This window comes from Micromonospora sp. C28SCA-DRY-2 (assembly GCF_030519475.1).
Classification (GTDB): Bacteria; Actinomycetota; Actinomycetes; order Mycobacteriales; family Micromonosporaceae; genus Micromonospora.
The window spans coordinates 283,048-395,423 of the sequence record NZ_JAUMKD010000001.1; the positions used below are offsets into that span (position 1 = coordinate 283,048).

The following is a 112,376-nucleotide window of genomic DNA, read 5'->3' on the forward strand; positions in this document are numbered from 1 at the left end:
GCCCGTCGCCGCTACCGCTCGGTAACCTAACTCTCCCCCAGGTCCCGGACAACCCCCACCCGCCGCCGCGACCGCCTGCTTTCTCCGCAGGAGTGCCGTTCTGCGCGAACGGGCCCGTGGGGCGCTGTCCGCCGGGACGGGGTGTGTCGGGCACCCGACGGGCCGGGCCACGGCGAGGCTGTCGAGGTGCGCCGGCCGGCGCCGCGGGCTACCGTCGCAGGCGATGGTCTCTTCCGGTCAGCTCTCTCCGGCGTCGTACCCCACCGGTGCGCCCTGCCCCGCCGAGATCGACACCCTCACCCTGGGTGAGCTCGCTCCGGGCCCCGGCTGGCGCCGTCCGCTGCTGCTGGAGCGGGAACTGCTCGTGCTGACCACAGGCGGACACGGCACCGCCGAAGTGGACTTTCGCGCACTGCCCTGCCGGCCCGGCACGCTGCTGCGGGTGCGCGCCGGGCAGGTGCTGCGCTGCGCCGGGGCGCACCTCGACGCCACGGTGGTGCGCTGGCCGGCCGACGCGCTGCGCGGGCTGGACGTCGACCCGGACGCGGCGCCGACCTGGCTGCAACTGGCCGGCGAGGACGAGGACGCGGTGATCACCGAGGTCAGCCAACTCTCGGTGGACTGCCAGCGGCACCGCGGCACGCCGGCCGCCGGCGCCCTGCTCCGGCACCAACTCGCCGTGCTGCTGATCCGGCTGGCGCTGCTGCCGGCCGACCGGCCGGCGCCGCGCGCCGAGACCGCGACCTTCCACCGGCTCTGCCGGGAGATCGAGCGCGGCTACCAGCACACCCGCCGGGTCGAGGACTACGCCGACCGGCTGGGCTGCTCGGTCCGGACCCTCACCCGGGCCTGTCTCGCGGTCACCGGGCGCAGCGCCAAGCAGGTGGTCGACGAGCGGGTCGCCCTCCAGGCCTGCCGGCTGCTGGCGGCCACCGACGAGCCGATCGCCCGGATCGGTCGCCGCCTCGGCTTCTCCGAGCCGACCAACTTCGGCCGGTTCTTCACCCGCGAGGTCGGGGTGAGCCCGGGCGCGTTCCGGGCCGCCCGCGAGCAGCCCGTCGCGGGGCCGGTCGTCCGTCCCCGCCGGCCCGCCGACCCGCTCACCGGCGCCGGCCCGGCATGATGGCCCGGTGCAGATCTCGGCGCGCGGCGACTACGCGGTCCGGGCGGCGTTGAGCCTCGCCGCCGCGTACCCCCGGCTGCTCTCCACCCAGACCGTCGCCGCCGAGCAGGACATGCCGCGCAAGTTCCTCGAGGCGGTCCTGGCCGACCTGCGGCGGGCCGGGATCGTCCAGGCGCAGCGCGGTGCCGAGGGCGGCTACACCCTGGCCCGGCCGCCGCGCGAGGTGACGGTCGGCGCGGTGCTGCGCGCGGTGGACGGACCGCTGGCCGGGGTGCGCGGCGTACGACCGGAGCAGACCCGCTACGACGGCGCCGCCGAGCACCTGCCGGGGCTCTGGGTCGCGGTGCGCGCGGCGGTGCGCCGGGTGGTCGACGAGGTCAGCCTGGCCGAGATAATCAGTGGCCGGCTCCCCGCGCACGTGCGTAGGTTGACCGCCCTGCCCGACGCCTGGGAGCCGCGCTGATGCCCACCCCCACCCTGCACACCGACCGGCTGCTGCTGGAGCCCTACCGGCCGGGCGACGCCGAGGACTTCGTCACCCTCTTCACCGACCCGGAGGTCGGGCGGTTCATGGGCGACGGCCCGCTCACCGCCGAGGAGGCCGGCGCGCTCTTCGGCCGGGTCTTCACCAAGGTGTACGCGGCCGACCTGTTCGACGTCTGGGCGGTGCGCCGCGACGGCCGGTACGTCGGGCACGCCGAGATCAAGCGGACCGACCAGGTGGCCGGCCACGAGATCATCTACGCGCTGGCCAAGCCGGCGTGGGGCGGCGGCCTCGGCACCGAGCTGGCCCGGGCCCTGGTCCGGTACGGCTTCGACACCCTCGACCTGCCCCGGGTGTACGCGACGGTCGCCGACGCCAACCGCGCCTCCCTGGCGCTGCTGGGCAAGCTCGGCTTCGCCCACGAGCGGGACATCGTCGAGGACGACGGCAGCGTCACCCGGGTCCTCGCCGTCGACCGGGCCTGATCCCGCCGGCGCCCCGGACCGGCCCGGCCGGCGGGGCTCAGATCGTGCTGATCACCTCCCCGGCGTCGAGGCGGGGCAGCCGGTCGTGCCACGCGTCCGGCCCCGGGTGGCCGATGTTCATCAGCAACAGCACCTCGTGCCGGCCGTCCGGAAAGAACTCCCGCCGTACGCCGGCGGCGTCGAAGCCGGACATCGGACCGGCCGCCAGCCCCGCGGCCCGGACGCCGACCACCAGGTAGCCGATCTGGAGGGTGGCGTTGAACCGGGCCTGGGCGGCGCGCTCGACCCGGTCGCCGAGCCAGTCGCCGGCCCTCGGGCGGTGCGGGAACAGCTCGGGCAGCCGCTGGTGGAAGTCGACGTCGGCGGCGAGCACCGCGACCAGCGGTGCGGCTGCCGTCTTGGCCCGGTTGCCGCCGGACAGGTACGGCAGCAATCGGGCCCGGGCCGCCGGTGAGCGGAGCAGCAGAATCCGCAGCGGCTGGCCGTTGAGCGCGGTCGGGCCGTACCGCACCAGGTCGTGGATGGCGGCGACCTGCGCCTCGGTGACCGGCTCGGCGGTGAACGTGTTCGCCGTCCGGGCCGCCCGGAAGAGCAGGTCCTGGGCGGCCCGGTCCAGGGCGAGCAGGTCACCGGGCGGCGCCGACGCGAGGGTCACGCCGGCACCACCGACCCGGCGGTGGTGTAGCCGCCACGGTGGTAGACCAACGGTCCGCCGTCCTCCCCACCGTCCAGGGCGATCGGTTCGGCGATCACCACGGCGTGGTCGCCGGCGGGCACCCGCTCCACCACCTGGCAGAGCAGCCGGGCCAGCACCCCGTCCAGCAGCGGCACCCCGAACGGCCCGGCCGTCCACCGCGGGTACGCGGCGAACCGGTCGATCCCGCTGGTGGCGAAGACCCGGGCCGCCTCCCGCTGCCCGGCGCCGAGCAGGTGCACGGCGACGTGGTCGGCGCGCGCCAGCACCGGCCAGCTGGACGACGCCAGGCCCAGGCAGAACGAGACCAGCGGCGGGTCCAGCGACACCGAGGTGAACGAGGTCGCGGTGAACCCGGCGCGCAGCGGCGCCGCCAACCCGCCGAGGCACGCCGCCTCGGTCTGCCGGGCCACGGCGGTGACCACGGTGACCGTGGCGGCCTGCCGGCGCAGCAGGGCCCGGAACAGGTCCCGGTCCGCCGGCAGCAGCTCGGCGCCCGCCGCCCGGGGGCGCTGCTCCACGGTGGTCACGCCGGCACCAGGGCGGACGGGGCGTACGAGCTGGCCGGGCGGGGCAGCCCGTAGTGCTCGCGCAGCGTGCGTCCGGTGTACTCGTGGCGGAAGAGGCCGCGGGCGCGCAGCAGCGGCACCACCTGGTCGACGAAGTCGGTCAGGCCGCTGGGCAGCAGCGGCGGCATGACGTTGAAGCCGTCCGCGGCGCCCTGGGTGAACCACAGCTCGATCTGGTCGGCGATCTGCTCCGGGGTGCCGGCCACCACCCGGTGGCCCCGGCCCCCGCCGAGGCGGCCGATCAGCTGCCGCAGGGTGAGCCGTTCCCGCCGGGCCAGCTCGACGACGAGCTGGTAGCGGCTCTGGTGCGCCTGCACGGTGTGCGCCTCGGGCAGGTCGGGCAGCGGGCCGTCCAGCGGGTACCCGCTGAGGTCGATGCCGGTCATGCCGGACAGCTGGGCGAGGGCGTGCTCGGGGACGATCAGCGCCTCCAGTTCGGCGGCCAGGGCGTGCGCCTCGGCCTCCGTACCGCCGATCACCGGGGCGATGCCGGGCAGCACGGTGACCAGGTCGGGGTCGCGGCCGGCGGCGGCGGTGGCCCGCTTCAGCTCGGCGTAGAACGCCTGCCCGTCGGCGAGGGTCTGCTGGGCGGTGAAGACCGCCTCGGCGTACCGGGCGGCGAAGGCGATGCCGTCGGCGGAGGAGCCGGCCTGGACCAGCAGCGGCCGGCCCTGCGGCGGGCGGGGCGTGTTCAACGGCCCCCGGACCGTGAACGTCTCGCCGGCGTGGGCCACCTCGTGCACCCGGTCGGTGTCGGCGAAGATCCCGGCGGCGGGGTCCAGGACCAGGGCGTCGTCCTCCCAGCTGTCCCAGAGCTTGATCGCCACGTCGACGAACTCGGCGGCCCGCCGGTAGCGGTCGGCGTGGGCCGGGTGCTCGTCGAGGTTGAAGTTCCACGCCTCCCGGGGCTGGGCGGAGGTGACGATGTTCCAGCCGGCCCGCCCGCCGCTGAGGTGGTCCAGCGAGGCGAACTTGCGGGCCAGGTTGTACGGCTCGTTGTAGGTGGTGGAGGCGGTGGCGATCAGGCCGATGTGCTCGGTGGCGGTGGCCAGCGCGGCGAGCAGGGTGAGCGGTTCGAAGACGGCCTGGATGTTGTGCCGCACGGCGGGCCCGACGGCCAGCCCGTCGGCGAGGAAGACGGAGTCGAGGGTGCCGCGTTCGGCGATCCGGGCCAGTTCCTGGAAGTGCCGGACGTCGGCGATCCGTCGGGGGTCGGTGCGGGGATGGCGCCAGGCGGCCTCGTGGTGGCCGACGCCCATCAGGAACGCGTTCAGGTGCAGGGTGCGGGACATGGCGGTTCCTCTCAGGCGGTGACGTCGACGCGCCAGGTGGAGAAGCGGCGCTCGACGGCGACGAGGAGCTGGTTGACGACGAGACCGATGGCGGAGATGGTGATGATCCCGGCGTACATGTCGGGGATCGCGAAGTTGTACTGCGCGTAGTTGATGAGGTAGCCGAGCCCGGCCTTGGCGCCCACCATCTCGGCGGCGACCAGCACCAGGATCGAGTACGCCCCGGCCAGCCGGACGCCGGTGAAGATGGTCGGCACCGCGCCGGGCAGGATCACCTTCTGGAACAGCCGCAGGTGGTCCAGCCCCATCGAGCGGGCGGAGCGGACCAACAGGGGGTCGACCCCCTTCACGCCGGCGACGGTGTTCAGCAGGATCGGCCAGGAGCAGGCGTAGAGCACCAGGGCGATCTTCGACGTCTCGCCCAGGCCGAGGATCAGCACGAAGACCGGCAGCAGGGCCAGCGCGGCGGTGTTGCGGAACACCTCCAGCAGCGGGCTGAGCAGCTCCGCCAGTGGCCGGTACCAGCCGATCAGCAGCCCCAGCGGGATGGCGGTGAGCACCGCCAGGCCGAGCCCGGTCAGCGACCGGGTCAGGCTGGCCCCGACGTGGTCGGCGAGCTGGCCGCTGCGCAGCAGCTGCCCCCAGGCCCCGAGCACCTCCGACAGCGGCGGCAGGAAGACCCGGTCGACCAGGCCGGCGCGGGGCGCGGTCTCCCAGACGGCGGCCAGCGCGAGCAGCGCGGCGGTACGGTGCAGCGCGCGACCGCCGAGGCCGAGCAGCCGGCTGGCCGGTGCGGGCGCGTCGACCGGCGCCGGAGGTGCGGCGGCGGCCGCCAGTCGGGTGGGTCGTTCGGCGATGTCAACCAACGCGGGCCTCCTCGGCGCGGACCGGTGCGGACGTCCCGCGCCCGGCGGGGGCTTCCTCGGTACGGGTGGTCGACGGCCGTTCGGCCGCCTGGGCCGCGCGCACCTCGTCCCGCAGCAGGGACCAGATCTGGTGCCGGTGGTGCCGGAAGGCGTCGCTGGAGCGGACGTCCGCCACCGCTGACCGGTCGCCGAGGTCGATCTCGATGACCTGCTTGACCCGCCCCGGGCGGGAGGTCATCACCGCGACCCGCTGGCCGAGGTGGACGGCCTCGTCGATGCCGTGCGTGATGAAGACGATCGTCTTGCCGGTGCGTTCCCAGATGCGTACCAGCTCGTCCTGCAACGAGTCGCGGGTCTGCGCGTCGAGCGCGGCGAACGGCTCGTCCATGAGCAGGATGTCCGGGTCGTAGGCGAGGCTGCGGGCGATGGCCACCCGCTGCTTCATGCCGCCGGACAGCTCGTGCGGGTAGCGCTCGGCGAAGCCGCGCAACCCGACCAGGTCGAGGTGGCGCGCGACCAGTTCGGCCCGGTCGGCCCGGGGCACGCCCTTGGCCTCCAGCCCGAACGCGACGTTGCCGGCGGCGGTGCGCCACGGCAGCAGCGCGTACTGCTGGAAGACGATGCCGCGGTCCAGGCCCGGTCCGGTGACCGGGCGGCCGTCGACCAGGATCTGCCCGGCGGTCGGCTTCGACAGGCCGCCGAGCAGGTCGAGCAGGGTGGACTTGCCGCAGCCGCTGGGGCCCACGACGACCAGGAACTCACCGGCGCGTACGCCCAGGGTCAGCCGGTCCACGGCGGTGACCGCGCCGCCGGTGGCCCGGCGGGCGGCACCGGCCGGGAAGGTCTTCGTCACCCGGTCGAAGTAGATCTTGTCGGTGGTCACGCGCCACCCCCGTCGGCGAACGGGTTGTACCGGTTGGTGTAGACCTCGCCGGGCGCGGGTTTGTCGCCCTTGAGTTCGCCCTCGGCGGCCAGCCAGTCGATCCAGGTGGCGAACTCCTGGTCGGTGATCACGCCGCCCCGGCCGGCCACCCCGCTGCTCTTCCAGTACCGCACCAGCGAGGGGTCCTCGTTGCGGCCGCGCTTGGCGATGATCGCCTCGAACCGGGCCACCACCGTCTCCCGGGGCTGGGTGCGGGCCCACTCGATGGCCTTGCCGACGCCGGTGACGAAGGTCTTCACCGTCTCCGGGTTGCGCCTGATGAAGTCGTCGCGGAACACGTACGCGCCGGCGCTGAACGCGCCGAGCAGCTCGTAGTCGGTGAAGACGGTGCGGATGCCGCCGTTCGCGACGGCCTTGTCGCGGATCACCCCGCCGAGCACGGCGACGTCGATCTGCCGCTGGCGCAGCGACTGTTCGATGTTGACCGGCGGCAGCGCGACCAGTTCGACCTGCCGGATCTCGGCCGGGCTGAGCCCGCCGCCGGCCAGCCAGGTCTTGAGCACCGCCTCGGCGTGCGCGCCCAGGGTGTTCATCGCGACCTTGCGGCCGATCAGGTCGCGCGGGCCGCGGATCGGGCTGTCGTCGAGCACGTAGTAGCCCTGGAAGCTCTGCGCGTCGGAGCCGTAGTAGCTGACCACGGCGGTGATCGGCGCGCCGGCCGAGGCGAGCTTGACGATGGCGCCGTTGAACGCGCCGCCGAAGTCGCTCTGCCCGGTGGCGGTGGCCTGGACGTCCTGCGGGCCGCCGGTGACGTTGCCGATCCAGTCGAGTCGGACGTCGCCGAGGTAGCCGAGGTCCTCGGCGAGTTCGGGCAGGGTGACCTGCCCGACCGAACCCTGGTAGCGCAGTTCGGTCACCTGCTCGCCGCCGGCGGTGGCCCGCCCACCGCATCCGGTGGCGGCGAGGACGACCAGCGCGGCGGTGGCGGCGAGGGTACGGGTGCGGGCACGACGGGGTGGGGACATGAGGTCTCCTGATCTGTCCACAGTCGGTGGGAGGGGCCCGGAGGAGGGCGCGACGGCACACCGCTCGGCGATGAGCGGGGGTGCGGTGAGAGGGCGGCGAGGTGGACCGAGGCGAAGGCGCCGGTCAGCTCAACAGAGCGCGCTCGCGTGCCGGACCAGGTCGACGTGCACGCGAGCGGTGAGGAGAAGCTCGTCCCGCTGCGACATGACCACATGCTGCCGGCGCCCGGACGACCCGGTCAACGCCCTTCCGAAAGATGAGACTCGCGTCGCTGCCTTTGTTACAACCCGTCGCTACCAGCGTTTATCCATCCGCAACACCTATCTGGTGGATAGGAATTACTGGCCGCCACCGCCTCCGGCTGGATCGGGTTTCGCGAATCGCGCTCCCGGGCAATGTTCGGTTTGGACACGGCAGGGAATGGTGACGAAGGGAGCCCCGCGATGGGTCTGATGTTCCGCAAGCGCAAGAAGTACGGGCCGATCATCCTGAACTTCACCGAGAACGGTTTCTCGTCCTGGAGCATCAAGATCGGTCGCTGGTCCTGGAACTCCCGGGCTCGGGCGCACCGCGTCGACCTGCCCGGCCCGCTCTCGTGGAAGCAGGACAAGTCCCGGACCTGACGTCCCGGACGTCGCGCGGGGTGTCGGTGGCTCACCGGCACCCCGCTCGGTGTCCGGGCCCGTGACCGCTCGGACGACGGGCCGCGGCCGGGGCCGGCGCCCCTTCCGCGGCGTCCGGCCGGCGACTCGGGGGGTCAGGGCGCGGGGTGCACAGGCGTCAGGCCGGTGGCTCGACGGCGGTGACGACGACGTCGCCGCCGAGCCGGCCGTGTTCCGGGTCGCGGCGCACCGCCCCGGAGTGCAGCAGCCCGGTCAGCGCCCGGACGGCGTCGGCGGAGCGGTAGACGGTCGAGGTGAGCGCGTGCCGGCGCAGCTCGGTGACCGTACGCGGGCCGGCGCGGTGCAGTTCGGCCAGCAGTTCCCGGCGCAGCGGCCCGGGCTCGGGGTCCAGTGCGATGTCCAGCAGCCGCCCGGCCGGGTCCGCCGGGTCGCGGTAGCGGACCCCGGCGTACTCGTCGACCGCCCAGAGCGCCTCCTTGAACGCCTCCAGGCTCTTGTCCGACCCGGTGGCGAAGGCCAGCCGCCGCGCCGGTGAGCCGTCGGCGGGCACCAGGTCGACCTCGGTCACCAGCGGGAACCCGGCGACCCCCAGTTCGGCCCGGGTCGGCACGTCGACGGCGGTCAGCAGCAGCATCTCGGCCGGGCGGCCGGAGGCCGCGGCGGCGAGCACGGCGGGGTCCGGCGGAGCGGGGTCGTCCACGAACGACAGCGCGGGGGCGCCGGCCGCCCCGGCCGCCTTCAGCGCGACCGGCAGCCGGGCGGGTCGGCCGGGCACCACGTGCACGGCCACCTCGGCGGGCAGCTCCGCCTCGATGGGGCCGAGCCGGGCCGGCAGGTCCTCGCTCCCCTCGGCCAGCACCAGGACGGTCAGCCGGCGGCCGCGCAGCCGGTCGGCGTACTCGGCGACCACCCGCAGCGCGGCCTCGGCCCCGCCCGCGTCGCCCTCCGCGTACGCGCAGGCCACGGTGGCCCGGCGGGCACGGTGCAGCGCCCCCGGCAACCAGTGCTCCAGGTGTCGGACGAGCAGCTCGCGGAGCACGGCGTCGGTCGGCATGCTGCCGTTCTACCGCACCGGAGCGGCCGGCGGGCGGCCCGGCCCCGTCCGGGTGCCGGGCGGACACCCGCCGCGGGCCCGGGCGGGGGGCAGCCGTGACATCGCCGGCTCAGGCGGGGATGGAGATGCCCACCCCGCCGCGGGTCTGGCCGCCGTAGCGCCGCCGCTCGGCGTCCAGGTCGAGCCGGCCGATCCGCTTCCGCGCGGCCAGCGCGGCGTCGTCGAGCCGGTCGGCCGGTACCAGCCAGACGATCTCGAACTCCAGGCCGTCCGGGTCCTGGCCGTAGAGGCTCTTGGTGGTGCCGTGGTCGGAGGTGCCGACCAGGGCGCCGGCGGCGGCCAGCCGCTGGGCGGTGGCGGCCAGTTCGTCCAGCGTGTCCACCTCCCAGGCCAGGTGGTAGAGGCCGACGGTGCCCCGGCCGGCGGCGGAGCGGCCGGCGCCGGCGCCGATCTCGAACAGGCCGAGGTCGTGGTCGTTGGTGGAGTCGGGCGCCTGGAGGAAGGTGGCGCCCCGGAAGCCCTCCGGGGTCATCGCCACCGGGCGGAAGCCCAGCACGTCCCGGTAGAAGGCGACGCTGCGGGCGAGGTCACTGACGTAGAGGACGGCGTGGTTCAGGCGGTGGATTCCCATGCCCCCGACGCTAGCGCGATTTAGTTGAGCCTTCAACTAACTGGGCTATGATGGGCGCCATGACCCGCTGGCTGGACCCGGACGAGCAGCGCACCTGGCGGGCGTTCCTGACCGCCTCCCGGGCGCTGATGGAGACGCTCGACCGCGAGCTGCAACGCGACGCCGGGATGCCGCACGCGTACTACGAGATCCTGGTCCGGCTCTCCGAGGCGCCGGGGCGCCGGCTGCGGATGAGCGAGCTGGCCGAGGCGAGCGGCGCCTCGCGCAGCCGGCTCTCGCACGCGGTGTCCCGGATGGAGGCGGCCGGGTGGCTGCGCCGCGAGGAGTGCCCGACCGACCGGCGCGGGCAGATCGCGCTGCTCACCGAGGCGGGGTACGCCACCCTCGCCGCCGCCGCTCCCGGGCACGTCGAGGGGGTACGCCGGCACCTGTTCGACGCGCTGACCCCGGCCCAGGTCGACCAGCTGCGCCGGATCAGCGAGACGCTGGCCGACCACCTGACCGGTTCCTGACCGAACCGCTCCGGCGCGGGACTTGTACTTACCGTCGTCGGTTGAGCACGATGGGGCGTGCCCTCCGGCTTCGGTGAACTGACTGACCAGGCGCACCACCTGGTGTCCGCCGGCGACCTCGCCGGCGCCCAGCGGCTGCTCGCCGACGCGCTGACCGAGGCCGACCCGCGACCGGCCAACGCCACCCCCGAGCTGGCCGAGGCGGCCAGCCTCCAGGCCCGGGTGCTGGTCGCCCTCGGCGAACCGCACTCCGCCCGCGGCTGGGCCGCCTTCGCGTACGCGGCCACCACCCGGCTGCACGGCCGCTCCGACCAGCGCACGGTCGCCGCCGCGGCCACCCTGGCGGCGGTGCTGCACCGGGTCGGCAGCTGGTCCCGCGCCGCCCGGCTCTACCAGGAGGTCATCATCGAGCTGACCGCCCTGGACGGACCGGAGTCGCTGCGGGTGCTCGCCGCGCACGCCGACCTGGCCACCGTGGAGTACGCGCGCGGCCAGTGCCAGGTGGCCCGGGACCGGCTCCAGGACGCCTGGGAGCTGCACCGCGAGGTCTACGGCGACGGCCATCCCAGCGGCATCAAGATGCTCGCCCGGCTGGGCGCGATGCAGCGCGACTGCGGGCAGTTCGCCGAGGCGCACGACAACCTGGCGCTGGCCCGGGAGCTGTGCCGGCAGCACCTGCCCGCGGACGACCCGCTGGCCGCGCAGGTGGCCACGCTGGCCCGGGCCGCGGCGAACGCGGACCACGTCTGCGCCGAGACCGCCCCGGTGAGCCGGGACGGCCCGGTCGTGCCGGCGGCGCGCACCCCGCCCCCCGGCGACGGGCCGGCGCCGGAGGCCCGGCCCCGGTCCGCGGAGCACCCGCCGGAGGACTGGCACCGGTCGGAGGACTGGCACCCGTCCGGCTGGCCGGAGGGCGGGGAGACCGGGCCGGCCGACGCCGCCGATCCCCCGGTGCCGACGCCCCGGCAGCCGGTGGACGGCCCGACCACCGCGCCGGAGCAGGGCTGGTGGCCCCCGGAGCAGGGCCCGGACGACGGGCCGGGCAGCGCGGTACCCCCGTCGGTGGTCACCCTGGCCGACGGACCGGTCGACGAGGCGGACGGGGTGCGCCGGGTGCCCCGGCACGACGAACCGCCGTACCCGCCGTCGCCGCTGCTGCCCGTGCCGGTGGACCGGCCGCCGGGCCGGCCCACCACCCGGCTGCTGCTGCTCGTCGTGGCGGGCGTGGCCGTGGTGCTGCTCGGCACCGCGGCGGTCATCGCCGGGGTGTCCCGGATGGACGGCGACGCGGAACCGGCCGCCCCGGCCGCCAGCGGCGGGCCGGCCACCTCCGCCGCGCCGAGCACCGCCGCACCGGCCGCCCCCTCGCCGACCGGCGTCGCGGCCGCCCCACCCGGCACCCCGCCCGGCGCGGTGACCCTGCGGGACAACCGGGACAACGTGGCGCTGAGCTGGACCTACCCGGCCGGTGGCGAGGGGCCGGTGGTGATCTCCGGTGGCCGGGCGGGCCAGGCCCAGACCGCCTTCGCCGACCTGCCCGCCGGCACCAGCAGCTTCGTCGTCTACGGCCTGAACCGCAGCACCGACTACTGCTTCACGGTCGCCGTCGTCTGGTCCGCCGACACGGTCGCCCGCGCCGAGCAGGTCTGCACCCGCCGCCGCTGACACCCGGCGGGCGCGGCCGCGAGTCGGTGGCGGGCCGGGCCGATCCGGGCCGGCCCCGCCGTCGAAGCCTTCCGCCGCGCCCACCGGCCCCGGTTCGGCGTCGAGAGTTCGGCAGTGCCGGCGGACCGATCCGGGCCGGCTCAGGCCGGCTCGTCGGGAAGGGCCGGCAGCCGCAGCCGCACGCACAGCCCGGGACCGGGCTCGGCGTCGGCCAGCTCGACAGTGCCGCCCGCCCGGCGGACCAGTTCCCGGACGATGGCCAGCCCCAGCCCGGTGCCGCCGGCGTCCCGGGCCCGCGCGTCGTCGAGCCGGGTGAACCGGTCGAAGACCCGCGCCCGGTCCGCGACCGGGATGCCCGGCCCGTCGTCGGTCACCGTCACCAGGTGGTACCCGCCCGGCCCGGCACCGCGCGACGCCGGGGCGGCCGGGCCGGGCCGGTCGGCGCTCGGCGCCGGCACGGCGGTCAGCACCACCTCGCCGCGGGCGTGCCGGACCGCGTTGTCCACCAGGTTGGCCAGGATCCGGTGCAGTTCGTCGGCGTCGCCCACCGTCCAGGCCGGCGCGGCCGGCGCGAGCACCCGTACCGGCGGCGACGGGTACCGGGTGGCCACCGCGGCCAGCAGCCCGCCCAGCTCCACCGGGCCGGTGGCCCGGGTCGGCGGCGCCTCGTCCAGCCGGGCCAGCAGCAGCAGGTCGTCGACGAGCCGGCTGAGCCGCTCGGTGTCGGCGAGCAGGTTCGCCGACACCGCCGTCCAGTCGGTCCGCCCGGCCAGTCGCTGCGCCACCTCCAGCTCGGTGCGGATGTTGGTCAGCGGGCTGCGCAGCTCGTGCGCCGCGTCCGCGACGAAGGCCCGCTGCCGGTTCCGGGCCGACTCCAGCCGGCCGAGCATGCCGTTGAGGGTGACCGCCAGCCGGTGGATCTCGTCCCGGGACGCGGGCACCGGTAGCCGGCCGCCGCCGTCGCGTCCGGTGATCTCCTCGGCCCCGCGGCGCAGCTCCTCCACCGGCCGCAGCGTCGCCCCGACCACCCGCCAGGCCACCACCGCGAGCACGCCCACCAGCAGCGGGAAGGCGACCAGCAGGATGGTGCCCACCACGTGCGTGCTGTGCCGCACGTCGGCCATCGACCGGGCGACCAGCACGGTCCGCGGGTCCGCCCCGGTGCCGGCCGGCACGGCCACCACCCGGACCGGTCCGGGCAGCCCCACCCGCTCCCCCGACACCGTCACCCGCTGCCGGGCGTCCCGGTCGATCTGCTCCGGCCGCAGCATCGGCACCAGCCGGTCGGCGTCGATCGAGGCGGCCCGCACCCGCCCTTCGGCATCGACCACCTGCACCCTGGTCTGGCCCGCGGCCACCGGCAGCGGGTCGGGCAGCGCGTCCTCCGCGGCGAGCAGCGCGACCGCGTCGGCGGTGCGGAACGCCTCGGCGTCCACGCTGCGTTGCAGCACGAAGCGGAGCACCCCGAGCAGGACCAGCCCGCCGACCGCCAGCCCCACGGAGAGGCCGAGCACCCCGAGCACCATGAGCCGGCCGCGCAGCCCGAACGCGGCCCGCAGCCGCCCCCACCGTCCGCTCACGTCGCCAGCCGGTAACCCGCCCCGCGGACGGTCTCCAGCCGCTCCCGGCCGATCTTGCGCCGCAGGTAGCCGACGTAGACCTCGACCACGTTCGGCGCGGTGTCCATCCCGGCGTCCCAGACGTGGTCGAGCAGTTCGGTCTTGGAGACCACCTCGCCGGGGCGGCGCATCAGGTAGTCCAGCAGCGCGAACTCCCGGGCGGTCAGGTCCACCTCGGCGTCGGCCCGGGTCACCCGGCGCCGGGCCGGGTCGAGGGTGAGGTCGCCGACCGCGAGCACCGTCGGGCGTTCCGGCGCGCCCCGGCGCAGCAGCGCCCGCAGCCGGGCCAGCAGCACCACGTACGAGAAGGGCTTGGTGAGGTAGTCGTCGGCGCCGCAGTCCAGCCCGTCGGCCTGGTCGTACTCGCCGTCCTTGGCCGAGAGCATGAGCACCGGCAGCCAGTGCTCCTCGGCGCGCAGCCGGCGGACCACCTCGTAACCGGAGAGGCCGGGCAGCATGACGTCGAGGATCATGGCGTCGTAGCCGCCGTGCCGGGCCGCGTCCAGCCCGGCCGGGCCGGTCGCCGCCACGTCCACCGCGAAGCCCTCGGCCTGCAGGCCCCGTTGCAGGGCCGCCGCCAGCCGCGACTCGTCCTCCACCACCAGCAACCGCACGGGTCAAGGGTGCCACCCCCGGACGAGGGGCCGCGGCGGCGTCCTCAGCGCCCTCTCAGCCTCGATTGGGCAGGATGTGACCAGGAGGTGCCACACATGTCCGTCCTGAAGAGCCGTCCCGTCCTGCGCTGGCTGGTCCCGGTGACCGCCGCCGCCACCGTCATCGGCGGCGGTGCCGCGCTCGGCACGTTCGCCGCCCAGGCCGAGCCGAGCCTGCCGCCGCGCACCGCCGCCGAACTCCTGGTCGACCTGCAGACCTCGCGGCTGGAGGGGCTCTCCGGCACGGTCGTGCAGCGCGCCGACCTGGGCCTGCCGCCGCTCGCCGGGCTGGCCGGCGGTGAGCTGGGCAGCCTGCTGACCGGCACGCACACGCTGCGGGTCTGGCACTCCGGCCCGGACCGGCAGCGGATCGCGCTGCTGGACACCCTCGGCGAGAAGGACGTCATCCGCAACGGCCGGGACGTCTGGACCTGGGACAGCCGGACCAACACCGCCACCCACCGCACGCTGCCCACCGAGAGCGGCGAGCCGGCCGCGCCGGACCTGCCGGCGACCCCGCAGCAGGCGGCCGACCAGGCCCTCGCCGCGATCGACCCGAGCACCGAGGTGAGCGTCGGCCGCTCCGCCACGGTGGCCGGCCGGGACGCGTACGAGCTGGTGCTCGCGCCACGCGACGCCGCGTCGCTGGTGCACCAGGTGCGGATCGCCATCGACGCCGAGGAGCACGTGCCGCTGCGCTTCGAGGTCTTCGCCGACGGCAGCGACCAGCCGGCCTTCGAGATGGCCTTCACCCAGGTGGACTACGCCCGGCCCGCCGCCGACCAGTTCGCGTTCAACCCGCCGCCCGGCGTGACGATCACCGAGGAGTCGGTGGACCGGCCGGCGGGCGCGCACCGGGCCGAGCGGCCCGCGGGCGACCGGCCCCAGGTGCGTACGGTCGGCGAGGGCTGGACGACGGTGGTGGTCGCGCGGCTCGACGGCCCGGCCACCGGCGGCGCCGGTGAGCCGGCGCAGGCCCCGCCGGCCGAGGTCGCCGGCGTGCTGGACGCGCTGCCGAAGGTCAGCGGCGACTGGGGCAGCGGGCGGTTGCTGACCGGGAAGCTGTTCAGCGCGCTGCTCACCGACGACGGCCGGCTGCTCGCCGGCGCGGTCACCCCGGAGCGGCTCTACGAGGTGGCGAAGGGCTGACCTTCGGCGGCGGTCGGGGAGGTGTGCGCGCGCGCACCCTCCCGGCCGGCGCGTTTCGGGGGTGCGGGCCGGCGGGTGACGCCGGCCCGCGGCGCTTGGTCCGGCGGATCGGCGCGCGGTATCTTTCTCAGTTCAGGCAACAAAAAAGAACGGCCGAATAGCCGTTCCGGGAAAGATACTAACCAATTGGGAGACGGCTTGTCAAGGCACTCCGGCGATTCCGGTGAATTGCAGCCCGACGACGAGATCGGTCGCGAGCAGGAGTACGTCTCGATGCTCTACCGCCGGCTGGACGGGCTGCGTGAGCAGGCCTCCCGGCGGCTGGCCGAGGAACTGCGCAACACCGGCGGCACGTTGCAGGCCCGTTCCCAGCGCGACAGCGCGGTCGGGATGTACGCCGAACAGGTCGAGCAGTTCTCCGCGGTGGAGAGCGGCCTCTGCTTCGGCCGGCTGGACACCGACGACGGCGGCCGGCACTACATCGGCCGGATCGGCATCTTCGACACCAGCGGCGACTACGACCCGCTGCTGATCGACTGGCGGGCGCCGGCCGCCCGCGCCTTCTACCTCGCCACCGCCGCCAACCCGCAGGGCGTACGCCGGCGCCGGCACCTGCGCACCCGGGAGCGCAAGGTGACCGCGCTCAACGACGAGGTGCTCGACCTGGCCACCGCCTCCCCCACCGCGCACGAGGAGCTGACCGGGGAGGCGTCGCTGCTCGCCGCGCTGAACGCCGGGCGGACCGGGCGGATGCGCGACATCGTGGAGACCATCCAGGCCGAGCAGGACGCGGTCATCCGGGCCGACCTGCCGGGCGTGCTGGTGGTGCAGGGCGGGCCGGGCACCGGCAAGACGGCTGTCGCGCTGCACCGGGCCGCGTACCTGCTCTACACCCACCGCCGGGAACTCGCCACCCGCGGCGTGCTGCTGGTCGGCCCGAACGCGACCTTCCTGCGCTACATCTCCCAGGTACTGCCGGCGCTGGCCGAGACCGGTGTGCTGCTGCGCACCCAGGGCGACCTCTTTCCCGGGGTGAGCGCCCGGCGCACCGAGAGCCCCGAGGCGGCCGCGCTCAAGGGGCGGCTGGTGATGACCGAGGTGCTCGCCACCGCGGTGCGCGACCGGCAGTGGGTGCCCGCCGAGCCGCTGGAGGTCGAGCTGCCGCAGCGGGAGATCCTCCGGCTCGACCCGGCGACCGTCAGCGCCGCCCGGGACCGGGCCCGCCGCTCCGGCCGCCCGCACAACCTGGCCCGCGCGCTGTTCGACATCGAGATCGTGCACGCGCTCTCCGCGCAGGTCGCCGACCGGATCGGCGCCGACCCGCTGGGCGGGGAGAACCTGCTCGACGAGGCCGACATCGCGGAGATCCGCCGCGAGCTGCGCGAGGAGCCCGAGGTGCGGGCCGTGCTGGACGAGCTCTGGCCGGTGCTCACCCCGCAGCGCCTGCTCGCCGACCTGTACGCCTCGGCCGAGCGGATCGCCGCCGCCGCGCCGATGCTCACCGCCGCCGAGCGGGCCCTGCTGCACCGGGAGCCGGGCGGCTGGACGCCGGCTGACGTGCCGCTGCTGGACGAGGCGGCCGAGCTGCTCGGCGAGGACGAGCGGGCCGCGACGGCCCGCCGGGAGCGGATCCGGGCGCTGCAACGCGAGTACGCCGAGGGCGTCCTGGAGATCGCCCGGGGTTCCCGGTCGATCGACGTGGAGGACGAGGCCGAGGGCGGTGAGATCCTCGGCGTGACCGACCTGCTGGACGCCGACCGGCTGCTGGAGCGGCAGGAGGAGGTCGACCGGCTGACCACCGCCCAGCGGGCCGCGGCCGACCGGAACTGGGCGTTCGGCCACGTGATCGTGGACGAGGCGCAGGAGTTGTCACCGATGGCCTGGCGGCTGCTGATGCGCCGCTGTCCGAGCCGGTCGATGACGATCGTCGGGGACGTGGCGCAGACCGGCGCGTTGGCCGGCACGCCGTCCTGGGCCGACGCGCTGGAGCCGTACGTGGCGCAGCGCTGGCGGCTGGAGGAGCTGACGGTCAGCTACCGCACCCCGGCCGAGATCATGGCGGTCGCCGCCGAGGTGCTGGCCGGGATCGACCCGGCGCTGCGCCCACCCCGCTCGGTGCGCGAGAGCGGGTTCCCGCCCCGGGAGCGCTCGGTGCCGGCGGCGCGGCTGGCGGCCGAGCTGGTCGACGTGGTGACCGGGGAGGCGGCCGGGCTGGCCGACGGCCGGCTCGGCGTGATCGTGCCGGCCGGCCGGGTGGCCGAACTCGGGGCCGCGGTCACCGGCGCGCTGCCCGAGGCGGCCGTCGGCGAGCACCCGGAGCTGGAGAGCCGGGTCGTGGTGCTCACCGTCGCCCAGGCCAAGGGCCTGGAGTTCGACTCGGTCGTGGTGGTCGACCCCGACCGCATCGTGGCCGAGTCCCCCCGCGGCCGCAGCGACCTCTACGTCGCCCTCACCCGCGCCACCCAACGCCTAACCACCCTCCACCCCACCCCCTGACCCAGGGGGTGTCGAGGTCGATCATGAGGTTGGCGGCGATGTGGATCTCCTCCGCTGCCGCCAACCTCATGATCAACGGGGGTCACTACTCGGTGGTGGTGTTGCCGGGGCCGGTGGCGATGGTGGACTGGTCGCTGGTGGAGCCGCCGGTGGGGGTGCTCAGGCCGCCGGTGGTGGCGTCGCCGGTGGTGGTCGGGGCGACCTTGCCCGGGTGCCGCTCCGGCTGGCGGGCCAGCCGCCGCACGCTCGCCGGGCCGGCGGTGCCACCGGTCGTGGTGACCGCGCCCTGACCCCGGGTCGGGCCGCCGTCGCGCAGCACGGTGGGGTCGACCGACACGTGCGCCGGGTCGTCCGGGTCCTCCTCCTGGCGCACCCGCTCCACGTCCGTGCGGGGCACGGTCACCTCGTCCAGGGCACCCTCGCCGTACACACCGCCGGCGATCCGGTTCTCCGCCCGCCGGGCGGCGTCCTGTCGCATGTCGTCCTCACGCACGATCCATCACCTCGCAGAAAAGGGTCGGTCTCTGTGCGTGCCCGACGACTGGCCGGCCAAACCCGCACCGCCGGTTCACCGGGGTGTCGTTCGCCGCTCGCCTGCCGGCCGTCCGGGCTGCCCATGCTGACCCGCGGACCGGCGGGAGATCCCCGCCGGAGGGAGAGAGGACAGCGTGCGCGCAGTACGCCGTACCGCCGTCGCGGCCCTGGCGGCGGCGACCGTGACGACCGGTCTCGCGGTGCCCGCGGAGGCGAAACCGCTACCGGACCGGACATTGGACGTGCAGGCCCACCGCGGCGGCCTGGGGCTGCGGGTGGAGAACACCCTGGCCGCCTTCGGCAAGGCCCTCCAGCTCGGGGTGAGCACCCTGGAACTGGACGTGCAGATCACCGAGGACGGCCAGGCCGTGGTCACCCACGACCGCAGGGTCAGCGGCGCCAAGTGCGTGGACACCGCCCCGGTGACGCCGGGCGACCCGGAGTTCCCGTACGTCGGCAGGTACGTCAACACGCTCACCCTGGCCCAGGTGCGCACCCTGGACTGCGGGTCGCGGACGCTGGCCGACAAGCCCGGCCAGCTCGCCGTGCCGGGTGCCCGGATGCCGCTGCTGCGCGAGGTCTTCGCGCTGGTCAAGCGCTACCGGGCGGACGACGTGACGCTCAACGTGGAGACCAAGGTGGAGGCCGGCGCCCCGACCGAGACCGCCCCGCGGGAGCAGTTCGTGCAGGTCACCGCGGCCGAGATCCGGCGCGCCGGGCTGCTGCGGCAGGTGACCGTGCAGAGCTTCGACTGGGGCGCGCTGATGCGGATGCGCCAGGTCGAGCCCCGGCTGCCGCTGGTCGCGCTGACCAACTACGACTTCCTGCAGACCGGCCGGCCGGGCGCCTCGCCGTGGCTGGGTGGCCTGGACATCGACGACTTCGACGGCGACCCGGTCCGGGCCGTGCGCAGCTTCGGCGCCGACGCCTTCTCGCCGGTGCACGGCTTCCCGCAGAACGGAAAGGTCACCGACCCCGACTACCGGCCGTACGTCACCCGGGAGATGGTGGCGCGGGCGCACCGCCACGGACTCAAGGTCGTCCCGTGGACGGTGGACGACGTGCCGACGATGGCGAAGCTGATCGACGACGGCGTGGACGGCATCATCACCGACTACCCGGACCGGCTGCGCGGCCTGCTCGCGCAGCGCGGCCACCGGCCGCCGACGGCGTACGCCTCCCCGTTCGACGTGCAGGCGCACCGGGGCGGCCGGGCCACCCGCCCGGAGAACACCCTGCCCGCCTTCGCGCACGCGCTGGAGAACCCGGCGATCTCCACCCTGGAGCTGGACACCGGGGTGACCGAGGACGGCACGCTGGTGGTGCTGCACGACCGGACGATCAACGGCTCGCACTGCGTCGACACCGCCCCGGCCCGACCCGGTGACCCGGAGTTCCCGTACGTGGGCAAGCCGGTGCACGAGCTGACCCTGGCGCAGCTCAGGACGATCGACTGCGGCACCCGGACGCTGCCGGAGCTGCCCGCGCAGGTGCCCGCCCCGGGCGCCCGGATCCCGACCCTGGACGAGGTCTTCGCGCTGGTGCGGCGCAGCGCCCGGGCGGACGTCCGGCTGAACATCGAGACCAAGCTCAGCCCGTTGGCGGACGACACCGAGCCGTACCGGAGCTTCACCCGCAAGCTGGTCACCGCGATCGAGCGGGCCCGGTTCACCGACCGGGTGACCATCCAGTCGTTCGACTGGCGCACCATCCGCTACGCGAAGGAGCTGGACGAGCGGATCGGCACTGTCGCGCTGGTCTGGCAGTACGGCCCGGCCGAGTGTGCCAGCCTCGCCGACGAGTGCTCACTGCGGGCGGTGTACGGCGACCCGACCGTGCGCAGCCCGTGGACCGGCGGGCTGGACTGGTGGAAGCACCGGGACCTGGGCCGGCTGACCCGGGCCGCGGGCGCCGGGACGGTGTCGGCGAACTGGCAGGTGCACGACCCGGCGCAGGGCACCGTGCCGGACGCCGACTGGTACCTGCGGGAGGACCCGGCATACTTCCACGGACCGGACGTGCGCACCCTGCAGGCCCGGTACGGCCTGAAGGTGGTGCCGTACACCGTCAACGACGCCCGGGTGATGCAACGGGTGATCGACCTCGGCGTGGACGGCATCATCACCGACGACCCGGATCTGCTGGTCAGCGTGGCGATCCGCAACGGCCTGCGCTGACGTGCCCCGCCGGTGGCACCCGGTCCCGGTGCCACCGGCGGATCGGCGGATATTCGGCTGTGACCCGGTGTTACTGCCCTGGGGGGTCGGGTAGTCGGGGGGTGCCCCCGCCATGAACGCGAACCGTGCCGTGGCCGAAACGCGGTAGCGGGGCGAGGGAGTGCAGGGAACGACTCATCGCATCCGAGGAGGACAAGATGAGCACGCAGGCTGCATCCACCAGGCCGATCAACCGGCCCGCGCAGGACGCGCCCGACCGCACCATGCAGGACCGGGCCATCCGGGAGACGCCCACCCGTCCGATGCCGATGGTGAACGACGGGCGTCGTGAGGCCATGCAGGCGCCCGGCACGGAGACCAAGCCGTCGCTGCGTACCACCGAGTTCTGGGTCTACATCGCCGCCGTGATCGGCGTGCTGGCCGCCTCGCAGCTGGTCGGGCGGAACTCGACCGGGGTGGACATCTTCCGGGCCGACAACGCCTGGTTCATGGTCACGCTACTGACCATCGGATACCTCGGTAGCCGTGGTCTGGCCAAGGCCGGCAGCAACTGGCGCAGCGGTGAGGAGCGCAAGGCCCGGCACTGACCGCGTACCGCGCGCCGCAGCACGAATGGCCTCCGGGAGCAAGTCCCGGAGGCCATCGTCGTGTTGGTACTACTCCTCGAACCCGCCGAAGTCCTCGCCGAAGTCGCCCTCGAAGGCGTCCTCGATCATCTCGCCGGCGATCATGCCGCCGGCCACCCCGAGCGCGGCGCCGGCGACCATGCCGCCCATGCCGTGGCCCCGGCCGCGGGCGTGCGGCACGCCGAAGCCCTGGGCGCGCAGGCTGCCGTAGCGGGAGGTGGTCTCCCGCAGCCAGCCGTCGACCACCTGCGCCCAGTCGACCCGGTCGGCGTCGGTGTGCGGGACCCGGTAGCGGCCGAAGACGTCGTGCCCGGCGCTGAGGAAGCCGCCGCGCTTGTCGCACTCCAGGATCACGTCCACGCCGTCCCGGCTGGTGACGAAGGTCAGCTCCACCTCGGCGACGGTCTGCGCGTACTGCGGCGCGGCGAAGAACTCGATCTCCTGGTAGAAGGGGAGCGTCTGCTGCACCCCGTGGATCCGGCCGCGCTCCAGGTCGGCGTGCTTGAACCGGAAGCCGAGCCGCTGGAACGCCTCCAGGATCCGCTCGTGCACCGGCAGCGGGTGCACGTTGACCTGGTCCAGGTCGCTCTTGTCCACCGCCCGGGCCACCGCCAGCTCGGTGCGCAGCCCCATCGTCATGCCGCGCAGCCGCTGGCCGTAGACGTCGGTGATCGGGGTCTCCCACGGCACCGGCAGTTGGAACGGGATGGCGAGCTGCTGCTTCGGGGCCAGCTGGAGCGGCCCGCTGACCACCATCCGGTGGAACTCCATGATGCCGGCGTACTCGGTGTCGCCGCCCTCGATCTCGACCCGGGTGACCAGCCCGAGCACCACCTGCTCGATGTTGGCCGGCGCGTCCCCGCCGAGCAGGTTGACCTGGCCCTCGAGCGTCAGGCCCGGGCGGGTGTTCGGGTTCGTCAGGACGGTGTCCACGCTGGGACCGCCCACGCCGAGCGCGCTCAACATCTTCTTGAAGACCATGCGAACTCCCGTGCCGCCGGTCCCGCTCCACCCTGGAACGGGACGCTCACCCGGCACCCTAGCCGCCGCCGCTGTGAGGTGCCTGGGAGGCGCGACGGGTTCACTCCACCTCGACGACGATCAGCTCACCCACCTGTTCACCGATCGCGGCCCGGGCTTCCGCCGGCAGCCCGCCGTCGGTGATCAGCACGTCGGCGTCCTCCAGCGGGGCGATGGTGGCGATGCCGATGGTCTCCCACTTGGTGTGGTCGGCCAGCACCACCAGCCGGCGCGAGGCGTTGATCAGGCACCGGTTGACCCCCGCCTCCAGCAGGTTGGGAGTGGTGAAGCCGGTGCGCGGGCTCATCCCGTGCACGCCGAGGAAGAGCAGGTCGACGTTGAGCGCGCCGATCGCCGCCTCGGCCACCGGCCCGGTCAGCGCGTCGGACGGGGTGCGGATGCCGCCGGTGAGCACCACCGTCTGGTCGGCGCGGGGGTTCTGGTAGAGCGCGTCGGCGACCGGGATCGAGTTGGTCACCACGGTCAGCCCGCGTACGTCGGCGAGCAGGGTGGCCAGCGCGGCAGTGGTGGTGCCGGCGGAGAGCGCGATCGCCATGCCGGGCTCGACCAGCCGGGCGGCCCGCTCGGCGATGGCCCGCTTCTCGGCCTGCTGGCGGATCGACTTGGCGGCGAAGCCCGGCTCCTCGGCCGAACCGGGGCCGGCCAGCGTCGCCCCGCCGTGCACCTTGTCGACCAGACCCCGCTCGGCGAGCACCTCCAGGTCCCGCCGGATGGTCATGTCCGAGACGCCGAAGCGGCTCACCAGGTGACTGACCCGTACCCCGCCGCGCTGGCGGATCAGCTCGAGGATGGCGGTCTGCCGCTGCTGGGCCAGCATCTGGGTAACCTCCTTCGCGGCCGTCACTGTACGGGCCTCACGCCGGCCCGGCGGCCCGGTCCTCGCGGACCACCGCCACCTCTCCGGCGGGTACGACCAGCTCACCGGGGCACCGGCCGCCGGTCAACAGCTCGGTGCCGGTGGCCTCGATCCGGGCGGGCGCGTCGGCGTGGTTGACCACGAAGAGCCAGCTGCGCTCGCCGTCGCGGCGGCGCACCACCTCCACGCCGGGCGGGGCCGACGCCGCCGGGCGGACGCCGGACTCGGCCACCAGCCGGGCCACCAGCCGGTCGGTGGCCGGCTGGTCCAGCCGGGTGCCCAGGTACCAGGCGGCGCCGGCGCCGACCGGGTGCCGGGTCAGCGCCGGCACCCCCGGCAGCGGCCCGTCGGCGTACGCGGCGAGCACCCGCGCGCCCTCGGTGTGCAGCCACTCGGTCCACACGTCGGCGGTCGAGCCGTCGTCGAGGCGGACCCGCTCCCCCTGGCGCAGCGGGAAGAACTCCTCGGTGCGGACGCCGAGCAGGTCCCGGAACGCGCCGGGGTAGCCGCCGAGCCGGATGTGGTCGTGCTCGTCGACGATGCCGCTGAAGTAGGTGACCAGGGCGGTGCCGCCGGCTTCGACGAAGGCGCGCAGCGCCGCGGCGTGCGCGTCGCGGACCAGGTAGAGCGTGGGCGCCAGCACCAGCCGGTAGCCGGAGAGGTCGGCCGACGGGTGCACGATGTCGGCGGTGATCCCCTGCCGCCAGAGCGCGTCGTAGAGCGCCCGGAGCCGGTCGCCGTAGGTGACGTCGACGCTGGGGTGGGAGTCCAGCTCGGCACCCCACCACGCCTCGTAGTCGAACAGGATGGCCACCTGGGCGTCCACCCGGCTGCCGCGTGCCTCGGCCAGGTTGGCCAGGTCGGCGCCGAGCCGGCACACCTCGCGGAACACCTTGGTCTCCGGCCCGGCGTGCGGGACCAGCGCGGAGTGGAACTTCTCCGCGCCGGCCCGGGACGCCCGCCACTGGAAGAACAGCACGCCGTCGGCGCCGCGGGCGACGTGCGCCAGGCTGTTGCGGCGCAGCTGCCCGGGGGTCTTCGCCACGTTGCGCGGCTGCCAGTTGACAGCGCTGGTGGAGTGCTCCATGAGCAGCCACGGCGCGCCGCCGGCGACGCCGCGGGTGTGGTCGGCCGACAGCGCCAGCCCGATGTGCGCCTCCGGGTCGGCGGCGGTGAGGTAGTGGTCGTTGGCGACCAGGTCCACATCGGATGCCCAGGAGTGGTAGTCGAGGTACTTGATGCCGGTGCCGATCATGAAGTTGGTGGTGACCGGTTGCCGCACCAGCCGGCCCAGCACCTCGCGCTCGGCCCGCAACTGGGCGCGCTGCTCGTCGGAGGAGAAGCGCAGGAAGTCCAGCTGCTGGGTGGGGTTGGCGAAGGTGGGCGCGACGCGCGGCGGGTTCACCTCGGCCCAGTCGCCGTAGCGCTGGCTCCAGAAGGCGGTGCCCCAGGCGTCGTTGAGCCGGTCCAGGTCGCCGTAGCGTCCGCGCAGCCAGCGGCGGAACGCCTCGGCGCTGACGTCGCAGTAGCAGTGCACGTTGTGGCAGCCCAGCTCGTTGGAGACGTGCCACATCACCACCGCCGGGTGCTCGGCGTACCGGGTGGCGACCGCCTCGACCAGCGCGAGCGAGCGCTCGCGGAACACCGGCGAGCTGGGGCAGTACGCCTGCCGGCCGCCCGGCCAGAGCACCGCGCCGTCGGCCCGCCGCGGCAGTGTCTCCGGGTGCCGGTGGGCGAGCCACGGTGGCGGGCTCGCGGTGGCGGTGGCCAGGTCGACCTGGATGCCCCCGCCGTGCAGCACCTCCAGCGCCCGGTCCAGCCAGCCGAACTCGAAGCGGCCCGGCTCCGGTTCCAGCAGGGCCCAGGAGAAGATGCCGACCGAGACCAGGTTGACCCCGGCGCGGCGCATCAGCTCGACGTCCTCGGCCCAGGTCTGCTCGGGCCACTGCTCGGGGTTGTAGTCGGCGCCGAAGTAGATGTGGTCGCCCTGCCATCGCCGCATGGCAGCAGAGCGTGCCCCGACGGCGTCGGCAAGTCAACAGTTTCCAACATCGACAACATTTCCAACGTTTACCTCGTAACGGGCTTGTCACGACTGGGTTATCGGCCCCTCACCAACCCCTTGACAGCGCCGGAACGACGAGTAGCTTGAGGCGCCACTGGCAGTTCGTGTTCGCCAATGTGGATTCACGGTGGATCCGGATGTGGGATCACGACCGGCCGGCCCCGCCACCACTGACGGCCCTCGGGCGCAGTGCACCTTCTCATCCGCAGGAGGCACCATGTCCCGTCCCCGATCCCACGCCGAGTACCTGGCCCGTCTCGTACCGCCCTCCGTCGCCGGCCTGAACCGGCGGTCCCTGCTGGCCGGCACGGCCGGCGCCGGCGCGCTGCTCGGCACCGGCCTGCTCGCCGGCTGCGGTGGTTCCGACTCCGACGGGTCGGACGCCAAGACGGTCACCCTGGGCTCCAACCAGTCCGACCCCAAGCCCAAGGACGTCATCGCCAAGGTCATGGCGGGCTTCCAGACCTCGTCCGGCGTGCAGGTCTCGATCAACACGGTGGATCACAACACGTTCCAGGAGAACATCAACAACTACCTCCAGGGCAAGCCGGACGACGTGTTCACCTGGTTCGCCGGCTACCGGATGCGCTTCTTCGCCGCCCGTGGGCTGGCCGGCGACCTCAGCGACGTGTGGGGCAAACTCTCCGGCTACTCCGACGCGTTCAAGAAGGCGTCGACCGGTGACGACGGCAAGCAGTACTTCGTGCCGGCGTCGTACTACCCGTGGGCGATGTTCTACCGCAAGTCGGTCTGGCAGCAGTACGGCTACCAGGTGCCGAAGACGCTCGACGACCTGACCAACCTCGCCGGTCAGATGAAGAAGGACGGCCTGATCCCGATCGCCTTCGCCGACAAGGACGGCTGGCCGGCGATGGGCACCTTCGACATCCTCAACCTGCGGATCAACGGCTACCAGTTCCACGTGGACCTGATGGCCGGCAAGGAGGCGTGGACCTCCGACAAGGTGAAGAAGGTCTTCGACACCTGGGCGGGTCTGCTGCCGCTGCACCAGCCGGACAGCCTCGGGCGCACCTGGCAGGAGGCGGCCCAGTCGTTGCAGCAGAAGAAGTCCGGCATGTACCTGCTCGGGCTCTTCGTCGGCCAGCAGTTCAACAACGACGAGCAGGACGACCTGGACTTCTTCACCTTCCCGGAGATCGACCCGGCGATCGGGGCCAAGGCCCTGGACGCGCCGATCGACGGCTACATGCTGGCCCGCCGGCCGAAGGCGGAGGAGAACGCCAAGAAGCTGCTGGAGTACCTCGGCTCCAAGGCGGCCGCGGACATCACCGTGAAGAACGACCCGAGCACCCTGGTCGCCAACGGCCAGGCCGACACCAGCGGCTACACCGCGCTGCAGCGCAAGGCCGCGGAGCTGGTCGGCTCGGCCACCGAGATCGCCCAGTTCCTGGACCGGGACACCCGGCCGGACTTCGCCTCGACGGTGATCATCCCGGCCTTCCAGCAGTTCATCAAGGACCCGAAGGACATCAGCGGCCTGCTGACCAGCATCGAGAACCAGAAGAAGTCGATCTTCACCGACTGACGGCGAGAGGGGGAGGACCACCGTGTCCGACCTGCCCCTGATCCAAGCGGATCGCGCCGTGCCGTCGCCGGCCGCGGCCACCCCCACGGGTGGCCGTGGCCGCCGGCTACGGCTCCTGTCCCGCACCGACCGCGTGGTGATCGCGCTGATGGTGCTCGTACCGCTGCTGCTCGTCGTCGGCCTGGTCTGGCTGCCGGCGCTGGCCACGGTGGCGCTCTCCGGCACCGACTGGGACGGCATCGGCCCGTTGAGCGAGATCGAGTGGGTCGGCGGCCGCAACTACGCCGACGTCGTACAGATCTACCCGCCGTTCGTCCCGGCCGTGCAGAACAACCTGCTCTGGCTGGCCGCGCTGTTCGTGGTGGCCACCCCGCTGGGGATGTTCCTGGCCGTGCTGCTCGACAAGGAGCTGCGCGGCAGCCGGTTCTACCAGACCGCGCTCTACCTGCCGGTGGTGCTCTCGCTGGCGCTGATCGGCTTCGTCTGGCAGCTGCTCTACTCCCGCGACCAGGGCCTGATCAACGGGGTGTTCGGCACCGACGTCGACTGGTACGGCGACCCGGACGTCAACATCTGGGCCGTGCTGGTCGCCTCGGCCTGGCGGCACGTCGGCTACATCATGCTGCTGTACCTGGCCGGGCTGAAGGGCGTCGACCCGTCGCTGCGCGAGGCGGCGGCGGTGGACGGCGCCTCGGAGGTCAACACCTTCTTCCGGGTGGTGTTCCCGGTGCTCCGCCCGATCAACATCATCGTGCTGGTGGTGACGGTGATCGAGTCGCTGCGCGCGTTCGACCTGGTCTGGGTGGTCAACAAGGGCCGCAACGGGCTGGAGCTGCTCTCCGCGCTGGTCACCCAGAACGTGGTCGGCGAGGCCAGCCGGATCGGCTTCGGCTCGGCGCTGGCGACCATCATGCTCGTCGTCTCGCTGGTCTTCATCACCATCTACCTGGCCACCGTGATGCGGGAGGGGCGCCGATGAGCACCGCGACGACGACCCGCCCGACCGACCTGGCGGACGCCCCCCGCCGGCAGCGCCGCCCGCTGCGCCCGCAACGGGTGGTGCTGCACGTCTTCCTCACCGCGGTGGCGCTCGGCTGGCTCTTCCCGATCCTCTGGGCCGTGCTGACCTCGCTGCGCTCCTACGAGTACACCGCCGCCAACGGCTATGTCTCCTTCGGCGGCTGGACCCTGGACAACTACGTCACCGCCTGGCGCACCGCCGAGTTCGGCCAGCACTTCCTCAACTCCGTCTACATCACCGTGCCGGCGGTGCTGCTGACCCTCTTCCTCGCCTCCTGCGTGGCGTTCGTCATCGCCCGGTTCAGCTGGAAGGTCAACATCGTCCTGCTCGGCCTGTTCACCGCGGCGAACCTGCTGCCGCAGCAGGCCCTGCTGATCCCGCTGTTCCGGCTCTTCACCCAGGTGCCGCTGCCGGCGTTCCTGAGCGACTCGGAACTGCTCTACGACAGTTACTGGGGCCTGATCCTGGTCAACGTCGCCTTCCAGTGCGGCTTCTGCGTCTTCGTGCTGAGCAACTACATGAAGGCGCTGCCGCGCGACCTGTACGAGGCGGCGATGGTCGACGGGGCCAGCGTCTGGCGGCAGTACTGGCAGGTCACCATGCCGCTGTGCCGGCCCGCCCTGGCGGCGCTGGCCACCCTGGAGGTGACCTGGATCTACAACGAGTTCTTCTGGGCCACCGTGCTGATGCGCACCGGGGACAAGTTCCCGGTGACCAGCTCGCTGAACAACCTGCGCGGCGAGTTCTTCACCGACAACAACCTGGTCTCGGCCGGCTCCGTGCTGGTCGCGATCCCCACCCTGGTGATCTTCTTCCTGTTGCAGAAGCAGTTCGTCCGGGGGCTGACGCTGGGAGCTTCCAAGGGATGACGATCGTCCACCTGCGCCGCGGCGGGACCCACCTGGTGCTCGACGCGCGCGGCCCGGGCCTGCCCCGGGTCGTGCACTGGGGCGGCGACCTCGGCCCGCTCGACGCCGACGGCCTGCGGCAGCTCGCCGCGGCCAGCGTCGCGCCCGTGGTGCCGAGCGCCTTCGACGCGCCCACCGTGCTGTCCCTGCTGCCGGAGGCGAGCGCCGGCTGGAGCGGCCGCCCCGCCCTGGCCGGGCACCGGGAGCGCGCCGCCTGGTCGACCGCGTTCCGGCTCGACGCGGTCGAGGTCTCCGACGACGACCCGGCCTCCGCCGCGCGGGTCACCGTACGGGCGGTCGACGCCGGGGCCGGGCTGGCGCTGGCCGTCGAGCTGGAACTGGACCCCACCGGCCTGCTGCTGCTGCGCCACCGGCTGCGCAACACCGGCGCCACCGCCTACGAGCTGCGCGAGCTGACCCCGGTGCTGCCGGTGCCACCGGTCGCCACCGAACTGCTCGACCTGACCGGGCGGTGGTGCCGGGAACGCTCGCCGCAGCGGCACCCGTGGCCGATGGGCGCCTGGGTCCGGGAGGGGCGGCACGGGCGTACCGGGCACGACGCCACGCTGCTGCTGGTCGCCGGCACTGCCGGGTTCGGGTTCGGCCACGGCGAGGTGTGGGCGGTGCACACCGCGTGGAGCGGCGACCACGTCACCGTCGCCGAGCGCCGGCCGACCGGCGAGTCCACCCTCGGCGGCGGCGAACTGCTCGCCCCCGGCGAGGTGCTGCTCGCCCCCGGCGCGGAGTACGCCACTCCCCTGCTCTACGCTGCCTGGTCGGACGCCGGGCTGGACGGGCTGAGCGACGTGCTGCACCGCCACCTGCGGGCCCGGCCCCGGCACCCGCGCGGCCCCCGCCCGGTCACCCTGAACGTCTGGGAGGCGGTCTACTTCGACCACGACCTGGACCGGCTGCGGGCCCTCGCCGACCACGCCGCCGAGGTCGGCGTGGAACGGTTCGTGCTCGACGACGGCTGGTTCCGCGGCCGGCGCGACGACACCGCCGGGCTCGGCGACTGGTACGTCGACCACGACGTCTGGCCGGCCGGGCTGCACCCGCTGATCGAGCACGTCACCGCGCGCGGCCTGCAGTTCGGGCTCTGGGTCGAGCCGGAGATGGTCAACCCCGACTCCGACCTGTTCCGCGCCCACCCCGACTGGGTGCTCGCGGTGCCCGGCCGGCTGCCCCCGACGTGGCGCAACCAGCAGGTGCTCGACCTGGCCCACCCCGAGGCGTACGGCTACCTGCTCGACCGGCTGGACGCGCTGCTCACCGAGCATCCCGGGATCGGCTACCTCAAGTGGGACCACAACCGGGACCTCACCGACGCCGGCCACCACGGCCGGCCCGGGGTGCACGAGCAGACCCTCGCGGTCTACCGGCTCCTCGACGAGCTGCGCCGCCGCCACCCGGCGGTGGAGATCGAGAGCTGCGCCTCCGGCGGCGCCCGGGTCGACCTGGAGATCCTCGCCCGCACCGACCGGGTCTGGGCCAGCGACTGCAACGACGCCCTGGAGCGGCTGGCGATCCAGCGCTGGACCGGGCTGCTGCTCCCGCCCGAGCTGGTCGGCAGCCACATCGGGCCGGAGCGCTCGCACACCACCCACCGGGTGCACGACCTCAGCTTCCGCGCCACCACCGCGCTCTTCGGCCACTACGGCATCGAGTGGGACATCGGCTCGATCGACGCTGGCGAGCGGGCCGAACTGGCCGCCTGGGTGGCGCTGCACAAGCGGCTCCGCCCGCTGCTGCACGCCGGGCGGGTGGTCCGGGTGGACCACCCCGACCCGGCCGTCTGGGCGCACGGCGTGGTCGCGCACGACCGCTCGCAGGCGGTGTACGCGGTGGCCCGGCTGGCCACCTCGGTGGCCCAGGTGCCCGGCCCGGTCCGGCTGCCCGGCCTGGACCGGCGGCGGCGCTACACCGTCCGGCCGGCGCGCGGCGTACCCGGGCCGGCGACCCTGGACCGGGTGCCGCCGCCGTGGCTGGCCGCCGGCGCGACGCTGACCGGCGCGGCACTGGGCACGGCGGGGTTGCAACTGCCCGCGCTGCACCCGGAGCAGGCGCTGCTGCTGGAGGTCACCGCGCTGGACTGAGCCGCGTCGGGCCGGCCCGAGAATCCGCCGGAAATTTCCCCGACGCGGATGTCGAGAACGGGTGCGCCTGCTTCTACCTCAGGGTGAGAGCACCGATGATGGTGCGCAGACGTGAGGAGCGAGACGTGAAGTACATGTTGCTGATGCAGTTCAGCTCGGCGGGCACGGACTTCCCCTCGATCGAGACGTGGACGCCCGAGGAGATCCAGGCGCACATCGCCTTCATGGGGGACGTGAACGCGAAGCTGGTCGCCGACGGGGAGTGGGTCCAGGGCGAGGGGCTCGCCGGGCCGGCGCAGGCGAAGATCGTCCGGGCGGGCGCGGACGGGGCGCCGGTGGTCACCGAGGGCCCGTTCGCCGAGACCAAGGAGTTCCTCGCCGGCTGGTGGATCGTCGACACCGACAGCCCGGAGCGGGCCGTCGAGATCGCCGCGCACATCTCCACCGCGCCCGGCCCGGGTGGCCGGCCGCTGAACATGCCGATCGAGGTGCACCCGGTGATGTCCGCGCCACCGCAGGAGATGTGACGACTGTCCGCCCCTGACCGAGGTGTCGAGGACCTGCTGCGCGAGCTGGCGCCGCAGGTCCTCGGCGTGCTCGCGCGCCGGTTCGGTGACTTCGCCACCGCCGAGGACGCGGTGCAGGAGGCGCTGCTGGCGGCGGCCACCCAGTGGCCGGCCGGGGGTACGCCGGACAACCCGCGCGGCTGGCTCATCCAGGTCGCGTACCGCCGGATGGTCGAACTGGTCCGCGGCGAGGCGGCCCGGCGACGCCGGGAGGATCTCGTCGCCCGCCGCGAGCCGGACGACCGCCAGGTCGTGCCGGCGGTGGACGAGCAGCTGACCGCCGACCGCGACGACACGCTGGTGCTGCTCTTCCTCTGCTGCCACCCGGCGCTCTCGCCGGCCTCGCAGATCGCGCTGACCCTGCGCGCGGTGGGCGGGCTCAGCACCGCCGAGATCGCCCGCGCCTTCCTCGTGCCCGAGGCCACCATGGCGCAACGGATCAGCCGGGCCAAGCAGCGCATCCGCAGCTCCGGCCTGCCGTTCCGGATGCCCGACGAGCGGGACCGGGAGCGACGGCTGGCCGCGGTGCTGCACGTGCTCTACCTGATCTTCACCGAGGGGCACACCGCCAGCCTCGGCGCGGAACTGCGTCGGGTGGACCTGGCCGAGGAGGCCATCCGGCTGGCCCGGGCGATCCACCGGCTGCTGCCCGACGACAGCGAGGTCGCCGGGCTGCTGGCGCTGATGCTGCTCACCGACGCCCGCAGCGCGGCCCGGACCGGGCCGGCCGGCGAGCTGATCTCCCTGGCCGAGCAGGACCGGAGCCGCTGGGACGCGGCGCTGATCGCCGAGGGCGTCGCGCTGGTCACCCGGGCGCTGCCGCGCGGGCCCGTCGGGCCGTACCAGCTCCAGGCGGCCATCGCGGCGCTGCACGACGAGGCGCCCACCGCTGGGCAGACCGACTGGCCGCAGATCCTCGCCCTGTACCAGGTGCTGGAGCGGCACTCCGCCAGCCCGGTGGTGGCGCTGAACCGGGCGGTGGCCACCGCCATGGTGCACGGCCCGGCCGCCGGGCTGGACGCCCTCGCCGCCCTGGCCGACGATCCACGGCTGGCCGGGCACCACCGGCTGCACGCGGCCCGCGCCCACCTGTACGAGATGGCCGGTGACCGGGACCGCGCGGTGCACCACTACCGGGTGGCCGCCGGGCTCACCACCAGCCTGCCCGAGCAGCGTTACCTCACCATGCGCGCGGCCAGGATCGCCACGGCCGAGGGCGTCGCCCCGTCCTGACCGGCCCGGCGGCGACCGGTCGGCGGGGTGGCCGGGCCCGCGCGGACCCGGCCACCGGTGGTGCTCGCCGGTCAGCTGGCGGCGCAGCTCACCGCCGGCACCGCGTTGGCGCCGTTCCAGCTGGCGATGAAGCCGAAGCTGGTGCTCGCGCCGGCGCCGAGCCGGCCGTTCCAGTCGACGTTGCGCGCGGTGACCGCCGACCCGCTGCTGGTCAGCCGGGTGTTCCAGGACTGGTTGACCGCCTGGCCGTTGGCGAACGTCCAGGTCGTCGTCCAGCCGGTGATCGCGGCCGACCCGGCGGTCACCTTCACCTCGCCCTGGAAGCCGCCGGGCCACTGGTTGACCACCGTGTAGCTGGCCGTGCACCCGCCCGGCGGCGGGGTGGTCGGCGGCGGCGTGGTGGGCGGCGGCGTGGTCGGGGGCGGGGTGGTCGGCGGGGTGCCGAAGACGGTCGCCTCCCGGGCGGTCTGCCGGATGCCGTTGGCGCCGTTGAAGATCCGCTGCCCCCAGCTGGTCAGGCTGGCCGGGTTGAAGTTGGTGGCCATGTCGAGGTACTCGACCCCGCCGCCGTTGCCGCTCCACGACCAGCCGAGCCAGCCGATCCCGTTGGCCTGGGTGTAGGCGAAGATCGCCTCCTCGTTCGGGTCGCCGTCGGAGTGGTTGTGGCCGAACTCCCCGACCACGATGGGCAGTCCGGCGCTGCGGAACCGGCCGAGGTAGTCGCTGATCTCGGCGGCGGTGTCGAAGACGCCGTACATGTGGACGGAGAAGACGGTGTTGCGGTCCGGGTCGGCGGCGAACACCGACGCGGCGTTGTCGCGCATGGTGAACGCCCAGTCCTGACCCCAGTTCGGGGCGTCCACCATGATCGTGTGGTCGAAGCCGGCGGCACGCAGCCGTTTGATCGCGTTGCTGGTGTCGGTGGTCCAGGCCGCGTAGCCCTGGTTGCCGTACGGCTCGTTGCCGATGTTGACGATGACGTACTCCTCCTCGCCGGTGAGCACGTCGGCGAGGCTGATCCAGTAGTCGACGGCCTGGTCGAGGCTGGCCGCGCCGCTCTGCTCGCCGTAGCCGGTGGTGTCGTGCACCTCCAGCACGCAGATCAGCCGGTTGGCCTTGCACAGCGAGACGACGTTGGCGACGTCGGCGTCGGTGTTGCGAGTCCAGCGCTGGCCGCTGGCCAGCACCACCCGGACGGTGTTCGCGCCGAGCGCCTTGACGTTGGCGAACGAGCTGGTCTGCTGCGGGTACCAGGTGTGCGCGTGGTTGACGCCGCGCATGACGAACTCGGCGCCGTTGGCGTCGTAGAGCTTGCCGTTGGCGACGGTGAAGCCGGCCGCGGCCTGCGCCGGTGGCCCGAACGCCAGCACGGCGGCCAGGAGGGCGAGCAGGGCCGCGCCGGCGGCGGTGAGTCGTGTCTTCATGGCCTTCCTCAACGGGAGGACCCCCACTGCCCGGTGGGGAGGGAACTGACAGGGGAAGGCGGCCGCAGCCCGACGGCCGCCGCCCGGATCCCGGCGCAGGGATCAGCGTAGGCCGATGGGTTCGGGAACGCAATGAACCGGTTAAGGTCCGCCCGTCGGGGCGGCCCACGAACCGGACGGGAGGGTTGACCGACGGCCGCCGGGGTATCCGGGGATGTTCCGCCCGGGTCGGAAGGAGAGGCGTCATGGTCAGCGTGGGCTACACCCTGATGTGCGAGCAGGCCGGTCCCAAGCAACTGGTCGACCATGCGGTACGGGCCGAGGCGGCCGGCTTCGACCAGCTAGTCGTCTCCGACCACTACTACCCCTGGCTGGACTCCCAGGGGCACTCCCCGTACGCCTGGTCGGTGCTCGGCGCGGTCGCGCACGCCACCTGCCGGGCGGAGCTGATGTCCTTCGTCACCTGCCCGATCCGCCGCTACCACCCGGCCGTGGTGGCGCAGAAGGCGAGCACCGTCGGGGTGCTCTCGGACGGCCGGTTCACCCTCGGCCTGGGCGCCGGGGAGAACCTCAACGAGCACGTGGTGGGCGGCTGGCCGCACGTGCAGCAGCGGCACGAGATGTTCGAGGAGGCGCTGCAGATCATCCGGCCGCTGCTGAACGGCGAGACGCTGACCTTCTCCGGCAACCACTACGACGTGCCGGACGCCTACGTCTGGGACCGGCCGGACACCCCGGTGCCGATGGCGATCGCCGCCTCGGGCCGGCAGTCGGCCACCCTCGCCGCCGAGTACGGCAACGGCGTCATCGCCACCGAACCGGACCCGCACATCGTCGAGCTGTTCGAGGACGCCGGCGGCGCCGGCCAGCCCCGGTACGGGCAGGTGGCCATCTGCTACGGCCCGGACGAGGCCGAGTGCCGCAAGATCGTGCACGACCAGTTCCGCTGGTTCGGGCTGGGCTGGAAGGTCAACGCCGAGCTGCCCGGGCCGGAGGGGTTCGCCGCGGCCACCCAGTTCGTCCGCGAGGAGGACGTCGCCGCGGGCATCTCCTGCGGGCCGGACGTGGACCGGCACGTCGAGGCGTTCAAGAAGTTCGTCGACGCCGGCTTCACCCACGTGGCCATCGTGCAGGTGGGCGGCGACAGCCAGCCGATGTTCCTGGACTGGGCGCAGGAGCAGCTGCTCCCGCGGCTGCGCGACCTGTGAGGCCCGCCCGACGCCCGGCCGGGAGCGCGACCGGCTCACCCGGTGGTCACGAACCGCCCGGGCCGGCCCGACGCCCCGCCGGGAGCGCGACCGGCTCACCTGCCGGCGGCGAACCGTCCGGGCCGGCGACGCGGGCGGTCGACCCACCGCGGCGGCCCACCACGCCGGATCCGGTCACCGAGTTGCTCCGCCGGCCGGCGAGCATGCCGCCCGGGCGGTTCGGGCCGGCGGACCTCCGCCTGGCGTTCGCCGCGCCACGCCCGGCCGCCGGGCTGACCAGCGAGTGGCGGCTGGTCGCCGGGCTGCGGACGCACACCCGCCGGGGCGGCGACCCGGGCACCGGCGCACCGCCGGTGGTGCTGGTGCACGGGCTGGCCGTGTCGCACCGCTACCTCACCCCGCTGGCCCTGGCGCTGGCCGCCAGCCATCCGGTGTACGTGCCGGACCTGCCCGGCTTCGGGCTCTCCGCCCACCCCGACACCGCGTACGACGTGCCCGGGCACGCGGCGCACCTCGCCGCCTGGCTGGCCGCGTACCGGCTGCCGCCGGTCTGCCTGGTCGGGCACTCCTTCGGCGCGGAGGTCGCCGCGGCGGTCGCCGCCCGGCACCCCGACGCGGTCCGCGCGGTGGTGCTGGCCGGGCCGACCACCGATCCGACCTCGCGCTCCCGGCGTGCCCAGTTCGGACGGTGGCTGGTCGACACCCTCCGGGAGGCGCCGTTGCAGGCGCCGATCCTGCTGCGCGACGTCTGGGACGCCCGCCCCTGGCGGGTCTCCGCCACGCTGACCCACTCGGTGCGCAACGCGGTGGAGGCCGACCTGGTCCGGATAACCGCCCCGACCCTGGTGGTCACCGGCGCCCGGGACCCGGTGGTGCCACCGCCCTGGCGCAGCGAGCTGGCCCGGCTCGTCCCGGACGCCCGGGAGGTGGTGGTGCCCGGCGCCGCGCACAATGTCGCCACCACGGCCCCGGCGCAGGTCGCCGCCGCGATCCGCGCCTTCCTCGACCCCTCGACGACGGAGAGGTGACCCGATGCGCTTCGGAAACGTGGAGATCCGCCCGCTCGGCGGCGGCGTCGGCTGCCTGCTGATGATCCTCTTCTCGCTGGTCGCCTCGATCGTCCTGACCGTCGGGCTCAACCTCCTCTTCTGAGCCGCGCCCCGCGCCCACCGGGGCGCGGCCCACCGGGCGATCTTGGTAGAAAATGGCCCCTGTAGGGGCCGTTTCGTACCAAGATCCGATCCGCTCTGCGCGTGCGGCGGGATCGGGTTGACAGTGTGTGCGGGGGTCAGTGGCGGAGGCCGAGGGCGGTCAGCACCTCGCGGGTGGTGGCGCGGATCGGGTCCAGGACGGTGTGGCGGAGCCAGCGGGTGGCCGGGGTGACGGTGGCCCGCCAGGCGGCGGCGAACGCCCGGCCCACCGGCACCACGGCGTGCCGCCACAACCAGCCCGCCCCGCGCACGAACGGCCGCAGCGTTACGACGTACCCCCACCAGAGCAGCCGGCCGGCCGCCCACCAGGCCCAGCGGAGCGCGCCGAGCAGCACCCGGGCGACGGCCGCCGCGCCGCGCAGCAGCCACCGGCCGACGGCGGTCAGCCCGGCCAGCAGCCACCGGCCGAGCGGCGCGAGCCGGCGGGCCAGCCACGCCGCCGGCAGCCACACCAGGTGGTACCCCAACCAGGCCAGCGGCAGCCAGACCACCGTGCGCGCCAGCCAGGCGAGCCCGCGCCCCAACCAGACCAGCGGCACCCAGACCAGGATCCGGGCCAGCCAGGCCAGTCCCCGACCCAGCCAGACCAGCGGCAGCCAGATGAGGTTGCGGAACAGCCAGACCAGCGGCAGCCAGAGCGCGTGGTGCAGCAGCCACCGCAGCGGGCGCAGCAGCCACCGGTCGACGAAGCGGCCGACCGGGGCGAGCAGCCACCGGTGCAGCGCGGCCCCGACGGCGGCGACCAGTTCCCAGACCAGCCGGACCGGCAGCACCACGACCAGGGCGATCCCCCGGGCGACGGCGGCCACCAGCGGTGCGGGCGCGGCGGGCCGGATCGGCGGCCGGGGTGGTGCCGGGGTCCCGGACGGGACCGGCGACCGGGGCGGGACGGGGGCGTCGGACCGGACTGGCGACCGGGGCGGTGCGGGGTCGATCACCGGGTCACCGTAGCCAGCCGGGGCAACGGCCGCGGTCCCGGCTGGCGGGGCGATGGTCGGTCCGGGACGCGTCGACGCGGCCCGGACCGAGCACGGTGGTCACGGTTACAACGGCCGCCAGGCAGCCATGTCGTCCGGGGCGTCGACCAGCCGAACGGTCGCCGCGAGGGCGAGCGCCTTATCGCGTCCACCCAGGGCGTCGCGACCGGACACCGAATTCGAACTCACCTGGGCGACGCAGGTCGGGCAGGTACCCGGCACCTGGCCGACCCGGTACACCCCGGGCCCTCCGGTCGTGCCGTCCACCCAGGCCGGCCGCCCGGCGACAGTGGTTTCGCCTCGCTTCATCGACGTGGGCAGGTCTCGCGATACTCCGATGCTCAGGTCCTCGTGGGCCTGTGGTGAATCCGGCTGGAAGGGCGCCAGGTAGCCCAGGTTCGCCGCCTCCCACCGCCCGTCGTAAACCGTGACGACGGCGCGGTGGAGCCGGGCACCGGCCGGCGGGGCGACGTCGAGGAACGGCAGGGTGACCCGGTACGGCTGCCAGACCATGCTCGCGGCGAACCGGCGGGCCACCCCCTCCGTTCCCTCGTCGCCCCGCACGGTGACGACGGCCCAGGCGTCCGGGGCGTACTGCCAGGACAGGCGGGTCTCCCGTTCGTCGGGGCTGGTGTGCAGGTAGGCCGGTGCGCCCTGCACCGGGTCGACCGGATTCCCGGGCAGCGGTGCCGGGGTGGGGCGCCGGGGTTCGGCGCGGGCGTCGGACTCGCGCATCGCAGCGAAGACGTCGACTCCGCGGGCTGCGATCTTGACGGTGACGACGCGGTCCAGCCTGACGAGCCCCTTCGACGGATCCTCTCCTGGCAGCAGGCTGGCCGCCGTCACCCACTGGGTACGGTGGTCCGTCGAGTAGGTCCGCAGTGGCAGGTCGTCCGGTATCCCGTCGAGCCGGAAGAGCCACTGCCCCGGGTCGAAGCGCTCCGGCGCCTCGGCCGGCGGACGGGAAGCCGGTGGGGCCGGGGGTGGCGTCGGGCGGGCGGCGTCGAGCAGGGCCGTGGCGCCGAGCAGGGCGAGCACGGTGACCACGGCGGCGGCCCCCGCGACGAGGCGTCGCCGACGGACGGCCCGTCTCCCCTCGGCCAGCAGCGGCTCCGGCAGCACCGTCGCGGCCGGCAACTCGTCGGCAGCGCGGAGCAGCAGGTCGCGGACCTCGCGCTCGTCGTCCCAGCTCATCGGCGCACCTCCTTCGGATCCCCATCGGGCATCTGCCGGCGCAGCGCGGCCAGGCCGCGCGCCGTCTGACTCTTGACGTTGCCGGTCGAGCAGCCGAGCACCGCGGCGGTCTGTTCCACCGTCAGGTCGGCGTAGAACCGGAGCACCAGGACCACCCGCTGGCCGGGCGGGACCGCCGCCAGCGCGGCGCGTACCGCCATGCCGTCCGCGACCGTGTCCCCCTCGTCCGGCGGCCCGGTCCCCGCCGGTGGTTCCGGCGCGCGGTCGAACAGGTACACCCCGCGCCACCGGGACCGGCGCTCCTGCCGGAAGGCGTTCACCAGCATCCGGTGCACGTAGGCGCCCAGGTCGTCGGCGTCCCGCACCCGGTGCCACTTCACGTAGAGCTGGACGAGCGTCTGCTGCACCACGTCGTCGGCGCGGTCGCCGTCGCCGGTCAGCAGGTACGCGGTGCGCCGCAGCTTCGGGGTGGCCCCGGTGACGAACTCGACGTACTCCTGCCGCTGTGTCGCCTGCATCGGCCACTCCCCGCTCCGGTCCGCGCGACTTCACCCGTACCGATGAGCGCCGGAGCGGAAAGGGTTGCACGCCCGCGCGGTCGATTTCGCGGACCGGTCAGCCCGGGGTCAGGTCCACCTCGGCGACGAGCGGGTAGTGGTCGGAGGCGTACTCCGTCTCGCCGCCGCGGAGCACCCGGCAGTCCCGCACCCGGGCGGCCAGCGCCGGCGTGCCGAGCAGGTAGTCCAGCCGCATCCCGGAGAACTCGCCGCCGCCGTGCCGGGTGGGCACGGTCAGCCCCTCGTCCGGCGTCCCGGCCGGGTACAGGTCGACCAGGCCCGCTTCCAGCAGCCGGGCCACCGCCCGGCTGTCCACGGTCCGCCCGTCCCGGCGCAGGTGCCGGCGGCGGTACGGCGGGGCGAGCCGGGCGATCCGGTCGGTGTGGTCGGTGACCGGGTCGAGGGTGTTCAGGTCGCCGGCCAGCAGTGCCAGCTCGCCCGGCGCCCGGCGCAGCGCGGTCGCCGCCCAGCCCGCCTCGACCAGCCGCCGGGTGCCCGAGTACGGATGCAGGTGGGTGCTCAGCACGGTGAGCGGGCCGGCTCCGGTGGCCAGCACCACCCGCTGGGCGGCGTGGTGGAACGGCCGGCGCAGCGGACCGGCGCCCACCACCCGCCACGGCGGGCGGACCAGCACCGCGACCGGCTGCCCGAAGCAGGAGCGGGCCAGGTGGCCGCGCATCCCGAGCCGGGCGGCGAACCCGGCCAGCGCCCCGCCGTCGAAACCGCGCAGCTCCTGCACCGCGAGGACGTCCGGCCGCTGCCCGGCGACCACCCGCGACACCTGGTCCCGCCGGTCGGGGCCGCCCCGGTCCCGGCCGCCGGTGCGGATGTTCCAGGTCATCACCCGCAGCACGGGCCGCTCACTCCACCCGGGCGGCCTTGGCCAGCTCGTCGTCGAGGGTGCGCACGTCCTCGGACTCGATGCTCGGCCGGTTGCCCTCGCGCAGGTCCTCGTTCGGCCGGACGACCCAGTACAGCAGCCCGATCCAGAGTGTGGTGAGCATGATCGCGCCCATGAAGTCGGTCGGGTGGTGCATGCCCCGGTACATCCGGGAGACCGCCACCCCGACCGGCATGACCACCGCCAGCGCCACGAAGATCCACCGCCACCAGCGGTCAGTACGCGGGAAGACGATCAGCGTGATCGCGATCCAGACGCAGAGCGTGGCCGCGATGTGCCCGGACGGGAAGGACGAGGTGGGCATCGGCCCGTCCAGGTTCCCCACCGGCGGGCGCGGCCGGTCCACCGCGGCGGCCGCGGCGAGGAAGAGGCTCAGCTCGCCGAACATGGTCAGCGCCACGAACAGCACCGGTCGCCAGCGCCGCCACACGGCCAGCACCAGCGGGCAGAAGACCAGCGAGATGAGCAGGATGGCGTGGGTGTCGCCGGCCTTGCTCCACCACCAGCTGACGTCGTCCCGGCCCGGCGTGCGGTGCTCGGCGAACCACCGCGGCACGTCGGTGTCCAGGGTGGCGAAGAAGGTCCCGCCGGCGTGGTAGCTGACGAACATGCCGAAGCCGTAGAGGGCGCCGAGCACCAGCACCCAGCCGACGATCAGCTCGAACACGGCGGCCCGGGGGTGCGGCAGCAGGTGCGCCTCGTCCGGGGCGGGGGCCACGTCGTGCGCGGCCTCCGGCTCCAGCCCCTCGGTGATCGGCGGCACCGGCCGGCCGCGCTCCAGCCGCCACAACCGGAAGGCGTACGCGGTGACGCCGAGCCAGGCGGCGCCGAGCAGCCAGGCGCCCAGCACGTCGGAGACGAAGTGCACGCCGAGCGCGATCCGGGTCAGGCCGATCAGGGTCACCACGGCGGCGACCAGGGCGATCGCCGGCTTGCGCCAGCGGCGCGACATGGCGGGCAGGAAGACCAGCAGCAGCGCCCCGTAGGCGACCATCGAGCCGAGCGCGTGCCCGCTGGGGAAGCTGTCCCCGGCGTAGCTGCCGATCGGCACCTCCACCTCGGGGCGCAGCCGGTCGACCAGCGTCTTCAGCGCCGGGTCGAGGATCAGCGCGCCGAGGCCGGTGACGATCAGGAAGACCGCGAGCCGGCCCTGCCGGCGGATCAGCAGGCCGATCACGGCGACCGACACCAGCCAGATGATGACCGCCCGGCCACCGAGGTCGGTGAGCGCGTTGAGCACGGTGACCAGCGGCCCGTGCGGGGCGACCAGGTCGTTGAGCCAGGCGGCCACGCCGTGGTCGACGTCGTAGAGCGGCGTCCACCGCACCCGGACCAGGACCAGCAGGATCCCGAAGCCGACCCCGGCCCCGAGCACCAGCGCCAGGCCGGCGAGGGTGCGTTCGGTGAAATGACCCAGGGGTCGTCGCAACGCCTCTCGGACCGTGGTCACGGCAGCCTCCCTTTCGCCTTCGGCGTGCCGCTTGTACCCGATCGGCGATTCCCGTACACCGGGCCGGGCCGGGGCCCGCTAGAGCGAGGTCATCTCGCCGGTGTCGAAGACCTCGTCCCGCTCGGACTCGGGCTCCCACAGGTCGGGCTGGGCCGGCTCCTGCACCCCGATCCGCACCGCCTCGAGCTGGGCGGCGAAGGCCAGCCCGCCGAAGAGCGCCATCCCGGTGAGGTTGGCCCAGAGCAGCAGGGCCATCATCCCGGTCAGCGCTCCGTACGTCTGGCCGAACCCGTCGCTGTACGCCACGTAGGCGGCGAGCAGCAGGCTGGCCAGCCACCACAGCGCGGTGGCGATGGCGGCGCCGAAGATCAGCCAGGACAGTCCCGGCTGCTTGCGCCGGGGCGCGTGCCGGAACAGCACGGCGACGGCCAGCACGGTCAGGCCGAGGCTCAGCGGCCAGCGGATCACGTCCCAGAAGCCGTGGACGAACTCGCCCCACTCGTAGTGCCGCTGCACGGAGTCGCCCATCGGACCGCCGCCGACCAGGATCAGGAAGCCGGTGAGCGCCGGCACGCCGGCGGTCAGCGCGAGGACGGCGGCGCGCACGTACTTCCACAGCGCCGGGCGGTCCCGCTCCACGCCGTAGATCCGGTTGGCGCCCCGCTCGATCTGGGCCATGGTGCTGGTCAGCGCCACCAGGCCGGTCAGCAGACCGAGGCTGAGCGCCAGCTCACCGGCGCGTTCGGTGCTCTCCCGCTCACCCAGCAGTTCGGCCACCATCGGCTCGCTGGCGCCCGGGGTGAGCGCCAGGACGGTGTCCGCGACGACCTGCCCGCCCTCCTCCACGCCGAGTTCGCTGATCAGGCCGGTCAAAGCAATCATGAACGGCACCACGGCGAGGCAGAGTTGCAGCGCGAAGGCGCGCGAGTGGCTGAACCCGTCGCCGTAGCGGAACCGGATGAAGGCGTCCCGCAGCAGGTGCCAGCCACCCTCCCGGCGCAGGGTGTGCCAGGCGTCGTCGGCGGAGAGCTCCTCGTCGGCCATCAGCCGGGTCTCCGGCACCATCCGGGTGCTACTCACGGCGGGCCTCCTCGATGAGCTGCTCGCCCCGCTCGGCCGCGGCGTCGACGTCCACCGTCAGGTCGCGTGCCCGCTCCGGCTGCGGTACGCACAGCCAGAGCGCCCGGCGGCGGATCTCCGCCTTCAGCGTGCGGCCGGGGGCGATCAGGTCGCCGTCGAGTTCCCGGGGCTGGGCCCGGTTGCTGGTGATCTCCACCCGCCGGCAGCGGAAGACCTCCATCCGGGGTACCCGGTCCTGCCGGCGCAGCACGGCCCAGCCGAGCGCGAGCCAGTGCCGCAGGGTACGCGGGGTGAGCACGGCGACGTCGAGGTAGCCGTCGTCCGGCTCGGCCTCGGTCAGCAGGGTCAGCCCGCCCTGGAGCCGGCCGACGTTGGCGACCAGCACCGACCGGGCCCGCCGGCGCAGCGGCGGCTGGTCGTCGAGGCTGATCGAGACCCGCATCGGCCGGTCCCGCAGGTGCCGGGCGGCCCCCACCACGTACGCCGGCCAGCCGATCCGCGCCTTGGTGGTCTCGCTGGTCGCGGCGAGCATCTGGGCGTCGAAGCCCATCCCCGCCATCACGGTGAAGTAGTGGTCCTCGACCGCGCCGACGTCGAGCAGCCGCCGGCCGCGCTCGACGGCCACCTCGATGCCGGCGGCCAGGTCGGTGGAGAGGCCGAGGTTGGCGGCGAGCAGGTTGCCGGTGCCCTGGGGCAGCACCGCCAGCGCCACGTCGGTGCCGACCAGCCCGCGGACGCAGGACATCACGGTGCCGTCGCCGCCGCAGGCGAAGACCACCTCGACACCGGCCTTGACCGCCTGCTCGGTCTGGCCCCGGCCCGGGTCCTCGACGGTGGTCTCGTACCACAGCGGCTCCGGCCAGCCGGCCGCGGCGAGCGCGTCGTTGACGGTGCTCCGCAGCTCGTCGAGGTCGGCCACCTTGACCGGGTTGACCACCACGGCGGAGCGCGGCCCGCCGGCGCCCGCCGGTCGGCTCTCCTGTCCAGCATCCACGGCGTCAGTGTGCAGCACCGGGGGGCGTTCAGCGAGCCCACGGCGACCGCCCGTTGGCAGTGCCACAGACAGGTTTGCCGGCGCGGCCCGCCGACCGGCGGGCCGCGGCTCGGCCGAGCGGCGGGTCAGGCCGCGGTACGGAGCGCGACCTCCACCCGGCGGCGCAGGTCGGCGAGGTCGAGCCCGGCCTCGGTGAGCACCAGCGCGGCCAGCCCGTGCCCCTCGCGCAGCAGCCCGAGCAGGATGTGCTCGGTGCCGATGTGGTTGTGCCGCAGCCGGATCGCCTCGCGCAGGGACAGCTCCAGCACCTTCTTGGCGCGGGGCGAGAACGGGCCGCCCGCGTACCGCCGGCGCCACCAGCGGCGCGGGGCCGGCGCCGCCTCGCGGAGCGCGTCCGGGCCGAACGACTCCTCGATCCGGGCCACGATGGCGGCCAGGTCGATGCCGATCTCCCGCAGCGCCGCGGCGTCGGCGTCGGCGAGGCCGGTGGCCCCGTGCGCGGTGTGCCGGTGGATCCGCTCCCGCAGGTCGTCGCCGCGGACGCCGGCCTCGGCGAGCACCCGCGCGGCGAGGCTGTCGCCGTCGGCGAGCAGTGCGAGGAGCAGGTGCTCGGTGCCGACCGGCCGCTGGCCCTCGCTGCGGGCCTCCTCGCGGGCCTGCCGCACCACGGTGCGGGCGCGGTCGGTGAACCGCTCGAACATCACGCCTCCCAGGATTGTCCGACCGCCGGTCGACCGGCGTGCTTCTTGTGGACCGCCTGCCGGCTGACCTCGAGCGCGTCGGCGATCTCCTGCCAGGACCAGCCCTGTCGACGGGCGTTGTCCACCTGGACCACCTCAAGCCGCTCGAGCAGCCGGCGCAGCGCGCGGACGGCGCGCAGGCCGACCCGGGGGTCGGTGCTGCCCGCGGCCGCCGCGAGTTCCGTCGCCTGACTCATGCCGTCAACTTACGTTGACACAGGAGGAGTTGTCAACCCTTGTTGACACGCGAGCCGCCCTCGGCCGGTGCTACGGTCCGCGCGTGTCCGCCGCAGCCCTTCCCGTCCGCCCGTGAGCACCGTGGTCGGCGACCCTCCTCCCACCGGGACGCACCGCTGGTCGGCCGGTGGGTTCACGCTGGAACTCACCGGCGGCAGCGTCGTCGGCAACCGCTACCGGGCGAACTACGACGTGTTGCACGTCGACCCGGCGTTGCCGTTCGCGGCGGTGGCCGACGGGATGGGCGACGGCGAGGGCAGCCGGCGGGCCGGCGCCGCGGCGATGGGCACGCTGGTCGAGCAGGTCCGGGCCGGGTGGCCGGCGACCGGCCCCGGCCCGTTGCGCGCCGCGGCGGCCGGGGCGCAGGCAGCCGTACGCGCCGCCGGCGCGGGCCGTCCCGAGCTGACCGGCTGTACACTCACCGCCCTGCTCGTGGAGCCGGACGGCGGCCAGGGCTGGCTGGCCCAACTGGGCGACTCGCGCGCCTACCGACTCCGCGGCGGCCTGCTGGAACTGCTCACCGTGGACCACACGGTGGCCTGGCTCGGCGTCGTGCACGGCTGGTACCCGGCCGACTCCCCCGCCGCCGCCCGGGCCCGCTACCAGCTCACCCGGTACGCCGGCCACCCGGACGGACCCGAGGCGGACCTGCTCGCCGTCACGCTGCGCCCCGGCGACACCCTGCTGCTCTGCACCGACGGGGTCAGCGACCAGGTCGACTACCACCGGCTGCGGGACCTTCTGTCGACCCGCCAACCGGCCGACGCCGTCCGCGCGCTGCTGGACGCCACGCTGGCCGCCGGCGGCGACGACAACGCCACCGCCGCCGTCCTCCGCGTCCACGCCCCGACGCGCTGACGGCACCGACCCGATCGACATGTCTGCCCACCCCTGCCAGGCGGGTGTAGCGGCGCCCTCACCCCCACCGGCGTGTGCCGGGCAAGGGCTACCGCGCCCGGAACCGGACGCGGAAACGCCGCTGGCCGGCACCCGTTCCGGTGCCGGCCAGCGGTCGGTCCTTCATGTTCGGTTGTCAGTTGTTCCAGTGCTCGGTGACGAGGTCGGCGGCCTGCTGTTCCCACTGGGCGTAGTGGTCGGGGTAGGCCGACACCTGCACCGTCTGCGCGGCGACGGTCAGGGGCATGTCCTGCCAGCCGTCGACCTGCTTGAGGCCCTTGAGGAACGCCATGGTGGAGTACTCGGGGTCGGTGATCTGCTCGACCGTGCCCCAACCCGAGCTCGGGCGCTGCTGGAACAGGCCCTGCGAGTCGTGGTCGTTGCGCTCACCCAGGTGGCCCAGGTTCTCCAGCTTCGACTCCTGCAGCGCGGTGGCGATGGCCACCACGGCGGCCCGCTCGTCCATGCCGGACTTCTTCGTCGCCGCGATGATCGCCTTCACATTCGCGGTCTGCTCATCGTTCAGCTCGATGCGCGACTGCTCGCCCTGCACACCATGCGGGATCAGCTTGCCCATGTCCGGCTTGTCGGCCTGCACGGTCACGGCGACCGGCTTGACCGCCTCAACCGGAGCAGCGTCGGCGGTGGCGGGGCCGGCGACGACGCCACCGGCGAACGCCAGACCAGCAATACCCAGAACGCTCTTACGCATGATCGTGTTCATCACAAAAGCTCCTTCGGGGGTCAACGCCACCAGCCCAAAAGGGGGAACGGGCACAGGGGCGCAAGCACCACCAGGGCGCTCAAAAGACTTCGGAGGATCCGGCACACGCGGGGCGGGGGATGCCCTGGTACCGGGATGCCCGGCCAGAGCCGCGAGACGTGTCCTTCGCGGTGCCGGACTGTGTGTAACGACCGCCAGGCCACCATCATTCCGGGGCCCTCAACCCTCACCGGCGTGCGCCGGTGGGGACCGGTGCGGCGATCGTTCGGGGGGATGCAACGACCACCGGGCCGCCGTCATTCCGGGGCCACGATCCTCAACCGGCGGGTGCCGGCGGGACCGGTCCTGCGATCGTTCGTCAGGGGGATGTAACGACCGGCCGCCCGCCATCATTCCGCCAGGCCCGTCTCGCCGGCCATGCCAGCGGCGAGCCCTTGCTCGATCGTTCGCGAGATATAACGCCCCCCGACCCGGGCCCGATTCCACCACCCGGATGCCGCCGGTCACACCCACGAACCCGACAAACCCCCCAGGCGGCACGGCGGCTCATACGGCCGGCCCTCAATCGCCGGGAAGATCGACTCCATGTCGCCGATATGGGGCCATCCCGACCCAGTTGACACCGCCACATCGGCGAAACGGCGCAGGCCGCCCGGGTCGATACCGCCACATCGGCGAAACAGCGCCAACCCCGCGGCACACCCGACAAGCCCCGTGCGCGGAATATCCCCGACACGGGGCGACCCCGACCACGAACCGGGACCGAGCGACCAGAACAGGCCCGCCGCGCCGACACGGGCGGCCTGGACCACGACGGGGGTGTGGCCCGCCGTGACCGGCGCAGGGATCAAGCCTGACCGCCCGGAGCCGGTCACGGCGGGCCACACCCCAACCGCAACCACCCACCCACCGCAAGACGAACCCCGGCCAGGAACCAAGCCTGACCGCCCGAAGCCGGTCCCGGCCGGCCACACCCCCAACCGCAACCATCCACGCACCCCAAGCCGACCCCGGCGCAGGGATCAAGCCTGACCGCCCGGAGCCGGTCACGGCGGGCCACACCCCAACCGCAACCACCCACCCACCGCAAGACGAACCCCCACCAGCAACCAAGCCTGACCGCCCGAAGCCAGTCACGGCCGGCCACACCGCAACGTCCACGCACCCCAAGCCGACCGCGGCCCAGGGAGCAAGCCAGACCGCCGGTCACGGCGCCCACACCCGCAACCGCAACATCCACGCACCCCAAGCCGACCCCGGCCCAGGGATCAAGCCGGTCGCTGGAAGCAGCCCGAGGAGACCGGGCAGCCCGGAACGCCCCCGCCGGAGCCGGACCCGGAGCCGGCGATACCGCCCCGAGCCCGTACGGTCGGGACTAACCTCGGGTGGGAGCCAGTCGTGCCGGGCGCGACGCCTGCGGAGGTGATGCCGGATGGCCGCAGCCGCCGACGCAGCGGTGCTGGTCGGTGTCGGCTCGGAGCGCAACTACCCCGCGGTCCGGCTGGCCGCGCAGGAGGCCGCCGCGCACGAGCGGCAACTGCACCTGCTGCACGCGTTCAACTGGACCGCCGCCTTCGAGGCGCCGACGATCGCCCAGCCCCGCGTCCACGCCGAGGAACTGCTCACCGAGGCACACCGGATCGCCGCCGAGGTCGCGCCGGACCTGCCGGTGCACGAGGAGATCGTGGAGGGGCCGGCGGTGGCCGTGCTGGTCCGCCGGTCGGACGCGGCGTTCCTGGCCGTGGTGGGCGACGGCGGCATGGCGGCCTGCGCGGACTGCGTACCGGCCGAAGCGCCGGCCGTGCAGTTGGCCGCGCGGGCCGGCTGCCCCGTGCTGGTGGCCCGCCGGGAGCCGCCGCCACAGGGCCCGGTGCTGGTCGGCGTGGACGGCACCGCCAGCTCCGAGGCCGCGCTGGAGTGGGCGGTCGACTGCGCCGCCCGGCGGGAGGCGCGCCTGCTGGCGGTACGGGTGGTCGAGCCGGACGAGACCATCGAGGACGCCACCGGCCAGCTCGAAGCGGTGGTGGCCCGGTACGCGGGCCGCCGCCCGGACCTGCCCACCGAGTGCCACGCGATCCGTGGCGACCCGGGCAACGTCCTGGTCGACCAGTCGCGCTCGGCCCAGCTGGCCGTGGTCGCGGCCCGGGGCGACGAGCCGGCGCGGGGCATGCTCGGCGCGGTGAGCCAGTCGTTGCTCTACCACTCACCGGCGCCGGTGATCGTGATCCGGGGGTTGACCGGGATCCCGACGGGTGGGGCCTAGCGCCCGGCCGGCGCGGGACCAACGGCCCTGAGCCGTACCGGCACGGTCGGCGAAGCTGGGATCGGCCCGGATGGATCCGCGCTGTGAAGATGCAGGATTCCCCTACCCGCGAGAGGCTCAGGCAGTATGGACACCGCTCTCGACCTGCACGGCCCCCTGACCGAAGACGAGCTGCGCCGGCTGGACGCCTACTGGCGGGCGGCGAACTACCTCACCGTCGGGCAGATCTACCTGCTGGACAATCCGCTGCTGCGCGAACCGCTGACGCCGGAGCACGTCAAGCCGCGGCTGCTGGGCCACTGGGGCACGTCGCCGGGGTTGAACCTGCTCTACGCCCACCTGAACCGGGTGATCGTCAACCGTGACCTGTCGGCCATGTTCATCACCGGGCCCGGCCACGGCGGGCCGGCGATCGTGGCGAACACCTGGCTGGAGGGCACCTGGAGCGAGAAGTACCACGGCACCGGCCGCGACGAGGCCGGCATGGCGCGGCTGTTCCGCCAGTTCTCCTTCCCCGGCGGCATCCCCAGCCACGTGGCGGCGGAGGTGCCGGGTTCGATCCACGAGGGCGGCGAGCTGGGGTACGCGCTGAGCCACGCCTACGGCGCCGCGTTCGACCATCCGGACCTGCTGGTGGCCTGCGTGATCGGTGACGGCGAGGCGGAGACCGGCCCGCTGGCCGGCAGTTGGCTCTCCAACGTCTTCCTCAACCCGGCCCGCGACGGTGCGGTGCTGCCGATCCTGCACCTGAACGGCTACAAGATCGCCAACCCGACGGTGCTGGACCGGATCCCGGCCGACGACCTGCTGGAGATGATGCGCGGCTTCGGCTACCAGCCGTACGTGGTGGCCGGCGACGAGCCGGCGCAGGTGCACCAGGCGCTCGCCGCGACCCTGGACCGGGCGCTGGACGAGATCGCCGCGATCCAGCGGGCGGCCCGCTCCGGTGGCGCCGTCGAGCGTCCGCGCTGGCCGATGATCATCCTGCGGACGCCGAAGGGCTGGACCGGGCCGCGCGACGTGGACGGCAAGCAGGTCGAGGGCACCTACCGTTCGCACCAGGTGCCGCTGTCCGAGGTACGCAAGAACCCGGACCACCTGGCCGAGCTGGAGCGCTGGCTACGCAGCTACCGGCCGGAGGAGCTCTTCGACGCCACCGGTGCCCCGGTCGCCGAGCTGCTCGACCTGCCGCCCGGGGGCGACCGGCGGATGAGCGCCAACCCGGTCACCAACGGCGGGGTGGTGCTGCGCGAGCTGAACCTGCCGGACTTCCGCGACTACGCGGTGGACGTACCCCGGCCGGGTGCGACGGTCGCCGGGGCCACCGGCGCGCTGGGGCCCTGGATCCGGGACGTGATCGCGGCCAACCCGGAGACGTTCCGGCTCTTCGCCCCGGACGAGGTCGCCTCGAACCGGCTCGGTGCCGCGTTCGAGGTCACCGACCGGGTCTGGCTGGCCGGCACGGTGCCGGGCGACGACCACCTCTCCCCCGACGGCCGGGTGATGGAGGTGCTCTCCGAGCACCTGTGCCAGGGCTGGCTGGAGGGCTACCTGCTGACCGGCCGGCACGGCCTCTTCACCAGTTACGAGGCGTTCATCCACATCGTCGACTCGATGGTCAACCAGCACGCCAAGTGGTTGAAGGTGACCCGCGGCATCCCCTGGCGGCAGCCGGTGGCCTCGCTGAACTACCTGCTCTCCAGTCACGTGTGGCGGCAGGACCACAACGGCTTCTCGCACCAGGACCCGGGCTTCATCGACCACGTGATGAACAAGAAGGCCGAGGTGGTGCGGGTCTACCTGCCGCCGGACGGGAACACGCTGCTCTCGACCATGGACCACTGCCTGCGCAGCCGGCACTACATCAACGTGGTGGTCGCCGGCAAGCAGCCCGCCCCGAACTGGCTGTCGATGGACGAGGCGATCCAGCACGCCCGGCGGGGCATCGGCATCTGGGACTGGGCCAGCACCGACCAGGGCAGCGAACCGGACGTGGTGCTCGCCTGCGCCGGGGACGTACCGACGCTGGAGACCCTGGCCGCCGCGGACCTGCTGCACCGGCACCTGCCCGAGCTGAAGGTGCGGGTGGTCAACGTGGTGGACCTGATGCGGCTCCAGCCGGCCTCGGAGCACCCGCACGGCCTGTCCGACAAGGAGTTCGACACGATCTTCACGCAGAACCGGCCGGTCATCTTCGCCTACCACGGCTACCCGTGGCTGATCCACCGGCTCACCTACCGGCGCACCAACCACGACAACCTGCACGTGCGCGGCTACAAGGAGGAGGGCACCACCACCACGCCGTTCGACATGGTGATGCTCAACGACCTCGACCGGTTCCACCTGGTCATCGACGTGATCGACCGGGTGCCGGGGCTGGCCGCCCGGGCCGCGCACCTGCGCCAGGAGATGGTCGACGCCCGCCAGTCCTGCCGGGACTACACCCGCCGCTACGGCGAGGACGACCCGCGGGTGGCGGAGTGGCGCTGGATCCGCGAGACCGATCCGGGCCTGCGGGGCGGGCAGTGAGCGCGCCGGGCGCGGCGGTGGCCACGGGCAGCGGCCGGGCCGGCGGGACGGAGGTGCGGACCCGGTGAGCGGTACGGAGATCCTGGTCGGCTACGACGGTTCCACCGAGGCCGCCAGGGCGCTGGAGTGGGCGCTGGACGAGGCCGGCCGCAGCGGCCACCCGGTCCGGCTGGCGTACGTCTACGAGTGGCTCACCGTGGCCGGCTGGCTCGGCCCCGGCGTGGCCCCCGGCGTCTGGCCGGACGAGACGGCCCGGCGGCAGGTCGAGGACCTGGTGCGCAGGGCGACGGCGGACGCCGCCACGACGAGCCCCGGGGTGACCGTGCACGGCGAGGTGTTCGACGGGCCACCCGCGCTGGTGCTGGAGGAACGGTCGGCGCGGGCCGGCCTGCTGGTGCTCGGCAGCCGCGGGCACGGCGGCTTCACCGGGCTGCTCGCCGGGTCGACGGCGGTGGCCGTCGCCGGCCACGCGCACTGCCCGGTGGTGGTGGTCCGCGGCGAACCGGGCCGGCGCGGCGGGCACATCGCGGTCGGCGTGGACGGCTCGGAGTTCTCGCTGGTGGCGCTCGGCTTCGCGGTCGAGCAGGCGGCGGCCCGGCGGGTGCCCCTGCACGTGCTGCGGGCCGCGCACCCGCCCGCCGGCCAGCGGTCGCCGTCCGGCCCGGAGGAACGGGAGGCGGCGGCGACCGACCGGGCCGAGCTGGAGGAGGCGCTGGCCCGCTGGCGGCCGGCCTTCCCCGACGTCCAGGTGACCGTCGAGGTGGCGGCCGCCGCGCCGGCCGCCCTGCTGGTCGAGGCCAGCCGCAACGCGCAGCTGGTGGTGGTCGGCAGCCGTGGCCGCGGCGGGCTGCGCGGGATGCTGCTCGGCTCGGTCAGCCAGCAGTTGATCCAGCACGCCCACTGCCCGGTCGCGGTGGTCCGCGAACGCTGACCGCAGTGTCCGGGTGCACCCCCACCCCCGCCGGGCGAGCAGCACGCGGGCCGAACGACCCGGTGACGGCGGGACCTGGGTACCGTGCGGTGGCCTGGCGGATGTCGCAGGATGGAGCGGCAACCCACCCCCGACGCCACCCGGGTGCGGCACGATGGGCAGAGACGAAAGGGTCGTGACGATGAGCCAGGAGACGCCGGCGAGCGACCGGCCGCTGACCACCGCGCTCGCGGAGGCGGCCGCCATGGCCGGTCACGCCCCGTCGGTGCACAACACCCAGCCGTGGCGGTGGCGGGTGCTGCCCGACGCGCTGGAGCTGTACGCCGTCCCCGACCGCCGGCTCACCGCGACCGACCCGGAGGGGCGGCTGCTGGCGATCAGCTGCGGCACGGCGCTGCACCACGCGCGGCTGGCGCTGGCCGCCGAGGGCTGGACGGCGATGGTGGAGCGGCTGCCCGACCCGGACGAGGTGGACCTGCTGGCCCGGCTGACCGGGTTCTCCCAGAGCGGGGCCGACCCGGACGCGATGCACATGGTCCAGTGCATGCAGGTGCGGCACACCGACCGGCGGCCGGTCAGCGACGAGCCGGTGTCCACCGCCGCGCTGGGGCAGATCACCTCGGCGGTCGCCGCCGAGGGGTGCCGCTTGCAGATCCTCGACCGGGACCAGGTGATGGAGTTGGCCGCGGCGGCCGGGCACGCCGCCACCGTCGAGGCGGAGGACCCGCTGCTGCGCGAGGAACTGGAGTACTGGACCAGCCGGGCCGGCACCGGCACCGGGCTGCCCCCGGAGGTGCTGCCCGAGCAGGCGCCGCAGACCACTGTGCCCGGTCGCGACTTCGGCCGCGCCGGCAGCCTGCCGATCGGGCCGGGCCACGACCGGGCGGCGGTGTACGCGCTGCTCTACGGCGACGAGGACGAGCGGGACAGCTGGCTGCGCGCCGGCGAGGCGCTCTCCGCGGGGTGGCTGACCGCCACCCGGCAGGGCGTGTCGGTGACCCCGCTGAGCGGGGTGGTGGAGGTGGAGCGCACCCGGCAGGCGCTGCGCGGACTGCTGGCCGGGCTCGGCCACCCGTACATCGTGCTGCGCCTGGGGATCGCCGACCCGGCGCACGCCGGGCCGCCGCACACCCCGCGGCTCCCGGTGGAGCAGGTGGTGGACACCTCGGCGGTACGCGGCCAGCGCTGACGCCCTCGGGCCGGCGGCCGGCCGGCCGATAGGATCGGCCGATGGCCGCCAACGCACCGAACCCTCGACCGGAGCCCCCGGCGACCCCGTCGCTCGGCCTGAGCCCGCTGTCCCGGGTTCGCCTGGACGAGCTGTTGCAGGAGATGCTCGACCGGGTCGGCGAGGTGGTCACCAGCCGCGAGCGGCTGCGGGCGCTGCTGGACGCGGTGGTCGGCATCGGCACCGACCTGGATCTGCGCAGCACCCTGCAACGGATCGTCGCGGCGGCGTGCGAGCTGGCCGGCGCCCGCTACGGCGCGCTGGGGGTGATCGGCGCCGATCGGATGCTGCACGACTTCGTCACCTACGGCATCGACCCCGAGCTGCACGCCAAGATCGGTGACCTGCCGCACGGGCGGGGCGTGCTCGGCCTGCTCATCGACGACCCTCGCCCGGTGCGGATGCCCGACATCACCCGGCACCCCAAGTCGTACGGCTTCCCGCCGCACCACCCGCCGATGCACAGCTTCCTCGGCGTGCCGGTGCGCATCCGCGACCAGGTCTTCGGCAACCTCTACCTGGCCGAGAAGCAGGGCGCCGCCGAGTTCACCGAGGACGACGAGGAGATCGTGGTCGCGCTGGCCGCCGCGGCCGGCGTGGCGATCGAGAACGCCCGCCTGTACGCCCTGGCCCACCAGCGGGAACGCTGGCTCGCCGCGACCGCCGAGATCACCTCGGTGCTCCTCGGCGAGGTGCGCCGCACCGACGCGCTGGCGCTGGTGGCCCGCCGGGCCCGCGAGGTGGCCGAGGCCGAGCTGGCGCTGGTGCTGCTCTACGACCCCGAGGCCGGCCGGTTCACCGTCGAGGTCGTGGACGGGGCCGGCGACCAGGCCGCGGCGCTGGTCGGGACGGCCTTGCCGGCCGCCGAGACCAGCTTCGCCGCCGCCGTCGCCGAGGGCCGGCACGACGTGGTCGACGACCTGGCGCACGCCGCGCCCTGGCCGGCCCTGCTGCACACCGGGCCGGCGGTGGTCTCCCCGCTGGCCACCGCGGACACCCTGCACGGGGTGCTGGTGATCGCGCACCGGCCCGACCACGTGCCGCCGGGCACCGAGGACCAGATGCTGGCCCAGCTCGGCAGCTTCGCCGGGCAGGCGGCGCTGGCCATGGAACGGGCCCGGGGGCAGGAGGAGCGGGAGCTGCTGGTCGTCCTGGAGGACCGCGAGCGGATCGCCCGGGACCTGCACGACGTGGTCATCCAGCGGCTCTTCGCCACCGGCCTGCAACTGCAGAGCGCCGCCCCGATGGCGGCGAAGCCGGAGCTCGCCAAGCGGATCAACGCGGCGGTCGACGACCTGGACGCCACCATCAAGGACATCCGGCGCACCATCTTCGAGCTGCGCACACCGATGAGCGCGGCGTTGCGCACCGAGATCCGGGAGGCGGTGGAGGTGGCCGCCGAGTCGCTCGGCTACCGGCCCAGCCTGGAGCTGGCCGGCCCGATCGACAGCGCCGTGCCGGACGCGGTCCGCCCGGACCTCACCGCCGTGCTCCGCGAGGCGCTGTCCAACGCGGTACGCCACGCCCGGGCCGACCGGGTGGCGGTCGCGGTCCGGGTCGACGCCGGGCAGGTGTCGGTCACCGTCACCGACGACGGGGTGGGCTGCGACCCGGCCGCCGCCCGGGGCGGACTGGTCAACCTGCGCGAACGCGCCGAACGGCACGGCGGCGTCTTCGAGGTGCGCCCCGTCACCCCCCACGGCACCGAACTCCACTGGTCAGTCCCCCTCCGCGACTGACCCTCCCCGCCCTTACCCCGGCCCCGACCTCATCGGGCGCTCCTACAGAGAACGAGTGGCCTCCGGGCGCGACGAGGCCACTCGTTCTCCGGAAGTGCGCGCCGGGGTCGGCGGGCGGGTAAGGGGTGGGTCAGGAGGTTTTGCCGAGGAGGCGGGTGGCCAGGACGGCGGCCTGGGTGCGGCGTTCCAGGCCCAGCTTGGCCAGCACGCTGGAGACGTAGTTCTTGACAGTCTTCTCGGCCAGGAACATCTTGCCGGCGATCTCCCGGTTGGTGAGCCCTTCGGCCACGTACTCCAGGATCCGCCGCTCCTGGTCGGTGAGGTCCTTCAGCTCCCGGGGCTGCTCGACGCCGCTGCGGATCCGCTCCAGCACCCGGGTGGTGATCGCCGGGTCGAGCAGCGACTGCCCGGCCGCGACCCGGCGCACCGCGTCGACCAGGTCGGTGCCGCGGATCTGCTTGAGCACGTAGCCGGCCGCGCCGGCCATGATCGCGGCGAACAGCGCCTCGTCGTCCTCGTACGAGGTGAGGATCAGACCCTTGATCGAGGAGTCCACGGCCCGCACGTCCCGGCACACGTCGATGCCGTTGCCGTCGGGCAGCCGGGCGTCGAGGATGGCCACGTCCGGCCGCAGCGCCGGGATCCGCCGGGCCGCCTCCTGGGCGGAGCCGGACTCGCCGACCACTTCGATGTCACCGCTGCTGGTCAGCAGGTCGGCAAGGCCACGACGGACGACCTCGTGGTCGTCGAGGAGGAACACCCGGATCATTCCTCGTTTCTACCCGGTGCGGGGCGGATCGGCACGGGCCGAAGGTCCCGAACCGTCATGACCTGCGGCCGAACGGTCAGCCGACGGGCGACCGCCCGGACGGAACCGGCGTGGTCGCACCGGGGCCGGGCCGGCCGAGGGGTTGGCCGCGCCGGGCCGGCCGAGGGGTTGGCCGCGCCGGGCCGGCCCGCACCCGGGGGCGGTGGTCACAAGCCCGTTGACCTGCGGCGGAGGGCGCTCGGGCCCGGACGGACGGGACGTCCGGCCCTGTCCGGCCGGTGGCCGGCCGGGGCACGGTGGGAAGGAACCCGGCGCGGGCTGAAGGAGCCGAAGATGGACACCGCCTACACCGTCGAGCAGCTGCGCAACGCCGTGACCGACGCGGTACGCGCGCCGTCGCTGCACAACACCCAACCGTGGCGGTTCCGCCTGCGCGACGGCGGCATCGAGGTGCTCGTCGACGCGTCCCGGCGGCTGCCGGCCACCGACCCGAGCGGCTGGGGCGTCCGGATCGCCTGCGGGGCGGCCCTGTTCAACCTGCGGCTCGCGCTGGCCGTGGCGGGCACCCCGGCGCGGGTGCGGCTGCGCCCCTACCCGGCCGAGCCGGACGTGGTGGCCCGGCTGGTGCCCGACGTGCCCCGCCGGGCCACCCCGGCCGAGCAGAGCCTGTACGCGGCCATCCCCCGCCGGTTCAGCAACCGGGCGCCGTTCTGGCCGGACCCGGTGCCGGCCGACGCCCGGTGGCGGCTGGCCGAGGCGGCCCGGGCCGAGCAGTGCTGGCTGGAGCTGCTGATCGGGGTCAGCGCGGTGAACGCCTTCGCCGAGATCGCCCGCAGCGCCCACCGGGTGCTCGAACGGGACCCCGCCTACCGGGCCGAACGCGCCGACTGGGTGCGTACCGATGCGGCCCCGGACGGGGTGCCCGCGGCCGCCGGTGGGCCGCGCGGCGAGCCGCAGGACCTGCTGCCGTCCCGCGGCTTCGGCGGGCTGGACCGGGCCCCGGGCCGCGACTTCGAGCCGGAGCCGCTGGTGGCCGTGCTGGGCTCCGCCGGCAACACGGCGGTCGACCAGGTGGTCGCCGGGCAGGCGCTGCAACGGGTGCTGCTCACCGCCACCGACTCCGGGCTGTCGGCGTCGATGCTGTCGCAGCCGATCGAGGTGGCCGGGGCCCGGGAGCAGCTACGGCTCTCGCTGGGCCGGTTCGGCACCCCGCAGATGGTGCTGCGGATCGGCTACGGCCAGCCGGGGTCACCGACGCCCCGCCGCCACGTCGACGAGGTGCTGGACCTGCCGGTCCGCCCGTGACCCGACGGGCCGGCCCCGGCCCCGGCCCCGGCGTCGGAGGGCTGACCCGGCCCCCGGAGGCTGCCCCGACCCGGCGGGGCGGCGGGGGCGGCCGACGGTCAGGCCGGGGCCGGGCCGGCCAGCAGCGCCGCCTCCCGGGCCGGGTCGAGCCCCACGTTCGCCCGCCGCGGCCGCCCCGCCCGCGGCGGCACCGTGCCGACCTGGCCCAACCAGCGCCAGGTGTCGGCGACCGTCTCGGTCACCGGACGGCAGGTCAGCCCCGCCGCGTACGCCCGGCTGACGTCGCGCTCCTGCAACCAGCGGTACTCGTGCCCGGGCGGGAGCCAGATCGGCAGGTCGTTCCAGGGCACCACGCCCGCGGCCAGGATCGGTTCCGGGTCGACCCAGCGCAGCCGGGCATCCGCCCCGGTGGCCGCCCCGCAGGCGTCGAGCAGCTCGCCCATGGTGGCGTGGCCGGTGCGGCTGACCACGTTGAACGTCCCGCCGAACCGGTCGGCACCCCGGTCGAGCAGCCAGCCGGCCAGGTCCCGCGCGTCGACGTACTGCAGGGGCAGGTCGGCCGGGCCGGGCGCGAGCACCTCCCCGCCCCGGGCGATCCGTGTCAGCCACCAGGGCAGCCGGCCGATGTCCTCGCCCGGCCCGAGGATCAGCCCGGCCCGGGCGATCAGCGCGGTCTCGCCGTACACCTGCCGAACGGCCCGCTCGGCACCCGCCTTGAGCTGCGGGTAGTCGCCGTCGGTGGCGTCCGGGTCGGCGGCCACCACCGGCGCGTCCTCGGCGGAGCCGGGTTGCACCGGGTCGGCGTAGACCGAGCCGCTGGAGACGTAGACGTAGTGCCCGACCCGGCCGTGCAGCGCCCGCGCCGCCTCCCCCACCGCCCGCGGCGCGCCGTCCCAGGTGTCCACCACCACGTCCCATTCGCCGTCGGCCAGCGCGGCCAGCCCGCCGGGCGTGGTCCGGTCACCCCGCAGCCGGCGTACGCCCTCCGGCGTGCTCCCGGAGACGCCCCGGTTGAACACCGTCACCGACCAGCCCCGGCGGACCCCCTCGGCCACGGTCGCCCCGCCCACGAATCCAGTACCACCCAGCACCAGCAGTCTCATGGGCTCCACTGTGCCGCCTCGCGGGGGCGCCCCGGCCCGCGGTTCACGGTGAGCGGATCTGCCGAGGGCAGAACGGGCCCGGCCTCCTGCCACCGGCCTCCTGCCGTCGGAGGAGGCGCGGCCGGTGGCAGGAGCCCGATCCGGCCGTGCGGCAGGAGGTGCCAGCCACCCGCCGCGACGATCGTCGGGGCATGACCACCTCACTGCGCACCGCCTGGCGGGGCAGCCCCGCCCTCACCCTCCTCGCCGCCCTGATGGGCGGCCTGCTGCTGGTCAGCGCCGTCGGCCTGGTCGTCGACGACCGTACGCTCGGCGGGCAGCCGATCTGGTTGAAGCCCGCGAAGTTCGCCGCCTCCTTCGTGCTCTACGGGCTGACCCTGGCCTGGCTGATGGCGCACCTGCGGCGCGGCCGGCGGATCGCCCGCTGGACCTCGTACGCCGTCGTGGTCACCGCCATCCTCGAGGTCGGCATCATCGTCGCCCAGGCCGCCCGTGGCCGGGCCAGCCACTTCAACGAGGCCACCCCGCTCGACCAGGCGTTGTGGCAGGCCATGGGCGGCCTGATCAGCGTGCTCTGGCTGGGCACCGCGGTGCTGACCGTCCTGCTCTGGCGCGACGGCATGCCGGACCGGGCCGGCACCTGGGCGGTCCGGCTCGGCATGGTGGTGCTGCTGGTCGGCCTGTTGCAGGGGCTCACCATGGTGGTGCCGACCGACGCCCAACTGGCCCTCGACGAACAGGGGCTGGGCACCGCCATGGGCGCGCACGCGGTCGGGGTGCCCGACGGCGGGCCGGGCATGCCGCTGACCGGCTGGAGCACCACCGGCGGCGACCTGCGGATCGGCCACTTCGTCGGCATCCACGGCCTGCAGGCGGTGCTGCTCTTCGCGATGCTGCTGTCCGGGCTGGTCCGCGACGCCGCCCGGCGGACCCGCCTGGTCGTCGTCTTCGCCGGCGCCTGGACCGGGCTACTGGTGCTGGTGACCTGGCAGGCGCTGCGCGGCCAGCCGCTCACCGCGCCGGACGCCGCCACCCTCGCCGCGTTCGCCGCCCTGGTGCTGGCCACGGTCGTGGCCGCGGCGGCGTCCTGGCTGGTGCCCGTCCGTTCCGCGGCGCTACTGCCCGCCCGCACCGCCGCATAGGATGCCGGCATGCTCTGGGTGGAGCGGCTGTTCGAGGAGCGGTACACCGCGATCCGGCTCACCCTGGTGAGCCTGACCGGGGTCGGCTACCTCGTCCTGACCCCGGACGGCAGCACCCTGAGCCCGCTCGACCGGGGGCTCGCGGTCGGCGTCCTGCTCTTCGGCTTCGTCGGGATCTGGTCCCCGTTCACCGTCGTCTGTGGAGTGTCCACGGCGTTCGCGGTCGGCTACCTGTTCGGCGCGGACAACGACGCCGTCCCCTCGGTCGCGCTGGCCTGGGCGATGTTCGAGCTGGGCGCCCGCCGCTCCGGCTGGCAGGTGTGGACCGGCCTGGTGGTCGGCGTCACCGGCAGCATGCTCTCCGACTACGACGAGCTGATCGACGTGGCGCTCACCGTCCTCTACGCCGCGGCCGCCGCGGTGGTGGCGCCGTTGCTGCTCGGCCTGCACGTCCGGGCCCTCGGCGAGCTGAACCGGCAGGCCGCCGACCGCGCCCGGCAGGAGGTGGCCCGGGTACGCGCCGAGGAACGCACCGCCATCGCCCGGGAACTGCACGACCTGGTGGCCCACCACGTGGCCTCGATCGTGCTCCGGGTCGCGGTGGCCCGCAACGTGCTGCCGCTGGACGACCCGCGGGTCCGGCAGGTCCTCGACGACGTGCACGCCACCGGCTCCGGGGCGCTGACCGACCTGCGCCGGCTGGTGGCCGTGCTGCGCGATCCCGGCTCGGCCCGGGAGGTCACCTTCGTCGACCCGGAGGGCCTGCCGGTGGCCCTGCGTACCGCGGTGGACCGCAGCCACCGGATCGGCCTGGAGGTGCAGGCGGACATCGACCCGGACGTGGTCCGGCTGGATTCCCGCACCGCGCTGGCCGTGCTGCGGCTGACCCAGGAAGGACTGGCCAACGTGGCCAAGCACGCCGGCCCGGCGGCCCGGGCCCGACTGTCGATCCAGGTCGACGACGACCGGGTGGAGTTCGAGCTGCGCGACTGCGGCGGCCCGGCCGGGTCGGCCCCCGGCGGGCCGGCCGGGCACGGGCTGGTCGGCCTGCGGGAGCGGGTCGAGGTCCTCGGCGGCCGGCTCGACGCCGGCCCGGCGGGCACCGGCTGGCGGCTGGCCGCGCGGGTGCCCACGGGGGTCGCCGCGTGATCCGGGTGCTGCTCGTCGACGACCAGCAACTGGTCCGCGCCGGCCTGCGGATGCTGTGCGGCTCGGTGCCGGACATGGAGGTGGTGGGCGAGGCGGCCGACGGGGCCGCCGCCGTCCGGCTCGCCGAGCAGCTCCGCCCGGACGTGGTGCTGATGGACCTGCGGATGCCCGGCGTCGACGGCACCACGGCCACCGCCCGGATCCTGGCCCATCGGCCGGCCACCCGGGTGGTGGTGCTGACCACCTTCGACGACGACGACCACCTCTACCCGGCGTTGGCCGCGGGCGCCTGCGGTTTCCTGGTCAAGGACACCAGCCCGGCCGAGCTGCTGGACGGGGTGCGGCGGGCGGCCGCCGGCGACAACCCGTTCAGCCAGCCGGTGCTGCGCCGCCTGGTGGAGCAGGCGGTGCACACCCAGGCGAACCGGGCCCCGGTCGCGGCGCCGGCGGGCGTCACCGATCGCGAGCGCGACGTGCTCGCCCTGGTCGGGCAGGGGTTGTCCAACCCCGAGATCGCCGCCCGGCTGCACCTCGGCGTCACCACCGTGAAGACCCACGTGGCGAACCTGATGACCAAGACCGGCAGCGCCAACCGGGTGCAGCTCGCCGTCTACGCCGCGACCGGCGCGGACCGCCGGTGAGCCGGCCGCGACCGGCGGCCTGATGGTGGGCGATACTGGGTTTGAACCAGTGACCTCTTCCGTGTCAAGGAAGCGCGCTCCCACTGCGCCAATCGCCCCTGGTGACCACCCGGCACAGCCGCGGGGTGGCTCGCGAGCGGACGACGGGATTCGAACCCGCGACCCTCACCTTGGCAAGGTGATGCGCTACCAGCTGCGCTACGTCCGCGTGCCGCCGGCGTTCCCCGGCGACGGGCCAACTCTACCCGATGACAAGATCCCCCGGTCGGTCGCCCCACCCGCCCCCGCCGCCCGGCCCGGGACGGGCATGGTTGCGCTGGTCAGCCGCGGGGTACTGAAGACCTTCGACAGCACACCACATCCCCTGACAAGGAGGCTGTCGTGGGTATCGGCACCAGCATCTTCCTGATCGCGGTCGGCGCGATCCTCACCTTCGCGCTGGACGCGAGCGTCGGCGGCATCAACCTCGACGTGGTCGGCTGGATCCTGATGGCGGCCGGCGTGCTCGGGCTCATCATGACCACCCTCATCTGGGGCCGGCGCCGCCAGGTGGTCAGCACCACCGAGCCCGTCGAGCCCGTGGAGTACCGCCGGGTCGAGGAGCGCCGGGACATCGCCCCGCCGCTCTGACCGGCCCGCGCGGCCGATGGAGCTGGACGGTCGCGGCGGCGACGTGCCGACCACCCCCCACACCGGGTGGCCGGCACGTCGTCGTGTGCCGGGTCAGCGCATCAGGGTGTTCAGCGCACCGTAGTGGAACCCGCCGGCGAGCGCCTGGTACGTCCCCGTGCCGAACGCCTCCTCGGCGGCCCGCCGGGCCACCGCGTACGCCGCCTCGGCCACCGCCGAGCCCAGGCTGACCCGGGCGACCCCCAGCCGGGCCAGCTCGGGCACCGCCGGGCCACCCGGCCCGGCCAGCACGTTGACCGGTGCGGGCAGCGCGGTGACCAGGGCCCGGACGGTGTCCGGATCGACCACGCCCGGCACGAACACCCCGTCCGCGCCGGCGGCCAGGTACGCCCGGGCCCGCGCCACGGTCCCCGTCACCCCGTCCACGCCCCGCAGGAAGGTGTCCGTCCGGGCGTTGACGAAGATCGGCACGCCGGCGGCGTCGGCGGCCGCCCGCACCGCGGCGATCCGGGCGCACTGGTCGGCCACGTCGCGCAGCGCCGACCCGCCGTCGTACCGGCCGTCCTCGATGTTCACCCCGACCGCGCCGGCGGCGATCACCGCCCGCGCGGTCTCGCCGACCTCCGCCGGATTCGCCCCGTAACCGGACTCGATGTCCGCGGAGACCGGCACCGGCACCGCGGCGGCGATCCGGCGCACCAGGTCGACGGCCGCCTCGCGGCCGAGGGCGTCGCCGTCCGGAGCGCCGAGGCTCCAGGCCACACCGGCGCTGGTGGTGGCCACCGCGCGGGCGCCGGCGGCCGCCACGATCCGGGCGCTGGCCACGTCCCAGGCGTTGACCAGGACCAGCGGCGACGCGGCGGTGTGCAGGGAACGGAAGAGCTCTGCTCGACTGTGTTGATCACTCACCCGGTCAGTCTGGGCCGGTCCGGCCGCCGGCAGTATCGTTTCAGTCCCAGCTGAATCCACCGGGGGTGCCGTGGTCTCGATCGGGCTGTCGGCGGCCGGCGTCGCCCGGATCCGCTTCGCCGTCTCCTGCCTCTGGGAGGTGGCCGCCGGCGTGCGGGTGCTCCGCGAGCCCGGCCGCCACGCCGTCCACCTGCCCTGGGTGCGCCGGGTCCGGCCGAGCCTGGCGGAGGCCGGGCTGCTCGGCCCGGACGGGTTGCTCTGGCAGCTGATCCCGGCCGCGCCCGGCTACTTCCCCGACTTCCTCACCCCGCCCCCGGCCGGGCTCAACCCCGACCTGGCGGCCGAGCTGGCGGTGCTGCGGGCCACCCCCGCCGCGACCGTACGCGCGCAGCTCGACCTCGCCCCCGGCGACCGGCCGCCCGCGGTGGCCGCCCTGCACGCCGACCCGGAGGCGGGCCTGCGCCGGCTGGCCGGGGAGATCGAGACGTACTGGCGGATCGCGGTGGCCGCCGACTGGCCGCGGATCCGGGTGCTGCTCGACGCCGAGGTGTTCGCCCGGGCCCGCCGGCTGGCCGAGGACGGCGTCGCCGCACTCCTGAACGACCTGCACGACTGGGTCCGCTGGGAGGACGGCACGCTGCGCATCGCCCAGCGACACTGCGCCGCCCCCGACGTGCCCGCCGGTGGCGCCCTGGTGCTGGTCCCCTCGGTCTTCGTGTGGCCGTCGGTGCTCAGCGTCGCCGCCGGGGACGCCCCGCAGCTCAGCTACCCGGCCCGCGGGGTCGGCACGCTCTGGGAGAGCCCGGCGGGCACCCCCGGGGCGCTGGCCGCGGTGCTCGGGCCGGGGCGGGCCCGGCTGCTGACCGAGCTGGCCGCGCCGACCGCCGGCACCGAACTGGCCCGGCGGACCGGGATGTCCCCGGCCGGGGTGTCCCAGCACCTCACCGCGCTGCGCGCGGCCGGGCTGGTGACCACCCACCGGCAGGGCCGGACCCTGCTCAGCGTCCGTACCGAGGTCGCCGAGGCGCTGCTCGCCGCCGCCGGCTGACCCGACCGGCGGGGAGGGTCGGCGCCGCCCACCGCTCCGGGTGCCGGGCGCAGCGGCCCGGAAGGCCCCGGACCGGCCGCGGCAGGCTCAGGGACGCGACACCTCCCCCGGGGTCGGGAACACCGCGCGCGGCTCGCCGCCCGACCACCACAGCCCGATCGCCAGCGCCGCGGTCGCCTCGAGGTACGCCGCCCGCGCCAGCCCGCCACACGGCGCCGGCGTGCAGCCGATCGAGCTGATCAGGGTCTCCGTCGCCGCGGCCGCCGCCGGGTGGTCGGCGCAGTAGGGCACGGCCAGCGGTACGTCCTCGAAGGTCGGCGGGCGCAGTGACCAGATGCTCACATGGCAGAGGTTGAACGCCTTGACCACCCGCGCGTCGGGCGCGGCGGCCGCCAGTTGCCGCGCCACGGACGTGGCGCCGCCGGTATCGAGCATGAGCCCGTCGCCGGTCGGTACGAGGGCGTTGGTGCAGTCGATCACCGTCCGTCCGGCGAGGCCGTTGGCGAGGCGGCCCACCAGTGGCGGCGCCGCTGCCGCCGGGACCGCCACGAGGACGGCGTCGCCGTGCGCCGCGGCGTCCGCCAGGCTGCCGTGCCCGGCGGCACCGATCTCCCGGGCGGTCCGCTCCGCACGCTCTGGACTCCGGCCGCCGATCACCACCTCGTGCCCGGTCGCCGTCCACGCGCCGCCGAGCGCCGCCGCCATACCGCCCGTCCCGAGAATGCCGATCTTCACGTGTCGTACTCCGTTCCCTGCTCCGCGGTGCCTCGGTGTTGACCGCCGGGCAGGACGATAGGCAGGCCGATGCACACCGAACGGTGTGCGACAGAGCGGGCAGGATGGACGCATGGGTGGTGCCGCTGAGCAGCTCGACGACTACACCTCCGACTGCCGCGCCCGGGTGGCGTTCGAGGTGCTCGCCAACCGCTGGGACAGCGTCGTGGTCTTCACGATCGCCGCGTACGGTCCGATGCGCCCGGCTGTGCTGCGCACCCGCATCGGCGGGATCAGTCAGAAGGTCCTCAACGACGCGCTGCGCCGGCTGGAGTACAACGGCCTGGTGGAACGCCGGCCGTACCGGGAAGCGCCACCCCGGGTGGACTACGCGCTGACCGAGGCGGGCGCCGCCCTGCTGGAGCCGATGCGGGTGATGGGCGCCTGGGCCGTCCGGCACGCCGATGCGATCCTCGACGCCCAGGAACGGTTCGAGGCACGCCGACGTCCACCCGGGCCCGATCCGCTCGCGCGCGCGACGTGACGCCTCAGGGCGCGCGCCGCTCGACCCGGTTCCACCCGATCCAGCCCCGCTCGGCGATCAGCTCCCGCAGCCGCCCGACGGCGGGGTGGACACCGTCGACGAACGAGTCCAGCAGGCGAACGAACGCCGCGTCGGGCATGGCCTCGTCCTGCCAGTCCAGCTCTCCACGGGCCGCCGCCTGCTCGAACAGGTCGATCATCGCGTCCGCCGTCTCGCGCAGCAGTGCGTCGTCCGCGCTGTTCTCGGCGAGCCGGCTGACGAGCCGATAGAGCCGGACGACCTTCGGGTCGGCCAGCTGGGCCACCTTGTCGGCCATGAACGCCGGGATCGCTTCCGGCCAGCGCGCCGCCACCAGGATCCACGCGTCGCGCTCCGCCTCGATGACGGCTTCCGGCGCTCCGATGGCCCGCAGGCGGTCCAGGTAGTCGACCACCTCCGCCGGCACCGCCAGGGAATCGCCGCAGCCCAGCAGCGCGATCCGCCGCCGATGCTCCCGCAGCGTGCGGATCCGCGTCCGCAGCTGCCGGTCGATCTCGCTGATCGCGGCGGCGAACGCCGCCGGGTCGGCGTCGAGCAACTCGCGGACCCAGGCCAGCGGGACGCCGGCCTCGGCCAGGGTCCGGATCCGGACGAGTCGCACGACCGCGTCCGCGTCGTACGTCCGGTAGCCGGAGGCGTCGCGCTCCGGCTCCGGGAGCAGTCCGATCTGGTGGTAGTGCCGCACCGCCCGGATGGTCACCCCGGCGTAGGACGCCAGCCGTCCGATCGTCAGCATGGCCTCAGCCTGCCCCAAGGAGACCCGTCGTCAACCGGTCCGGCGGTGGTAGACGGCCATGGCGGCGCCGTAGGCGACGACGAGGAGGCCGACACACCAGGCGAGCGCGATCCAGATGTCGCCACCGACCTGCTGCTGCGCGAACAGGTCGCGGATCGTGTTGGCGATGGACGTCACCGGCTGGTTCTCGGCGAAGGCCCGCACCGGGCCGGGCATGCTCTCCGTGGGTACGAAGGCCGAGCTGACGAACGGAAGGAAGATGAGCGGGTAGGAGAACGCGCTCGCGCCGTCCACCGACTTCGCGGTCAGGCCCGGGATGACGGCCAACCACGTCAGGGCCAGCGTGAACAGCATCATGATGCCGGCGACCGCCAACCATTGCGCGACGCCGGCGCCCGAGCGGAAGCCCATGCCGAGGGCGACCAGCACCACCAGCACGAGCGAGATCAGGTTGGCGACCAGCGAGGTCAGCACGTGCGCCCACAGCACGGACGAGCGTGCGACCGGCATGGACTGGAACCGCTCGAAGATGCCGCCCTTCATGTCCAGGAAGAGGCGGAACGCGGTGTAGGAGATGCCCGAGGCGACAGTGATGAGCAGGATGCCGGGCAGCAGGTAGTTCACGTACCGGTCCGAGCCGGTCCGGATCGCGCCGCCGAACACGTAGACGAACAGCAGCATGAAGGCGATCGGCATGATCGCGGTCGTGATGATGGTGTCCGGGCTGCGGCTGATGTGGCGCAGGGACCGCCCCAGCAGCACCAACGTGTCGCTGACGAAGTGCTTGGTCATCGAGTGCCTCGGTTCTTCGTGCCGGCGGGGCTGGCGGCGCCCGCCGTGCTGTCGGTGCCGTCGTCACCGACGATGGCGAGGAAGACGTCCTCGAGCGTGGGCTGCTTCTCGACGTACTCGACCTTGGCGGGTGGGAGCAGCCGCTTGAGCTCGGGGAGGGTGCCGTTGGCGATGATCCGCCCCTGGTGCAGGATCGCTATCCGGTCGGCGAGCTGTTCGGCCTCGTCGAGGTACTGGGTGGTGAGCAGCACCGTGGTGCCCTGCCGGGCCAGTTCCCGGACGGCCTGCCACACCTCCAGGCGCGCCTGTGGATCGAGCCCCGTCGTCGGCTCGTCGAGGAAGATCACCGGTGGGTCTCCGATGAGGCTCATCGCGATGTCGAGGCGGCGGCGCATGCCGCCCGAGTAGGTCGACACCCTCCGGGTGCCCGCGTCGGTCAGTGCGAAGCGGGCCAGCAGCTCGTCCGCGATCCCACCCGGATCCCGCAGATGCCGCAACCGGGCGACCAGCACCAGGTTCTCCCGGCCGCTGAGGATCTCGTCGACGGCGGCGAACTGCCCGGTCAGGCTGATCGACTCCCGCACCCTCGCCGCCTGCGTGGCGACGTCGAAGCCGTTGACCGTGGCCGTTCCCGCGTCCGGCTTGAGCAGCGTGGACAGGATCCGCACGACAGTGGTCTTGCCCGCCCCGTTGGAGCCGAGCAGGGCGAAGATGCTGCCCCGCGCCACCTCGACGTCCACGCCACGCAGCACGTGCAGCTCTTTGTACGCCTTCGCCAAGCCGCGCACCTGGATCACCGGACCCCGGACCCGCTCGGCTGTCATCTGGGGATCTGTGGACATGGCGCCAGCATGCGGGGTTGACGCTGCGTCAAGGTCAAGCCCGGTTGCGAGGCAGCCCGTCCGGTCCGCTTGCGTCGGCCGGTTGCGGACCAGCGGGTCCCGCACGGGGAGTTGCAGATCAGGTCGCGGGGCTGTCCCGGATCGCGAGGGCGGCCTGGCCGAGCGCGGCGTGGGTCAGCGTCTGCGGATAGTTGCCGAGACCGGCGGCGAGCGGCCCGATGCCGCCGCCCATCGGGTCGAGACCCCCGCGCCGCGCGCAGGCCCGGAGGTGGCCTGGACAGAGGAAAGCGGCCGGCCTCAGCCCGCTGACGCCCACGCCGGCGGCAATCCGTCAGCGCTGTCCGACGCGGTCCGACAACCCATCAAACGTATTTGATGTAAAGTCGGTCCATGGCGCCATCGAGCCCCGACGCCCCGGCGTTCCTGTATCTGGCCGCCCATCCCCTGCGCTGGCGGCTGTTGACCGCGCTCGCGGCGGGCGACCACCGCGTCCGGGAGCTCGTGAGCCTGGTGGACGAGCCACAGAATCTGGTTTCCTACCACCTTCGACTGCTGCGTGACAGCGGGCTGGTCACCGCCTCGCGCAGCAGCTTCGACGGCCGTGACAGCTACTACCACCTCGACCTGGACCGGTGCGCGCGGGCACTGGCCGACATCGGAGCGGCCCTGCACCCCGCACTGCACCGGGAAACAGCGCCCCCTCCCGTGGACCCGCGGCGCTCACCGCGTCTCGACGTGCTGTTCGTGTGCACCGGCAACAGCGCGCGGTCGCCCATCGCCGAGGCCCTGCTGGGCCATCGCGCCGGCCGCCAGGTCAGGGTGCTCAGTGCCGGCACCCGGCCCAAGCCACGTCTTCACCCCTACGCCGTACGGGCGTTGCGCGACAGCTTCGGCATCGACGTCACCGGACAGCAGCCCCGCCACCTCGACACGGTGACCGGCCGCCGGTATGACTACGTGATCACCTTGTGCGACAGGGCCCGCGAGGTCTGCCCCGACTTCGCGGGCGAGCCTCGGCGGATGCACTGGAGCCTCGCTGATCCCACCACCACCGGCGACACCGGCGAACCCGACTACTCCGCCTTCCAGCGCGCCGCGACGGACATCGACACCCGCATCAGCCACCTGTTGCCCCTGCTCGCCGCCACCCGACCCGCGAAGGAGACCGCGCCATGACGGCACCCAGCCAGTACGCGAGCGTGCGTTACCTCGTCGACGACGTCCAGGCCGCCGTCGACTTCTACACGACCCATCTCGGGTTCACCGTCCACACCAGTGCCGCCCCCGCGTTCGCCGACGTGGTGCGCGGCCCGCTACGGCTGCTGCTGTCCGGACCGACCAGTTCCGGCGCCCGCGCCACCCCCGCCGACGCCGCCACCGCCGGGCGCAACCGTGTCCACCTCGTCGTCGACGACCTGGATGCCGAGGTCGACCGCCTGCGCGGCGGCGGACTGACCTTCCGCAGCGAGGTGGTCACCGGCCCGGGCGGACGCCAGATCCTGCTCGCCGACCCCGCCGGCAATCTCATCGAACTGTTCCAGCCCGCCGACAGCACGCCCACCGCACCAGTCACGCCCTGACCAGCAGCCGGCCGGCGACTCCTCACCGATGTCCGACGCCGCTGGTACGTTCGCCCGCGCTGACCGGTTGCTGGACCAGCCTAGGGGGCACTTGTGGTTGACGTGGCGTTGCGGCCGATCGACGACTCCGATCTCGACGCGTTGTTCGAACAGATGCGGGATCCCGAGTCGGTCCGGATGGCCGCCTTCACCGCCGAGGATCCCGACGACCGCACCGCGTTCGACGCCCACATGGCGAAGGTCAGGGCGTCATCCACGGCCGTCAATCGCGCCGTCACCGCCGATGGACGGCTGGTCGGCAGCATCGCCGCCTTCGTCATCGACGGAGTCACCGAGGTCACCTACTGGATCGACCGGGCCTACTGGGGGCAGGGCATCGCCAGCCGAGCGCTCGCCCTGCTGATCGAGTCGGTTCCCGTCCGGCCCCTGTTCGCCCGCGCCGCCAGTGACAACGCGGGATCACTGAAGGTGCTGCGGAAAGCAGGCTTCGCCATCACCGGCACGGAGACCTCGTACGCCAACGCGCGGAAGACGGAAATCGAAGAAACGATCCTGCGCCTCGACGAGCCCGCGCAGACCGCGCCATCCGACCCGGATCCGGATGGACCGTGACGAGCTGTCACCCGACGAGCCGGCGGCACGGCCCGGCCCCGTCCGTGGGCTACCGATCGACCTGAGGGCTGTCGCGGATGGCGAGGGCGGCCTGGACGAGCGCGGCGTGGGTCAGCGTCTGCGGATAGTTGCCGAGGTGGGCTCCGGTCGCGGGATCCATCTCCTCGGCGTACAGGCCGAGCGGGCTGGCGTGGTCGAGCAACGCCTGGAACAGCTCGATCGCCTCGACGCGTCGTCCGGTGCTGGCGAGGGCCTGGACGAGCCAGAACGAGCAGGGCAGGAACGCCCCTTCGGTGCCGGGCAGGCCGTCGCGCCCGGGCGGGTATCGGTAGAGCAGCGGGCCGCCGGCGGACAGCCGCTCGCGGATGGCGTCGATGGTGCCCTGCACCCGGGCGGACTCGGTACTGTCCATGCCCAGCAGGGGCAGGACGAGCAGGGCGGCGTCCAGGTCGGTGGAGCCGTAGCTGCGGACGTAGCTGGCCTGCGCCGGGTCGAAGCCGCGGGCGCGGACCTCGGCGGCGATGGCATCTCGGGCGCTCTGCCAGCGCCGGCGTTGCCGCGCGGACAGCCGGTGCGTGTCGGCGATGCGCAGCGCCCGGTCGAGGGCGAGCCAGCCCATGAGCTTGGAATGCACGTGCTGGCCGGGCTCGCGGACCTCCCAGACGCCGGCGTCGGGCTCCCGCCAGCGGCGGGCGACAACGTCGGCGAAGCCGCGCACCGCCCGCCACGTCTCGGAGTAGAGGCGGTGGCCGGCCTGGACGAACACCCAGGCGGCGTCGACCACCCAGCCGTAGCCGTCGAGCTGGTGCTGGTCGGCGGCGCCGTTGCCGACCCGTACCGGCACGCTGTCGTGGTAGCCGGGCCATCCCGGCAGCTCCCGTTCCGGTGGCACGTGGCGGCCGTTCAGGGTGAACAGCGCCGGCAGCCGTGGCCGTTCCAGCCGGCTGGCGTGCAGCAGCCACGCCAGGAAACCCTGGGCCTGGTCGAGTTTGCCGACGCCGAGGAACGCGTTGACGCCGATACTGGCGTCCCTGGGCCAGACATAACGGTAGTCCCAGTTCCGCGCCCCGCCGGGATCCTCGGGCAAGGATGTCGTCGGTGCGGCCACCGGGGCCTGCGAGGGGGAATAGGTCAACAAGCGCAGGGTCAGCAGACTGCGGACGACGTGCTCCCGGAATGGGAGCGACTCCTGGATACCGGCCGTCCAGGCTCGCCAGCGGGCCTCGTCCTCGCCGACGAGGTCCCACGCCGCCGCCGGCTCGACGTGGATCAGCGGTTCGCGGTAGGCCACGGCGAGGACCAGGGTGAGCGGGCGGCCCGGGAGGACCGTGACCGGGGTGGGCCGGCCCGGTTCGACCGCCAGCTCGGGTGTGCCGGTCAGGGACACGGCCAGCGCGCCCCACTCGCACACCAGGATTCCGCCGCGATGGCGGGCTCGGGGCCGGCGGTGCGGCGCGCCGAGGCGGGGGTCGAACTCGACGGCGGCGTCGACCGCTCCCCCCTCGGCCGACAGGCGCCGCACCAGCAGGGTCGTCGGCAGCAGACGTCCGGACACCTCGGCCACCATGGCCTCGGTGAGGGTGAGCCGACAGCCGTCCACCGCCCAGGTGGTCTCCAGCGTGGCGGTGTGCCGCCGGTACCGCCGCCCGACGACCGTGGCGGCCGCGGCCGGGCCGACCCGGAACGTTCCCGCCGGCGGGCCACCGACGAGTCGGCCGAAGAGGGGTTCTCCGTCGAAGCGGGGTACGCAGAGCCAGTCGATGGCGCCGTCACTGGCGACGAGGGCGGCGGTGCGGGTGTCGCCCAGCAGCCCGTAGTCGCTGATCGGGGCCGGCGGCCGGGGTGCGGTCACGGTCGGCTCACCGGCCGCTCGGGTCCCCCACCGGTGGCGCGCACGGGCCGCCGACGATCACCGCCGCGGGTACCGACCCGCGGGCCGACGCGGATCAGTGGGCCCGCAGGAGCAGCCCGAGGACGACCCCGTAGATGACGTGGACGACGACCGCCACCGCGGGAGTCTGGACGCCGTAGTTGAGGGCGAACAGGCCGGGCGGCTCCAGCACGGCCGTGCTGGAGGGTCCGGCCCGCAGCGAGGCCATCCGCGGATGGGCGCCCGGGAGCAGCGGCAGGAGCACGGTCAGCGCGATCGCGACATGCAGCCCACCGAACAGCGCACCGATCCACCAGGTGGCGCTGTGCAGCACGGCGAACGCGGCCGCGTACCCGAGGGCGAAGCCCTGACCGGCGACGAGGTGGATGAAGAAGCCGACCACCCGGGCCCGGTCGGGATCCCCGGTGACCAGGGTTCCGAGCACCAGAGGAAGGTCGAGGCGAGTGAGCCCGGCCAGTTGCGCCGCGATCATCGTCGCGGTGAGTGCGGCCGTCGCGACCAACCCGAACACTGCCCATCCGGCCCAGTCCATCTCAGCGGGGGCCGGCGAGGTGTGCCCGGGCGGTCGGCGCGGAGCGCACTTTCCGCGGGGAACCGCGGAAGCCGACAACGCCCGTCCCGCCGAGCAGTGGCCGCCCGGCGTCCCGTACGCGGCCCCGCGCACCTGTCTCGGACATCGTCGCCTTCCGGCTGGACACACGAGGTCGTGTACGGCCCTGGACCGGGGCGCGCCTCGCGACAGTGTCGCGGGCGGTCGCCCGGGCCTCCACCCTAGGCCCACAAGACCTCGCACAGCGTCGGTTTGCCGAACAAACCAGCGCAATCCAGCCGAACGGTGCGGGCGGGACGGCGCCGTCGAAGCGGGCCGACCGCTCGGGCCGACGAGGGGTCACGCGATGTCACCGGGGCCGCGAAAGCAGCGGGCCCGCCACCTGTCGGTGACGGGCCCGCTGCGTACTTCTGGTGGGCGATACTGGGTTTGAACCAGTGACCTCTTCCGTGTCAAGGAAGCGCGCTCCCACTGCGCCAATCGCCCGCGTCTGTGTCGAGGTGGGGACGGGATTTGAACCCGCGTACACGGCTTTGCAGGCCGTTGCCTCGCCTCTCGGCCACCCCACCGAGGTTGCCCCCGTCATGCGTGGCGGCAGCTCCGAGCGGACGACGGGATTCGAACCCGCGACCCTCACCTTGGCAAGGTGATGCGCTACCAGCTGCGCTACGTCCGCGTGCCCCCGGCATTCCCCGGTGACGGATGAGAACTTTAGCCGAGCCGACGAAGGGTTGCCAACTCGGGGGGAAACTCGGCGCGTCCGGGTCGGGGCGCACGCCCCGCAGAGCTTCCTAGGAGGATGCCCAACCTACGACTGGCCGATTGGCGTAGATCATGGCAGATAAAGACCGACAACGATTCGTGATTCACGTTTTCCCAGGTCAGAAACTGTCTGACTTTTGACTTTCGACGCAGGGCAGGCCGTTTCGGTAACGGGCCGTGTTCGGGCGAATGGGTTACGGTAACGGCGTGACGAGACGTGCGGCCGAGATCCGCCTGGATGCCCTGCTGCGCACCGCCTGTGACGTGATCGCGGAACGCGGTCTGGCCAACACCCGGACGGCCGACGTGGCACAGGCCGCCGGGGTGAGCCAGGCACTGGTCTTCTACCACTTCGCCACCAAGGACCGGCTGCTCGCCCAGGCGTTCGCGTACGCCGCCGAGCAGGATCTGGCCCGGCTCGACGCGGTGGTCCGGTCCACCGCCCCACCCCTGACCAAGCTCCGCCGGATCCTGAAGATCTACACCCCGGCCGGGCGGACCATCTCCTGGGCCATGTGGATCGACGGCTGGGCCGAGTCGCTGCGTACCCCCGAGCTGGAGAAGGTCTCCCGCCGGCTCGACCTGCGCTGGCGGGAGGACCTCGCCACGGTGATCGCCGACGGGGTCCGCGACGGCACCTTCGAGTGCGCCGACCCGGCCGGCGCGGCCTGGCGGATCAGCGCGGTGATGGACGGCCTGGCGGTGCAGCTGGCGGTGCACGACCGGGTGATCTCCCGCCGGCAGTTCACCGAGTGGGTGCGCCTGGTCACCGCCCGGGAGCTCGGCCTCGACCCCGCCGAGCTGGACTAGCACGGCGCCGAGCCCCGCCGGGCCGGACGGTTCACGGCGCCTCGACCGGCCGGTGGGCCTGGCGGTCGGCCAGGGTGGCGGCGCGCCGGCGGTGCCGCTCGCGCAGCCGGGGCAGGGCCGGCGGGTGGACGTTGGCCCGCTCGATGTCGCCGGCGTAGTGGTCGATCACCCGGTGGTCCATCACCCGCCGCCACAGCGGCGGGACCAGCGCGGCGACCACCATTGTCGCGTAGCCGGCGGGCAGCTGCGGCGAGCTGTCGAAGCTGCGCAGCGTCTGGTAGCGGCGCAGCGGGTTGGCGTGGTGGTCGCTGTGCCGCTGGAGCTGGAAGAGGAAGACGTTGGTGACCACCCGGTCGCTGTTCCAGCTGTGCCGCGGGTCGACCTTCTCGTACCGGCCGGCCGCGGTCCGCCACCGGGCCAGCCCGTAGTGCTCCAGGTAGTTGACCACCTCCAGCAGGGAGAACCCGAGCACCGCCTGGAGCAGCAGGAACGGCAGCACACCGGGGCCGAACCCGAGGACCAGCGCCCCGAACAGCGCCACCGTCATCGCCCAGGCGTTGAGCACCTCGTTGCGCCAGGTCCACCGGGACCGGCCGCGGAGCCGGAACCGGCCGGTCTCCAGCCGCCAGGCCGAACGCAGACTGCCGAGGACGGTACGCGGCCAGAACCGCCAGAAGCTCTCCCCCAGCCGGGCGCTGGCCGGATCCTCCGGGGTGGCCACCCGCACGTGGTGGCCCCGGTTGTGCTCGACGTGGAAGTGCCCGTACCCGGTCGGCGCGAGGGCCACCTTGGACAGCCAGCGCTCCAGCCGCTCCCGCTTGTGGCCCAGCTCGTGGGCGGTGTTGATGGCGATGCCGTTGACCACCCCCGCGGTGAGCGCCAGACCGGCCGCGCCGAACGGGGAGAGCCCGCCACGCACCCAGACCGCGCAGCAGAGCACCAGCGCGGCGTACTGCGCGGGCAGGTAGAGGTAGGTCAGCCAGCGGTAGTAGCCGTCGGCCGCCAGGGCGGGCACGGCCGCCTCCGGCGGGTTGCCCCGGTCGTCGCCGATCAGCAGGTCGACGACCGGGATCAGGCCGAAGACGATCACCGGGGTGAGCCACCAGGCCCAGCCGGCGTCGGTGCCCCGCCAGGTCGCGTAGCCGAGGAAGGGCAGCGCCGGGACGAGCAGCGCCAGGGGCCAGAACGGCCGGCGCGGATCGCGCCAGCGGTCGGCGGGGACGGTCGCGGGGGCACCGGTCGCCATCGTCAACCTCCGATCCGGGGGACTGTCTTCGACCCTGACACCCGGGCCGCGGCTTTACAAGAGCAGCGCTTTTGTCAAGAACCTGGCCGCGAAAACGGACAGTCGCCGACCTTGTCCCCACCGCGACCGGCTGGTATCCACAGATGCGCATGCGTCACCACGCGGCACCGGCCGGCGGAGGGCCGGCCATCCCGCTCCCACGAGGAGGACCCGTGGCACAACCGGAGTGGACACCCTGGATGAGCCGGCGCCGACGCCGGCTCGTCCCCGTTCTTGCGGCGACCGCGGTGGTCACCGCCCTGCTTCCCGCCGGCCCCGGCGCCGCCGCGCCGGCCGGCGGCGCCACCGAGGAACGGCGCTCCGGCCCGTTCGCCGAGGGCCACCAGCACGCCGACGTGGACAACCGCGCCGGCACCGCCGCCCCGGACGCCAACCAGCGCGGGCTGGCCCGCAAGGCCGACCCGGACGTGCGGTGGAACCGGCTGGGCACCCCGCACGCGCTCGGCCCCGGCCGCGCCCCGCTCGCCACCGGCCTGCCGGCCGACCCGGAGGCGGCCGCCCGCGCCTACCTGACCGGCAACCAGGACCTCTTCGGCCTCGACGCGGCCGAGGTGGCGGCGATGGACCGGCTGCTGGTCCGCCCGATCGGCACCGGCGCGGTGGTCACCCTGCGGCAGCGCTTCGGTGACCTGCCGGCCGGGCACGACGGCCTGGTCACCCTCGCGGTCGCCGACGGCACGGTGCTGTCGGTGAGCTCCTCGCTGGCCCGCGACGCGGCGGCGCCGGCACCGGCCACCCTCACCGAGGAGCAGGCGTACGCGGTCGCGCTGGCCGACGCCGGCCTGGAACCGGCCGGGGTGCGCAGCCACACCGTGCACCGGGTCGCCGTACCCACCCCGCTGGACGGGGCCCGGGACGCGTACGAGGTGACCCTGATCGGCGCCGACGCCGACCACCCGACCGCCTACACCACCTACGTCGACGGCATCACCGGTCAGGTGCTGGTCCGCGAGGACCTGGTCGACTACGACTCGGACAACCCGAGCTGGGCGGTCTTCCCGGCCACCCCGCCCCGCGACCTCGGCCCCGGCGTGGACCCGCGGGTGCGCTGGTGCGGCGACCCGGCGCCGGACTGCCAGGCGGCGTTCCGCGACCCGGCCACCGGCCAGCCGTGGGACGTCGACGCGGCCACCGGCACGCCGACCCTCACCTCGCGGGGCAACTCGGCCAACACGGTGCGCTCCTGGGGCGCCGGAACCCCGGTGGTGCCGGCCACGGAGAGCCCGGAACGCCGCTACGAGTACCCGTTCACCGACCAGTGGCACCAGGCCCGGTGCAACCCCGAGGTGTTCACCTCGGCGCAGCGCAACGACGACGACGCGGCCATCGCCAACCTCTTCGCCATGCACAACCGGATGCACGACTGGGCCTGGCACCTCGGCTTCACCGAGGCGACCTGGAACCTCCAGGCGGTCAACCTGACCCCGGACGGCCTCGGTGGGGACGCCGAGCAGGGCCGCGCCCAGCAGGGCGCGCTGAGCGGCAACCGGAACAACGCCAACCAGGGCACGCCGCGCGACGGCCTGCCGCCGACCACCAACATGTACCTGTGGCAGCCGCAGGCCGGCGGGCCGTACCCGCCGTGCGTGGACGGCGACTACGACATGACGGTGATCGGGCACGAGTACACCCACGCCATCACCAACCGCATGATCGCCGGCCCGAACAGCGGGATCGGCGGGCACCAGGGCGGTTCGATGGGTGAGTCGTGGAGCGACCTGCTCGCCGCCGAGTACCTGTTCCAGCACGGGCTGCGCGCCCCCGGCGAGACGCCCTACATCACCGGCGGGTACGTCACCGGCAACCTGGTCAGCGGCATCCGCAACCACGACTTCAGCCGCAGCCCGCTGAACTACTCCGACGTCGGCTACAACACCGGCGGCCCGGCCGTGCACGCGGACGGTGAGATCTGGAGCGCCACCAACTTCCGGGTCCGGGCCGCGCTGATGAAGCGGTACGGCGTCGGCACCCCGCAGCGGCAGCTCGACTGCGCGCGCGGCAAGGTGCCGGTCGAGCAGTGCCCGGGCAACCGGCGCTGGTCGCAGCTGGTCTTCGACTCGTTCCTGCTCCAGGCCGCCAGCCAGGTGAGCATGCTCGACATGCGGGACAACATGCTCACCGCCGACCTGCTCCGCTTCGGCGGCGCCAACCAGGACCTGATCTGGGCCGAGTTCGCCCGCTCCGGGATGGGCCGGGACGCCGCCACCAACGGCGCCTCCGACACCGACCCGACGCCGAGCTTCGCCGCCCCGAACGCCGACAACGCGCTGCTCACCCTCCGGCCGAAGGGCGACAGCGCCGACGCGCCGATCCGGGTGTACGTCGGGGCGTACGAGGCGCGGGCGGTGCCGGTGGCCGACACCGACCCGGCCACCGCGCTGCCGGACACCGTCGAGCTGGTGCCCGGCACGTACCAGTTGCTGGCCGTCGCGCCCGGCTTCGGGCACCAGCGGCTGACAGTGGTCGCCAAGGCCGGCAAGGAGGGCTACGTCGACCTGCGGATGAGCCGCAACCTGGCGTCCACCGCGTCCGGCGCGACCGTCACCGGGGACGGGGTCAACCTGGACCGGATCGCCGACGACACCGAGGCCACCAACTGGGCCTCACTCGACGGCGTGGCCGGCCGGCAGGTCACCGTGGCGCTGCCCGGCGACGCGCCGCAGGTGGTGAAGCGGGTGAACGTCAGCGCCATGCTGCGCCCGGCGATCGCCGGCGACGCCGATCCGGGCAGCCAGAACGCGCTCAGCGCGCTGCGGTCGTTCGCGGTGTCGGCGTGCAACGCGAAGATCACCGACTGCGCCGATCCGGCGAACTGGCAGCGGATCCACACCAGCGCGGCGGACGCGTTCCCGGGTGGGGCGTACCGGGCCTACGTGCGGGACATCAACCTGCGCGAGTTCCGGGTGCCGACCACGCTCGCCACCCACCTGCGGCTGGAGGTGCTGGCCAGCCAGTGCACCGGCGGCCCGGCGTACGCCGGTGAGCAGGACGACGACCCGGCCACGACGACCGACTGCGCGACCGCCAGCCCGGCGCGCGACCAGGTACGGATCGCCGAGTTCCAGGCGTTCTCGAAGTGACGCCTCCCGGGGCCGGCCGGCGCGCGCCGGCCGGCCCCGGGCACCGGCCGCCCGTTCCCGGCGGGCCGGTCACCACCGTCGTGGCCCGGCGGGCCGCTCCCACCGGTCCGCGGGTTCCGGGTCGCCGTCCCCGCCGGCGGTCCGGGTCAGGTGGCGCAGCCGCAGCAGCAACCCGACGCCGAGGAAGAGCAGCAGCCCGCCGAGCAGGAACGCGGCGTGCACCGCACCGAAGCCGCCGGACCGCGCGACCGGGCGGCCCGCGGCCGGGGGCACCTCGGCCACCGGCTCCTCGGTCGGCTCGACCTCCGCGGTCTCCTCGGCCGGCTCGATGGGCTGCGCGGGTGGGGTGCTCTCCGGTGCCGGCTCGGTCGGGGTGGCCGGGGCGGCCGGCCCCACCACCGACCGGGTCGCCGTCTGCCGGGCCAGCAGGCGCAGGTTCGCGTCGTACGCCTCGGCCGCCAGCGTGACCCGGCCCCGCGTGACGTCCTCGGCGAAGGCCAGCCGGTAGCGGGCGGTGACGGTCCGGTCCGGGCAGAGCGTGCCCGGGTCCAGCTGCCGGTCGGTCAGCCGGGCCACGTCCCCCTCGGTCCGGATCTCCAGCGGGAACGAACCGGTCTCCTCGACCCGGTCCACCTTCACCTGGTCCAGCCGGATCCCGCGCACGGTGAGCACCATCGACCAGCGCACCTTGACGCACCGCCCGGGGTCGGTGCGGGAGACCACCGCCGAGACGGTCGCCACCCGGTCCCCGGCGGTGAACTCGTCGGGCAGGCCACTCAGCTCGGTGGCGAAGGCCGCCCGCGCGGGCGCGGCCGGGCCGAGCGCCATCCCGCTCAGGCAGGCCAGCACCACCCCGGCCCGCAGCGCGTACCGCCGCATCGTCACCGTTCCGCCCTCCCCGGTCGCCTCCTGTCCGGCAACGCTAGGAGCACGCGGGCCGGCCGGCCAGACGGGTGTGTTCGCACCGATCGGCAAGTGCGGGGGTGGATGTCACCGAGGGTGGTGAACCGGTCACCCCTCCCCCGCGACACGCCGGGTCGGCGGGCCACGCGAGAATCACCCGGTGTCCGAGCTCTCCGCCGCCTTCGTCCGGCTGCACGCCCGCCTCGCGCCGGTCGCCTTCGTCCCCGAGGTGCGGCTGCACCAGGCGGACGAGCCGATCGGGCTCTGGGAGCTGACCGAGGGCGAGTTCCGCAGCGCCCAGCCGCCGCCGTTCTGGGCCTTCGCCTGGGCCGGCGGGCAGGGGCTGGCCCGGTACGTCACCGACCACCCCGAGCTGGTCGCCGGCCGCCGGGTGCTCGACCTGGCCGCCGGCTCCGGACTGGTGGCCATCGCCGCGGCCCGGGTCGGCGCCGCCGCGGTCCGCGCCGTGGAGGTCGACGAGCTGGCCGTCGCGGCGGTCGCGCTCAACGCCGAGGCCAACGGGGTACGCGTCCACGCCGAACTGGGCGACGTCCTCGACGGCGACGCCGGGGACGCCGAGGTGGTGCTCGCCGGGGACGTCTTCTACAGCGAGGCGATGGCCAACCGGATGCTGCGCTTCCTGCTGCGGGCCGCCCGCTCGGGGGCGCGGGTGCTGGTCGGCGACCCGGGCCGGGCGTTCCTGCCCCGGGACCGCTTCGACGAGCTGGCCGGCTACGACGTCCCGGTGCCGGAGGCCCTGGAGAGCGTCCGGGTGAAGCGCACCACGGTGTGGCAGTTGCGTCCCGGCCGGCCGGGGGCCGCCGACTAGCGTGTCGGCGTGCTGTTCCGCAGCTGGGCGCAGGCCGCCGACGCCGCCTGGCCCGACGTGGCCCGGGTCGCCGACCACACCGGCGTCGAGCACCTGGTGGTCACCCGGCACGCGCTGGTCCGCGAGGTGCTCACCGACCCGGTGACCTACCGGCCGGACAACGCCCTGGACGCGGTGACACCGATGCCGGTGGCCGCGCTGCGGGTGCTCGCCGGACACCGGTTCCGGCTGCCGCCGACACTGGCCAACAACTCCGGCGCCAGCCACCCGGCGATCCGGGCGATCGTCGCCGACGCGCTGCACCCGACCCGGGTGGCCGCCCAGCGGCCCTGGCTGACCGACCTGGTCCGCGGCCGGGTCGCGGCGCTCGCCGCCGAGCTGGACGCCGGGGCGCCGGTGGACCTCTACGCCCGGCTCGCCGCCGACCTGCCGCTGCTGGTGCTGGCCCGGCTGGTGGACCTGCCGGACGCGCCGGTCGGCGCGGTGAAGGCGTTCGCCCGGGCCGCGCTGGAGCTGTTCTGGGCGCCGCTGGACGCCGAGCGGCAGCTCACCCTCGCCGCCGAGGTGGGCCGGTTCCACCGGGTGCTGCGCGAGTTCGCGGCCGCCGGCGGTGGGCTGGCGGCCGACCTGCGGGCCGCCGGCCACCCGCCCGACACGGTGGTCGGTGCGCTGTTCTTCCTGCTGGTCGCCGGCCAGGAGACCACCTCGCAGTTCCTCACCCTGCTGCTGCACCGGCTGGCCGGCGAGCCGGAGGTGCTGGCCGGCCTGCGCGCCGGCAGTGTGCGGGTCGCCGACGTGGTCGAGGAGGGACTGCGGCTGGAGCCGCCGATCGTCACCTGGCGGCGGGTGGCCGCCACCGACACCACGCTGGGCGGGACGGCGGTGCCGGCGGGCACCAGCATGGTGCTCTGGCTGGCCCGGGCCGGCCGGGACCCCGCCACCGTGGACGCCCCCGAAGAGTTCCGCCCCGGCCAGCGCGGGTCGCGCCGGCACCTGGCCTTCGGGGCGGGCGCGCACCGCTGCGTCGGCGACCAGCTGGCCCGGATGGAGGCGGCGGTGGTGGTCGCCGAGGCGGCCCCGCTGCTGGCCGGGGCGACGGTGGTCCGCGCGCCCTGGTGCCCGGACAACCTCACCTTCCGGATGCCGGACGCCTTCGTCATCCGCCGGCGCTAGGCCGCCCGCGAGGGCTCCCCCCGTGGTGCGTACCTGACGAAAGTGGGGTGCGGGTGGTGCCGTTCGGGCGCGGCGGCGGCGCCGGCCGGCCACCTAGCGTCGAGGCATGATCACATTACGTGGGTTGACCAAGCGGTTCGGGCGGACGACGGCCGTCGACGACCTGACCGTCGACATCGCACCCGGCCGGGTCACCGGGTTCCTCGGCCCCAACGGCGCGGGCAAGTCCACCACCATGCGCATGGTCCTCGGCCTGGACCGGCCCACCGCCGGGCGGGCGTTGATCGACGGCCGGGCCTACCGGGAGCTGCGGCGACCGCTGCGCGAGGTCGGCGCGCTGCTGGACGCCCGGGCCATCCACCCGGCCCGGTCCGGCCGGGCCCACCTGCTGGCGATGGCGCGCAGCAACGGCCTGCCCACCCACCGGGTGGACGAGGTGCTCGGCACCGTCGGGCTGGACGCCCGCGCCGCCGCCAAGCCCGGCCGGACCCTCTCGCTCGGCATGGCGCAGCGGCTCGGCATCGCCGGCGCCCTGCTCGGCGACCCGCCGGTGCTGATGTTCGACGAGCCGGTCAACGGCCTCGACCCGGACGGGGTGCGCTGGGTCCGGCAGCTGATGCGGTCGCTGGCCGACGAGGGCCGGACGGTCTTCGTCTCCAGCCACCTGATGAGCGAGATGCAACTGACCGCCGACCGGCTGGTGGTGATCGGCCGGGGGCGGCTGCTCGCCGACGCGCCGATCGGCGAGGTGATCGCGGGCAGCGCGGTGGCGGTACGGGTGCGCAGCCCGCACCCGGCCGGTCTGGCCGCGCTCGCCGAGCGGCTCACCGCGACCGGGGCCACCGTCACCCCGGCCGGCCCGGACGAGCTGACCGTCACCGGCGCCACCGTGGACCGCATCGGTGACCTGGCGTACGAGCTGGGGGTCCGGCTGCACGAGCTGAGCCCGCACGGGGCCTCGCTGGAGCAGGCCTTCATGGAGCTGACCGCCGGCAGCGTCGAGTACGCCGGCACCCCGACCGGAGGGACCGACCGATGAACACGATCGCCGCCGAATGGACCAAGCTGTGGTCGGTGCGCTCCACCTGGTGGACCATGCTGGCCGGGCTGCTGGTCACCGCCGCGACCGCCGGCCAGCTCGCCATCTACGCCGCCAACGCGAACACCAACGACGACCCGGCCGACGACGCCGGCGTCGTCACCGTCGGCAGCATCGTGATCGGCTCGGTCGAGCTGACCCAGTACGCCGTGCTCGCGCTCGGCCTGCTCCTGATCACCAGCGAGTTCACCAGCGGCACCATCCGGACCACCCTGCAGTGCACCCCGTCGCGCGGGCGCGTACTGCTGGCGAAGGCCGCGGTGACCGGGGCGGTGACCTTCGCGCTCGGCCTGCTGCTCGGCGCGGTCGGCGCGGCGGTGGCCCGGCCGGTGCTGGGCCGCTGGGGCACCGCGCCGGCCGCGGAGACGCTCTCCGACGTCGCGGCCGTGGCGGTCTACCTGGCGCTGGTCGGCGTGCTCGCGCTCGGCCTGGCCGCGGCGCTGCGCAGCGCGGTGCTCACGCTGACCGTGCTGGTCGCCACCCTGATGATCGTGCCGCTGTCGTTGCAGGAGCCAGACATCGCGGTGCTGAACCGGATCGCCGACGCCTTCCCCGGGGTGGCCGGGGCGCACTTCCTGGCCGGCGACTCCGACCCCTACCCGGCGGCCGTCGGGTTGCTGCTGCTCGCCGGGTGGGCCGCCGCCGCGCTGGCCCTGGGCCGGGTCGCGCTGCGCCGCCGGGACGCCTGACGTGCGCGGGCGGGGCGGGTCAGCCGGCCGGCTCGACCAGCCCCGCCTCGTACGCGAGGATCGCCGCCTGCACCCGGTTGCGCACCTCCAGCCGGGTGAAGATGCTGGTCAGGTAGCTCTTCACGGTGCCCTCCACCAGGTGCAGCCGGCGGGCGATCTCGGCGTTGGACAACCCCGCCCCGACCAGCGCCAGCACCTCCCGCTCCCGGTCGGTGAGCCCGGCCAGCCGGTCCCGGGCGACCGGACGCCGGGCCAGCCGCCCGCCGCCCAGCTCGATCACCCGGCGGGCCACCCGCGGCGACAGGTACGCCCCGCCGTCGGCCACCGCCCGCACCCCGGCGATCAGCTCGCGCGGGTCGCCCGCCTTGAGCAGGAAGCCGCTCGCCCCGTGGCCGAGCGCCCGGGCCACGTGGTCGTCCTCGCCGAAGGTGGTCAGCATGACCGTGGCGGTCTGCGGGACCAGCCGGCGGATCTCCGCGGCGGCGCTGAGCCCGTCCAGCTTCGGCATCCGGATGTCCAGCAGCGCCACGCTCGGCCGGTGCGCCCGGACCAGTTCCACCGCCGCCCGACCGTCACCGGCCTCGGCGACCACCTCGATCTCCGGGTCCGCGGCGAGGATGGCCCGCACGCCGGCCCGGATCATCGCCTCGTCGTCGGCGAGGACGACCCGGACCGGGCCGGTCGGGATGCTGTCGGTGCTCACTGGTCGATCCGCTCCTTGCTGACCAGCCGGCCGTCGGCGAAGCAGAGTCGCCAGGTCGGCTGGGCCAATGGGAAGTTCCCGTCGGTGTAGTACTCGCAGCCGGCCCGGTCGGCCCAGGGATCGGGTCGGTCGAGCTGCCGGCGGGGCAGCCCGGTCAGCTCCGCGCGGACCGTGCCGACCCGCATCGCCTCGAAGGTGGCCTCATCCAGCACCGTCCCGGCGGTCGCCACCGGGTAGTAGACGAGGGAGAGCACCAGGGCGAGGCCGGCCGGCGCGCCGAGCGCGGCGAGCAGGCTGCGCCGGACCCGCCGGCGGGCGTCGCGCAGCCGCCGCTCCGCCTCGGCCGGCCACTGTGCCGGGCCGCTCCGGTCGCCGCCGGGCGACGCCGCGGCCGGCGACCCGTGCGCCGGGATCACCCGTGCCGGTTCGTCCGCCGGGCCGGTCACGTCGCTCCCGACGGGACCGGTGACCGGCAGCCCGGCGCGCACGGCGAAGCCGCCGTCGGGCCGCGGGCCGGCGGCGAGGGATCCGCCGGCGAGGCGTACCCGCTCGGCGAGCGCGAGCAGCCCGCTGCCGTGCGAGGGCGGGCCCGGCAGCGGGCCGGCCGGCGGCGGCGCGTTGACCACGGCCACCTCGATCCGGCCGCCGGTTCGGGTGAGGCGCACGTCGACAGCGGCGCCGGGGGCGTACCGGGCGGCGTTGGTCAGCGCCTCGCGCACCACCCGGTGCGCGGCGTGCCGGACCCGCGCCGGCAACTCCGCCGTGTCGGGGGTCGCCGCCAGCCGTACCGCCATGCCCGCCTCCCGGGCGCCGTCGACCAGTTCCGCCACGCTCTCCTCGGCCGGCCGGGTGGAGCTGGCGCCGCCCTCCTCGCGGAGCAGCCCGATGATCTCGTGCAGCCGCTCGGTCGCGGTGGCGACGCTGGCCCGCAACTCCCCGGCGGCGGCCCGGTGCCGCGGCTCGAGATCGGCGGCGACCTCCAGGGCGGCGGCGCGCAACGCGATCAGGCTGAGGTCGTGACCGAGCGAGTCGTGCATCTCCTGGGCGATCCGGGCCCGCTCCCGCAGCCGGATCCGCTCCGCGGCACCGCGCTCCTCCCGCACCAACGCCTCGGCGTGCCAGCGGCCCGCCTCGACCAGCTCGTGCTGCTGGCGCCGGTACCGGCCGACCAGCCACGGGAACACGCCGGCGAAGAGCAGCACCGAGGCGAGCAGGAACCAGGTGGCCGCGCCGGTGCCGAGCAACCCCAGGTTGAGCACGGTGCCGCCGGCCGCGAGCCCGGCGAAGGCGACCGCGGCGGGCACGGCGGTGCCGCTGCGCCGCCCGGCCAGGTAGCTGAACACCGGGATCGCGAAGAGGAAGTTGCCGTTCAGCAGCGACCCGAGCACCGCCATGACCAGGGCGGCCACCGGCCAGCGCCGGCTGACCCCGACCGCGGCGGTGAGCACGAGCAGCGCGCAGACCGTCAGCACGGTGGCCCGCCCGGAGTGCGGCGGGGTCACCCCGGCGTACCCGATCGGAGCGGCGGTCACCAGCCACAGGGCGGCGTCACCGGCCCACCGTCGCCGGTCGGCCCCGGACCACCGGCCGCCTGCCACCCGGGCCACCCGGGACGCCCACCAGCTCTCCACGGCGGCCAGGCTACCCACGTCCGACCTGGGCGGGCACCGACGAAAGTCAGGTGTTCAGCTGATCTCCTCGGCCCAGGCCCGCCAGTCGTCGAGCACCCCGTAGAGCGCCGGGGTGAGCCAGCCCGGCGCGGACCGGCGGAACACCCCCGGGTCCATCGCGCCGGCACCGGCGGGCACCGCGCCGAGCAGGTTCGGCACCAGGTCGGTCAGGTTGGACCAGTGCACCAGCTCCGGCTCGGCCGGCCAGGCGCCGATGACCACGCCCGCCGGCACCGCCCGCCGGTCCAGCGCCTCCAGGGTGAGCGCCGTGTGGTTGAGCGTGCCCAGCCCGGCCCGGGCCACCACCACCGCCGGCGCGCCCAGCGAGACGGCCAGGTCGGCCACCGTCCACGGCTCGCCCGACGGGCGCAGCCCTATCGGCACCAGCAGCCCGCCCGCGCCCTCGACCAGCACCAGGTCGTGCTTGTCGGCCTCCTCGCGGACCGCGTCGACGGCGGTGTAAAGCTCCAGCGGCTCCAGCTCGGCCACCCGGGCCGCGGCCAGCGGGGCCAGCGGGTCGGGGAAGCTGGCCAGGGTGCGGCCGGTCAACGGGGCCGCCAGCCGGGTCACGTGGTCCACGTCGCCGGGCTCGCCGGTGGCCGTACCGGTCTGGCCGGGTTTGACCACCGCGACCCGCAGGCCGGCCGCCTGGGCGGCGGCCGCGATCGCCGCGGTCACCACCGTCTTACCGACCTCGGTGTCGGTGCCGGTCACCAGCACCGGCCCCCGCCACGGCTCGGTCATGTGCCCACCTCGGTTCGCGACCGCGGGGCTCGCAAACCCGGCTCACTCCTCGCGCTCACGGGAGCCACCTCGGTTCGCGACTGCGGGGCTCGCAAACCCGGCTCACTCCTCGCGCTCACGGCGCACACTCCACGATGACCTCCAGGGCCCGCTCGAAGTCCGCCCGGGGCACCCCGGCGCCGATGGTGAGCCGCAGCCGGGAGCGGCTGTCCGGGGTCGACGGCGGGCGGAAGCAGCCGACCGCGACGCCGCGGTCGCGGCAGTCCGCCGCCCAGGCCGTCGCGGCCTCCGGGCCGGGCGCGGTCACCGAGACCACCGCCGCGTCGGGCTCGGAGACGTGCAGTCCGGCGGCGCGCAGCCGGCGCACCGCGAGCGCGGCCCGCTCGGCGATCTCGGCGCGCGGCCCGTCGCCGGCCCGGGCCCGCGCGACGGCGGCGTGCACCCCGGCGGCGACCGCCGGGGGCAGCGCGGTGTCGAAGATGAAGGTGCGCCCGGTCTCCACCAGGTGCCGGACGAACTCGGCCGGTCCGGCGACCACCCCGCCGGCGCCGCCGAGCGCCTTGGACAGGGTGGCGGTGACCACCACGTCCGGCGCGCCGGAGAGCCCGGCGGCGGCCACCCCGCCGGCCCCGGCCGGGCCGATGACGCCGAGCGCGTGCGCGTCGTCGACCAGCAGCAGCGCGCCGTGCCGGCGGGCGACCGCGTGCAGCTCGGCCAGCGGGGCGAGGTCGCCGTCGACGGAGAAGACCGACTCGGTGACCACCACCGCCGGCCGGCCGGGCGCGGCGGCCAGCGCGGCGGCCACCGCGGCCACGTCGTTGTGCGGGGTCACCATGGTCTCCGCGCCCGAGATCCGGCAGCCGTCGATCAGCGAGGCGTGGTTGTGCGCGTCGGAGACGAGCAGCGTACGGGGCTGCACGAGCGCCCGGACCGCGCCGAGGTTGGCCAGGTAGCCGGAGGAGAAGACCAGTGCCCGGTCGGTGCCGAGCCAGTCGGCCAGGTCGTCCTCCAGCGCGTGGTGGGCGTCGGTGGAGCCGCGCACCAGCCGCGACCCGGTGGCCCCCAGCCCGTACGCCGCCAGTGCCCGGCCGGCCGCGGCGGTGACCTCGGGGTCGGTCGCCAGGCCGAGGTAGTCGTTGCCGGCCAGGTCGACCACGGCGTCGCCGGCCGCGCGCGGTCGCAGCCGGCGGGTCAACCCCGCCTTCGCCCGCAGCTCGGCGCGGCGGTGCAGCGCCGCCAGCCAGTCCGCCACCGTCACCCCCACACCGCCGTCGCGGCCGCCGTCGCCGAGCGCGGCCGCCGGGCGAAATTACCATCCGTGACCCGCGGCCCGGCGCTTCCACCCCGGTCGGCGGCGCCCGGTCACCGCGGGCCGCGCGGCCGTTCCTGTCGATCGGGCGGGCTTGTAGGGTACGAGCCATGCCAGAGATCCTCGACCAGGCCCGTACCCAGGTGCTGGAGAACGGCGTCGGTCTCGACGAGGCCGGCGTCCTCGCCGTGCTGAACCTGCCCGACGAGCACCTGCCCGCCGCCCTCCAGCTCGCCCACGAGGTGCGGATGCGCTGGTGCGGCCCGGAGGTGGAGGTCGAGGGGATCGTCTCGCTGAAGACCGGCGGCTGCCCCGAGGACTGCCACTTCTGCTCCCAGTCCGGCCTGTTCACCTCGCCGGTGCGCTCGGTCTGGCTGGACATCCCGTCCCTGGTCGAGGCGGCGAAGCAGACCGCCGCGACCGGGGCGACGGAGTTCTGCATCGTGGCCGCCGTCCGCGGCCCGGACGCCCGGCTGATGAAGCAGATGCGCGAGGGCGTCGCCGCCATCAAGGCGGAGGTCGACATCCAGGTGGCCGCCTCGCTGGGCATGCTCACTCAGGAGCAGGTCGACGAGCTGGTCGACATGGGCGTGCACCGCTACAACCACAACCTGGAGACCTGCCGCTCCTACTTCCCGAACGTGGTCACCACCCACTCCTGGGAGGAGCGCTGGGAGACGCTGCGGATGGTCCGCGAGTCGGGCATGGAGGTCTGCTGCGGCGGCATCCTCGGCCTCGGCGAGACGGTGGAGCAGCGGGCCGAGTTCGCCGCGCAGCTCGCCGAGCTGGACCCGCACGAGGTGCCGCTGAACTTCCTCAACCCGCGTCCGGGCACCCCGCTCGGCGACCGGCCGGTGGTGGAGGGCAAGGACGCGCTGCGGGCCATCGCCGCGTTCCGGCTGGCCATGCCGCGCACCATCCTGCGGTACGCGGGCGGCCGGGAGATCACCCTGGGCGACCTGGGCACCCGCGACGGCCTGCTCGGCGGCATCAACGCGGTGATCGTCGGCAACTACCTGACCACCCTGGGCCGGCCGGCCACCGAGGACCTGGCCCTGCTGGACGACCTGAAGATGCCGGTCAAGGCGCTTTCCGCGACGCTGTGAGGGGTTGACGGTGACGGACGCTGCTCCGCTGGCGGCGCCGAACACAACGGCGCCGCTCTGGTGCGACCGCTGCGGCGAAGCCGCGGCGGTCGGGTCGCACGAGGCGTGCGTGGCGGCGCGCGCCCTGGAGCCGCCCCGGTTCTGCGCGCGCTGCCGGCGCCGGATGAAGGTGCAGGTGCTGCCGGTGGGCTGGGCGGCGGTCTGCGTCGAGCACGGCGAGATCCGCGGCTGAGGCCCCCGTGACGCCCGGTTCCCTCGTCGCCCGCGGGCCGCTCGCGCCGCCCCGGTCCCGGTGGCGCCGGTGACCGGGGAACTGCGCGGGCGGGCGGTGACGCTGCGGCCGGCCGGCGCGGCCGACGTGCCGGCGCTCGCCGCGATCCGGGCCGATCCGCAGGTGCGCCACTGGTGGCGGGGCGGTGACGACCTCAGCGCCGCCGTCGCGGCCGACCTGGCCGACCCCGACCTGACGGTGTACGCGGTGCTGCACGACGGCCGGGTGGTCGGCGCGATCCAGTGGTACGCCGAGGACGACCCCGACTACCGGCACGCCAGCCTGGACATCTTCCTCGACCCGTCGGTGCACGGTCGGGGCCTCGGCCCGGACGCCATCCGCACCCTGGTCCGGCACCTGGTCGAGGCGCACGGGCACCACCGGTTCACCATCGACCCGGCGGCGGCGAACACCCCGGCGATCCGCAGCTACGCCAAGGTCGGCTTCCGGCCGGTCGGCGTGCTGCGCCGCTACGAGCGCGGCGAGGACGGGCGCTGGCACGACGGGTTGCTGATGGACCTGCTCGCCGACGAACTGGTCGACTGACGGGAGCGGATTGTCCCGACACCCGCGCGGAGGGCGGCGGTCAGCCGTCCCAGACGAGATCGCGGTCGCCGTCGCGGCGGGCGCCGGCGGCCGGCCGGTGCGGGGCGAGCCGGCCGTCCGGCATCAGGTGGCGCACCGGCACGTCGTGGCCGAGCACCGCGACGTCGGCGATCAGCCGCCGGTGGCAGCGCCACCAGACGCTCTCGCTGCACATCACCGCCGTGGTCCGGGCCGCCGCCTCGGCGAGCACCGCCTCCAGCGCCGCCCGGAAGTCGGCGGTACGGGTGTACGCCGCGTACGCCCGGAACGCCGCCACCGTCCACCAGGTGTCCGGCTCCGGCGTGCCGGCCGGGGTGTGCCGCCGACCGCCCAGCCGCGGCTCCCAGCGGTAGCCGATCCCGGCCCGCGGCAGCCAGCGTTCCAGCTCCTCCCGGCGGACGTCGGGATTGGTGCGGCTGGCCGGGAACCGCCGCACGTCCACGACCAGCTCGATCCCCGCCCCGGCCAGCAGCTCTCCGAGCCGGGCCCGGTCGGCCGGCCCGTGCCCGACGGTCACCAGCGCCCGCTGCACCACCCCATCCTGCCCCGGATCCCGGACATTCACCGTGCCCGGCGGCTGACGCCTCCCCTGGCCGCGGGGCGTCGGGCGGTTCGCCTCCGCCACCCGGTGGCCGGAGCGCGGGTGGCGATATCCATCGCGCCGGGACCCGTACCGCCGGCCAGCCAGCGGGCCGTGCTGCGGCTACGGCCGCCGACAGATGGGCGGTGGCCTGGCCGGTGCCGCCGGCGGCACCGGTGACGAGGACGACCGTGCCGGTGAGCTGACGATCCATGGTCTTTCCTTCCGGGTGGTGGAGGATCCGAGGGACGGACGCGGCGGGCGTCGTCCGCCCCTCGGATGCCGGGCCAACCGGCACCGCCCGTACCGGACGAGCTGCTGGCAGCGGTGGCGGGATCTCGACCGGGGTCGCGCCGTGGACGTCGGCGCTCCGCACCGGGTGTGCCCGCGGCGGTTGGTTGCGTCAGGCGGGTTTGGCCCGCAGGAAGACGGCGGCGATCAGGACACCGAGCACCACCAGGGCGGCGTTGACGGCGATCGCGATGGTGACGCCGTCCAGGATCGCCGTGGCCGTGGCGGCGCCCGCGGCGGCAGCGGTCACGATCGCGGACATGATCGGGGTGCCCATGGTGATGCCGACCTGCTGGGACATGGTGGCCAGGCCGGTGGCCAGGCCCTGTTCCCGGTCGGGCAGTCCGTTGGTGGCGGTGACCATGAAACCGACGATGACCAGCATGTTCCCGGCGCCACCGAGGAAGGTGGCGGGCAGCAGCAGCGCCATCGAGGAGGCGGTGCCCGTGCCCAGGAAGAACAGGGCGGCGGTGAAGACGGCCTGGATCAGACCGCCGGCGACCAGCGCGGTCAGCGTGGAGGTCCGGGCGATCACCTTCGGGGCCAGCAGGCCGCCGACCACCGTGCCGAGGCCCAGGACGCCGAACGAGATCCCGGCGACCAGGGCGGAGAAGCCGAGGGTCTTCTGCATGTAGAGGGTGAGCAGGTACACCAGCGAGGTCTCCGTGACGAAGGCGAGCAGGCCCAGCGCGTTGCCCCAGGCCACGTTCCGGCGACGCAGCACCCCCAGCGGGACCAGCGGCTGGGCCACCTTCCGCTCGACGAGGTAGAACACCACCAGCAACAGGGCACCGGCGGTCAGCCCGGTCACGGCGTGCGGGCTGGTCCAGCCGTGCTCGCCGGCCTGGGTCAGGCCGTAGACGAGCCCCAGCAGGCCGAAGGTCACGGACAGGGCGCCGGGCAGATCCAGGTGGGGACGGCCGGCAGGCCTCGACTCCTGGATGACCGAGGGAGCGATCAGCAGGACGGCGGCGGCGACGGGCACGTTGATGAAGAAGGCCCAGCGCCAGGACAGCAGATCCGTGAGGACGCCCCCGAGGATGGCGCCGGTGGTGAATCCGGCGGACATCAACGCGCCGCTGAGGCCCAGGGCCCGCTGCCGCAGCGGCCCTTGGGGGAAGGAGGTGGTCAGCAGGGAGAGCCCGGCGGGAGTGGCGGCCGCGGTGGCCAGACCCTGGGCGACCCGGGCCAGGATCAGGATCTCGGGGCTGGTGGTGAGACCGCCCACGAGGGAGGCCACCCCGAGCAGGCCCAGACTGCCGAGGAAGATCCTCTTACGGCCGACCAGGTCACCGATGCGGCCGAAGAGGAGGGTGAACCCGGCCGCGCTCAGCGCGAACGAGGTGGCGATCCACTGGAGGTTGGACAGGGAGAAGCCGAGACCCTCGCCGATCGCCGGCAGCGCGACGTTGAGGATCGAGAAGTCGACGGCCAGCATGAACTGGGTGACCAGCAGGACGGCGAGGACCAGCCGGAGTCGGCCGGTCAGCCGATGCGGGTGCGGGGCGGTGGCGGCGAGCGGAGCGGTGGGCTGCGGCGCGGCAGTGGTTGTGGACATGACCTTCGTTTCGTTCGAGTCCACCCGGAACGAGCGGGGGGACGAGGTGGCAGGACCCGGACACACCAGGAATCGTTAACGGGATCGCAGTACCGTTACGCGGCAGACGCTACCACCCGGAACGCCGTAATGGAACTGTCGTCCCGATAACATGTCCTGTGGCATCGTGAAGCTCCGTACGAAGGAGATCCATTCGTGGCTGACACCCCTGTTCCCGGCACCGTCCGGCCTGGTGGCCGCACCGCTCGCGTCCGCGAGACCGTCCTCCGGACGGCTGCCGACGTCCTGGCCGAGGCGGGCTTCGAGGCCCTGGACCTGGCCGAGGTCGCCCGTCGAGCCGGGGTGGGCAGGACCACCGTCTATCGCCGCTGGGGGACCCCGAGCGCGCTCGCCGCCGACCTGCTCGACGACATGGCGGCCCAGTCCCTGCGTCGCGCCGACACCGGATCCATCGAGGACGACCTGCGCGCCAACGCCCGCCTGGTGGTCGAGACGCTCACCGACCCGCGGCAGGGACGGCTGTTCAAGGCCCTGATCGCCGCGTCACTCTGCAACGAGCAGGCGGCCGAGGCACTCCACCGCTTCTACCTCACGCGCATCGAGGAGTGGGCGGGCTGTGTCACCGACGCCATCGATCGCGGCGAACTCCCTGTCGGCACCGATGCCCATCGCGTCATCGGCGCCGTCTCCGCCCCCCTGTACTACGCACTCCTCAACACGGGTGCCCCGCTCACGGAGGCCGACGCCCGCGGCGCCGCCGAAGCCGCACTCGCCGCGGCACGCGCCGGAGTCTGGGTCACGACCGCCGGCCAGACAGCGGGCCCACGCCACTCGCACTAGAGACAGTAGATCTTGGACAGTTACCGTTCGCGGGGAACGGTAACTGTCCAAGATCTCGACGGAGCGATGGTCAGGCCAGGGTGCAGGGGGCGCCGTTGAGGGTGAAGGCGGTGGGTTTCGGGTTGCCGCCGGTGTGGGTGCCGTTGAAGCCGAAGCTGGTGGACGCCCCCGGCGCCAGCACGCCGTTGTAGGAGACGTTCGTCGCGGTCACCGCCGTCCCGGTCTGGCTGTACGTCGCCGACCAGCCCTGCCCGACCCGCTGCCCGGTGCTCGGGAAGGTGAAGGCGAGGCTCCACCCGTTCAGGGCGGTGGTGCCGGTGTTCGTGATGCTGATGTTGGCGGTGAACCCGGTGCTCCAGTCGCTCGTGACGTACCCGACCCGGCAGCCGGCGGTCGGCGTCGGGGTGACCGGCGTGGTCACCTCCAGCACCGGGGAGGCGGCGGAGCGGTTGCCGGCGCCGTCGCGGGCCCGCACCGAGAACCGGTACGTCCGCTCCGGCGTCAGGCCGGTCACCGCGAGGGAGTTGGTGGTGGCGTTCAGCAGGACCAGCGCGTCGCTGCCGACCTGCTCCTGGGTGACCTCGTAGCCGGCCAGCCCGCTGCCGCCGGCGTCGGTGGCGGCGGGCCAGGTCAGGGTGAGGCCGGTCGGCGTCACCGCCGAGGCGACCGGGGTGCCGGGCACGGTCGGCGCGGTGGTGTCCGGCGTGGCGGGGCCGGGCTCCTCACCCCAGACCCGGGCGCTGCCGGAGTAGAGCGGCACCTTCCGGTTCGGGCCGGCGGCGGCCTGGTACGACGGGTCGTTGCTCGGGTCCCAGGTGCCGCCCTCCGGCACGCCGACCTTGAACTGCACCTCCATCCGGTGCTGCGACTGGCCGGCCGGCGCGATGGTGTGCCCGGTGCAGTCCACCTCGACGTACCAGATGTCGCCGGAGTGCTGCCGGGCGGTGGTCGGCGCCGGGCAGCCCTGGGTGTAGCCGGGGGTGACCTGCACCGGGCCGGGGCCGTCCGGGCGGAAGTAGTACCGGAACCGGCCGTCGGTGAGCGCCCGGGCCGGGAAGCCGGACCGGTTGTAGACGATCGCCTTCAGCCCGGTGGCCCGCGGCTCGGCCTGCATCACCGTGGTCTCCACGGTGAGTTCGTCCAGGTCCGGCGTCTCCGGGGTGGGGAAGTTCGCCAGCGGGGTGCCGCCGTACTCCTGGGCGAGCCGGGCCAGCGCCGAGGTGAAGCCGGCGTTGTAGTCGGTGGCCACCTCGTTCATCACGTAGTCGGAGCGGTTGTCGGTGTAGGCGTCGTTGGCCGCGGAGGGGCCGCCGACCAGCGCGCCGTAGAGGGTGTGCCGGGTCTCGGTGGGCACTGTCTGGCTGTCCCACCAGGAGCCGTGCGCGGTGCGGTGGTGCGGGTTGCGCGGCGGGTTGGCCCCGAAGCCGATCACGTAGCTGGAGTTGCGCGGGTTGTCGCCGAGCGCGTAGTTGATCTGCCGGACGGCGAAGTCCTTGTAGCGGGCCTTGCGGGTGGCGTCGGTGGTCTTGTCGCTGTAGACGAGGGCGGCGAAGGAGGTGTTCGCGGCGTAGCGCAGCGCGCCCCAGGAGTCGAGCACCGCCATCCCGCCGGGCGAGTACGGCACCCGCTGCCCGTTGACGCCCACGGTCCAGTAGTCCAGCCACCGGTTGGCGTCGTCGACGTACTTCTGCTTCCCGGTCAGGTTGGCCAGCAGCACGTACGCGCCGAACTGCTTGTTGTCCCAGGCGATGGTCCACTTGTAGGACCGGGTGGTGGTCTGGTTCTCGGTGCCGAGCCGGTCGTACTCGCTCTCCGCCTTGGCCAGGTAGGCGGCCTCGCCGGTGGCCCGGTGCAGCCAGATCGCGGCCCAGACCAGCTCGTCCTGCCAGCCGCTCCAGGAGCGGTAGAAGTTCGTCGCGTCGGTGATGCACTCGTGGTAGCTCTTCCGCACCGTGTCGGCGAAGGTGTAGAGCTGCCGGGCGTGGCCGAGCAGCGTGTCGGCGTAGGCGGGGTCGGTGGGGCGGAACACCATCGAGGAGGCGGCCATCGCGGCGGCCGTCTCGCCGGCCAGGTCCGCGCCGCCACAGCTGGCATCGATCTTGTACGCGGGTCGCGCCATCGGCAGCACCTCGGCCGGTCCCCACCACTTGTGGTCGTCGTCGCCCTTGCCGACCTGTCCGTAGAGGACGTTCGGCGCCGGGTGCGCCCTGACGAAGTAGTCGTTGACGAAGCGCAGGTTGTTGAGCAGGTGCGGCAGTTGACCGGTGGCGGCGTAGCCGGCCCGGTACTCCACCGCGCCCCAGGCGAGCATGGTGGCGCTGAACGCCATCGGGAAGCCGAACTTCACGTGGTCGCCGGCGTCGTACCAGCCGCCGGTGAGGTCGAGGCCCGCGTCGGCGCCGTCGGTCAGCGCCGAGTCGCCGCGCCAGGAGACCCGGTTCCAGTCCGGCAGCCGACCGGACTGCTGCGCCTCGTAGAAGAGGAGCGACTTCTGCAACGCCTCCGCGTAGTTGAAAGCGGGCGCGGCGGAGGCGGGCGCGGCCGGTACGCCGACCGCGAGGGCGAGCCCGGTGGCGAGGGCGGCGCAGGCGGCCAGCAGGCGGCGCGGCCAGGGTTGGTCGGCCGGTCCGGGCCGTCTCGGGTGGGACATGGCGTGCTCCTGTCGGTGGCGCCGCCGGGCGGGACGTCGTCGGGTCCGACGTGGGCTGCGGGCGGCGGTGGTGGGGGGTGGGCCACGGGTCCGGGAGCGCTCCCATGGACAATCAGCAATGTAATCTCGCCCGTGCCGGTTTGGGAAGACCGGCCCGCACCGACGCGCGCCCGCACCGGCCGGAGCGGGCCGCAGCGTCACATCGCGCTTTTCCGTTACAGCGACACGCCTGCGGAGAGTAGCGGATTTGCCCGAACGGGTCGCTTCCGTCGGCACGTCCGCGCAGGTCAGACCGATCACCTGATGTCGACGGCCGTCACCGTCCGTGCGATCATGTGCTGTCCCCTCGATCCACTCCGGAGGAATCCTCATGCCACAGCGTCGGCGCGTGGCGCGCGCGGCCGTCTCCACGGCCGCCGCCACGGCCCTTCTCGCCATCGCTACCCCCGCCTGGGCGTCCAGCACCACCATCCCGCTGCACGAGCCGCACAAGGGCTCGACGGCGGCGAAGTTCCAGCAGGAGTGCGGAGACGAGAAGTTCGACAACCTGCCGGACGGCTACGACGGCTGGCACTTCGTGCTGCCCACCGGGGGCGCCGACTTCGAGAGCCTCACGCTGACCTTCTCGAACGGCACCGGCACGGTGACGGTGAAGGTGCCCGACCCCACGGACCCCTACACCGACTTCCTCGACTCGACCGGCGGCAAGAACCCGCAGGTCAAGCACGCCTACGTCTTCACCCCGGCCGGGTGGACGCTGGTCGACGGCAGCGCCACGGTCGACGGCGACGCCGACCGGTTCAACCTGAGCCACACCTGCGCCGGCACCCCGGTCACGCCGACCCCGTCGACGCCGACCACCCCGACGACCCCGACGACCCCGGCCACGCCGACCACGCCCGCGACGCCCACCACGCCGGCCTCGCCGTCCGGGTCGGTCACGCCGTCCACGTCGGTCACCCCGTCGGACTCGGCCACGCCGTCGACCTCGGTCACGCCGTCGGAGAGCACCGGCGCCGGGGGCGGCGGCGGCGACAACGGCGGCGGCCTGCCGCTGACCGGTGTCGCGACCACCAGCATCGCGCTGGGCGGCCTGGCCCTGATCGGCGCCGGCACCCTGCTGGTGCTGCGCCGCCGCCGGGACAACGTCACCTTCACCAGCTGATCTGACGCAGCACACCGAACGGCCGCCGGACACCCGTCCGGCGGCCGTTCGCATGTCCGCCTCGCACCGCCGGCCGCGGCGCACTCGGCGGCGCGGCCGTCGCCGTCGCCCGGCCGATCCGGCCGCCGTCCATCCGGTCCGGAATTGATCCGCCTCGGGCCGAGATCCGTACCGACGGGTAACCCGGTCGACGGCGCCCGGAGATAGCTCACATTATCGATAAGTCTGGATGCGCTGACCGCGTACGCCCAGGTCAGGCCAATCGGGACCGGCCGCGACCTGCGGTCGGGGCCGGCGCGGCGCGGGCGTCGCGTTCCGGCATACGAACGTACTGTTGCCCGGCCGCCGCGCGGCGCGCGACAGTACGCGACACCAAGCGGTGCCATCGACGCCGCCGCTCTCCGGACGACCCTGAGGAGATCGCGATGGCTCTACGACTCGCCGACGGCACCGCCTGGTCGGACACCCTGGCCCGCGCGGTGGCCGCCGCCCCGGAGGCGTTCGGCGCGCCGGCCGACGGCGTCATCACCCTGCACAACCTCGTGGAGGGCGACTGGCGCGCGGTCGGGGCGCCCACCCCGGTCCGCACCCCGGTGGACAACACCGTCCTGGTCAACCTGCCCCGGTTGGACGCGGAGACCGCCCGGGCCGCCGTGGCGCACGCCGCCGCCGCGCACCGCGGCTGGGCCGCGACCCCGCTGGCCGACCGGAAGGCCCGGGTCACCGACGCGCTCGACGCGCTCACCGCGCACCGCGACCTGCTCGCCCTGCTGCTGGTCTGGGAGATCGGCAAGCCGTGGCGGTTGGCCTGCGCCGACGTGGACCGCGCGCTGGACGGCGTGCGCTGGTACGTCGACGAGATCGACCGGATGCTCGCCGACGGCCGGGAGCCGCTGCCCGGCCCGGTCAGCAACATCGCGTCCTGGAACTACCCGATGAGCGTGCTGGTGCACGCGGAGCTGGTGCAGCTGCTGGCCGGCAACGCGGTCATCGCCAAGACGCCGTCGCAGGGCGGCGCGGTCTGCCTCACCGTGGCGCACGCGCTGATGCGCCGGGCCGGGCTGCCCGCCACGCTCGTCTCCGGCAGCGGCGAGGAGCTCTCCGAGGTGCTGGTCCGGGCGCCGGAGATCGGCGCGGTGGCGTTCGTCGGCGGCCGGTCCAACGGCGGCAAGGTGGCCGCCGCGCTGCTCGACTCCGACAAGCGGCACTTCATCGAGCAGGAGGGGCTCAACGCCTGGGGCGTCTGGAACTTCTCCCAGTGGGACCTGCTCGCCGGGCACCTGAAGAAGGGCTTCGAGTACGGCAAGCAGCGCTGCACCGCGTACCCCCGGTTCGTGGTCCAGCGGGACCTGGTCGACGAGTTCCTCGACATGTACCTGCCGGTGGTGCGCTCGGTCCGGTTCGGGCATCCACTCGCGGTGGACGAGACCTGGCGGGCCGGCGACCCGCTGCCGGAGCTGGACTTCGGCCCGCTGATCAGCGCCGCCAAGGCCGACGAGCTGCGCCGCAAGGTCGACGAGGCGGTACGCGGCGGCGCGGTGCCGCTGCACCGGGGCAAGCTGGACGGCGCGCCGTTCCTGGACGGGCAGGACACCTCCGCGTACGTGGCGCCGGCGGTGCTGCTCGCCCCGCCCGGCCGGTCCCGGCTGATGCACGCCGAGCCGTTCGGGCCGGTCGACACCATCGTCGTGGTGGACACCACCGACGAGCTGCTGGCCCAGATGAACGCCTCCAACGGCGCGCTGGTCGCCTCGCTCGCCTGCGACGACGAGGAGTTGGCCGGCAAGCTCGCGGTGGACCTCCAGGCGTTCAAGGTGGGCATCAACAAGCCCCGCTCCCGGGGCGACCGGGACGAGCCGTTCGGCGGCCGGGGCGCCTCCTGGAAGGGCGCCTTCGTCGGCGGCGACCTCCTGGTCCAGGCCGTCACCCAGGGCGGCGACACCCGCCTCTACGGCAACTTCCCCGACTACAGCAGCTACCCGCCACCTGACCCCACCCCCCCCCGCCCCCCTCCCCACCCCCTCCCATCCCGCGATCTTGCACTTTCCCGGCCCGTGAAACGCGGCATGTGCCCGGTTCGCCGGGGCCGAAGTGCAAGATCGCGCGGGGCGGTCAGCGGGGGCCCAGGCGGGGGTGGGGTGGGGGTGGGGGTGGGGGTGGGGGGTGGTGAGAGGACGGTGAGGGTGAGGCAGAGCGCCGTCGCGGTCGGTGCCAAGTCCGGGCGGTGCAGGCGGCGGAGGGTGCGCAGCATCGGGGCGTTCTCCGCCTGCACGTGCAGCACCAGCGCCGCGTAGCCGGCCCGCTCGGCGTGCCCGACCAGCCGCCGCAGCAGCGCCGAGCCGAGCCCGCGACGCTGCCAGTCGTCGCGCACCAGCAAGGCCACCTCGGCCTCGTCGCCCTCGGCGAGCAGGTTCGCCATCGCCACCACCGGCTCCCCCGCGCCGGGGCGGGCGGGCGCGGTGGCGAGCAGGGTCAGCCCGCGCGCCGGTTCCAGCAGCCGGCGCAGCCGGGCCGGCGACGGGGCCGCCGCCCCACCCAGGTAGCGCCGGTACCGGCTGCGCGCCGAGCACGCCTCGTGCAACTCGACCACGCCGGCCAGGTCGTCCGCGCCGGCCGGGCGTACGCCCACCTCGGCGCCGTCCGGCAGCACCAGGGTGACCTGCTCGGCGGCCCGGCGCGCGACGGTCGCGGCCAGCTCGAGCAGGGCCTGCGCCCGGGCGTACTCGGCCGGGGTGAAGTCCGGGGCGGCCCGGCGCAGCTCGAACGACCCGCCGCCCGAGTCGGCCAGCAGCATGGTGCGTGCGGTGATGCCGCTGCGGACGCCGGCCGGCGCCGGCCGCCAGCTGACCGTGTCCGCGCCGAGCAGCGAGCGCAGCGCCTCGCCGGTGGCGTCCGGGTCGCGCACCAGGCGGTTGGCCAGCCCGAGCACCCGGGTCGGCTGGTCGGCCAGGCCACGCGCCTCGCTGCGGGCGACCCAGCAGTCCCGGCCCCGTCCCCGCTCGACGGCGGCCACGAGGTCGGCCTCGCCGAGTGAGTCCGGCGCGTCGACCAGGAAGTCGTCGACCGCGCCCCGCTCGGTGGTGTGCACCTGCACGGTGAGGATGTTGACCCCGCGCAACGCGAGGCTGGCCGTGAGCACCGACAGGTAGCCCGGCCGGTCGTCCACGGTGGCTCGGATCCGCCACAACGTCATGGGTGCCTCCCTTCCCCGGGTACGACCCTCGCGGGTGGCTGTTGCCGGCCGGTTGCCCCGGGGTGACGGCCGCGGAACCGGGTACGCGACCTGCGCCACACCCGGCCCCGGCGGCCCGGGTCAGGGGCCGGCGACCACCGGCGGCACGCCGACCAGGTCCAGCCGGTCGCCGAGGATCACCGCGGCGGCCCGGACCAGCTGCGCCAACCGGTCCACCTCGGTGCCGTGGAACGCCGGCGCGGCCAGCGGGTCGGTGCGTTCCCGGGCCACCACCAGCACCAGCCCGGCCCGGCCGAACGGGGCGACCGCGAAGTGACCGCCGTCGGGTGCGCTGACCGCCCGGGCGCGCAGCGGGGTCACCTCGGGCAGCCGCGGCGGGACCGGCGCCCGCCAACTGGCGTGCCCGACGGTCGGCTCCCCGCCGCCGGCGCGGGTGGCCCAGTCCAGCGGCACCACCGCGGCGACCGCCCAGTCGGCGGCGAGCAGCCCGGGCACCGCGTCGACCAGGGTGGCCACCCCGTCGGCCGGGTTCGCCGCCACCTGGGCCAGCAGCTCGGCGTCCTGGCCGGTGGTGGTGGGCGCGCCGATCGCCCGCCACACGCCGTCCACCCGTACCCCGGGGATCGCGGCCAGGCCGGCCAGCAGCCGCTCCACCCGGGCCGCCCCCGGCCAGACCACCGTGAAGTCGTCCACCGCCCGCCCGCCGAGCCGTTCCAGCACCACCACCTGGACGATGTCCGCGCCGGAGACGCCCATGGTGCGGGCCACCTGGCCGAGCGTGCCCGGACGGTCCGGCAGCGTGACCCGAACTCGCAGCAACATCTGGGTACCCCTCCGCTCGCGGGGCCGGCGGCGCGGCCGGCAGGCTGGGCACCAGCCTGGCCGGTGCCCATTTCGTCCCTGTTGCCGCGGCATGTCCCGGGGGCAAAATCCCACCTTGACAACCCGGTCGGGCTGCCATCAACTAGTCGGATGACCGATCCGGCCGTCGACGCGCTCCGGCCGGGGACCGCCCCGGCCACCCCGCCGGAGCGGGGTTCCACCCCCACCTCGTCCCCCGCCGGCCTGGACCTCGACCGGCTCGCCGGCTACCTCGCCGAGCACCGGCCGGAGCTGGCCACCGGCCCGCTGCGGGCCCGGCTGATCGCCGGCGGCAAGTCCAACCTGACCTACCTGCTGCGCGCCGGGGAGCGCGAGGTCGTGCTGCGCCGCCCGCCGCTCGGGCACGTGCTGGCCACCGCGCACGACATGGGCCGCGAGTTCCGGGTGATCTCCGCGCTCGCCCCCACCGACGTGCCGGTGCCCGCGGCCCTGCTGCACTGCCCGGATCCGGACGTCATCGGCGCGCCGTTCTACCTGATGGAACGGGTGCCCGGCGAGGTGTTCCGCACCCGCGCCCAGACCGACCCGCTCACCTCCGACCAGCGGCGGGAGCTGGCGATGGCGATGATGGACACCCTCGCCGCGCTGCACGCCGTCGAGCCCGCCTCGGTCGGGCTGGCCGACTTCGGCCGGCCGGACGGCTACCTCGCCCGGCAGGTGCGCCGCTGGGCCGGGCAGCTGGAACGCTCCCGCAGCCGGCCGTTGCCGGGCATCGAGGAGCTGCGCGACCTGCTCGCCGCCACCGCTCCCGAGGGCGCCAACGCGGGCCGGATCGTGCACGGCGACTACCGGCTGGACAACCTCCTCGCCACCGTCGACCCGGTGGCCGTCCGGGCGGTGCTGGACTGGGAGATGGCCACCCTCGGCGACCCGCTGGCCGACCTCGGGCTGCTGCTGACCTACTGGGACGTGCTCGGCGGCAGCGAGACGGCGGCCGGCAACCCGGTTGCCGACGGGCTCGGCCCGCGCGCCGGCTTCCCCACCGGCGACGAGCTGATCGAGCGCTACGCCGGCCGCGGCGACGTCGACGTCGGCCCGCTGCACTGGCACGTCGCGCTCGGTTGCTTCAAGCTCGCGGTGATCTGCGAGGGCATCCACTACCGGCACACGCTGGGGCAGACCCTCGGCGAGGGCTTCGACCGGATCGGCGAGATGGTGGCACCGCTGGTCGCGCACGGGCTGACCGCCGCCAGGGAGCGCTGATGGACTTCGCGTACGACGCCCGCACCGAACAGCTGCGCGGCGAGCTGACCGCGTTCCTGACCGAGCACGTCTACCCGGCCGAGCCGGTGCACGCCGAGCAGGTGGCCGCCGCCGGCGACCCGTGGGCCCGGCCACCGGTGATGGCCGAGCTGAAGGCCGAGGCGCGCAAGCGCGGCCTGTGGAACCTCTTCCTGCCCGACCCGCGCTACGGCGCCGGGCTGACCAACCTCCAGTACGCCCCGCTCGCCGAGCTGACCGGGCGCAGCCCGCACCTGGCGCCGGAGGCGGTCAACTGCGCCGCGCCGGACACCGGCAACATGGAGCTGCTCGCCGAGTTCGGCTCGGAGGCGCAGCGCAAGCGCTGGCTGGAGCCGCTGCTCGAGGGCGAGATCCGGTCGGCGTTCTGCATGACCGAGCCGGAGGTGGCCTCCTCCGACGCCACCAACATCGCCACCCGGATCACCCGCGACGGCGACCACTACGTGATCAACGGTCGCAAGTGGTGGTCGTCCGGGGCGATGGACCCGCGCTGCGAGGTCTTCATCGTGATGGGCAAGACCGACCCGGGCGCGGACCGCCACCGGCAGCAGAGCATGGTGCTGGTCCCCCGGGACACCCCGGGGGTCACGGTCCGCCGGGGCATGACCGTCTTCGGCTACAGCGACGCCCCGCACGGCGGGCACGCCGAGATCGACTTCGTCGACGTACGGGTGCCGGCGGAGAACCTGATCGGGGCGGAGGGGGCCGGGTTCGCCATCGCCCAGGCCCGGCTCGGCCCCGGCCGCATCCACCACTGCATGCGGCTGGTCGGGATGGCCGAACGGGCCCTGGAACTGCTCTGCCGGCGGGCCGGCGAGCGGGTCGCGTTCGGCCGGCCGCTGGCCGAGCAGGGCGTGGTGCGGGAGTGGATCGCCGAGTCCCGGGTGCGCATCGAGCAGGCCCGGCTGCTGGTGCTCAAGACCGCCTGGCTGATGGACACGGTCGGCAACAAGGGCGCGCACACCGAGATCCAGGCCATCAAGATCGCCACGCCGGCGATGGCCGAGTGGGTGATCGACAAGGCGATCCAGGCGCACGGCGGCGCCGGCGTCAGCCAGGACACCCCGCTGGCCGCGCTCTGGGCCCAGGCCCGCACGCTGCGCCTCGCCGACGGCCCCGACGAGGTCCACCGCGCCTCCCTGGCCCGCCGCGAACTCCGCCGCCACACCCCACCCCCCGCCTAACCCCCTCCCCGGCCCTCAAGCCGGTGATCATGAAGGTGTTGCGCCCGACACCGGCGTGTCACGCCAACAACTTCATGGTCACCGGGGAGCAGGGTGGAGGGTCAGGCGGAGGCGCGTTCGACGAGTTGGGTGTCGAGGAGGATGTGGGGGGCGGGGATCTCGTCGCCGCGGATCCGGGCGACCAGCAGCTGGGCCATCTGCCGGCCCATCTCCTCCACCGGCTGGAAGACCGTGGTCAGCGGCGGGTCGGCCTGCCGGGCCACCGGCGCGTCGTCGAAGCCCACCACCGCCACGTCCTCGGGCACCCGCCGGCCCGCCTCGCGCAGCGTCCGCAGCGCGCCGAACGCCATCAGGTCGGAGGCGACGAAGACCGCGTCCAGCTCGGGGCAGACCTCCAGCAGCCGCCGCATGCCGGCCGCCCCGCTCTCCTCGCTGAAGTCCCCGTACGCCACCAGGTCCGGGTTGACCCCGCCCCCGGCGGCCCGGACCGCCTCCGTGTAGCCGGTCAACCGGGCCAGGCCGGCGCCCATGTCCTGTGGGCCGGCGATGGTGGCGATCCGCCGCCGCCCCCGGCCGGCGAGGTACTCCACGGCCCGGCGGGCGCCGCCGACGTTGTCCACGTCGACGTACCAGGCGGGCTGGGCGCCCGGTTGCAGCATCCGGGCCGGGCGGCCGCCCAGCACGGTGGGCAGGTCGCGCTCCTCCAGCAGGGTGGGCAACGGGTCGGCGTCGTGCAGCGACAGCAGCAGCACCCCGTCGACGTGCTGGTTGGTCAGGTGGTGCTCGACCCGCTCCCGCTCCACCGGGGACTGCGCCATGGCCAGCCAGAGCTGCATCGGCGTCTCCAGCAGCGCGGAGCTGATGCCACGGACGATGCCGGCGAAGAACGGCTCGGTGAAGACCCGGTCACCGGATTCGGAGACCACCAGCGCGACCGAGTCGGTGCGCTGGGTGACCAGGGCGCGGGCGGCCCGGTTCGGCACGTACCCCAGCTCGGCGATGGCCTGCTGCACCGCGGCCCGGGCCTCCGGGCTGACCTGGGGCGAGCCGTTGACCACGCGGGACACCGTCCCGCGGCCGACGCCGGCGCGGGCGGCGACGGCGTCGAGGGTCGGGCGGCCGAGCGACCGGGTGCGCTGCGTTGTCATGGTCTGCTCCTCCGACGTCGGGCGGACCCGGCGCACCTCGCGGGAGGTGGCGCCGGGACCGCCCGGTGCTGGCTGGTCCTCGCTATTGTGCGGCCAGACCGTTGCGTCGGATCACCTCGGCGTACCACCTGGCGCTGGACTTGGGGATGCGGGCCTGGCTGTCGTAGTCGACGTAGATCATGCCGAACCGCTTGGTGTAGCCCCAGGCCCACTCGAAATTATCCATCAGCGACCAGGCGAAGTAGCCGCGCAGGGGCACCCCGGCGCTGATCGCCTCGTGCGCGGCGCGCAGGTGGGCGTCGAAGTAGGCGAGCCGCTCGGTGTCGTCGACCCGCCCGTCGACCACCGCGTCGACGAACGCCGAGCCGTTCTCGGTGACGTAGAGCGGCAGGTCGGTGTACTCCTCGTGCACCCGGCGCAGCGTCTCCACCAGGCCTGGCGCGTCGATCTCCCAGTCCATGTCGGTCACCGGCACACCCCGGGTGACGAACCGGACGTCCTCGCTCCCCGGCCAGCAGGACGGCGACCGCCAGTACTTCTCCGGCGCCACCCCGTCGACCGGCGCGGCCACCACGTGCCGGCTGTAGTAGTTGACCCCGACCAGGTCGAGCGGGCTGGAGATCACCGCCAGGTCGCCGTCGCGCAGGTGCCCGAAGTCGGTGACCGTGGACAGGTCGGCGAGGAGGTCGGCCGGGTACGACCCGCGCAGCAGCGGGTCCAGGAAGAACCGGTTGGCCAACCCGTCGATCCGCCGCGCGGCGTCGGCGTCGGCGGGCGAGTCGCTGGCCGGGGTGACCGGGTAGAGGTTGACGGTCACCCCCACCTCGGCCGACGGCCGGGCCGCGCGCAGCGCCTGCACGGCGAGGCCGTGGCCGAGCATCAGGTGGTGCCCGGCCCGGACCGCGTCCGCCCCGTTGGAGCGGCCCGGGGCGTGCACGCCGGAGCCGTAGCCGAGGAACGCCGAGCACCACGGCTCGTTCAGCGTGGTCCAGTAGCGCACCCGGTCGCCGAGGGCGTCGGCGACCAGCCGGGTGTAGTCGGCGAACCGGCCCGCGGTGTCCCGGGCCGGCCAGCCGCCGGCGTCCTCCAGCGGCTGCGGCAGGTCCCAGTGGTAGAGGGTGAGCCACGGCTCGATGCCGTGCGCCAGCAGCCGGTCGACCAGCCGCTGGTAGAAGTCCAGCCCCTCGGCGTTGGCCGGGCCGGACCCGCCGGGCTGCACCCGCGACCAGGAGACCGAGAACCGGTACGACTTCAGCCCCAGCTCGGCCATCAGCGCGATGTCGGCGTCGAGCCGATGGTAGTGGTCGCAGGCCACGTCACCGGTGTGCCCGGCGACCACCCGCCCCGGCGTGTGGCTGAAGGTGTCCCAAATCGACGGGGTCCGGCCGCCCTCGGCCGCCGCGCCCTCGATCTGGTACGCCGCGGTGGCGGCGCCCCAGAGGAAGCCGGGCGGGAAGGTCAGCGGCGGGCGCTCGTCGAGCACGCCGAGGGCGGGTGGGGTGGCGGGGTTGCTCACGACTTGACGGCGCCTTCCATGATGCCGCCGATGATCTGGCGGCCGAAGATGATGAACACGATCAGCAGCGGCAGGGTAGCCAGCGCGGTGCCGGCGAACAGGGCCACGTAGTCCGTCTGGTACGGCCCGGACGAGAGGATCTTCAGGGAGTACTGCACCGTCGGGGTGTCCGGGGTGAGCACGATGAACGGCCAGAGGAACTCGTTCCAGGTCTGCATGAAGGTCAGCAGTCCGAGCACCGCCGCCGCCGGCCGCAGCCCGGGCAGCACCACGTTCCAGTAGATCCGCCAGGTGGAACAGCCGTCGAGCCGGGCCGCCTCGATCAACTCGTCGCTGATCGCGGACATCGCGTACTGGCGCATCATGAACACCCCGAAGCCCTGCACCAGGAACGGCACGATGACCGCCTGCAGGGTGCCGGTCCACTCCAGCTCGACCATCATCATGTAGAGCGGGATGACGCCGAGCTGGGTCGGCACCATCATGGTCAGGATGATGACCAGCAGCAGCGCGTTGCTGCCCCGGAACTTGAGCTTGGCGAAGGCGAAGCCCGCCAGGCTGGAGAAGAAGATCACCGAGATGGTGACCACGCTCGACACCACCGCCGAGTTGACCAGACCGTAGACGAACGCGGCGTCCTCGTTGGCCAGCATCCGGTCGATGTTGGTGAACAGCTGGTCACCCGGGACCGGCGGCATCTCGTAGACCGCGCTGTTGTCCCGCGAGGCGATGATGAACGACCAGATGATCGGGAAGACCGAGAGCACCGAGCCCATGATCAGCGCGAGGTAGGTCAGCGGGCTGGCCTGCCAGAGCTGAGCGCCGGGCACCCGGCCGCGCCGGCGGCGCGGCGGGGCCGGTGTGGGCGGGGCCACCGACCGGGGAAGGGTCTGCGCGGTGGTCACTTCTTCTCCCCCTTCACCGAACGGCGTACCAGCGCGAAGTTGATCAGCGCGAAGATGATGATCATCATGAAGAGCAGCCAGGACATCGCCGAGCCGTACCCGTACTCGGCGTTGCCGGTGAAGGTCTGCTCGTAGATGTACATGGCCAGGGTCTGGAACTGGTGGTCGGCGCCACCGCGGACCAGACCGAACCCGTACATCAGGGGCTCGGTGAAGATCTGGAAGCCACCGATGGTGGAGATGACGACCGTGAAGAGGATCGTCGGCCGGATCAGCGGCACGGTGATCGTCCAGAACTGCCGCCAGGCCGAGGCGCCGTCCAGCGCGGCCGACTCGTACAGGTCCTTCGGGATGGCCTGCATGGCGCCGAGGTAGATCAGCGCGTTGTAGCCGGTCCACCGCCAGTCGACCATGAACGAGATCGCGAACCAGGAGGCGTAGCGGTTGTCCCGCCAGGCGATCGGGTCGAAGCCCACGGTGCCGAGCAGCCAGTTGATCAGGCCGTACCGGTCGGCGAAGATCAGCGCGAAGATGATCCCGACCGCCGCCACCGAGGTGATGTTGGGGATGAGGATGCCCATCCGCAGCACGGTGCGGGCCCGCATCTGCCGGTTCAGCAGGTTGGCGAGGAGCAACGCCACGACGAGCTGCGGCACGGTGCTGAGGACGAAGATGCCGACGGTGTTGTAGGCCGCGTTCCAGAACTGGGCGTCCGCCATCAGGACGCGGTAGTTCTCCAGTCCCGCGAACTCCTTGGTGCCGCTGAGCAGCTCGTAGTCGAAGAGCGAGACGTAGACGGTGTAGAGGACCGGGAAGAGGCCGAAGACCCCGAAGAGGACGAAGAACGGAGCGATGTAGAGGTACGGGGAGTACTTGATGTCCCACCGGCCGAATCGGTACGACGGGCGCCGGTGTTGCGGGACGGACGAGGGCGGGGAGGCGGCAGCCGATGGCGGCACCGCGCCGACGGTGGAACTCATTGCGGGGTCCTTCCGGAAGATGGGCTTGGTGACCTCGGCGCAGGTCGCCGTTCGGCGTCCAGGGTCGGCGCCCACACCCGGGCTGCGTGGAAAGCGCCGCCGGTCCGCGGGCTCCTGAGGCCCGCGGACCGGGCAGGTCACCGGCGACTCAGCTGGCCGCCTTCTTGGCCTCGTCCATCGCCTTCTTCCAGGCGGCGTCCGAACTGAGCCGGCCGCGCTCGGCCGCCTGCATCTGCGGCTCGACGATGGTCTCCCAGATCTGCTGGTGCTTGGCGCCGAGGAAGACCGGCTTCATGTTCTTGACGCTCTCCCCGAAGATCTTGCCGGTGGGCGCGCCGCTGAAGTACTCGCTGGTCTTGTCCTTGAACGCCGGGTCCTCGAGGCCGGCGATGTCCGACGGCATGGCGCCCGCCTCCTTGAACGCGGCCAGGTGCCCCTCCTTGCTGGTCAGGTACTTGGCCAGCAGGTACGCCTCCTTCGGGTGCTTGGTCTGGGCCGGAACGGCCAGGTACGAGCCGCCCCAGTTGCCACCCCCGCCGGGGATCCGGGCGATGTCCCACTTGCCGGCGTTCGCCGGGCCGGAGCGCTGGGCGATGACGCCCTCGGTCATCCAGGCCGGGCAGGGCAGGGTGGCGAAGGCCGAGTTCTTGAAGGCGGCGTCCCAGTCGGCGCTCCACCGCTGTGCCTTGGCGGTGAGGCCGTCGGCGGCCATCTGCAGACCCATGTCCCAGGTCTGCTTGACCACCGGGTTGGTGTCACCGATGAACTTGTTGTCCTTGTCGAAGAAGAACGTCTCGGAGTTCTGCATGACGTGCGGCTGCATCAGGCTGGTGGCGCTGTCCAGCCAGGCCGCCTTGACCTTGCCGCTGGCCTTGAACTCCTTGCCCAGCGCGATGTAGTCCTGCCAGGTGCTCATCCGCTGGGAGACCTCTTCGCGGTCGGTGGGCAGGCCCGCCTGCTGGAAGAGGTCCTTGCGGTAGCACATGGCCAGACCGCCGACGTCGGTGCCGAGCCCGATCAGCTTCTTGCCGTCCGGCGTCAGGGCGTTGTTCCACTTCCACTCCGGGAAGTTGGCCTTCAGCTCACCGGCGCCCAGGTCGAGCAGGTTGGTGAACTTGTCGTGGTTCTGGACGTACCCGAGCAGGACGCCCTCCTCCAGACCGACCACGTCGCCGGCCCCGCTGCCCGCGGCGAGCCACTGCACCAGCTTCGGCTGGAAGTCGCGCAGCTCGCCCATCTTCTGGTGCTCGACCTTGATGTTCGGGTTGGCCGCCTCGAAGTCCTTGATGGCCTGGTCGTAGCCGAAGTTCTGGAAGGTCTGCAGGACCAGCTTGACCTGCCCGCCCTCGCCGCTTGCCTCGTCGTCGTTCTTCTTGCTGCACGCCGTGCCGCCAAGGGCCACGCCCACGGCGAGCGCGGCGACCGCGACAGTGCGGAACCGGCGCCCGATGACGCTCATCCCTGACCCCTCTCAGGTGGTGCTTCGTGTGGTGGTTGCGGATGCCTGACGCTGCTTCGTCGGTGGTGGCTTCCGGAGGTGTTCCAGGCTCGTGTGAGGTCCGCCCGCCGCCGAGCCGGGCGACGAGCGGGTACGCCCCGTCGGGAGCGCTCCCATGAGATTGCTGGGGTGTGTCGAGGGTGTCAATAGGTCGATGGGAGCGTTCCCAGATCGTTACCGCGTCGGATGCCGCGGGCCCGACCGGCGGGAGAGCAGGAGGGGCCGCGGCTCAGCGGAAGCGGGGCGGCAGGTGGCCGGCGTCAGCAGAAGCGGCGCAGCAGGGTGTCGGCCCGACCCGGGTCGAAGGCGGCCGGGTCGAAGCGCTCGCCCACCCACTCCCGCATCGACCGGTGCTCGGGGTGGCGCGGGTCGGCCAGCGCGGCCAGCAGGGCGTGGTAGCCGACCGGGCCGCCGATGTCCTCCGGCGGGCAGGCCCGCGCGCCGTCCAGGCAGGACGGATAGCGCAGCTCCGGGTCGGCGGTCACCGCGTCCTCCACCACCAGGTCGTGTTCCCACCAGTCACCGAAGTCGTAGGTGTAGTGGAACCGGCTGCCCTTGCCCACCACCGCGTCGAGGCGGACGTCCAGCTCGTCGGTGAGGGCCAGCTCGCCGTCCGGGTCGGGCTCACCGTACTGGCGGCCGTCGATCTCGAAGGAGTGCAGGTGGCAGTCGCGCCAACCCATCCCGTGCTGCACCACCCGGTGCAACCGGTCGAGGGTGTAACCACCGGGGACCAGCACCCGGCGCCAGACCGTCGGCCGGACCCCGGCCAGGGAAATCTTCAGCTGGAAGATCTGACGCGGCATGCTGTTCCATCCTCCCTCGGCTTAGGCTTGCCAGCATGATCTGCCGAGCGTGCCGGGCGAGGCGGCACGACGACTGTCCGGGCCGGAACTGGTGCGACTGCCAGCACCGTACCCCCCGGCCGACCCCTCCGGTCACCGGTCCGGCCAGCGAATGAGCGTCGGAATCCCGATTTCCCGGCTCTGGCCCGCACCGCATCCGCAGCCCCTCGACGACGACGCGCTGATCGCGCTCTACGCCCGGAGCGACCGCCCCCGCCTGCGGGTGAACTTCGTGACCAGCGTCGACGGCGCGGTCAGCGTGGACGGCTACTCCGCCGGGCTCTCCGGCGAGCCGGACAAGCGGGTCTTCGGGCTGCTGCGGATGCTCTGCGACGCGCTCGTGGTGGCCGCCGGCACGCTGCGCCACGAGGGCTACCGGGCGGTCCGGCTCAGTCCGCGGCGGCGGGCCTGGCGGCGCGCGCACGGGCTGGCCGAGTACCCGACGCTGGTGGTGGTCTCCGGCGCGCTCGACCTCGACCCGGCGCAGGCCGCGTTCGCCGACGCCCCGGTCCGCCCGGTGGTGCTCACCCACGCCGGGGCCACCGCGCCGCCCGGGCTGACCGAGGTCGCCGACGTGGTGCGCTGCGGCACGGACAGCCTCGACCTCGCCGCCGGGCTGGCCGAGCTGCGCCGCCGCGGCCACGGCCAGCTGCTCTGCGAGGGCGGGCCGAAGCTGTTCGGGGCGCTCACCGCGGCCGGCCTGGTGGACGAGGTCTGCCTCACGGTCGCCCCGCTGCTCGCCGGGCCCGGCCCCGGCCGGATCACCGCCGGCGACCCGAGCCCGGTGCGGCAGCTGCCGCTGCGGCACGTGCTCGCCGCCGAGGACGGGGTGCTGCTGCTGCGCTACGCCCGGGACTGACGCCGTCGGGCCCGTCACGTCACGGCCCACGGGATCACCCAGGGCACCCGCCCGCTCCCGCTCGGTGAGCGCCGCTCGTTCTCCCGGTGGCGTCCGCCGCGTCGCGTGGCGACCTGTCGTACTCCTCGGGCAGGATGCAGGGCGTGCGTCCCCACCCCGATGACCAGCCGACCGGAGTTGCGATGACCGACGACGACGTCGACGGCCCCGGCGAGGGGGTCGGGCGGGTGCTGGGCACGGCCGACGCCACCCCGCTGCAGTTCTGGACGGCGGTCTCCCCCGGCAGCTACCTGCAGCTCGACGACGTGGTGGTGACCCGGCGCGAGCTGCCCGACCGGGAGCCGGTGACCATCGCCGGGGTGGTCACCCAGGTGCGGGCCCGGCACGAGGGCGCCCAGTTCGACTCCGACGTCTTCGCCATCGCCGACGGCACCCTCCCGGCACAGGTGCAGGAGGCGGCCGAGATCACCACCACCCGGGTCGACCCCGAGCTCTACGTGCCGCCGTCGCCGGGCGCGGTCGTCCACCGCGCCGAGGGCGACGCGCGGGCCCGCGCGCTGCACTTCGACCGGATGGAGCGGCGGATCCCGATGGGCATGGGCCGCGACGGGGTACCGGTCTACCTCAACGCCGACTTCCTCGACGGCAGCCGGGGCGCGCACGTCTCCATCTCCGGCATCTCCGGCGTCGCCACCAAGACCAGCTTCGCCACCTTCCTGCTCTACTCGGTGTTCCGCTCCGGCGTGCTGGGCGGCGACGCGGTCAACGCCAAGGCGCTCATCTTCAACGTCAAGGGCGAGGACCTGCTCTTCCTCGACCACCCCAACACCCGCCTCGACGACGGCACCCGGGCCGGCTACGCCCGGCTCGGGCTCACCGCCGGCGCCTTCCCCGACGTCCGGGTCTACGCCCCGCCGCGGGTCGGCGACTCCTCCGGCACCCCCGACGTGAGCAGCCGGCTCACCGGGGTCGACAGCTTCTACTGGACGCTGAGCGAGTTCTGCGCCGACCGGCTGCTGCCGTACGTCTTCGCCGACGCCGACGACGAACGCCAGCAGTACACGATGGTGGTGCACTCGGTCGCCGCCCACCTGGCCCGGCACGCCCAGCCGGCCGACGGCGGGGTGAGCCTCGACGGGGTGCGCCTCGGCTCCTACGCCGACCTGGTCGACCACGTCGTCGAGCAGCTCAACGACGACGAGACCCGCTCGGAGTGGGCCGGCAGCGCGGTCGGGCTCGGCACTGTCAACGCGTTCGCCCGGCGGCTGATCGGCAGCAAGAAGGACCTCTCCCGGCTGATCCGGGGCGACCTGGCCACCCGCCGACCGCACTCGATCAACACCGCCGAGAGCGCCCAGGTCACCGTGGTCGACCTGCACAACCTGCCGGACCGCGCGCAGCGGTTCGTGGTCGGCGTGACGCTCAAGAGCGAGTTCGAGCGCAAGGAGAAGGCCGGCACCGCCAAGCCGCTGCTCTTCGTGGTGCTCGACGAGCTGAACAAGTACGCCCCACGCGAGGGCTCCTCCCCGATCAAGGAGGTGCTGCTCGACATCGCCGAGCGGGGCCGGTCGCTCGGGGTGATCCTGATCGGCGCCCAGCAGACGGCGAGCGAGGTCGAGCGGCGGATCGTCACCAACTCGGCGATCCGGGTGGTCGGCCGGCTCGACCCGGCCGAGGCGTCCCGCCCCGAGTACGGCTTCCTGCCGCCCGCCCAGCGGCAACGCGCGCTGCTGGCCAAGCCGGGCACGATGTTCGTCAACCAGCCCGACATCCCGGTGCCGCTCTGCCTGGAGTTCCCCTTCCCCGCCTGGGCTACCCGGGTCTCCGAGGCCGGCCGGGCCCCGTCCGAGACGTTGCGCTCGATCACCCAGTCCGCCGACCCGTTCGCGGTGGTCGGCTCGGGCGGCGGCGCCGACGACGACATCCCGTTCTAGGGGGCGAAGAGCCGTGAAGATCCTGCACACCTCGGACTGGCACGTCGGCAAGGTCCTCAAGGGGCAGTCGCGGGCCGAGGAGCACAAGCAGGTGCTGGCCGGGGTGATCGACATCGCCCGGGCCGAGCGGCCCGACCTGGTCATCGTCGCCGGTGACCTCTACGACACCGCCGCGCCGACGCCGGAGGCCACCCGGCTGGTCACCCGGGCGTTGACCGCGCTGCGGCGTACCGGCGCGGACGTGGTGGCCATCGGCGGCAACCACGACAACGGGCAGGCCCTGGACGCGCTGCG

The 112,376-nt window shown here is 74.1% G+C and carries 102 protein-coding genes, 5 tRNA genes and 1 pseudogene (1 of these 108 running past the window's edge); 51 read left to right on the forward strand and 57 right to left on the reverse strand.

Annotated elements, in window-relative coordinates; genetic code table 11:
* The first annotated feature begins 223 nt into the window (after positions 1–223).
* From Q3W71_RS01260 to Q3W71_RS01270, 3 genes are read left to right on the forward strand one after another with little or no spacing between them, the layout of a single operon-like run.
* A complete protein-coding gene (locus Q3W71_RS01260) occupies positions 224–1,123 on the forward strand; it encodes an AraC family transcriptional regulator (RefSeq protein WP_302917421.1) in 900 nt (299 codons plus the stop codon).
* A 7-nt stretch (positions 1,124–1,130) separates the two neighbouring features.
* Positions 1,131–1,586: an Rrf2 family transcriptional regulator gene (locus tag Q3W71_RS01265; protein ID WP_302917422.1), complete on the forward strand. Its 456-nt coding sequence runs from the start codon at positions 1,131–1,133 to the stop codon at positions 1,584–1,586.
* On the forward strand, positions 1,586–2,092 hold the full coding sequence (locus tag Q3W71_RS01270; protein ID WP_302917423.1) for a GNAT family N-acetyltransferase: 507 nt from the start codon (positions 1,586–1,588) through the stop codon (positions 2,090–2,092). Before Q3W71_RS01265 ends, Q3W71_RS01270 begins: the two co-directional genes overlap by 1 nt.
* Before the next feature lie 37 nt (positions 2,093–2,129).
* Here the strand turns inward: Q3W71_RS01270 and Q3W71_RS01275 are convergent, their stop codons facing one another.
* The 7 genes from Q3W71_RS01275 to Q3W71_RS30925 all read right to left on the reverse strand — a co-directional run bounded on the left by Q3W71_RS01275 (position 2,130) and on the right by Q3W71_RS30925 (position 7,628).
* Positions 2,130–2,747 (reverse strand): malonic semialdehyde reductase, encoded by a 618-nt coding sequence (locus tag Q3W71_RS01275; protein ID WP_302917424.1) that lies wholly within the window; start codon positions 2,745–2,747, stop codon positions 2,130–2,132.
* Positions 2,744–3,316 (reverse strand): flavin reductase family protein, encoded by a 573-nt coding sequence (locus tag Q3W71_RS01280; RefSeq protein ID WP_302917425.1) that lies wholly within the window; start codon positions 3,314–3,316, stop codon positions 2,744–2,746. Before Q3W71_RS01280 ends, Q3W71_RS01275 begins: the two co-directional genes overlap by 4 nt.
* Positions 3,313–4,647: an LLM class flavin-dependent oxidoreductase gene (locus tag Q3W71_RS01285; RefSeq protein ID WP_302917426.1), complete on the reverse strand. Its 1,335-nt coding sequence runs from the start codon at positions 4,645–4,647 to the stop codon at positions 3,313–3,315. The genes Q3W71_RS01280 and Q3W71_RS01285 overlap by 4 nt, the downstream gene beginning before the upstream one ends.
* Positions 4,648–4,658: 11 nt before the next feature.
* Positions 4,659–5,513: an ABC transporter permease gene (locus Q3W71_RS01290; RefSeq protein WP_302917427.1), complete on the reverse strand. Its 855-nt coding sequence runs from the start codon at positions 5,511–5,513 to the stop codon at positions 4,659–4,661.
* Positions 5,506–6,396, reverse strand: coding sequence for an ABC transporter ATP-binding protein (locus Q3W71_RS01295; RefSeq protein ID WP_302917428.1), 891 nt, complete (start codon positions 6,394–6,396; stop codon positions 5,506–5,508). Before Q3W71_RS01295 ends, Q3W71_RS01290 begins: the two co-directional genes overlap by 8 nt.
* The gene (locus Q3W71_RS01300; protein WP_302917429.1) at positions 6,393–7,421 is read right to left on the reverse strand and encodes an ABC transporter substrate-binding protein; all 1,029 of its coding nucleotides are present in this window, start codon (positions 7,419–7,421) and stop codon (positions 6,393–6,395) included. The genes Q3W71_RS01295 and Q3W71_RS01300 overlap by 4 nt, the downstream gene beginning before the upstream one ends.
* Before the next feature lie 129 nt (positions 7,422–7,550).
* Positions 7,551–7,628, reverse strand: coding sequence for a putative leader peptide (locus Q3W71_RS30925; RefSeq protein ID WP_349881247.1), 78 nt, complete (start codon positions 7,626–7,628; stop codon positions 7,551–7,553).
* Positions 7,629–7,865: 237 nt separating this feature from the next.
* Between Q3W71_RS30925 and Q3W71_RS01305 the strand changes: the two genes are divergently transcribed.
* On the forward strand, positions 7,866–8,045 hold the full coding sequence (locus Q3W71_RS01305; RefSeq protein WP_155333237.1) for a DUF4236 domain-containing protein: 180 nt from the start codon (positions 7,866–7,868) through the stop codon (positions 8,043–8,045).
* Between the two features lie 157 nt (positions 8,046–8,202).
* Here the strand turns inward: Q3W71_RS01305 and Q3W71_RS01310 are convergent, their stop codons facing one another.
* Together Q3W71_RS01310 and Q3W71_RS01315 are read right to left on the reverse strand one after the other, a co-directional pair.
* Positions 8,203–9,099 (reverse strand): hypothetical protein, encoded by an 897-nt coding sequence (locus Q3W71_RS01310; protein WP_302917430.1) that lies wholly within the window; start codon positions 9,097–9,099, stop codon positions 8,203–8,205.
* A gap of 109 nt (positions 9,100–9,208) precedes the next feature.
* A complete protein-coding gene (locus tag Q3W71_RS01315; RefSeq protein WP_302917431.1) occupies positions 9,209–9,730 on the reverse strand; it encodes a VOC family protein in 522 nt (173 codons plus the stop codon).
* 50 nt (positions 9,731–9,780) lie between these two features.
* Here Q3W71_RS01315 and Q3W71_RS01320 point away from each other — a divergent pair, with 50 nt between their 5' ends.
* Together Q3W71_RS01320 and Q3W71_RS01325 are read left to right on the forward strand one after the other, a co-directional pair.
* A complete protein-coding gene (locus Q3W71_RS01320) occupies positions 9,781–10,242 on the forward strand; it encodes a MarR family winged helix-turn-helix transcriptional regulator (RefSeq protein ID WP_302917432.1) in 462 nt (153 codons plus the stop codon).
* Positions 10,243–10,299: 57 nt separating this feature from the next.
* Positions 10,300–11,907: a tetratricopeptide repeat protein gene (locus Q3W71_RS01325; protein WP_302917433.1), complete on the forward strand. Its 1,608-nt coding sequence runs from the start codon at positions 10,300–10,302 to the stop codon at positions 11,905–11,907.
* A 140-nt stretch (positions 11,908–12,047) separates the two neighbouring features.
* On the opposite strand, the gene Q3W71_RS01330 is transcribed toward Q3W71_RS01325, so the two are convergent.
* Together Q3W71_RS01330 and Q3W71_RS01335 are read right to left on the reverse strand one after the other, a co-directional pair.
* Entirely contained in the window at positions 12,048–13,433 is a 1,386-nt protein-coding gene (locus tag Q3W71_RS01330) for a cell wall metabolism sensor histidine kinase WalK (RefSeq protein ID WP_302918690.1), read from the reverse strand.
* Positions 13,434–13,483: 50 nt separating this feature from the next.
* A complete protein-coding gene (locus tag Q3W71_RS01335) occupies positions 13,484–14,140 on the reverse strand; it encodes a response regulator transcription factor (RefSeq protein ID WP_302917434.1) in 657 nt (218 codons plus the stop codon).
* Positions 14,141–14,236: 96 nt separating this feature from the next.
* Here Q3W71_RS01335 and Q3W71_RS01340 point away from each other — a divergent pair, with 96 nt between their 5' ends.
* Both Q3W71_RS01340 and Q3W71_RS01345 read left to right on the forward strand, forming a co-directional pair.
* On the forward strand, positions 14,237–15,328 hold the full coding sequence (locus tag Q3W71_RS01340; protein WP_302917435.1) for a sigma-E factor regulatory protein RseB domain-containing protein: 1,092 nt from the start codon (positions 14,237–14,239) through the stop codon (positions 15,326–15,328).
* A gap of 273 nt (positions 15,329–15,601) precedes the next feature.
* Positions 15,602–17,824, forward strand: a complete 2,223-nt coding sequence (locus Q3W71_RS01345; RefSeq protein ID WP_302918691.1) for an ATP-binding domain-containing protein — start codon at positions 15,602–15,604, stop codon at positions 17,822–17,824.
* A gap of 85 nt (positions 17,825–17,909) precedes the next feature.
* On the opposite strand, the gene Q3W71_RS01350 is transcribed toward Q3W71_RS01345, so the two are convergent.
* Positions 17,910–18,317 (reverse strand): hypothetical protein, encoded by a 408-nt coding sequence (locus Q3W71_RS01350; RefSeq protein ID WP_302917436.1) that lies wholly within the window; start codon positions 18,315–18,317, stop codon positions 17,910–17,912.
* A gap of 175 nt (positions 18,318–18,492) precedes the next feature.
* On the opposite strand from Q3W71_RS01350, the gene Q3W71_RS01355 reads away from it, so the two are divergent.
* Both Q3W71_RS01355 and Q3W71_RS01360 read left to right on the forward strand, forming a co-directional pair.
* The gene (locus Q3W71_RS01355) at positions 18,493–20,535 is read left to right on the forward strand and encodes a glycerophosphodiester phosphodiesterase family protein (RefSeq protein ID WP_302917437.1); all 2,043 of its coding nucleotides are present in this window, start codon (positions 18,493–18,495) and stop codon (positions 20,533–20,535) included.
* A gap of 197 nt (positions 20,536–20,732) precedes the next feature.
* Entirely contained in the window at positions 20,733–21,122 is a 390-nt protein-coding gene (locus Q3W71_RS01360) for a hypothetical protein (protein ID WP_302917438.1), read from the forward strand.
* A 69-nt stretch (positions 21,123–21,191) separates the two neighbouring features.
* On the opposite strand, the gene Q3W71_RS01365 is transcribed toward Q3W71_RS01360, so the two are convergent.
* The 3 genes from Q3W71_RS01365 to Q3W71_RS01375 all read right to left on the reverse strand — a co-directional run bounded on the left by Q3W71_RS01365 (position 21,192) and on the right by Q3W71_RS01375 (position 25,060).
* The gene (locus Q3W71_RS01365; protein WP_302917439.1) at positions 21,192–22,142 is read right to left on the reverse strand and encodes a sporulation protein; all 951 of its coding nucleotides are present in this window, start codon (positions 22,140–22,142) and stop codon (positions 21,192–21,194) included.
* A 100-nt stretch (positions 22,143–22,242) separates the two neighbouring features.
* Positions 22,243–23,019: a DeoR/GlpR family DNA-binding transcription regulator gene (locus Q3W71_RS01370; RefSeq protein ID WP_302917440.1), complete on the reverse strand. Its 777-nt coding sequence runs from the start codon at positions 23,017–23,019 to the stop codon at positions 22,243–22,245.
* Between the two features lie 37 nt (positions 23,020–23,056).
* Positions 23,057–25,060, reverse strand: a complete 2,004-nt coding sequence (locus Q3W71_RS01375) for a beta-galactosidase (protein WP_302917441.1) — start codon at positions 25,058–25,060, stop codon at positions 23,057–23,059.
* Positions 25,061–25,340: 280 nt separating this feature from the next.
* Between Q3W71_RS01375 and Q3W71_RS01380 the strand changes: the two genes are divergently transcribed.
* The 6 genes from Q3W71_RS01380 to Q3W71_RS01405 all read left to right on the forward strand — a co-directional run bounded on the left by Q3W71_RS01380 (position 25,341) and on the right by Q3W71_RS01405 (position 32,493).
* A complete protein-coding gene (locus tag Q3W71_RS01380; protein WP_302917442.1) occupies positions 25,341–26,669 on the forward strand; it encodes an ABC transporter substrate-binding protein in 1,329 nt (442 codons plus the stop codon).
* A gap of 22 nt (positions 26,670–26,691) precedes the next feature.
* Positions 26,692–27,648 carry a carbohydrate ABC transporter permease gene (locus Q3W71_RS01385; protein WP_302917443.1) on the forward strand — a complete coding sequence of 319 codons (957 nt, stop codon included), beginning with the start codon at positions 26,692–26,694 and terminating at the stop codon, positions 27,646–27,648.
* Positions 27,645–28,559, forward strand: a complete 915-nt coding sequence (locus Q3W71_RS01390) for a carbohydrate ABC transporter permease (RefSeq protein WP_302917444.1) — start codon at positions 27,645–27,647, stop codon at positions 28,557–28,559. Before Q3W71_RS01385 ends, Q3W71_RS01390 begins: the two co-directional genes overlap by 4 nt.
* Positions 28,556–30,694, forward strand: coding sequence for an alpha-galactosidase (locus tag Q3W71_RS01395; protein WP_302917445.1), 2,139 nt, complete (start codon positions 28,556–28,558; stop codon positions 30,692–30,694). The genes Q3W71_RS01390 and Q3W71_RS01395 overlap by 4 nt, the downstream gene beginning before the upstream one ends.
* Positions 30,695–30,828: 134 nt before the next feature.
* On the forward strand, positions 30,829–31,221 hold the full coding sequence (locus tag Q3W71_RS01400) for a YciI family protein (protein ID WP_302918692.1): 393 nt from the start codon (positions 30,829–30,831) through the stop codon (positions 31,219–31,221).
* 3 nt (positions 31,222–31,224) lie between these two features.
* A complete protein-coding gene (locus Q3W71_RS01405) occupies positions 31,225–32,493 on the forward strand; it encodes an RNA polymerase sigma factor (protein ID WP_302918693.1) in 1,269 nt (422 codons plus the stop codon).
* 71 nt (positions 32,494–32,564) lie between these two features.
* On the opposite strand, the gene Q3W71_RS01410 is transcribed toward Q3W71_RS01405, so the two are convergent.
* Entirely contained in the window at positions 32,565–33,917 is a 1,353-nt protein-coding gene (locus Q3W71_RS01410; protein ID WP_302917446.1) for a cellulase family glycosylhydrolase, read from the reverse strand.
* Positions 33,918–34,162: 245 nt separating this feature from the next.
* Between Q3W71_RS01410 and Q3W71_RS01415 the strand changes: the two genes are divergently transcribed.
* Entirely contained in the window at positions 34,163–35,125 is a 963-nt protein-coding gene (locus Q3W71_RS01415) for a TIGR03557 family F420-dependent LLM class oxidoreductase (RefSeq protein ID WP_302917447.1), read from the forward strand.
* Between the two features lie 182 nt (positions 35,126–35,307).
* Entirely contained in the window at positions 35,308–36,153 is an 846-nt protein-coding gene (locus tag Q3W71_RS01420; protein WP_302917448.1) for an alpha/beta fold hydrolase, read from the forward strand.
* A gap of 260 nt (positions 36,154–36,413) precedes the next feature.
* Here the strand turns inward: Q3W71_RS01420 and Q3W71_RS01425 are convergent, their stop codons facing one another.
* The 9 genes from Q3W71_RS01425 to Q3W71_RS01465 all read right to left on the reverse strand — a co-directional run bounded on the left by Q3W71_RS01425 (position 36,414) and on the right by Q3W71_RS01465 (position 44,426).
* Positions 36,414–37,274, reverse strand: a complete 861-nt coding sequence (locus tag Q3W71_RS01425; RefSeq protein WP_302917449.1) for a hypothetical protein — start codon at positions 37,272–37,274, stop codon at positions 36,414–36,416.
* A 105-nt stretch (positions 37,275–37,379) separates the two neighbouring features.
* The gene (locus Q3W71_RS01430; protein ID WP_302917450.1) at positions 37,380–38,507 is read right to left on the reverse strand and encodes a hypothetical protein; all 1,128 of its coding nucleotides are present in this window, start codon (positions 38,505–38,507) and stop codon (positions 37,380–37,382) included.
* Positions 38,504–39,025 carry a SigE family RNA polymerase sigma factor gene (locus tag Q3W71_RS01435; protein WP_302917451.1) on the reverse strand — a complete coding sequence of 174 codons (522 nt, stop codon included), beginning with the start codon at positions 39,023–39,025 and terminating at the stop codon, positions 38,504–38,506. Before Q3W71_RS01435 ends, Q3W71_RS01430 begins: the two co-directional genes overlap by 4 nt.
* Positions 39,026–39,122: 97 nt before the next feature.
* On the reverse strand, positions 39,123–39,917 hold the full coding sequence (locus Q3W71_RS01440; protein WP_302917452.1) for an endonuclease/exonuclease/phosphatase family protein: 795 nt from the start codon (positions 39,915–39,917) through the stop codon (positions 39,123–39,125).
* A gap of 7 nt (positions 39,918–39,924) precedes the next feature.
* Positions 39,925–41,415 carry a phosphatase PAP2 family protein gene (locus Q3W71_RS01445; RefSeq protein ID WP_302917453.1) on the reverse strand — a complete coding sequence of 497 codons (1,491 nt, stop codon included), beginning with the start codon at positions 41,413–41,415 and terminating at the stop codon, positions 39,925–39,927.
* Between the two features lie 78 nt (positions 41,416–41,493).
* Positions 41,494–42,495: a YihY/virulence factor BrkB family protein gene (locus tag Q3W71_RS01450; RefSeq protein ID WP_302917454.1), complete on the reverse strand. Its 1,002-nt coding sequence runs from the start codon at positions 42,493–42,495 to the stop codon at positions 41,494–41,496.
* The gene (locus Q3W71_RS01455) at positions 42,488–43,489 is read right to left on the reverse strand and encodes a diacylglycerol kinase family protein (protein ID WP_302917455.1); all 1,002 of its coding nucleotides are present in this window, start codon (positions 43,487–43,489) and stop codon (positions 42,488–42,490) included. Before Q3W71_RS01455 ends, Q3W71_RS01450 begins: the two co-directional genes overlap by 8 nt.
* A gap of 125 nt (positions 43,490–43,614) precedes the next feature.
* Positions 43,615–44,190 carry a Clp protease N-terminal domain-containing protein gene (locus tag Q3W71_RS01460; RefSeq protein WP_302917456.1) on the reverse strand — a complete coding sequence of 192 codons (576 nt, stop codon included), beginning with the start codon at positions 44,188–44,190 and terminating at the stop codon, positions 43,615–43,617.
* Complete coding sequence (locus Q3W71_RS01465; protein ID WP_088995221.1) at positions 44,190–44,426, reverse strand: HTH domain-containing protein; 237 nt, start codon at positions 44,424–44,426, stop codon at positions 44,190–44,192. The genes Q3W71_RS01460 and Q3W71_RS01465 overlap by 1 nt, the downstream gene beginning before the upstream one ends.
* 112 nt (positions 44,427–44,538) lie before the next feature.
* Here Q3W71_RS01465 and Q3W71_RS01470 point away from each other — a divergent pair, with 112 nt between their 5' ends.
* On the forward strand, positions 44,539–45,324 hold the full coding sequence (locus Q3W71_RS01470; protein ID WP_302917457.1) for a PP2C family serine/threonine-protein phosphatase: 786 nt from the start codon (positions 44,539–44,541) through the stop codon (positions 45,322–45,324).
* Positions 45,325–45,499: 175 nt separating this feature from the next.
* Here Q3W71_RS01470 and Q3W71_RS01475 read toward each other — a convergent pair whose 3' ends face one another.
* A complete protein-coding gene (locus Q3W71_RS01475) occupies positions 45,500–46,087 on the reverse strand; it encodes a hypothetical protein (RefSeq protein WP_302917458.1) in 588 nt (195 codons plus the stop codon).
* A 1,432-nt stretch (positions 46,088–47,519) separates the two neighbouring features.
* Here Q3W71_RS01475 and Q3W71_RS01480 point away from each other — a divergent pair.
* The 5 genes from Q3W71_RS01480 (at position 47,520) to Q3W71_RS01500 (ending at position 54,777) form a co-directional block, all read left to right on the forward strand.
* Entirely contained in the window at positions 47,520–48,350 is an 831-nt protein-coding gene (locus tag Q3W71_RS01480) for a universal stress protein (RefSeq protein ID WP_302917459.1), read from the forward strand.
* A gap of 126 nt (positions 48,351–48,476) precedes the next feature.
* Positions 48,477–50,879, forward strand: coding sequence for a phosphoketolase (locus Q3W71_RS01485; RefSeq protein ID WP_302917460.1), 2,403 nt, complete (start codon positions 48,477–48,479; stop codon positions 50,877–50,879).
* Between the two features lie 64 nt (positions 50,880–50,943).
* Positions 50,944–51,810, forward strand: coding sequence for a universal stress protein (locus Q3W71_RS01490; protein WP_302917461.1), 867 nt, complete (start codon positions 50,944–50,946; stop codon positions 51,808–51,810).
* A 154-nt stretch (positions 51,811–51,964) separates the two neighbouring features.
* Complete coding sequence (locus Q3W71_RS01495; RefSeq protein ID WP_368050070.1) at positions 51,965–52,999, forward strand: nitroreductase; 1,035 nt, start codon at positions 51,965–51,967, stop codon at positions 52,997–52,999.
* 41 nt (positions 53,000–53,040) lie between these two features.
* Positions 53,041–54,777: a GAF domain-containing sensor histidine kinase gene (locus Q3W71_RS01500; RefSeq protein ID WP_302917463.1), complete on the forward strand. Its 1,737-nt coding sequence runs from the start codon at positions 53,041–53,043 to the stop codon at positions 54,775–54,777.
* A 130-nt stretch (positions 54,778–54,907) separates the two neighbouring features.
* Here the strand turns inward: Q3W71_RS01500 and Q3W71_RS01505 are convergent, their stop codons facing one another.
* Positions 54,908–55,546 carry a response regulator transcription factor gene (locus tag Q3W71_RS01505; RefSeq protein WP_302917464.1) on the reverse strand — a complete coding sequence of 213 codons (639 nt, stop codon included), beginning with the start codon at positions 55,544–55,546 and terminating at the stop codon, positions 54,908–54,910.
* Between the two features lie 333 nt (positions 55,547–55,879).
* Between Q3W71_RS01505 and Q3W71_RS01510 the strand changes: the two genes are divergently transcribed.
* A complete protein-coding gene (locus Q3W71_RS01510) occupies positions 55,880–56,851 on the forward strand; it encodes a nitroreductase (protein WP_302917465.1) in 972 nt (323 codons plus the stop codon).
* A 98-nt stretch (positions 56,852–56,949) separates the two neighbouring features.
* Here the strand turns inward: Q3W71_RS01510 and Q3W71_RS01515 are convergent, their stop codons facing one another.
* The gene (locus Q3W71_RS01515; RefSeq protein ID WP_302917466.1) at positions 56,950–57,954 is read right to left on the reverse strand and encodes an NAD-dependent epimerase/dehydratase family protein; all 1,005 of its coding nucleotides are present in this window, start codon (positions 57,952–57,954) and stop codon (positions 56,950–56,952) included.
* A 191-nt stretch (positions 57,955–58,145) separates the two neighbouring features.
* Here Q3W71_RS01515 and Q3W71_RS01520 point away from each other — a divergent pair, with 191 nt between their 5' ends.
* Genes Q3W71_RS01520 through Q3W71_RS01530 form a run of 3 tightly spaced genes read left to right on the forward strand, consistent with a single transcriptional unit; the run spans position 58,146 to position 60,886 of the window.
* Positions 58,146–59,096, forward strand: a complete 951-nt coding sequence (locus tag Q3W71_RS01520) for a hypothetical protein (protein WP_302917467.1) — start codon at positions 58,146–58,148, stop codon at positions 59,094–59,096.
* Between the two features lie 9 nt (positions 59,097–59,105).
* Positions 59,106–60,245, forward strand: coding sequence for a sensor histidine kinase (locus Q3W71_RS01525; protein ID WP_302917468.1), 1,140 nt, complete (start codon positions 59,106–59,108; stop codon positions 60,243–60,245).
* A complete protein-coding gene (locus Q3W71_RS01530) occupies positions 60,242–60,886 on the forward strand; it encodes a response regulator transcription factor (RefSeq protein ID WP_302917469.1) in 645 nt (214 codons plus the stop codon). The genes Q3W71_RS01525 and Q3W71_RS01530 overlap by 4 nt, the downstream gene beginning before the upstream one ends.
* Positions 60,887–60,909: 23 nt before the next feature.
* Here Q3W71_RS01530 and Q3W71_RS01535 read toward each other — a convergent pair.
* Both Q3W71_RS01535 and Q3W71_RS01540 read right to left on the reverse strand, forming a co-directional pair.
* Positions 60,910–60,984 (reverse strand) — tRNA-Val (locus tag Q3W71_RS01535).
* A 37-nt stretch (positions 60,985–61,021) separates the two neighbouring features.
* A tRNA-Gly gene (locus tag Q3W71_RS01540) sits at positions 61,022–61,094 on the reverse strand.
* Between the two features lie 173 nt (positions 61,095–61,267).
* Here Q3W71_RS01540 and Q3W71_RS01545 point away from each other — a divergent pair.
* Positions 61,268–61,516 carry a DUF6458 family protein gene (locus tag Q3W71_RS01545; protein WP_302917470.1) on the forward strand — a complete coding sequence of 83 codons (249 nt, stop codon included), beginning with the start codon at positions 61,268–61,270 and terminating at the stop codon, positions 61,514–61,516.
* Positions 61,517–61,609: 93 nt separating this feature from the next.
* Here Q3W71_RS01545 and Q3W71_RS01550 read toward each other — a convergent pair whose 3' ends face one another.
* Positions 61,610–62,425, reverse strand: a complete 816-nt coding sequence (locus Q3W71_RS01550) for an isocitrate lyase/phosphoenolpyruvate mutase family protein (protein ID WP_302917471.1) — start codon at positions 62,423–62,425, stop codon at positions 61,610–61,612.
* 70 nt (positions 62,426–62,495) lie between these two features.
* Between Q3W71_RS01550 and Q3W71_RS01555 the strand changes: the two genes are divergently transcribed.
* Entirely contained in the window at positions 62,496–63,473 is a 978-nt protein-coding gene (locus tag Q3W71_RS01555) for a DUF5937 family protein (protein ID WP_302917472.1), read from the forward strand.
* An 87-nt stretch (positions 63,474–63,560) separates the two neighbouring features.
* Here Q3W71_RS01555 and Q3W71_RS01560 read toward each other — a convergent pair whose 3' ends face one another.
* Positions 63,561–64,208 (reverse strand): NADPH-dependent F420 reductase, encoded by a 648-nt coding sequence (locus Q3W71_RS01560; protein ID WP_302917473.1) that lies wholly within the window; start codon positions 64,206–64,208, stop codon positions 63,561–63,563.
* 112 nt (positions 64,209–64,320) lie between these two features.
* Between Q3W71_RS01560 and Q3W71_RS01565 the strand changes: the two genes are divergently transcribed.
* Positions 64,321–64,731, forward strand: a complete 411-nt coding sequence (locus Q3W71_RS01565; protein WP_302917474.1) for a helix-turn-helix domain-containing protein — start codon at positions 64,321–64,323, stop codon at positions 64,729–64,731.
* A gap of 4 nt (positions 64,732–64,735) precedes the next feature.
* Here Q3W71_RS01565 and Q3W71_RS01570 read toward each other — a convergent pair whose 3' ends face one another.
* Genes Q3W71_RS01570 through Q3W71_RS01580 form a run of 3 tightly spaced genes read right to left on the reverse strand, consistent with a single transcriptional unit; the run spans position 64,736 to position 67,140 of the window.
* Entirely contained in the window at positions 64,736–65,506 is a 771-nt protein-coding gene (locus tag Q3W71_RS01570; protein ID WP_302917475.1) for a MerR family transcriptional regulator, read from the reverse strand.
* Between the two features lie 30 nt (positions 65,507–65,536).
* On the reverse strand, positions 65,537–66,298 hold the full coding sequence (locus tag Q3W71_RS01575; RefSeq protein ID WP_302917476.1) for an ABC transporter permease: 762 nt from the start codon (positions 66,296–66,298) through the stop codon (positions 65,537–65,539).
* The gene (locus tag Q3W71_RS01580; RefSeq protein WP_302917477.1) at positions 66,295–67,140 is read right to left on the reverse strand and encodes an ABC transporter ATP-binding protein; all 846 of its coding nucleotides are present in this window, start codon (positions 67,138–67,140) and stop codon (positions 66,295–66,297) included. Before Q3W71_RS01580 ends, Q3W71_RS01575 begins: the two co-directional genes overlap by 4 nt.
* A gap of 390 nt (positions 67,141–67,530) precedes the next feature.
* Between Q3W71_RS01580 and Q3W71_RS01585 the strand changes: the two genes are divergently transcribed.
* From Q3W71_RS01585 to Q3W71_RS01595, 3 genes are all read left to right on the forward strand, one after another.
* Complete coding sequence (locus Q3W71_RS01585) at positions 67,531–68,316, forward strand: ArsR family transcriptional regulator (RefSeq protein WP_302917478.1); 786 nt, start codon at positions 67,531–67,533, stop codon at positions 68,314–68,316.
* Positions 68,313–68,720, forward strand: a complete 408-nt coding sequence (locus Q3W71_RS01590; protein ID WP_302917479.1) for a VOC family protein — start codon at positions 68,313–68,315, stop codon at positions 68,718–68,720. Before Q3W71_RS01585 ends, Q3W71_RS01590 begins: the two co-directional genes overlap by 4 nt.
* A 93-nt stretch (positions 68,721–68,813) precedes the next feature.
* Positions 68,814–69,332 (forward strand): GNAT family N-acetyltransferase, encoded by a 519-nt coding sequence (locus Q3W71_RS01595; protein WP_302917480.1) that lies wholly within the window; start codon positions 68,814–68,816, stop codon positions 69,330–69,332.
* Positions 69,333–69,381: 49 nt separating this feature from the next.
* On the opposite strand, the gene Q3W71_RS01600 is transcribed toward Q3W71_RS01595, so the two are convergent.
* From Q3W71_RS01600 to Q3W71_RS01620, 5 genes are all read right to left on the reverse strand, one after another.
* On the reverse strand, positions 69,382–71,184 hold the full coding sequence (locus tag Q3W71_RS01600; RefSeq protein WP_302917481.1) for a glycoside hydrolase family 15 protein: 1,803 nt from the start codon (positions 71,182–71,184) through the stop codon (positions 69,382–69,384).
* Between the two features lie 94 nt (positions 71,185–71,278).
* Positions 71,279–71,734 carry a hypothetical protein gene (locus Q3W71_RS01605; protein ID WP_302917482.1) on the reverse strand — a complete coding sequence of 152 codons (456 nt, stop codon included), beginning with the start codon at positions 71,732–71,734 and terminating at the stop codon, positions 71,279–71,281.
* 450 nt (positions 71,735–72,184) lie between these two features.
* Positions 72,185–72,259 (reverse strand) — tRNA-Val (locus tag Q3W71_RS01610).
* Between the two features lie 12 nt (positions 72,260–72,271).
* Positions 72,272–72,342: transfer RNA gene (locus Q3W71_RS01615), tRNA-Cys, on the reverse strand.
* 34 nt (positions 72,343–72,376) lie between these two features.
* Positions 72,377–72,449: transfer RNA gene (locus Q3W71_RS01620), tRNA-Gly, on the reverse strand.
* Between the two features lie 293 nt (positions 72,450–72,742).
* Between Q3W71_RS01620 and Q3W71_RS01625 the strand changes: the two genes are divergently transcribed.
* Positions 72,743–73,345, forward strand: coding sequence for a TetR/AcrR family transcriptional regulator (locus tag Q3W71_RS01625; protein WP_302917483.1), 603 nt, complete (start codon positions 72,743–72,745; stop codon positions 73,343–73,345).
* Positions 73,346–73,376: 31 nt separating this feature from the next.
* Here Q3W71_RS01625 and Q3W71_RS01630 read toward each other — a convergent pair whose 3' ends face one another.
* On the reverse strand, positions 73,377–74,591 hold the full coding sequence (locus tag Q3W71_RS01630) for an alkane 1-monooxygenase (RefSeq protein WP_302917484.1): 1,215 nt from the start codon (positions 74,589–74,591) through the stop codon (positions 73,377–73,379).
* Between the two features lie 212 nt (positions 74,592–74,803).
* Here Q3W71_RS01630 and Q3W71_RS01635 point away from each other — a divergent pair, with 212 nt between their 5' ends.
* Positions 74,804–77,731 (forward strand): M36 family metallopeptidase, encoded by a 2,928-nt coding sequence (locus tag Q3W71_RS01635; RefSeq protein ID WP_302917485.1) that lies wholly within the window; start codon positions 74,804–74,806, stop codon positions 77,729–77,731.
* A 69-nt stretch (positions 77,732–77,800) separates the two neighbouring features.
* On the opposite strand, the gene Q3W71_RS01640 is transcribed toward Q3W71_RS01635, so the two are convergent.
* Positions 77,801–78,610, reverse strand: coding sequence for a hypothetical protein (locus tag Q3W71_RS01640; RefSeq protein ID WP_302918694.1), 810 nt, complete (start codon positions 78,608–78,610; stop codon positions 77,801–77,803).
* 184 nt (positions 78,611–78,794) lie between these two features.
* Between Q3W71_RS01640 and Q3W71_RS01645 the strand changes: the two genes are divergently transcribed.
* The 4 genes from Q3W71_RS01645 (at position 78,795) to Q3W71_RS01660 (ending at position 82,424) form a co-directional block, all read left to right on the forward strand.
* Positions 78,795–79,463 carry a methyltransferase gene (locus Q3W71_RS01645; RefSeq protein WP_302917486.1) on the forward strand — a complete coding sequence of 223 codons (669 nt, stop codon included), beginning with the start codon at positions 78,795–78,797 and terminating at the stop codon, positions 79,461–79,463.
* Between the two features lie 9 nt (positions 79,464–79,472).
* Positions 79,473–80,636: a cytochrome P450 gene (locus Q3W71_RS01650; RefSeq protein ID WP_302917487.1), complete on the forward strand. Its 1,164-nt coding sequence runs from the start codon at positions 79,473–79,475 to the stop codon at positions 80,634–80,636.
* 106 nt (positions 80,637–80,742) lie between these two features.
* Complete coding sequence (locus tag Q3W71_RS01655) at positions 80,743–81,675, forward strand: ATP-binding cassette domain-containing protein (RefSeq protein WP_302917488.1); 933 nt, start codon at positions 80,743–80,745, stop codon at positions 81,673–81,675.
* The gene (locus Q3W71_RS01660; RefSeq protein WP_302917489.1) at positions 81,672–82,424 is read left to right on the forward strand and encodes an ABC transporter permease subunit; all 753 of its coding nucleotides are present in this window, start codon (positions 81,672–81,674) and stop codon (positions 82,422–82,424) included. Before Q3W71_RS01655 ends, Q3W71_RS01660 begins: the two co-directional genes overlap by 4 nt.
* Positions 82,425–82,443: 19 nt before the next feature.
* Here Q3W71_RS01660 and Q3W71_RS01665 read toward each other — a convergent pair whose 3' ends face one another.
* The 4 genes from Q3W71_RS01665 to Q3W71_RS01680 form a co-directional block, all read right to left on the reverse strand.
* Positions 82,444–83,127: a response regulator transcription factor gene (locus tag Q3W71_RS01665; RefSeq protein ID WP_302917490.1), complete on the reverse strand. Its 684-nt coding sequence runs from the start codon at positions 83,125–83,127 to the stop codon at positions 82,444–82,446.
* Positions 83,124–84,758 (reverse strand): sensor histidine kinase, encoded by a 1,635-nt coding sequence (locus Q3W71_RS01670; RefSeq protein ID WP_302917491.1) that lies wholly within the window; start codon positions 84,756–84,758, stop codon positions 83,124–83,126. The genes Q3W71_RS01665 and Q3W71_RS01670 overlap by 4 nt, the downstream gene beginning before the upstream one ends.
* A gap of 54 nt (positions 84,759–84,812) precedes the next feature.
* Positions 84,813–85,541 (reverse strand): dethiobiotin synthase, encoded by a 729-nt coding sequence (bioD, locus tag Q3W71_RS01675; protein ID WP_302917492.1) that lies wholly within the window; start codon positions 85,539–85,541, stop codon positions 84,813–84,815.
* A gap of 115 nt (positions 85,542–85,656) precedes the next feature.
* The gene (locus tag Q3W71_RS01680) at positions 85,657–86,793 is read right to left on the reverse strand and encodes an 8-amino-7-oxononanoate synthase (protein ID WP_302918695.1); all 1,137 of its coding nucleotides are present in this window, start codon (positions 86,791–86,793) and stop codon (positions 85,657–85,659) included.
* 167 nt (positions 86,794–86,960) lie between these two features.
* On the opposite strand from Q3W71_RS01680, the gene bioB reads away from it, so the two are divergent.
* The 3 genes from bioB (at position 86,961) to Q3W71_RS01695 (ending at position 88,773) form a co-directional block, all read left to right on the forward strand.
* Positions 86,961–87,956 carry a biotin synthase BioB gene (gene bioB, locus Q3W71_RS01685; RefSeq protein ID WP_302917493.1) on the forward strand — a complete coding sequence of 332 codons (996 nt, stop codon included), beginning with the start codon at positions 86,961–86,963 and terminating at the stop codon, positions 87,954–87,956.
* A 10-nt stretch (positions 87,957–87,966) separates the two neighbouring features.
* Positions 87,967–88,188: a hypothetical protein gene (locus Q3W71_RS01690; protein ID WP_302917494.1), complete on the forward strand. Its 222-nt coding sequence runs from the start codon at positions 87,967–87,969 to the stop codon at positions 88,186–88,188.
* Positions 88,189–88,257: 69 nt separating this feature from the next.
* Positions 88,258–88,773 carry a GNAT family N-acetyltransferase gene (locus Q3W71_RS01695; RefSeq protein ID WP_302917495.1) on the forward strand — a complete coding sequence of 172 codons (516 nt, stop codon included), beginning with the start codon at positions 88,258–88,260 and terminating at the stop codon, positions 88,771–88,773.
* A gap of 40 nt (positions 88,774–88,813) precedes the next feature.
* Here Q3W71_RS01695 and Q3W71_RS01700 read toward each other — a convergent pair whose 3' ends face one another.
* Complete coding sequence (locus Q3W71_RS01700; RefSeq protein WP_302917496.1) at positions 88,814–89,344, reverse strand: DUF488 family protein; 531 nt, start codon at positions 89,342–89,344, stop codon at positions 88,814–88,816.
* A gap of 451 nt (positions 89,345–89,795) precedes the next feature.
* Positions 89,796–91,241 (reverse strand): MFS transporter, encoded by a 1,446-nt coding sequence (locus Q3W71_RS01705; protein WP_302917497.1) that lies wholly within the window; start codon positions 91,239–91,241, stop codon positions 89,796–89,798.
* Between the two features lie 195 nt (positions 91,242–91,436).
* Here Q3W71_RS01705 and Q3W71_RS01710 point away from each other — a divergent pair, with 195 nt between their 5' ends.
* Positions 91,437–92,081, forward strand: coding sequence for a TetR/AcrR family transcriptional regulator (locus Q3W71_RS01710; protein ID WP_302917498.1), 645 nt, complete (start codon positions 91,437–91,439; stop codon positions 92,079–92,081).
* A 70-nt stretch (positions 92,082–92,151) separates the two neighbouring features.
* On the opposite strand, the gene Q3W71_RS01715 is transcribed toward Q3W71_RS01710, so the two are convergent.
* Complete coding sequence (locus Q3W71_RS01715) at positions 92,152–94,731, reverse strand: glycoside hydrolase family 9 protein (protein ID WP_302917499.1); 2,580 nt, start codon at positions 94,729–94,731, stop codon at positions 92,152–92,154.
* A gap of 388 nt (positions 94,732–95,119) precedes the next feature.
* Here Q3W71_RS01715 and Q3W71_RS01720 point away from each other — a divergent pair, with 388 nt between their 5' ends.
* Complete coding sequence (locus tag Q3W71_RS01720; protein WP_302917500.1) at positions 95,120–95,896, forward strand: LPXTG cell wall anchor domain-containing protein; 777 nt, start codon at positions 95,120–95,122, stop codon at positions 95,894–95,896.
* A 425-nt stretch (positions 95,897–96,321) separates the two neighbouring features.
* Positions 96,322–97,881: pseudogene (locus Q3W71_RS01725) on the forward strand (aldehyde dehydrogenase family protein); the annotation flags it as partial.
* Here the strand turns inward: Q3W71_RS01725 and Q3W71_RS01730 are convergent.
* Positions 97,872–99,089, reverse strand: a complete 1,218-nt coding sequence (locus Q3W71_RS01730) for a GNAT family N-acetyltransferase (protein ID WP_302917501.1) — start codon at positions 99,087–99,089, stop codon at positions 97,872–97,874. The pseudogene Q3W71_RS01725 and the gene Q3W71_RS01730 sit on opposite strands and share 10 nt — an antisense overlap.
* A gap of 120 nt (positions 99,090–99,209) precedes the next feature.
* Positions 99,210–99,911: an amino acid-binding protein gene (locus Q3W71_RS01735; RefSeq protein ID WP_302917502.1), complete on the reverse strand. Its 702-nt coding sequence runs from the start codon at positions 99,909–99,911 to the stop codon at positions 99,210–99,212.
* A gap of 150 nt (positions 99,912–100,061) precedes the next feature.
* On the opposite strand from Q3W71_RS01735, the gene Q3W71_RS01740 reads away from it, so the two are divergent.
* Complete coding sequence (locus Q3W71_RS01740; protein WP_302917503.1) at positions 100,062–101,174, forward strand: phosphotransferase family protein; 1,113 nt, start codon at positions 100,062–100,064, stop codon at positions 101,172–101,174.
* On the forward strand, positions 101,174–102,397 hold the full coding sequence (locus Q3W71_RS01745; RefSeq protein ID WP_302917504.1) for an acyl-CoA dehydrogenase family protein: 1,224 nt from the start codon (positions 101,174–101,176) through the stop codon (positions 102,395–102,397). The genes Q3W71_RS01740 and Q3W71_RS01745 overlap by 1 nt, the downstream gene beginning before the upstream one ends.
* Positions 102,398–102,498: 101 nt before the next feature.
* On the opposite strand, the gene Q3W71_RS01750 is transcribed toward Q3W71_RS01745, so the two are convergent.
* From Q3W71_RS01750 to Q3W71_RS01775, 6 genes are all read right to left on the reverse strand, one after another.
* A complete protein-coding gene (locus tag Q3W71_RS01750; RefSeq protein WP_302917505.1) occupies positions 102,499–103,545 on the reverse strand; it encodes a LacI family DNA-binding transcriptional regulator in 1,047 nt (348 codons plus the stop codon).
* Between the two features lie 82 nt (positions 103,546–103,627).
* A complete protein-coding gene (locus tag Q3W71_RS01755; protein ID WP_302917506.1) occupies positions 103,628–105,061 on the reverse strand; it encodes a GH1 family beta-glucosidase in 1,434 nt (477 codons plus the stop codon).
* Entirely contained in the window at positions 105,058–105,837 is a 780-nt protein-coding gene (locus tag Q3W71_RS01760) for a carbohydrate ABC transporter permease (RefSeq protein WP_302918696.1), read from the reverse strand. Before Q3W71_RS01760 ends, Q3W71_RS01755 begins: the two co-directional genes overlap by 4 nt.
* A gap of 125 nt (positions 105,838–105,962) precedes the next feature.
* The gene (locus tag Q3W71_RS01765) at positions 105,963–106,946 is read right to left on the reverse strand and encodes a carbohydrate ABC transporter permease (RefSeq protein ID WP_302917507.1); all 984 of its coding nucleotides are present in this window, start codon (positions 106,944–106,946) and stop codon (positions 105,963–105,965) included.
* 148 nt (positions 106,947–107,094) lie between these two features.
* Positions 107,095–108,405, reverse strand: coding sequence for an extracellular solute-binding protein (locus Q3W71_RS01770; protein WP_302917508.1), 1,311 nt, complete (start codon positions 108,403–108,405; stop codon positions 107,095–107,097).
* Between the two features lie 299 nt (positions 108,406–108,704).
* A complete protein-coding gene (locus Q3W71_RS01775; RefSeq protein ID WP_302917509.1) occupies positions 108,705–109,250 on the reverse strand; it encodes a plasmid pRiA4b ORF-3 family protein in 546 nt (181 codons plus the stop codon).
* A gap of 151 nt (positions 109,251–109,401) precedes the next feature.
* Between Q3W71_RS01775 and Q3W71_RS01780 the strand changes: the two genes are divergently transcribed.
* The 3 genes from Q3W71_RS01780 to Q3W71_RS01790 form a co-directional block, all read left to right on the forward strand.
* Positions 109,402–110,148 carry a pyrimidine reductase family protein gene (locus Q3W71_RS01780; RefSeq protein ID WP_302917510.1) on the forward strand — a complete coding sequence of 249 codons (747 nt, stop codon included), beginning with the start codon at positions 109,402–109,404 and terminating at the stop codon, positions 110,146–110,148.
* A 182-nt stretch (positions 110,149–110,330) separates the two neighbouring features.
* Positions 110,331–112,082, forward strand: coding sequence for an ATP-binding protein (locus Q3W71_RS01785; protein ID WP_302917511.1), 1,752 nt, complete (start codon positions 110,331–110,333; stop codon positions 112,080–112,082).
* A gap of 13 nt (positions 112,083–112,095) precedes the next feature.
* Positions 112,096–112,376 carry the start of an exonuclease SbcCD subunit D gene (locus Q3W71_RS01790; protein ID WP_302917512.1) on the forward strand. The gene runs 868 nt beyond the window's last position, so only the first 281 of its 1,149 coding nucleotides appear in the window; its start codon is at positions 112,096–112,098; its stop codon lies off the right edge, out of view.

Excerpts from the sequence above, each read along its gene's own strand:
- Q3W71_RS01760 (WP_302918696.1), bottom strand. The coding sequence starts at position 105,837 with ATGGGCTCGGTGCTCTCGGTCTTCCCGATCATCTGGTCGTTCATCATC.
- Q3W71_RS01285 (WP_302917426.1), bottom strand. The coding sequence starts at position 4,647 with ATGTCCCGCACCCTGCACCTGAACGCGTTCCTGATGGGCGTCGGCCAC.
- Q3W71_RS01260 (WP_302917421.1), top strand. The coding sequence starts at position 224 with ATGGTCTCTTCCGGTCAGCTCTCTCCGGCGTCGTACCCCACCGGTGCG.
- Q3W71_RS01730 (WP_302917501.1), bottom strand. The coding sequence starts at position 99,089 with ATGACGTTGTGGCGGATCCGAGCCACCGTGGACGACCGGCCGGGCTAC.
- Q3W71_RS01415 (WP_302917447.1), top strand. The coding sequence starts at position 34,163 with ATGGTCAGCGTGGGCTACACCCTGATGTGCGAGCAGGCCGGTCCCAAG.
- Q3W71_RS01485 (WP_302917460.1), top strand. The coding sequence starts at position 48,477 with ATGGACACCGCTCTCGACCTGCACGGCCCCCTGACCGAAGACGAGCTG.
- Q3W71_RS01630 (WP_302917484.1), bottom strand. The coding sequence starts at position 74,591 with ATGGCGACCGGTGCCCCCGCGACCGTCCCCGCCGACCGCTGGCGCGAT.
- Q3W71_RS01655 (WP_302917488.1), top strand. The coding sequence starts at position 80,743 with ATGATCACATTACGTGGGTTGACCAAGCGGTTCGGGCGGACGACGGCC.
- Q3W71_RS01765 (WP_302917507.1), bottom strand. The coding sequence starts at position 106,946 with ATGAGTTCCACCGTCGGCGCGGTGCCGCCATCGGCTGCCGCCTCCCCG.
- Q3W71_RS01410 (WP_302917446.1), bottom strand. The coding sequence starts at position 33,917 with ATGAAGACACGACTCACCGCCGCCGGCGCGGCCCTGCTCGCCCTCCTG.
- Q3W71_RS01315 (WP_302917431.1), bottom strand. The coding sequence starts at position 9,730 with ATGGGAATCCACCGCCTGAACCACGCCGTCCTCTACGTCAGTGACCTC.
- Q3W71_RS30925 (WP_349881247.1), bottom strand. The coding sequence starts at position 7,628 with ATGTCGCAGCGGGACGAGCTTCTCCTCACCGCTCGCGTGCACGTCGAC.
- Q3W71_RS01365 (WP_302917439.1), bottom strand. The coding sequence starts at position 22,142 with ATGGTCTTCAAGAAGATGTTGAGCGCGCTCGGCGTGGGCGGTCCCAGC.
- Q3W71_RS01735 (WP_302917502.1), bottom strand. The coding sequence starts at position 99,911 with ATGTTGCTGCGAGTTCGGGTCACGCTGCCGGACCGTCCGGGCACGCTC.
- Q3W71_RS01300 (WP_302917429.1), bottom strand. The coding sequence starts at position 7,421 with ATGTCCCCACCCCGTCGTGCCCGCACCCGTACCCTCGCCGCCACCGCC.
- Q3W71_RS01270 (WP_302917423.1), top strand. The coding sequence starts at position 1,586 with ATGCCCACCCCCACCCTGCACACCGACCGGCTGCTGCTGGAGCCCTAC.
- Q3W71_RS01750 (WP_302917505.1), bottom strand. The coding sequence starts at position 103,545 with ATGACAACGCAGCGCACCCGGTCGCTCGGCCGCCCGACCCTCGACGCC.
- Q3W71_RS01345 (WP_302918691.1), top strand. The coding sequence starts at position 15,602 with ATGCTCTACCGCCGGCTGGACGGGCTGCGTGAGCAGGCCTCCCGGCGG.
- Q3W71_RS01590 (WP_302917479.1), top strand. The coding sequence starts at position 68,313 with ATGACGGCACCCAGCCAGTACGCGAGCGTGCGTTACCTCGTCGACGAC.
- Q3W71_RS01500 (WP_302917463.1), top strand. The coding sequence starts at position 53,041 with ATGGCCGCCAACGCACCGAACCCTCGACCGGAGCCCCCGGCGACCCCG.
- Q3W71_RS01585 (WP_302917478.1), top strand. The coding sequence starts at position 67,531 with ATGGCGCCATCGAGCCCCGACGCCCCGGCGTTCCTGTATCTGGCCGCC.
- Q3W71_RS01320 (WP_302917432.1), top strand. The coding sequence starts at position 9,781 with ATGGGCGCCATGACCCGCTGGCTGGACCCGGACGAGCAGCGCACCTGG.
- Q3W71_RS01330 (WP_302918690.1), bottom strand. The coding sequence starts at position 13,433 with ATGGTGCTCGGGGTGCTCGGCCTCTCCGTGGGGCTGGCGGTCGGCGGG.
- Q3W71_RS01570 (WP_302917475.1), bottom strand. The coding sequence starts at position 65,506 with ATGCTGACGATCGGACGGCTGGCGTCCTACGCCGGGGTGACCATCCGG.
- Q3W71_RS01660 (WP_302917489.1), top strand. The coding sequence starts at position 81,672 with ATGAACACGATCGCCGCCGAATGGACCAAGCTGTGGTCGGTGCGCTCC.
- Q3W71_RS01780 (WP_302917510.1), top strand. The coding sequence starts at position 109,402 with ATGAGCGTCGGAATCCCGATTTCCCGGCTCTGGCCCGCACCGCATCCG.
- Q3W71_RS01475 (WP_302917458.1), bottom strand. The coding sequence starts at position 46,087 with ATGAACACGATCATGCGTAAGAGCGTTCTGGGTATTGCTGGTCTGGCG.
- Q3W71_RS01360 (WP_302917438.1), top strand. The coding sequence starts at position 20,733 with ATGAGCACGCAGGCTGCATCCACCAGGCCGATCAACCGGCCCGCGCAG.
- Q3W71_RS01375 (WP_302917441.1), bottom strand. The coding sequence starts at position 25,060 with ATGCGGCGATGGCAGGGCGACCACATCTACTTCGGCGCCGACTACAAC.
- Q3W71_RS01640 (WP_302918694.1), bottom strand. The coding sequence starts at position 78,610 with ATGCGGCGGTACGCGCTGCGGGCCGGGGTGGTGCTGGCCTGCCTGAGC.
- Q3W71_RS01565 (WP_302917474.1), top strand. The coding sequence starts at position 64,321 with ATGGGTGGTGCCGCTGAGCAGCTCGACGACTACACCTCCGACTGCCGC.
- Q3W71_RS01775 (WP_302917509.1), bottom strand. The coding sequence starts at position 109,250 with ATGCCGCGTCAGATCTTCCAGCTGAAGATTTCCCTGGCCGGGGTCCGG.
- Q3W71_RS01305 (WP_155333237.1), top strand. The coding sequence starts at position 7,866 with ATGGGTCTGATGTTCCGCAAGCGCAAGAAGTACGGGCCGATCATCCTG.
- Q3W71_RS01435 (WP_302917451.1), bottom strand. The coding sequence starts at position 39,025 with ATGCAGGCGACACAGCGGCAGGAGTACGTCGAGTTCGTCACCGGGGCC.
- Q3W71_RS01480 (WP_302917459.1), top strand. The coding sequence starts at position 47,520 with ATGGCCGCAGCCGCCGACGCAGCGGTGCTGGTCGGTGTCGGCTCGGAG.
- Q3W71_RS01575 (WP_302917476.1), bottom strand. The coding sequence starts at position 66,298 with ATGACCAAGCACTTCGTCAGCGACACGTTGGTGCTGCTGGGGCGGTCC.
- Q3W71_RS01745 (WP_302917504.1), top strand. The coding sequence starts at position 101,174 with ATGGACTTCGCGTACGACGCCCGCACCGAACAGCTGCGCGGCGAGCTG.
- bioD (WP_302917492.1), bottom strand. The coding sequence starts at position 85,541 with ATGACCGAGCCGTGGCGGGGGCCGGTGCTGGTGACCGGCACCGACACC.
- Q3W71_RS01340 (WP_302917435.1), top strand. The coding sequence starts at position 14,237 with ATGTCCGTCCTGAAGAGCCGTCCCGTCCTGCGCTGGCTGGTCCCGGTG.
- Q3W71_RS01770 (WP_302917508.1), bottom strand. The coding sequence starts at position 108,405 with ATGAGCGTCATCGGGCGCCGGTTCCGCACTGTCGCGGTCGCCGCGCTC.
- bioB (WP_302917493.1), top strand. The coding sequence starts at position 86,961 with ATGCCAGAGATCCTCGACCAGGCCCGTACCCAGGTGCTGGAGAACGGC.
- Q3W71_RS01515 (WP_302917466.1), bottom strand. The coding sequence starts at position 57,954 with ATGAGACTGCTGGTGCTGGGTGGTACTGGATTCGTGGGCGGGGCGACC.
- Q3W71_RS01510 (WP_302917465.1), top strand. The coding sequence starts at position 55,880 with ATGGACACCGCCTACACCGTCGAGCAGCTGCGCAACGCCGTGACCGAC.
- Q3W71_RS01380 (WP_302917442.1), top strand. The coding sequence starts at position 25,341 with ATGTCCCGTCCCCGATCCCACGCCGAGTACCTGGCCCGTCTCGTACCG.
- Q3W71_RS01370 (WP_302917440.1), bottom strand. The coding sequence starts at position 23,019 with ATGCTGGCCCAGCAGCGGCAGACCGCCATCCTCGAGCTGATCCGCCAG.
- Q3W71_RS01310 (WP_302917430.1), bottom strand. The coding sequence starts at position 9,099 with ATGCCGACCGACGCCGTGCTCCGCGAGCTGCTCGTCCGACACCTGGAG.
- Q3W71_RS01705 (WP_302917497.1), bottom strand. The coding sequence starts at position 91,241 with ATGTCCACAACCACTGCCGCGCCGCAGCCCACCGCTCCGCTCGCCGCC.
- Q3W71_RS01395 (WP_302917445.1), top strand. The coding sequence starts at position 28,556 with ATGACGATCGTCCACCTGCGCCGCGGCGGGACCCACCTGGTGCTCGAC.
- Q3W71_RS01740 (WP_302917503.1), top strand. The coding sequence starts at position 100,062 with ATGACCGATCCGGCCGTCGACGCGCTCCGGCCGGGGACCGCCCCGGCC.
- Q3W71_RS01525 (WP_302917468.1), top strand. The coding sequence starts at position 59,106 with ATGCTCTGGGTGGAGCGGCTGTTCGAGGAGCGGTACACCGCGATCCGG.
- Q3W71_RS01715 (WP_302917499.1), bottom strand. The coding sequence starts at position 94,731 with ATGTCCCACCCGAGACGGCCCGGACCGGCCGACCAACCCTGGCCGCGC.
- Q3W71_RS01505 (WP_302917464.1), bottom strand. The coding sequence starts at position 55,546 with ATGATCCGGGTGTTCCTCCTCGACGACCACGAGGTCGTCCGTCGTGGC.
- Q3W71_RS01495 (WP_368050070.1), top strand. The coding sequence starts at position 51,965 with ATGGGCAGAGACGAAAGGGTCGTGACGATGAGCCAGGAGACGCCGGCG.
- Q3W71_RS01785 (WP_302917511.1), top strand. The coding sequence starts at position 110,331 with ATGACCGACGACGACGTCGACGGCCCCGGCGAGGGGGTCGGGCGGGTG.
- Q3W71_RS01580 (WP_302917477.1), bottom strand. The coding sequence starts at position 67,140 with ATGTCCACAGATCCCCAGATGACAGCCGAGCGGGTCCGGGGTCCGGTG.
- Q3W71_RS01460 (WP_302917456.1), bottom strand. The coding sequence starts at position 44,190 with ATGTTCGAGCGGTTCACCGACCGCGCCCGCACCGTGGTGCGGCAGGCC.
- Q3W71_RS01400 (WP_302918692.1), top strand. The coding sequence starts at position 30,829 with ATGTTGCTGATGCAGTTCAGCTCGGCGGGCACGGACTTCCCCTCGATC.
- Q3W71_RS01520 (WP_302917467.1), top strand. The coding sequence starts at position 58,146 with ATGACCACCTCACTGCGCACCGCCTGGCGGGGCAGCCCCGCCCTCACC.
- Q3W71_RS01465 (WP_088995221.1), bottom strand. The coding sequence starts at position 44,426 with ATGAGTCAGGCGACGGAACTCGCGGCGGCCGCGGGCAGCACCGACCCC.
- Q3W71_RS01430 (WP_302917450.1), bottom strand. The coding sequence starts at position 38,507 with ATGAGCTGGGACGACGAGCGCGAGGTCCGCGACCTGCTGCTCCGCGCT.
- Q3W71_RS01390 (WP_302917444.1), top strand. The coding sequence starts at position 27,645 with ATGAGCACCGCGACGACGACCCGCCCGACCGACCTGGCGGACGCCCCC.